The following is a 113,607-nucleotide window of genomic DNA, read 5'->3' on the forward strand; positions in this document are numbered from 1 at the left end:
CTCCTCGGGCGAGCGCAAATGGCTGCGCATGTCCGGCCTCGTCTGCCTCCTGCCGCACGGCTATGAGGGCCAGGGACCGGAGCATTCCTCGGCGCGTCTGGAGCGTTACCTGCAGATGTGCGCGGAAGACAACATGCAGGTTGTCTACCCGACCACGCCGGCGAACTACTTCCACGTGCTGCGCCGCCAGCTGCATCGCGAGATCCGCAAGCCGCTGATCATGATGACGCCGAAGTCGCTGCTGCGTCACAAGCGTGCGGTCTCGCGTCTCGAGGAACTCGCCAAGGGCACGACCTTCCACCGCATCCTGTACGATGACGCCCAGATGCTGCCGAACGAGCCGATCAAGCTCGTCCCGGACGAGAAGATCCGCCGCATCGTGCTGTGCTCCGGCAAGGTCTATTACGACCTCTACGAGGAGCGCGAGAAGCGTGGCATCGACGACATCTATCTGATGCGCGTCGAGCAGCTCTATCCGGTGCCGCTGAAGGCGCTGGTGGCCGAGCTGTCCCGCTTCAAGAAGGCGGAAGTGATCTGGTGCCAGGAAGAGCCGCGCAACATGGGTGCCTGGCACTTCATCGAACCCTATCTGGAATGGGTGCTGAACCAGGTGAACGGTGTGAGCCGGCGTCCGCGTTATGTCGGCCGCGCCGCTTCCGCCGCGACCGCCACTGGCCTGATGTCCAAGCATCAGGCGCAGTTGAAGGCGTTCCTGGACGAAGCATTGAGCTGAGAAGTTTTTAGGACGCTGTCATCGCCCGCGAAGGCGGGCGATCCAGTACGCCGTGACGGTCGTGATGACCACGACCGCCGCGGAGTACTGGATGCCCCGCCTTCGCGGGGCATGACACCAGTAGAATTCATGACCGCATTGGCGATCCCTTAAGGAAAAGACCATGACTGAAATTCGTGTGCCGACGCTCGGCGAATCCGTCACCGAGGCCACCATCGGCCGCTGGTTCAAGAAGGCTGGCGACCCGGTCGCCGTCGACGAGCCCTTGGTGGAGCTCGAGACCGACAAGGTCACCATCGAGGTCCCGGCGCCCTCCGCCGGCACGCTGAGCGAGATCATCGCCGCCGACGGCGCGACCGTTGCTGTGGGCGCGCTGCTCGGCCAGATCACCGATGGCGCCGGTGCCGCCAAGCCCGCCGCCGCGCCGGCCAAGCCTGCTGCTGCTCCGGCACCCGCCGCCGCCGCCCCGGCTGCTGCTCCCGCCGCAAAGGCGCCGCCGGCCGACGCGCCGCTCGCCCCGTCCGTGCGCAAGCTCTCGGCTGAGAGCGGCGTCGATGCCTCGACCGTCCCGGGCTCCGGCAAGGACGGCCGCGTCACCAAGGGCGACATGCTCGCCGCGATCGAACGTGCGGCCTCCGCGCCGACCCCGGTCAACCAGCCGGCCGCCGCCGTGCAGGTCCGTGCGCCGTCGCCGGCCGATGACGCCGCCCGCGAAGAGCGCGTCAAGATGACCCGCCTGCGCCAGACCATCGCGCGCCGCCTCAAGGACGTGCAGAACACCGCGGCCATGCTGACGACCTTCAACGAGGTCGACATGACCAACGTCATGGCGCTGCGTACCCACTACAAGGATGCGTTCGAAAAGAAGCACGGCTCCAAGCTCGGCTTCATGGGCTTCTTCACCAAGGCCGTCGTGCAGGCGCTGAAGGACATCCCAGCCGTCAACGCCGAGATCGACGGCACCGATCTGATCTACAAGAACTACTACCACATCGGCGTTGCCGTCGGCACCGACAAGGGCCTCGTCGTGCCCGTGGTGCGCGACTGCGACCACAAGTCGATCGCCGACATCGAGAAGGGCATCGCCGATTTCGGTCGCCGCGCCCGTGACGGCCAGCTCAAGATCGACGAGATGCAGGGCGGCACCTTCACCATCACCAATGGCGGCATCTACGGCTCGCTGATGTCGACCCCGATCCTGAACGCGCCGCAATCCGGCATCCTCGGCATGCACAAGATTCAGGATCGTCCGATGGTCGTCGGCGGCAAGATCGAGGTCCGCCCGATGATGTATCTGGCGCTGTCCTACGATCACCGCGTCATCGACGGCAAGGAAGCCGTCACCTTCCTGGTTCGCGTCAAGGAGAGCCTGGAAGATCCGGCGCGCCTGGTGCTCGATCTCTGATCCCTGATGCTCTGCGAGCGCCGTCGCGATCGTAGCGGCGGCGCCTGTCGAACCATGGAGGCGCGCATGACGGATAAAGTCGTTGTCATCACCGGCGGCAGCCGCGGCATTGGTCGTGCGACTGCGATTGCGGCGGCCGCGCGCGGCTACCGCGTCGTGGTCGGCTATGCCAGCAACAAGAAGGCCGCCGACGAGGTCGTTGCCGAGATCGAAGCCAGCAACGGCAAGGCGATCGCGGTGAGATGCGATGTCGCCGAGGAACGCGACATCATCGACCTGTTCAAGCAGGCCGACAAGTTCGGCACGCTCGGTGCGCTCGTCAACAATGGCGGCATCGTCGGCCAGAGCGGGGTGCGCGTCGACGAGATGTCGGCCGAGCGTATCCAGCGCGTGCTCGCGGTCAACGTCACCGGCTCCATCCTCTGCGCGCGCGAAGCGGTGAAGCGGATGTCGACCAGGCATGGCGGCAAGGGCGGCGTCATCGTCAACCTGTCGTCGGTTGCCGCCAAGCTCGGCGCGCCCAACACCTATGTCGACTACGCCGCATCCAAGGGCGCGGTGGATTCCTTCACCATCGGACTCGGCTACGAGGTCGCGGCCGAAGGCATCCGCGTCGCCGCGATCCGCCCCGGCCTGATCGATACGGAGATCCACGCCTCAGGCGGCGAGCCCGACCGGCATCATCGCCTGGCCCATATGGTGCCGATGAAGCGCGTCGGCACCGCGGATGAAATCGCCAACGCCATCGTCTGGCTGATGTCGGACGATGCCTCCTACGTTACCTCGGCCATTCTCGATGTGTCCGGCGGACGCTGACGCGCCGCGCGGACGCTGACACATCCTCACAACGCCAAACCTACGGGACTTTCTCTCATGGCTACCTACGATCTCGTCGTCATCGGCACCGGACCTGGCGGTTATGTCTGCGCGGTGCGCGCCAGCCAGCTCGGCATGAAAGTCGCCGTGGTCGAAAAGAACGCCACGCTCGGCGGCACCTGCCTCAATGTCGGCTGCATGCCCTCGAAGGCGCTGCTGCACGCCTCCGAAATGTTCGAGGAAGCCGCGCATTCCTTCGCCAAGATGGGCGTCAACGTCTCCGCGCCGAAGCTCGAACTGCCGGCGATGATGAACTTCAAGCAGCAGGGCATCGACGGCAACGTCAAGGGCGTCGAGTTCCTGATGAAGAAGAACAAGGTCGACGTGCTCAAGGGCACCGGCAAGATCCTGGGCACCGGCAAGGTCGAGGTCTCCGCCGACGGCAAGTCGCAGGTGATCGAGACCAGGAACATCGTGATTGCCACCGGCTCGGACATCGCGCGCCTGAAGGGCATCGAGATCGACGAGAAGCGCATCGTCTCGTCGACCGGCGCGCTGTCGCTCGACAAGGTCCCCGGCAAGCTGCTGATCGTCGGCGCCGGCGTGATCGGCCTCGAACTCGGCTCGGTCTGGAAGCGGCTCGGCGCCGAAGTCGTCGTGGTCGAATTCCTCGACCGCATCCTGCCCGGCATGGACGGCGAGATCGCCAAGCAATTCCAGCGCATCCTCGAGAAGCAGGGCTTTGCGTTCAAGCTCGGTGCGAAGGTCACCGCTGTCGATACTTCAGGCAAGACGCTGAAAGCGACGATCGAGCCCGCCGCCGGCGGCGCCGCCGAGACGCTGGAGGCCGACGTCGTGCTCGTCTGCATCGGCCGCGTGCCCTACACCGACGGTCTCGGCCTGAAGGAAGCCGGCGTTGCGCTCGATCCGCGCGGCCGCGTCCAGATCGATCCGCATTTCGCCACCAGCCTGAAGGGCGTCTATGCCATCGGCGACGTCGTCGCCGGTCCCATGCTCGCGCACAAGGCCGAGGATGAAGGCGTCGCGGTTGCGGAGATCATCGCAGGCCAGGCCGGCCACGTGAATTACGACGTCATCCCAGGCGTGGTGTATACCAGCCCCGAAGTGTCCTCCGTCGGCAAGACCGAGGAAGAGCTCAAGCAGGCCGGCGTCGCCTATACGGTCGGGAAGTTTCCCTTTACCGCCAACGGCCGCTCCAAGGTCAACCAGACCACCGACGGCTTCGTGAAGATTCTCGCAGATGCGAAGACCGATCGTGTGCTCGGCGTGCACATCATCGGCCGCGAAGCCGGCGAAATGATCCACGAGGCCTGCGTTCTCATGGAGTTTGGGGGCAGTGCGGAAGATCTCGCCCGCACCTGCCACGCGCATCCGACCCGCTCGGAGGCCGTCAAGGAAGCCGCGCTTGCAGTCGGCAAGCGGGCCATCCATATGTAGGACCGCGCCTAAGCCGAATCGGGCGGGACATCACATGCTGCGCCGCCTTCTTCAACCGGTCTGGGTCCTGCTGGCGATCATCTTCCTGATCGAAGCCTGGCTGTGGGACCATCTCGAGCCGATCGTCGCGCGGGTTGTCGCCCTGATCCCGCTCGCCCGGTTCAAGGCCTGGCTGGCGGATCGCGTCGACGCACTCTCGCCGGCGATGACGTTGATCGTCTTCGCCGTCCCGATCATCCCGCTGTTTCCGCTCAAGCTGGTCGGCCTGTGGCTGCTCACGCATGAATACTGGACCAGTGCGGTCTTCACGATCCTGTTCGCAAAGATGCTCGGCGTCGGCGTCACCGCCTTCGTGTTCGACGTCACGCGCGACAAGCTGCTGGAGATGCACTGGTTCGAGCGGCTCTACGAGCTGATCCTGAGATTGCGCGCCAGGGCGACCGAGCTGGTCGAGCCGATCAAGCAGCGCCTCCGTGAGCTGATCAAGGGCAACGGCGAAGGCTGGTCAGCGCGCACGCTCCGTCTGATCCAGCGCTTCCGCAAGAGCGTGCACGAGGCGCGCTGATCTGCTCGCTCCACACTCACCGTCATCGCCCGCGAAGGCGGGCGATCCAGTGTTCCAGAGGCATCGAGATTAGAGCCGAGAAGCCGCGGCGTAGTGGGTGGATGCCCCGGTCGAGCCGGGGCACGACAGCTGTGCGTGTGGCGGCCTCAGTCACCCGTGCAGATGCAGCAGGTGCGGCGCCCAGGCGCCGAGTACGGTCATGCCCAGGCCGGCGAGCGTCAGCAGTCCCGCGATCCAGGCGAGCGGCAGCATGCCGGTGATGATGGTGGCCGATGCCAGCACGATGCCGATCTGGAACGCAGCCGACGCCAGCTCGAAGTGATGATATTTCGCGGTCGCCTCGTCGCGCACGTGCTCGGCTTCCTTGGCCTTCTCGGAGAGCTGCTCGGTGCCTTCGCCGGTCTCGGGCTCGGAGCGGTAGCGCGCCGCGGTCTTCTGCCAATCGTCGATCTGCTTCTGCATCGCGGCCTTCATGGCGTCGTCGCTGGCGCTGCCAAGCGTCAGCTTGCCCTGGTCGGCGGCGGTCTGGACCACGGTGCGGCGGATGCTCTTGGCCTGGAAGAACGCCCAGAGATTGGAGGCCTCGACATTCTTGCTGATCGACTCGGTCTGGGCGCCCTTGCCGAGCGTTTCCGAGATCGCCAGGAACAGCGCCAGCACAGCGATCAGGAGGGCGATCTTCTTGTTCTCGCCGGATGCGTGCTCGGCATGCTCGGCGTGCTCCATGCTTTCGTGTGCGCTCATGAATCCCCTCCTGTTCGGTTCCGCAACGATTGACCGAACCGAGCGGCCTGCGCAAGAGGCATGCTTTGTGATGACAGCTTGATGTCAGGAATCAGCGCCGTGGATGCGCGCTCGCATAGACTTCCAGCAATCGTTCAGAGTCGATGCCGGTATACACTTGCGTCGTCGAGAGCGAGGAATGGCCGAGCAATTCCTGGATCGCGCGTAAGTCCCCACCGCGCGAGAGCAGATGCGTGGCGAAGGAATGGCGGAGCGCGTGCGGCGTGGCGCTGTCGGGCAGGCCGAGCGCGCCGCGCAAGCGCTCCATCGCGAGCTGGATGATGCGCGGGCTGAGCGGGCCGCCGCGGGCGCCGACGAAGATCGGTCCCTCCGGCGGCAGTGCATGCGGGCACATCGCGACATATTCGTCGATCAGCGCGAGCACGTTCTGCAGCACCGGCACCATGCGCGTCTTGTTGCCCTTGCCTGTGACGACCAGCACATCGCCTTCACCCGCCTTCGGCACCTCGCGGCGCTTCAGGCCCAGCGCTTCGGAGATGCGCAGGCCCGATCCATAGAGCAGCGCCATCACCGCGGCATCGCGCACCAGGATCCAGGTCTCGCGCTCCTCGCCGGCGCGCTCGTCGGCGTCGGCGAGGCGTTTTGCAGATGCCATCGGCAGCGGCTTCGGCAAGGTTTTTGCGACCTTCGGCGCGCGGATCGCCGAGAGGGCCCCGACCTTTCCCTTGCCTTCACGTTCGAGGAAGCGGCCGAACGAGCGCAGGCCCGCGAGCGCCCGCATCAGTGAACGGCCGGCAATATCGTCGGCACGGCGCATCGCCATGAAGGCGCGCACATCGGTCGCTTCAAGCGAGGCGAACCGTTCCAGCGTCACGCGCTCGCCCCAATGGCTGCACAGGAAATCCAGGCACTGCCTGAGGTCGCGGCCATAGGCCTCCAGCGTCTTCGGCGACAACCGCCTCTCGGCGCCGAGATGCGCCAGCCAGCGCGCCATCTCCTGCGCGATCGAGGGATCGGCGCTGGCGAGCTCGAGGGGTGGGACGGCGGCCTTGCTCATGCGCTCTGGACGGAATGATTCCGCACAGTATATCGCATCTCACCGGTTTACCGTTCGCTAAGGCCGGCCCGGGGCGCTAGCCTCAAAGCCCCAAGGTTCCGATTCTCTTTCAATGGATCATTCGTCGCGCAGCTCGACCGCCCCCGCCAACGCGACCCGCATGGTCGACGTGCTGGTGCCGGTCGCGCTCGACCAGACCTATTCCTACAAGGTGCCGCGCGGCATGGAGCTGAAGGCGGGCGATCTCGTCGGCGTGCCGCTGGGCGCCCGCGAGGTGCTCGCCGTGGTCTGGGGCGAAAACGCCAATCCCGATCCGCGCCTGCACAACCGCCTCAAGGAGGTCAGCGAGAAGCTCGACGTTGCGGCGCTGAAGCCCGAGCTGCGTTCGGTCGTCGACTGGGTCGCCAATTACACGTTGAGCCCGCGCGGCATGGTGCTGCGCATGTGCCTGCGCATGGGCGAGAATCTCGGCCCCGAGCGCGTGCGTCCCGGCGTGCGCCTGGTCGGCGATCCTCCCCGGCGGCTGACGCCGGCGCGGGCGCGCGTGATCGAGGTGCTGTCGGACCGGCTGCTGCACGGCAAGTCCGAGGCGGCCAGGGAAGCCGGCGTCTCGGCCGGCGTGATCGACGGCCTCGTCGACGAAGGCACGCTCACGGTCGAGCCGATGCCGCCGCCACCGCCGCCGCCGGCGCCCGATCCGGAGTTCGGCCGGCCGGATTTCTCGCCGCTGCAGCGCGCCGGCGTCGATGCGATGCGCGCGCTCGCGGCCGACGGCACCTTTCACGTCGCGCTGCTCGACGGCGTCACCGGCTCGGGCAAGACCGAGGTCTATTTCGAGGCCGTGGCGGAAACCATTCGCCGTGGAAAACAGTCGCTGATCCTGATGCCGGAGATCGCGCTCACCGGCCAGTTCCTCGACCGCTTCGCGCAGCGCTTCGGCGTGCGGCCGATCGAGTGGCACTCCGAGCTGACGCCGCGCACCCGCGCGCGCAATTGGGCGGCGATCTCGGAAGGCACTGCGCCGGTCGTGGTCGGCGCCCGCTCGGCGCTGTTTTTGCCCTACGCCAATCTCGGCCTCATCGTGGTCGATGAAGAGCATGACCAAGCCTACAAGCAGGACGAGGGCGTGCATTATCACGCCCGCGACATGGCGGTGGTGCGCGCGCATATCGCCAAAATCCCGATCGTGCTGGCCTCCGCGACGCCTTCGGTCGAATCTGAGGTCAATGCGCGCAAGAACCGCTATCAGCGCATCGCGCTGCCCTCGCGCTTCGGCGGCCAGCACATGCCGCATATCGAAGCCATCGACATGCGCCGCGAGCCGCCCGCGCGCGGCCGCTATATCTCGCCGCGGCTTGCAAGCGAGATCAGAGTTGCGATCGAAAAGCGCGAGCAGGCGCTGCTGTTCCTCAATCGCCGCGGCTATGCGCCGCTGACGCTGTGCCGCGGCTGCGGCCATCGCTTCGCCTGCACCATCTGCGATGCCTGGCTGGTCGATCACCGTTTTCGCCAGCGTCTCGTTTGTCACCATTGCGGCTTCTCGATGCCGCGCCCGCATGTCTGCCCGAACTGCTCGGCGGAGGAATCGCTGGTCGCGGTCGGTCCCGGCGTCGAGCGCTTGCAGGAAGAGGCGGCCGCGCTGTTCCCCGACGCGCGCACCATGGTGCTGTCGAGCGATCTCATCACCTCGATCGAGACGATGCGCAGCGAACTTGCCGAGATCGCGGAAGGACGCGTCGACATCATCATCGGGACGCAGCTCGTCGCCAAGGGCCACAATTTCCCGCGGCTCAATCTGGTCGGCGTGGTCGATGCGGATCTGGGCTTGAGCAATGGCGATCCGCGCGCCGCGGAACGCACCTGGCAATTGCTCAACCAGGTGATCGGCCGCGCCGGGCGCGAGCAGGGTCGCGGGGTCGGCTATCTCCAGACCCACCAGCCCGATCATCCCGTGATGAAGGCGCTGATCGCCTGCGATCGCGAGGCCTTCTACGACAGCGAGATCGATCTGCGCGAACGCACGCTCTACCCGCCGTTCGGGCGGCTTGCGAGCCTGATCATTTCGGCGGGCGATCGTCCGAGCGCCGAGGGCCTGGGCCGCAGGCTCGTTTCACTCGCGCCGCGCGACGAGCGCGTGGTGGTGCTGGGCCCGGCGGAAGCGCCGCTCGCGGTGATCAAGGGCCGCTACCGGTTCCGCATCCTGGTGAAATCGGCGCGCGGGTTTGATCTGTCGGATTATCTGCGCAACTGGCTCGCGGTGTGCCCGAAGCCGAAGGGCAACCAGAAGCTCGAGGTCGACGTCGACCCGCAGAGCTTTTTGTAACAGCCACCGCCGCCATACTCTCCGTCGTCGCGCCGCGGAATGACGGGGTATTGGTGGCGATGAGCCAAATAAATAAGCCCGCCGTCCCCCAAAGACGGCGGGCTTATTTCACGCGAAGCGCGCTGTTACGAAACCACTTCCGCGGTGACGCGGCCGACGCCGGCACCGGTGAGGCCGATGGCGCGGGCAGCGCCCGTGGAGAGGTCGAGCACGCGGCCGCGCACGAACGGGCCACGGTCGTTGATGGTGACGATGACGCTCTGGCCGCCATGGGTGACGCGGAGTTTGGTGCCGAATGGCAGCGAACGGTGCGCTGCGGTCATGGCGTTCTGGTTGAATCGCTGGCCCGACGCGGTGCGGCTGCCGGACTCGTTGCCGTAATAGGAGGCCATGCCGGAGAAGCTGCGGCCCGTGCCCGACGATGGCGTCATCGACGCATTGGCGTTGCGCCAATCGGAGGTCGCGTTGGAATCGTCCTGGGCGTGGTGGCGGTGATGATGGTGAGAGTAGCGGTGGTGATGCCTGGACTTGGCGGAAGCCTCGGTGGCAGTTCCACCGACGAGGAGAGTTGCAGCGACGAAAGCGAGCGCCGTGCGCGGCCGGGTCACAGTGCCCAGCATCTTCAAAGACAGCATTTAGTGGTCCCTACGCTAGTAATGCCACATATGTGGCAAGTGAAGCCCCCATCAGTTTGTGAGCGGGTTGGCGTTTCGATTCCCAATGAGGCGTGAATTGGGCAGTAAATCCCTTCCATGTCCCGTTGAAATATCTTGTGATCTGAATCGATATTCAGCCGAAGTTCCGTAATCTTTCACTTTAACGTTTCTTTAACTGATTTATTACTCTCGAATACTGTAAAGCAAAGTTGTTATGCTTTGCGTTTAGAATTGGGTAAGTATTCGGGGGTCGCGTTCGGCGCGGCCGGAATCACGCCTCAGCGATTCGTGTTCATGGCCGCTATGCGCTGAAAGCAGGAACCAATGGGCGCGTTGCCGGCGAAAGGCTCGCGGCAATTCCGTGGCGTGGCAGGTCACGGTGGTGATCGCCGCCGGGCTGTCGCGAAGCTGCGACGAACTGGCGACAGAAGGTCGTGCCTTTAATTTGGCGTCATGTTGCACGTGCGCGCCTGCTATGTTAGCAAAGCCGCGATTTTAACGAGCCCGGCACGTCCTGTGTCGGTCGAAAATCGAAGTCCCGCTTGAATTCCAAGGGCTTGGATCGCTAGGCGCCGCTTCGTGGCGACGGTTTTTCCCTTGCGAATTTGACAGCTAAAAGAGCGCGTCTGTGGCTGCAGAAGATACGTCCGTTTCCGGTGTGTCGGGCCGTTATGCAACGGCCTTGTTTGAACTGGCCCGCGACCAGAAAGTGGTCGACGAGGTCAAAGCCGATCTCGACAAGTTCGAGGCTCTGTTGAACGAAAGCGCTGATCTCAAGCGCCTCGTCCGCAGTCCGGTTTTCGCGGCCGACGCCCAGACCAAGGCCCTCTCGGCCGTTCTGGACAAGGCCGGTATTGCCGGCATCTCCGCCAATTTCCTGAAAGTGCTGACCTCCAACCGCCGCCTGTTCGCGGTGGCTGACGTCATCCGCGCCTATCGCGCCCTCGTCTCCAAGTTCAAGGGCGAGGCGACCGCGGACGTGACCGTGGCGGAAGCGCTCTCGGACAAGAATCTCGACGCCCTCAAGGTTGCCCTGAAGTCGGTGACCGGCAAGGACGTCGCGCTCAACGTGAAGATCGATCCCTCGATCATCGGTGGCCTCGTCGTGAAGCTTGGCAGCCGCATGATCGATAGTTCGCTTCGCACCAAACTCAATTCGATCAAGCACGCGATGAAAGAGGCAGGCTGATGGACATCCGCGCCGCGGAAATTTCCGCGATCCTCAAGGACCAGATCAAGAATTTCGGCCAGGAAGCTGAAGTCTCCGAAGTCGGACAGGTGCTGTCCGTCGGCGACGGTATCGCCCGCGTTTACGGTCTGGACAACGTCCAGGCCGGTGAAATGGTCGAGTTCGAGAACGGCACCCGCGGCATGGCGCTGAACCTCGAAACCGACAACGTCGGTGTCGTTATCTTCGGTGCCGACCGCGAGATCAAGGAAGGCCAGACCGTCAAGCGTACCCGCGCCATCGTGGACGCGCCGGTCGGCAAGGGCCTGCTCGGCCGCGTCGTCGACGCGCTCGGCAATCCGATCGACGGCAAGGGCCCGATCCAGGCCGACAAGCGCATGCGCGTCGACGTCAAGGCGCCCGGCATCATTCCGCGCAAGTCGGTGAGCGAGCCGATGGCGACCGGCCTCAAGGCGATCGACGCCCTGATCCCGATCGGCCGCGGCCAGCGTGAGTTGATCATCGGCGACCGTCAGACCGGCAAGACCGCGATCGCGCTCGACACCATTCTGAACCAGAAGCCGCTCAACGCGCAGCCCGACGAGAACATCAAGCTGTACTGCGTCTACGTCGCAGTCGGTCAGAAGCGTTCGACCGTCGCCCAGTTCGTGAAGGTGCTGGAAGAGCAGGGCGCGCTCGAATACTCGATCGTCGTCGCCGCCACCGCCTCGGATCCGGCGCCGATGCAGTACATCGCGCCCTTTACCGCCTGCACCATGGGCGAGTTCTTCCGCGATAACGGCATGCACGCCGTCATCATCTATGACGATCTGTCCAAGCAGGCCGTCGCCTACCGCCAGATGTCGCTGCTGCTGCGCCGTCCGCCTGGCCGCGAAGCTTATCCGGGCGACGTGTTCTATCTGCACTCCCGCCTGCTCGAGCGCGCGGCGAAGCTCAGCAAGGACCATGGGTCCGGCTCGCTGACCGCGCTGCCGGTCATCGAAACCCAGGCCAACGACGTGTCGGCCTACATCCCGACCAACGTCATCTCGATCACCGACGGCCAGATCTTCCTGGAAACCGACCTGTTCTTCCAAGGCATCCGTCCCGCGGTGAACGTCGGTCTGTCGGTGTCGCGCGTCGGCTCGTCCGCGCAGACCAAGGCCACCAAGAAGGTCGCCGGCAAGATCAAGGGCGAGCTCGCGCAGTACCGCGAAATGGCGGCGTTCGCGCAGTTCGGCTCCGACCTCGACGCCTCGACCCAGCGCCTGCTGAATCGCGGTTCGCGCCTCACCGAGCTCCTGAAGCAGCCGCAGTTCTCGCCGCTGAAGATGGAAGAGCAGGTCTGCGTGATCTGGGCCGGCACCAATGGCTATCTCGACCCGCTTCCGGTCAACAAGGTGCGCGCGTTCGAGGATGGTCTGCTCTCGTTGCTCCGCGGCAAGAACGTCGAGATCCTCAATTCGATCCGCGACAGCCGCGATCTCTCCGACGACACCGCCGCCAAGCTGAAGTCGGTGGTCGAGGGTTTCGCGAAGAGCTTCGCGTAATCGCAGACGTGGCCGGATCGCCCGGCCACGACGTGCTTCGCGATAGGCAAGCAAGAAAGTGCGTGCCCGGCGCCCGGCCGGGCATTGCGACAGGGACAGGCTAGCGGTCCGACGCATCAGGTCGAACCGCCGGGGTGAACGAAGAATGGCGTCACTTAAAGACATGCGCGTCCGCATCGCCTCCACCAAGGCGACGCAAAAGATCACCAAGGCCATGCAGATGGTCGCGGCCTCGAAGCTGCGCCGCGCGCAGACCGCCGCGGAAGCTGCACGTCCCTATGCCGACAAGATGAGCGCGGTGATCTCCAACATCGCCAGCGCCGCGGCGGGTTCGCCCGGCGCGCCGGCGCTGCTGGCCGGCACCGGCCGCGACCAGGTCCATTTGCTGCTGGTCTGCACCGGCGAGCGCGGGCTGTCCGGCGCCTTCAACTCCTCGATCGTGCGGCTCGCCCGCGAGCGTGCGCAGGCGCTGATGGCGCAGGGCAAGGAAGTGAAATTCTTCTGCGTCGGCCGCAAGGGTTACGAGCAGCTCCGCCGCCTGTTCGACAAGCAGATCGTCGAGCATCTCGACCTGCGCAGCGTTCGTCAGCTCGGTTTCGTCAATGCCGAGGACATCGCCAAGAAGGTTCTGGCGCGGTTCGATAACGGCGAGTTCGACGTCTGCACGCTGTTCTACTCGCGCTTCCGTTCGGTGATCGCGCAGATCCCGACTGCCCAGCAGGTTATCCCGCTGGTGGTCGAGGAGGGCGCAGCCGCCGGCACCACGTCTTACGAATACGAGCCGGAAGAGGATGAGATTCTCACCCGTCTTCTGCCGCGCAACCTCGCGGTTCAGATCTTCCGCGCGCTGCTCGAGAACAACGCCTCGTTCTACGGTGCTCAGATGAGCGCGATGGACAACGCGACGCGCAACGCCGGTGAGATGATCCGCAAGCAGACGCTGGTCTACAACCGCACGCGTCAGGCGCAGATCACCAAGGAACTGATCGAAATCATCTCGGGTGCCGAGGCCGTCTGATCGAGACGCTTCAGTACCCGTCAAACGCAACATCCCGATCAACAAGCTGATCGTGGTCTAGAAGTTCGGATCGAAGGAGACATCCAATGGCAGCCCAGTCCGGTCGCGTCACCCAGGTCATCGGCGCCGTCGTCGACGTGCAGTTCGAAGGCCACCTGCCGGCCATTCTCAATTCGCTCGAGACCAAGAACGGCGGCAACCGCCTGGTGCTCGAAGTCGCCCAGCATCTCGGTGAATCGACCGTCCGCACCATTGCGATGGACACCACCGAAGGTCTGGTCCGCGGCCAGGAAGTGACCGACACCGGTTCGCCGATCCGCGTTCCCGTCGGTGAAGGCACGCTCGGCCGCATCATCAACGTCATCGGCGAGCCGATCGATGAAGCCGGTCCCGTCAAGTCGGAAGGCCTGCGCGCGATCCATCAGGAAGCGCCCACCTACACCGACCAGTCGACCGAAGCTGAAATCCTTGTCACCGGCATCAAGGTCGTCGACCTGCTCGCTCCGTATGCCAAGGGCGGCAAGATCGGCCTGTTCGGCGGCGCCGGCGTCGGCAAGACCGTGCTGATTCAGGAGCTGATCAACAACGTCGCGAAGGCGCACGGCGGTTACTCCGTGTTCGCCGGCGTCGGCGAGCGTACCCGCGAAGGCAACGACCTCTATCACGAGTTCATCGAGTCCAAGGTCAACGCCGATCCGAAGAATCCGGATCCGAGCGTGAAGTCGAAGTGCGCGCTGGTGTTCGGCCAGATGAACGAGCCGCCGGGCGCCCGCGCCCGCGTCGCGCTCACCGGTCTGACCATCGCGGAAGATTTCCGCGACAAGGGCCAGGACGTGCTGTTCTTCGTCGACAACATCTTCCGCTTCACCCAGGCCGGCTCCGAAGTGTCGGCGCTGCTCGGTCGTATTCCTTCGGCGGTGGGTTACCAGCCGACGCTGGCGACCGACATGGGCACGCTGCAGGAGCGCATCACCACCACGCAGAAGGGCTCGATCACCTCGGTGCAGGCCATCTACGTTCCGGCCGACGACTTGACCGACCCGGCGCCGGCGACCTCGTTCGCGCATTTGGACGCGACCACCACGCTGTCGCGCTCGATCGCCGAAAAGGGCATCTATCCGGCGGTGGATCCGCTCGACTCGACCTCGCGCATGCTCTCCCCGCTGGTCGTCGGCGAGGAGCACTACGCGGTCGCCCGTCAGGTCCAGCAGGTGCTGCAGCGCTACAAGGCGCTCCAGGACATCATCGCCATTCTCGGCATGGACGAGCTTTCGGAAGAGGACAAGCTGACCGTGGCCCGCGCCCGCAAGGTCGAGCGCTTCATGTCGCAGCCGTTCCACGTCGCCGAAATCTTCACGGGCTCGCCGGGCAAGTTCGTCGACCTCGCCGACACCATCAAGGGCTTCAAGGGCCTGGTGGAAGGCAAGTATGACCACCTGCCGGAAGCCGCCTTCTACATGGTCGGCACCATCGAAGAGGCGGTCGAGAAGGGCAAGAAGCTGGCGGCCGAGGCCGCCTAAGACGCGAATGGCGAACGGGGGGTAGCGAATAGTCGCTGCTCCCGATCGCGCCGCTCGCTATTCGCCACTCGCTACTCGCAGGTTTCTCATGGCCACCTTCCACTTCGATCTCGTCTCTCCTGAAAAGCTCGCGTTCTCGGGCGAAGTCGACCAGGTCGACGTTCCCGGCGTCGAGGGTGACTTCGGCGTGCTGGCTGGTCATGCGCCGGTCGTGGCTGCGATTCGCCCGGGCATCCTCACCATCACCACGGGTGGCAAGCACGAGAAGGTCATCGTGCTCGGCGGTCTCGCCGAAGTTTCCGAAAAGGGCCTGACCGTGCTCGCCGACGTCGCGACATCGCTGGACGAGCTCGATCGCGCCCAGTTCGCCGAGACCATCTCGGAGATGGAAGAAAAGCTGAAAGAGCACGAGGGCGACGAACTCGATCGGGCGATCGAGTGGCTCGACCACTACAAGAGCATCCAGCAGCAGGTCAGTTCGACCGCGATGCACTAATCGCTGCGTCGCGCTTGCGACCGCGGCACGTCGCGCCGACCCCTCGAGAAACTGTAATAAAATCAGCGCTCGTCACTGCCGTGGCGGGCGCTGAAACTTTGTTGCACCGCGCCGGAGATAGCGGCATTCTGCGCCCGCGAATTTGTTCCGGGGCGGGCAGCAGATGAAACGCAAGATCGCAGCGATTTTCGCAGCCGATATTGCCGGTTACTCGAGGCTGGTCGCGGAGGATGAAGAGGAGACGCTGCGGCGTCTGGCCTCCTATCGCCTGGTCGTTGACGATTTCATCGCCAAGGCCGGCGGGCGCATCTTCAATACCGCCGGCGACGCGGTGCTCGCGGAATTCCCGAGCGCGGTGGAAGCGGTGCGCTGCGCGATCGACATCCAGGAATCCCTGCGAACCCGCAACATGGCCTATCCGCCGAGCCGGCAGATGTCGTTCCGCATCGGCATCACCATCGGTGACGTCGTGGAGCGCGACGGCGATCTGCTCGGCGACGGCGTCAACATCGCAGCAAGGCTCGAAGGGCTCGCCGAGGTCGGCGGCATCTGCGTCTCCCGTGCGGTGCATGAACAGGTCGCCAACAAGCTGTCGGTCCAGTTCGCCGATATCGGTGCGCAGGAGGTGAAGAACATCCCGACGCCGGTGCACGCCTACATGGTGGCGATGCGGCGCGAGGACGGCACTTATGCCACGCCGCAGGTGAAGAAGGTCGCGAAGGCATCGCCCACGCCGAACTGGATGTGGCCGCTGGTCGTCGGCGTGGTCTCCGTCGTCGCGATCGGCGTCGGCGGCTTCCTCTATTTCACCAAACTCGAGACCGCGGAGGTCGGCTCGACCCCGGCAACGTCCACCGCAGCAGCACCGGGCTCGAGTCCGGTCGCCGCGCCATCACCCAGCCCGACGCCGACCCAGGCGGCTGCCGCTATGCCGTCGGCGGCAGCCCGCGGCAAGATCCCCGTGGACGCAGTGCCGTTCATCGGCGAGCGCCAGCGTGCCTTTCTCAGCAACGAATATTCGGCCGCCGGAGATTACAAGGCTTATGCCCTGAACATCGGCGGATTCTTCGGCTCCGCGCTCAATCAGCCGACCGAGGAGGCCGCCCGCAACGGCGCGGTCGACCAATGCCAGAAGCGCGCGGACGCCGCGCAATCGCCGCGGCGCTGCGAGCTCTACGCTGTCGGCAACAAGGTGGTCTACAGCCACGGCAGCCCGCCGATGCCGCCGCAACCCTGGTTTCGGCACGACGCCATCACCGAGCGCGCATTTGTGCCGAAGGACTTGCCGATGGTGCGTGAGCAAGCCAGAACCCGGCTCGAAAATATCTACGTGCAGGCGGCGAAATCGCGCTCGGTCGCGCTCGGCCCGGGCGGACAATATTTCTGGGCGCTGGGAGCAACCTCTGTCGACGACGCGGCGCGGCGTTCGCTGGAATCCTGCGGCGCGTTCGCGGGCGCGCCCTGTATGACTGTGGTGGTCGACGACGTCTTCGTCGTGCCGATCCCAACCCTGCTCAAGGCCAATGGCTTCTTCCACGCCGCGAGCAATCCCTCGATCGTCGCCGATGCGCGCGACGACGTCGCACGCAAGCTCGGCGACGGCATGGGCTGGAATGCGGTTGCGGTCGGCACCGCGGGCCGTCCGGGTCTCGGCCTGAAGGCTGCCAATGAGCAGTCCGCGATCAACTCCGCGCTCGCCGACTGCGTCAAGCACGACAGCGACTGCCACGTGATCGCGATCGGCCCGTTTACGGTGGGGCCGATTAATTAGCTGGAAATCCGGCTGTGAGTGCGCAGCTGTCTTGCAGCGCCATGCATCTGTGACGAGGGGAGGGTGATCCGTTACGTCGCGATGATCTATTAAAACCATTGCAGCGTGGACTGTTATCGATACCATGGTCATTGCAAGCCGGGGCGGGCCGAATCGCATCGGCAAAGGAGGTTTGCTGGTCCTGATCCGGCGGCGTGAGAATCTAGCAAAGACCGCGTTGAGATGAAACGAACTCGGACGACGACCAGAAAGGCGCCCAAGCGGCCAGCGACCATGGCTGAGGTGGCGGTGCGGGCGGGCGTTTCCGCCATGACCGTCTCGCGTGCGTTGAAGAGCGACGGCGCCGTCTCCGAGGAGACACGGCAGCGAATCCTCGCTGCCGTCGAAGAGCTCGGATATGTGCTCGACCTGTCTGCGGGCGCATTATCCTCGAAGCGGACGGGCTTCGTGGCGGCCCTCATCCCCTCCATCAACAACTCCAATTTCTCGGACACTGCGCGCGGCATCACCGAGGCGATCGAAGGCCAGGGGCTTCAAATGCTTCTCGGCTACACCGACTACGATATCGACAAGGAAGAGCAACTCGTGCGGGCCATGCTGACTCGCCGGCCCGACGGGATCATCGTCACCGACGGTCGCCACACACCGAAGGCGCGGCGGATGCTGCAATCCGCCGGCATTCCGGTGGTCGAGACCTGGGATTTGCCTGCCGACCCGATAGACCATGTCGTGGGCTTCTCCAACGCCGAAGCCTCGCGCGCGCTCGTGCATCGGCTTTACCAGAAGGGCTACCGCAACATTGCCTTCATCGGCGGCGCCAGCAGGCGCGACACGCGCGGCGCCGATCGCCGGCTCGGCTACAAGCGAGCCGTCGAGGAGCTCGGCCTGCCGGTCGGACGTACGATCTCGTTCGGCAATCCGCCAATCTCCATGCAACAGGGTGGCGAGGCCATCGTCCAGCTCATCGAGCAATGGCCGGATGTGGACGCCGCCGTTTGCGTCTCCGACCTGTCTGCCTTTGGCGCGATCATGGAATGCCACCGCCGCGGTTGGGCAGTCCCCGGCCGGATCGCGGTGGCCGGCTTCGGCGACTTCGAGGTCTCGCGTTGTTCCTGGCCGAGGATCACGACCGTCGCCGTCGATTGCCGCAATATCGGACTGGAAGCCGGCAGCGTCCTGTTACGCGCCATCGACGACATCAGGGATGGTCGCAGACCAGGGCCCGAGACGTTGATCGTCCCCTTTGAGGTCATCGAGCGCGAAAGCACCTGAGTCCGGCTTGACAGCGTCGCTTGACCGGATAGTGTTATCGATAACAAATATGACGCCATAATGGATCACGATGGCCGGGCGCCTGGTCATCGGTTGGGAGCACCTCCCAACCGATCGCGGTCGGCTGGCGATTTCGGGAGGAACCAGGGATGGCACCGGGTGCACTGCGCTTCGATGGGGTCGTCAAGTCGTTCGGCGGCACTCGCGCGCTCAAAGGCGTCAGCTTCGGCGTCAAGCGCGGCGAAGTCGTCGCCCTGCTCGGCGAGAACGGCGCGGGCAAGTCGACCCTCATCAAGGTGCTCGGCGGCATCCATCGTCCGGACGCCGGCGCGGTGACGATCGCAGGCGAGCCCTATCACCATGCGCCCGGCGGCCGCGCCGACCACCAACCCGTCGCCTTCATCCATCAGGATCTCGGCCTGGTCGAATGGATGACGGTGGCGGAGAATGTCGGGCTCGCCCAGGGCTTTCCGCGCGCGCGGCCGTTCGGCCTCATCGACTGGCGCAGCGCCGAGGCGCGCGCGACCAGGGCGCTCGCGCTCGTCGGCTGTGATATCGACCCGACCACGCGCGTTGCGAACCTGTCGCGCACCGAGAAGTCGCTGGTCGCCATCGCCCGCGCGCTCGTCGTCAATTGCGATTTCCTCGTGCTCGACGAGCCGACGGCGAGCTTGCCTGCCGATGAGGTGGAGCGCCTGTTCGCGGCGCTGCGGCGTCTGCGCGAACAGGGCGTAGGCATGATCTATGTGTCACACCGGCTCGACGAGATCTTCCGCATCGCTGACCGCGTCGTCGTGCTGCGCGACGGCCAGCTCGTCGGCGAGAAGGCAATCGGCGAGACTTCGCCCGAGGATCTGGTGCGGCTGATCGTCGGCAGACCCCTGCTCGACATGTTCGAGAAAGCGGCTTCCCACTCCGGCAAGACCCGCGTCACGGTGCGCGGACTGATCACCCCGAAGTCCGGCCCCGTGGATTTCGACGTGCGCGAGGGCGAACTCCTCGGCCTCGTGGGCTTGCGCGGCGCGGGTCAGGAGGACGTCGGCCGCGCGCTGTTCGGCGCGGTCGCGCATTGCGGCGAGATCCTGGTCGACGGCACGGCGCCGGATCTGTCCAGCCCGATGACGGCCATGGCCGGCGGCATTGGTCTGGTCGCGCGCGACCGAACGGAGGAATCGATCGCAGCGTCGTTGTCGATCCGCGAGAATGCCTTCCTCAACCCGGGCGCCTCGGGACGCGGCCTGTTCGATGTGCTCGCACCACGCCGCGAGGCGGAAGAGGCGGTCAAGCTCGGCGCCCTCGTGGGCCTGCGGCCCAATGATCCGCATCTCGCGATCGAGGGTCTGTCCGGTGGCAACCAGCAGAAGGTCGTCGTCGGCCGTTGGCTCGCCACGGGCCGCAAGCTGCTTGTGGCCGAGGATCCGACTGCCGGCGTCGACGTCGGCGCCAAAGCCGAGATCTATCGGCTGATCGCGCGCGCCATCACCGAAGGACTTGCTGTCGTCGCCGTCTCCACCGATTTCGAGGAAGTTGCGCATATCTGCCATCGCGCGCTCGTCTTCAACCGCGGCCGGATCATCACCGAGATCGCAGGAGACAGACTGACGACCGAAGCCCTGATCACTGCCGCGTCGGCCTCCGAGGCCGCGTAAGGGACAATCGCACGGACTTACGAGAGGTCCGCCGGGAGGAACGTATGGGAATGAATTCGATCGAATCGAACGCACTGGAACCGACGCGCGCGGATCTCGCCGGCGCGTCGCGGTCGCAGAAGGTCACGCGGCTGCTGCCGGTCTACGGCCTGCCGATCATCACGGCAGCGCTGATCGCGCTGTTCTCGATCCTGTTGCCCAACACGTTTCCGACGCTGCTCAACCTGCGCTCGATCGTTTCCGACAAGTCGATCATCGCCATGCTGTCGCTTGCGGCGATGATCCCGATGGCCGCGGGCAAGATCGACCTCACGGTCGGTTATGGTATCGTGCTCTGGCACATCCTGGTGATCAGCCTGCAAGTCGCCTTCGGCCTGCCCTGGCCGGTCGCGGTTCTCGTCGTCATCTGCCTCGGTGCCTTCACCGGCCTCCTCAACGGCCTGTTGGTCGAAATCGCGCGCATCGACAGCTTCATCGCCACGCTCGGCACCGGCACGGTGCTTTATGCGCTCGCGCTTTGGCACACTGGCGGCCGGCAGGTCGTCGCGATGCTGCCGGATGGGTTCCTTGCCCTCAACGGCACGATGGTGTTCGGCTTGCCGATCACCGGCTTCTACGTGCTCGTGCTCGCGGTGGCGATGTGGCTGATGTTCGAATATCTGCCGCTCGGCCGCTACATCTACGCGATCGGCGCCAATCCGAAGACGGCCGCGCTCAACGGCATTCCGGTGCAGCGCTTTACAGTCGGTGCCTTCATGGCGTCGGGCATCCTCACTGCTGTCACCGGCGTTCTGCTCGCCTCGAAGCTGCGCATCGGCCAGGCAAGCGTTGGCCTCGAATATCTCCTGCCCGCCCTCGTCGGCGCCTTCCTCGGTTCGACCACCATCAAGCCCGGCCGCGTCAATGTCTGGGGCACCATCGTCGGCGTCGCGGTGCTCGCGGTCGGCATCGCCGGCATTCAGCAGTTCGGCGGCTCCTTCTGGGTCGAGCCGCTCTTCAACGGCCTCACCCTGCTCGCCGCAATCGGAATGGCCGGATACGCGCAGAGGAAGCGCGGTGCCGTTGCGAAGGTCCCGGTCGGCGCACCCGATCGCAAGGCTTGAAACAGCCATTGAAGGAGTTCGTGGCCGGCAGCAAGCCGGCCACAACGGAAAGCCCGGCGAAGAGCCGGCGAAAAAACGAAACGGCAATTGAACCCAAGGAGAACGCTCTATGTTGCATTCGATGATAAGAACCGGCGCTGTCGTCGCCGGCCTCGCATTTGGTCTTGCGTCCGCCCACGCCGATTCGCTCGCGGACGCCAACGCCTTCGTTGGCAAATATGCGTCCAAGGTCGACAAATGGGACGGTCCGACCACCGCTCCGAAAATCGCCAAGGGCAAGACCATCGTCGTACTCGCTTCCGACATGAAGAACGGTGGCGTGCTCGGCGTCACCAAGGGCATCGAGGAGGCCGCGAAGGCCGCCGGCTGGACCGTGCGCACGCTTGATGGCGCCGGCTCGGTCTCCGGTCGCACCGCTGCCTTCGGCCAGGCCATGACGCTCAAGCCCGACGGCCTGGTGATCTGCGGCTTCGACGCGGTCGAACAGAAGCCCGGCATGGAGGCGGCCAAGGCTGCCAAGATTCCGATGGTTTCGTGGCACGCGGCTCCCGTGATCGGCCCCGTTCCCGAAGCCGGCGTCTTTGCCAACGTGACGACCGATCCGATGGCCGTCTCCACCGCTGCGGCCAACTGGGCCTTCGTCGATGCCAAAGGCAAGCCCGGTGTGATCATCTTCACCGACTCGACCTATGAGATCGCGATCGCCAAGGCGAAGAAGATGAAAGAGGTGATCGAGGCGCTCGGCGGCAAGGTTCTCGAATGGGTCGATACGCCGATCGCCGAAACCTCGACGCGCATGCCGCAGCTCACCACCTCTCTCCTGCAAAAGCACGGCGCCGCCTGGACGCATTCGCTCGCGATCAACGACCTCTACTACGACTTCATGGCGCCTTCGCTTTCTGCGGCCGGCATCAAGGGCACCGGCGCGCCCATCAATGTCGCCGCGGGCGACGGCTCCGAAAGCGCCTATCAGCGCATCCGCTCCGGCGCCTACCAGGCCGTCACCGTAGCCGAGCCGCTGAATCTCCAGGGCTGGCAGCTCGTCGACGAATTGAACCGCGCCATCGCCGGAGAGAAATGGTCGGGCTATGTCTCGCCGCTGCATGTGGTGACCAAGGCCAATGTCGAATTCGACGGCGGCCCGACCAATACGTTCGACCCGGGCAACGGCTATCGCGACGCCTACAAGAAGGCTTGGGGTCTCTAGGTTTCCTCCGCCGAACACGGCATGGCCGTGCTCCCTCGGCGGTCGGCCACAAGCTGACCGCCGATTTTTCTTCCACTCCATCAGACAGACGAGCGAATACCGATGTTTATCCGTTGCGCTTTTTTCAGTGGCCGCATCAAGCCGGGACGCGAAGCCGAATTCACCTCCTATGTCCGCGAGAAGCTTGTGCCGCTGTGGACGCGCTTTCCCGGTGCCGAGGAGGTTCGTGTGCTGCGCCAGCAGGAAAGTGACAGCGATGCCCAGCGTTACGAGATGGTGCTCGCGATCCGCTATCCATCGCGCGAGGCGATCGAGCAGGCGCTCGCCTCGCCGGTTCGCTTCGAGAGCCGCGAAGTCACCAAGGGGTTGACCGAGATTTTCGACGGCTCCATCTTCCACACGGTCTTCAAAGCCGATGACTTCGCGTTGCCGACCGACTGATCGCGGAGATCTTACGCCGTGAGCACTTACGACATTCTCGACCAGCGCTTTCAGGCGCTGATCATCGGACATGCTAAGCTCGACAGGCTCTGGACCGGCAGCCGCTGGGCCGAGGGCCCGGTCTATGTACCATCAGCCAAGTCGCTGCTGTGGTCCGACATTCCCAACGATCGCGTGTTGCGCTTCGACGAGACTGACGGCTCGGTCTCGGTGTTCGAAAGCCCCTGCGGCTATCACAACGGTCATAGCCGCGATGCGCAGGGACGTGTGATCGCCTGCGAACATGGCGGCCGCCGCATCTCGCGGCTGGAGCCCGATGGCCGTTGGGTGGGATTGGTCGAACGCTTCGACGGAAAACGCTTCAACTCTCCCAACGATGTCGTGGTCAAGTCGGACGGAACCATCTGGTTCTCTGATCCGACCTACGGCATCGACAGCGAATACGAAGGGCATGCCGGGCCAAGCGAGATCGGCGCCAGCAACGTCTATCGTTTCGATCCGGCAAGCGGGGCGCTGTCGGCGGTTGTGACAGACATGGTGAAGCCGAACGGCCTCACCTTCTCGCCCGACGAGCGGCTGCTCTATGTCGCCGAAACCGGCGCGACGCACGTGCCGGGCTTGCCGGCGGTGATCCGGGCCTATGACGTTGCGCCAAGCGGGCTTGGGGTCGGCGAGGGACGCATCTTCGCAACCTCGCCGAGCGGATTCTACGATGGATTCCGCGTCGATCGGAACGGCAACATCTGGACGTCGACGGCGGATGCCGTGGCCGTCTATGCGCCCGACGGCGCGCTGATCGGACGCATTCCGGTGCCTGAGATCGTTTCAAACCTGACCTTCGGCGGACCAAAGCGAAACAGGCTCTACATCACCGCGCAGACATCGCTCTATGCGATCTTCGTCAACGCGCACGGATTGTCCTGAGCCCGCGAGGGGGCGCATCAAGCGGGCGGCGTGCGCGCCGCCCAGAATTCCATCAGCGCGGCCTGGTCCATCGCGCCGCACCCGATCGCGGTCAGCAGCCGATGGATCTCGGCGCAAACGACGGTCATCGGCATCGCGATGCCCGTCTGGCGCGCAAGATCCTGTGCGCCGTTGAGATCCTTCACCATGTTGTCGATGCGACCCGTCGGACGATAGTCGCGCGCAGCAAAGCGCGGCATGTATTCCTGGAGGATCGCGCTGTCGGCCCGGCCGCCGCGCAAGGCCAGAGGAATTCTTGTAGCATCGACGCCGGAAGCCTCCGCCAGCGCCGTCGCCTCGGCCACCGCGACGAAATTGAGCGCGCACAGAACCTGGTTGATCAGTTTCGTTGTCTGTCCCGCGCCACTCGGGCCCATATGCGTGAAATTCGAGGCGACCTCGGCGAGCACCATCCGCGCCTCCGCGACATCGGCAGCATCCCCACCGGCCATGCAGGTCAACTGGCCGATCAGGGCCTTCGGCGCGCCGCCCGACAGAGGGCTGTCGACCCAGCGTAGCCCGGCTGCGGCCGCGTCCCTCGCCAGCGCGCGCGTGGATTCCGGGTCAATCGACGACATGTCGATGATGAGGGTGCCCTTCCGCGCGCCTTCGGCAACACCCGCCGGCCCGAACATTGCAGCTCGCACGATCTTGGACGAGTTGAGGCTGAGGATCACGGCATCGGCTTCGACTGCGGCCTTCGCAGCAGAGCTTGCCGCAGTCGCGCCGTGTTCGACGAGAGACGCGACCTTCGCAGGATCGAGATCGAACACCAACAATCGGGTGCTGGTTTGAGCAAGCCGAGCTCCGATTGCGCCGCCCATGGCGCCGGCGCCGATCAATGCGACTGAACCAGGCATTTCGACATCTCCACGGTGAGTTTCGACGACACGCCTCAGAGCGAGGCCGTGATGCCGCCATCGACATAGAGCACATGTCCGTTGACGAAGGAGGACGCGGCCGAAGCGAGGAAGACGCAGGCGCCGACGAGTTCCTCGACCTTGCCCCAGCGGCCCGCCGGGGTGCGCTTTTCGAGCCAGGCCGAGAACGCAGAATCCGCAACCAGCGCGGCATTGAGCGGCGTATCGAAATAGCCGGGCGCGATCGCGTTTACCTGAAGGCCGTGCTTCGCCCAGTCCGTCGCCATGCCTTTGGTCAGATTTCCGACGGCCCCCTTCGTCGCTGTGTAGGGCGCAATCGACGGGCGCGCGAGTGCGGTTTGCACGGACGCGATGTTGATGATCTTGCCGGCGCCACGCGCGATCATGTGGCGGGCGCAGGCCTGACCGACATTGAAGACCGAGGCGATGTTCGTTTGCAGCAGGCGCTGGAACGCGTCTGCGGGGAAATCCTCGAGCGGTGCGCGGTGTTGCATGCCCGCATTGTTGACGAGAATGTCGATGGGCCCGATGTCGGCCTCGAAGCGATCGACAGCCGCGCGGGAAGCGGCGTGGTCGGCGGCATCGAAGGCAAGGGTTCGCGTGCCCGCGATGGAGCTGGCGGCGGCGGCAAGCTTGGCCTCGTCGCGACCGTTGAGAACGACCTCCGCACCGGCCTCGGACAGGCCGCGCGCAAGCGCAAAGCCGATGCCTTGCGAAGATCCTGTCACCAGCGCTCTGCGCCCTGTCAGATCGAACAAGTTGATCGCCACCCTGTTTCCTCTTCTTGCGTCTCGACATCTATTATTCGCCACACTATGTTATCGATAACATTTCCTGTCAAGACGAGGCCGAAGAGGAGCGCTCCCCCACATGTCGAAGCCCGAAATCCTTCAGATCGGCCCCTATCCGGAATGGGATCAGCTCCCGCTCGATGAAGCCTACACAGTCCACCGCTATTTCGAGGCGGCTGACAAGCATGCCCTCCTTGACGCAGCCGGAGCGCGTGTGCGAGCCATCGCCACGCGTGGCGAACTCGGCGCAGGTGCCGAGCTCATCGCGGCATGTCCGAAGCTTGAAATCATCTCGATCTACGGCGTCGGTTTCGATGCCGTGCATCTGGACAGCTGCCGGTCGCGCGGTGTCCAAGTCACCAATACGCCGGACGTGCTGACGAAGGACGTGGCCGACATCGCGATCGCGATGATGCTCGCACAATGGCGCGGCGTGAACGGTGCCGAGCGCTGGGTGCGCGATGGATCATGGGCCGCCAAGGGACTCTATCCCTTGAAGACACGCGCCTGGGGCAAGCGCGCAGGCATCCTTGGCCTCGGCCGCATCGGGTTTGAAGTGGCACGCCGGCTGACCGGCTTCGACATGGACATCGCCTATTCGGACATCGAGGCGAAGCCATACGCCAAGGATTGGACCTTCGTCGCCGACCCGGTCGCCCTCGCCGCACGTTCGGATGTCCTCTTCGTCACGCTCGCCGCCTCGGCAGCGACCCGGCACATCGTCGGGCCTGCGGTTCTTGATGCGCTCGGACCCAACGGCCTCCTCATCAACGTCTCGCGCGCCTCCAACATCGACGAAGCGGCGCTCATCTCGGCGCTTGCGAGCGGCAAGCTCGGCGCAGCGGCGCTCGATGTCTTCGAAAGCGAGCCGAACCTGAACCCGCGATTCCTGGAGCTGCCGAATGTACTCCTGCAGCCTCACCACGCCTCCGGGACGGTCGAGACCCGCAAGGCCATGGGCCAGTTGATGCGCGACAATCTCGCCGCGCATTTCGCTGGCCGCGCGCTGCCCAGTCCGGTCCTCTAACTTCTTTCGTTTGTCAGGGTCTGATGAAAGCCGTCGTCATTCACGTCACCCCACGAAGTGGAGGACCCGAGCGGTCGCGGCGCCGACCTCTCGCTCTCGGCCATTCGTTACTCGCACCGCGCTAGCCGAATGTCCGTTTGCGCATCAACCGCGGTACCGACGACGGTGCGTTCCCTTCCCCGCAAGGGGGGAGGGAACGAGAAAGCGGCGCCCTCCTCACACGCAAATTTCCGGCAAAATTCTCTCATCATTTCAACCCCCGTTCTACTGTGCATGGGGTTGTTTTCGCGTTCTCATTTGGCGAAGGGCGCGAACTGCTCTGCCACTGCCCGGTAGACCTCGCGGCGGAACGGCACCACGATATCGGCGACACGGTCGAGGCGCTCCCAGCGCCAGGCGTCGAACTCGGCGGGCTGGCCGTTGCGCGGCGTCAGCGGGTCGATCTCGTCGTCCTTGCCGGTGAAGCGCAGCGCGAACCATTTCTGGCGCTGGCCGCGGAATTTTGCCAGCCGATGCGTCTGCGGTCCGTCATAGGGCGGGAATTCGTAAGCGTACCAGTCGGTCTCGCCGAGATAACAGGCGCTGACCACATTGGTCTCCTCCCAGAGCTCGCGCATGGCGGCATCGCGCAAATTCTCGCCTTCGTCGACGCCGCCCTGCGGCATCTGCCAGTCGAGGCCCGGAAGGATGATCTCGGGGCCGTCGCCCTTGAAGCGGTGGCCGACCAGCACATGGCCGTCGGCATTGAACAGCGCGATCCCGACATTGGGACGATAGGGTTTTTCGTTGGTCACGCCTGCATCTCTCATTGTCAGTCCAGCCGGTGCCTTAGCACCAAAGCCGGGATGACAATTTGAATTAGTCATCGGCGAGCGCGGAAAATTCCTTCACCACGCGCTCATAGACCGGGCGCTTGAACGGGATGATCAGTTCGGGAAGGTTTTTCATCGGCTCCCAGCGCCAGCTGACGAATTCGGCCTTGTGGCCGCCACCGCCGGGCTTCTCGACGTTGATCTCGCTGTCCTTGCCGGTGAAGCGCACCGCGAACCATTTTTGGCGCTGGCCGCGGTAGCGGCCCTTCCAGGCGCGGCCCGCGACCGTGCGGGGGATGTCGTAGATCAGCCAGTCCGGCACCTCGCCGAGCCGCTCGATCGAGCGCACGCTGGTCTCCTCATAGAGCTCGCGCTTGGCCGCCTCCCAATTGTCCTCGCCGGGATCGACACCGCCCTGGGGCATCTGCCAGACGTGGCCGTCGTCGACATGCTCGATACCGCCGGCGCGGCGACCGATGAACACCAGGCCCTTCGTGTTGATCAGCATCACCCCGACGCAGGTTCGGTAGGGCAGATCCTCGTAACGCGCCATGCCGCCAAACCTCTCGCGTACTGCCGGCCGGGCGAGGGACGCCGTGCCGTACCAATTCTTTGATTTAGCTGGATCTTGATTTCAGCATCGCGGTTGTCAATGGCACCAATAGGATACCCCGGTCGCTCAAGGTCTTGATCCAGGCGCCGACCCGCTCGATCGAGACGGGCAGCGCAGAAGCCGTGCCGATGGCAACGCCGCGCTCGCGGGCCACCGATTCCAGCTTGTTCAGGGCACGGTCGATCTCGTTCGCGGTCGGCACCGCGTCGAGCGCGATGTCGCCCTTGCCGAAGGGAACGGCGAGGCTTCCGGCCGCCTGCGGCGCGATGCTGCGCGGCGAGGTGCCGTCGTCGAAGAAGCCGAGCCCGCGCTTGGAGGCCTCGCGGATGATCGGCTGCATCGCCGCCTCCGTCGCGATGAAGCGGGCGCCCATGAAATTGGTGATTCCGGCATAGCCCTGCATCCGGCTCAGGTGCCAGTACAGGCGGTCGGAGTTCTGGTCGGGGGTGAGCGAGGTCAGCAGCGTCTGCGGGCCGGGATCGTTGTCCGGGAAGTCGTAGGGCTCCATCGGGATCTGCAGGAAGATCTCGTGGCGCTGGGCGCGGGCGCGCTCGGCCAGCTTTCCCGGATCGGATCCATAAGGCGTGAAGGCCAGCGTCACCGCGCCCGGCAGCTTCATGATCGCATCGGTGGTCTTGGCGGCGCCGACGCCGAGGCCGCCGATCACGATCGCGACGACCGGCATTTTCGCGGCCTTGGCGCGGTCGGCCTCGGCGGCATAGACGTTGAACGGCTTGAGATCGCCCGAGATCGCGGGGATCATGCCGTAGCGCGACTTCTCCAGCAGCTTTGGGTCGATCCCAGCCATGACGGGCGGGGCCGCGGAAGCCGCCTCGCCCTTGTCGGTGGGGTCGCCGGCGCCGATCACCACGTCGTGGCGGGCACCGGTCGAGCCGTCGATCATGGTGACGGTCTTCTGGTCGTCGGCCTGCTTCGGCGCTTCCTTGGTGTCGTGCTTGCTCTCTTGCTTGGCGTCCTGGCCGTGGCCGGCCGCGGGCTTCTCGTCGGCGGCCTTGGGATCGCGAATCGCGATCCGCGTCATCGGCTCGCCCCCGAGCGGGTCCTTGTTGAAGATGGCAAAGCCTGCAAAGGCGACCAGGAACAGGCCGAGCATCACGGCGAGCAACTGCATGGCCGTGAAAGGCAGCCGCAGCCGCCGTTTCCGACGCGGCTTGTCCTGTCCGAGCGGGGCGCTCAGATCATCCGCCGTTTCAGTCATGCGAGATCCCGAATCACTTAGCCCGACGATACCACGGCGAGGTCAAGTGGCGGCAGGCCGGGATAGGCCGGGGAGGCCAGGAGTTCCACGCAAAAAGGGCGGCTCTCGGAGCCGCCCTTGTCGTCACGTCTCGCAGATCGCGGTTGGTGTGCCGCCTTAGTTTGCTGCCTTGGGCTTGTCGGCGGGCGCGGCCTTGTTGTCGCTGCTCGGCGTCGGCGCCGCGTTGGCGCTGTTCTTGATGCCGTGGAGCAGGTCGTCGGCCATCTTGAGCGCCTTGTCGTCCTTGGCGTCCGGCGGGACGTAGGACTGCGAACCGGTCTTCTCGTCGCCGTCGTTCTTGAGGTGGCCGCGCAGCGAAGCTTCGCCCTTGGTGTCGGTGCGCGACTTCAACTCGTCCGGCACGTCCTGGAGCACTTCGATGTCGGGCACGATGCCCTTAGCCTGGATCGACTTGCCCGACGGCGTGTAGTAGCGCGCGGTGGTCAGGCGCAGCGCGCCGTTGCCCGAGCCGAGCGGGATGATGGTCTGTACCGAGCCCTTGCCGAACGAGCGCGTGCCGACGATGGTCGCGCGCTTGTGGTCCTGCAGCGCGCCGGCGACGATTTCCGACGCCGAGGCCGACCCGCCGTTGACGAGCACGATGACCGGCTTGCCCTTGGTGAGGTCGCCCGCATGCGCGGTGCGGCGCTGGGTCTCCTCGGCGTTGCGGCCGCGGGTCGAGACGATCTCGCCCTTCTCCAGGAACGAGTCGGAGACGGTGACGGCCTCTTCGAGCAGGCCGCCCGGATTGTTGCGGAGGTCGATGATGTAGCCCTTGAGCTTGTCGCCGATCTGGGTCGAGAGGTTGGCAACTTCCTTCTTCAGGCCTTCGGTGGTCTGCTCGTTGAAGGTGGTGATGCGGATATAGGCGATGTCGTCGGCCTCGACGCGCGCGCGCACCGAACGGACGCGGATGTTGTCGCGCACCAGGGTCACGTCGATCGGATTGTCCTGGCCCTTGCGGATGATCTTGAGCTTGATCTTGGTGTTGACGGGGCCGCGCATCTTCTCGACCGCCTGGTTCAGGGTCAGGCCCTGCACCGCCTCGTCGTCGAGATTGGTGATGATGTCGTTGGCCATGACGCCGGCGCGCGAAGCGGGCGTGTCGTCGATCGGCGAGACCACCTTGATCAGGCCGTCTTCCATCGTGACCTCGATGCCGAGGCCGCCGAACTCGCCGCGGGTCTGCACCTGCATGTCGCGGAAGCTCTTGGCGTCCATGTAGCTCGAATGCGGATCGAGGCCGGAGAGCATGCCGCTGATCGCGGATTCGATCAGCTTGGTGTCGTCGGGCTTCTCGACATAGTCGGAGCGCACGCGCTCGAACACGTCGCCGAACAGATTGAGCTGGCGATAGGTGTCAACGGTCGCGGCGCGCGCGCTGGAGCCCATGAACACCGCGCGCGGCTGGGTCGCGAACAGCGTCAGCGCCGCACCGGTGGCCGCGCTGAGGAGGATAACTGAAGTCTTGCGCATCATCCGCGAACCTTCTCGCCTTCATTTGCGGCCCACCATGGGCCTGGATCGATTGGAGTGCCGTCTTTGCGGAACTCGACATACAGCACAGGCTGACTCGCGTTGGTGGCGAGAATGGAGGCGACTTGAGATGTCGACCCCATGGTCGCGACCGGCTCCCCCGTGAGCACGAACTGTCCGATGTTTACCGAAATGCGCTCCATCCCGGCGATCAGGACATGATACCCGCCCCCGGCATTGAGGATCAAGAGTTGTCCGTAGCTGCGGAACGGGCCGGCATAGACCACCCAGCCGTCGCATGGCGTTGTGACCTGCGAGCCGGGCTTGGTGGCCAGCGAAATGCCCTTCTGGACCCCGCCGACGCCATCGGAACCGCCAAAGTCCCTGATCTTGTTACCGTTAACCGGCAAAGGCAGGAGCCCCTTCGCCGAGGCGAACAGGATGGCCGGGCTGGTTCGGGAGCGATCCTTGAAGATGGCCGGGCCGGGCTTGGCACTAGCCGCTGCCTTGGCCTCCTTGGCTTCGGCCTGCTTGGCGGCCTCGGCGGCCTTCTCAGCCGCCTTGGCGGCGCTCTGCAGGTCCTGCTCCATCTTGGCGATCAGCCCCTGGAGATCGCCGACCTGTTTTGACAGCGTGATGGCGCGCGAATTTTCGGCGTCGAGGTCCTTCTCGCGCGAGGCCTGCTGGCGCTGCCGTTCGTCGACCAGGGCTGTGAGCCGGGTCTGGTCGCTGCGGATCTTGTCGCGGTCGGAGGCGAGCTGGTCACGCTCGGCGGCCATGCTCTTGCGCAAGGTCACAAGCTCGCCGAGTTCGCCCGCGATCTTCTCGGCGCGGCTGCGCAATTCCGGCACGACAGCGCCGAGCAGTATAGCGGTGCGCAGCGATTGCAGTGCATCTTCCGGCCGCACCAGCAGCGCCGGCGGCGTGCGCCTTCCGGCTCGCTGCAGGGCCGCCAGCACCTCGACGATGTCGGCGCGGCGCGAATCGAGCGAGGCGCGCGTTTCCTGTTCGCGGCCATTCAGCGTCCGCAGTCGCGCTTCGGCCTCGTCGATCTTGGTCTCGACGGTGCGGACATTGGCGGCGGTGTCGATCAGCTGCTGATTGAGCTGGGTGCGGTCCTGACCGAGCGAGGCGATCTCGGCCTTCAGCTTGGCCTGCGCCTCCTCCGCGCTCTTCTGCCGGGCGCGCGCAGCTTCCAGCTCCTGCTCGCGCTGCTTGATGGCATCGGTCGAGATGGCTGCGGTCTGGGGCGCCGGTGCCGCCGTCTGAGCTTGTGCGAGATTTTCTTCGGCGAAGAGGCTTGCGCCGGCGCAGCTCACCATCAGCAGCAAATTGAGGATCGGCGCTCGCATCTGTTGGGCAAGGTGCTCGTTATGGCGCGAATCACGCGCGATGATAGGGGTGGCCGGCCAGAATGGTGGCGGCCCGATACAGCTGTTCCAGAAGCATGACGCGGACCATTTGATGCGGCCAGGTCGCGGAGCCGAATGCGATCGCGAGCTTGGCCTTACGGCGCAATTCGGGCGAAAGTCCGTCCGCCCCGCCGATCACGAAGATAGTATGACCGGCGCCTTCGTCGCGCCAGCGCCCGAGATTCCGTGCGAATACGGTGGAATCGAGGTTTTGTCCGCGCTCGTCCATCGCCACCAGGATCGACTTGTCCGGGATATGCGCGGAGATCGCGGCCGCCTCTTCGGTCATCCGCGTCGCGGCATCGCGCGCGCGGCTCTCGGGGATTTCGTGGATGGTGAGCTCGCGGAATCCGAGCTTGCGGCCGGCCTCGTCGAACCGCTCGAAATAGCGCTCGGCAAGCTCCCGTTCCGGCCCCTGCTTCAGCCGGCCCACCGCGATGACAGCGACACGCATGATGTTTCAGAGTCGAGTTTTCAAGACCGCGCGCATTCGGCGCGCGCACGACGCTAGCATGCGCGTCGGCCGATTCGAAATCGGCCAGCAGCCTCCAAGATCGCGTTAGATCGCCTTCGCCGCCCCCGGGCCCTGCGTGTACAATCTCTCGAGATTGTAGAACTCACGGACCTCGGGTCTGAACACGTGCACGATCACTTCGCCGGAATCGATCAGCACCCAGTCGCAATTGGGCAAGCCCTCGACATGGATGTTCTTGATGCCGGTTTCCTTGAGGCTCTTCGTCACGTTCTCCGCGATCGCGCCGACGTGCCGGTTCACACGGCCCGTGGTGACGATCATGTAGTCGGAGTATGCCGATTTGCCGCGAAGGTCGATGGTGACCGTCTCTTCCGCCTTCATGTCCTCGAGGCGGGAGAGGATCAGGCTCAGCGTCTTGTCGGCGTCGGGTTGCGCCTTCAAGGCCGCAGCTTTGGTCGATGTTTTACGCGCCGGTTTCGTAGCCTTGGGTAAAACAGACTTTGACAATACAGACGTGGCCAGGGACCATTCCTTTCACTGTATCGCGAAGGCCGAATCCGGCCTTCGCTGGTTACACTACATCATGTGGGGTTAAGGGTTTCAATATGCCAGAGAGCCCGTAATTCCCCACATTCCGTCTCACTTCGTACCTTTCCAGCTCCCGTCCGGGTTCCGCAGGCCCGTCGAGGAAAGGTTGAGCTTCAACCCGGTCAGGAAGACCCAGGCCGGCGCCGGCCGGTCCGCAAGCAAGGCTGCCTCACTCTCCGGCAGGCGGTAGCGCGCGAGCGCCTGGGCGGCAGGGGAGGCGAGGGCACGAAAACTCTGCGGCGGGCGATCGATCACTGCCATCGGGACCTGGGCGGCGATCCGCCGCCAGTCCTGCCAACGATGGAATTGAGCGAGGTTGTCGGCGCCCATGATCCAGACAAAGCGCAAGCCGGAGAAGCGGCGGCGCAACGTGTTGATCGTGTCGATGGTATAGCGGGTACGAATGACGGATTCGAGACAGCTCACCTCGATCCTGGGGTCATCTGCGACGTCGCGCGCGGCCTGCATGCGCTCGCCGAGCTCGTGCAGATTGCCGTTCTCCTTGAGCGGATTGCCTGGCGTGACCAGCCACCAGACGCGATCGAGTTGCAATCGCATCAAGGCGAAGCGGCTGATCGCGCGATGGGCCTGATGCGGCGGGTTGAACGAGCCGCCGAGCAGGCCGATACGCATCCCCTCGGTATGGGGCGGGACCGCTTGCGCCACGAAGCGCGGCACGACGAAATTGTTACTCAATGCCCGCCCGCCCCGCGACGTCTCTTACGGCCGCGTCTGCCCGGTGCCGTGAACGCGATATTTGAAGCTCGTCAATTGCTCGGCGCCGACAGGGCCACGGGCGTGGAAGCGGCCGGTGGCGATGCCGATCTCGGCACCGAAGCCGAACTCGCCGCCGTCGGCGAATTGCGTCGAGGCGTTGTGCAGCACGATCGCGGAGTCGACTTCGCTGAGGAATTTCTTCGCGGCAGCGTCGTTCTCGCTCACGATCGCATCGGTGTGGTGCGAGCCGTGGTCCTGGATGTGCGCGATCGCGCCGTCGACGCCATCGACCACCTTCGCCGCGATGATCGCGTCGAGATATTCGGTGTCCCAATCGTCTTCGCTGGCAGGTTTTACGCGCGCATCTGTCTCCTGCACGGCGTCGTCACCGCGCACCTCGCAGCCGGCCTCGAGCAGCATCTCGACCAGCGGCTTCAGGTTTTTGCCGGCAGCGGCGCGATCGACCAGCAATGTCTCGGCCGCGCCACAGACGCCGGTGCGTCGCATCTTGGCATTGAGCACGATCGACTTCGCCATGGCGAGATCGGCGCTGGCATCGACATAGACGTGGTTGACGCCTTCGAGATGCGCGAACACGGGCACGCGCGCCTCCTGCTCGACGCGCGCAACGAGGCTCTTGCCGCCGCGCGGCACGATCACGTCGATCGAACCGTTGAGGCCGGACAGCATCATGCCGACCGCCGCGCGGTCGCGCGTCGGCACCAGCGTGATCGCAGCTTCAGGCAGTCCCGCTTCACGCAGGCCCTGCACCAGGCACTCATGGATGGCACGACAGGAGCGGAAACTGTCGGAGCCGCCGCGCAGGATCACGGCATTGCCGGATTTCAGGCAGAGCACGCCGGCATCCGCCGCGACGTTCGGCCGGCTCTCGAAGATGACGCCAACGACGCCGAGCGGCACGCGCACGCGCTCGATGGTCATGCCGTTCGGCCGCTGCCAGCTCTCGGTGACGATGCCGACGGGATCGGCGATGCCGCGCACGACGGCGATGCCCTCAGCCATGCCTTCGACCCGCGCCGGCGTCAGCGTCAGGCGGTCGATGAAGGACGAGGTGGCATTGCCGGAGGCGCGCGCTTCGGCGACGTCCTCCGCATTTGCGGCGAGGATCGCTGCGGCGTTGGCGCGAATCGCCCGCTCCATGGCTTCCAGCGCCCGGTTCTTCTGCTCCGGCGGCGCCAGCGCCAGCACCCGCGCGGCGGCGCGGGAACGGGTGGCGAGATCGGACATCAGCGCCAAGAGATCGGCGGTTCGATCGGCATTGCCGTCAACGGCTTTCAGGGGGGCGGCCATGAGAGTTCAACCTTCTGCTAAGGCGGTGTCCTAGCACGGAAATCCCGCTTTTGCGAAGGGCGGGGCGGGTATGGCAGGGGCACGGTCGTGGATACCGGGTCGGCCAATGGCCTGGCGGGACCGGAGGTGGGACCGATCCTTGCCGGACGCTCAAATATCAATAAATATCATTATCTGATAACGGAGCCGTCCATGGCGAGCAGCTACAGCATTGGCAAGCATTTCGAGGACCTGATCGACAATCTGGTCGAGAGCGGCCGCTACGCTACCGCGAGCGAAGTCATGCGCGAAGGTCTTCGGCTGGTCGAGGAGCGCGAAGAGCGGCGCAGGATCAAGCTGGAGGCGCTACGGGAGGAAATCCAGAAGGGGTTTGACAGCGGACCGATGCAAGAGGTCGACATTCAGGAATGGATGAACGAGATCAAGGCGCGGGGACGGCAACGGTTGGCCGCGCGCAAACGTGGCGAATAGATTCCGCAAAGCTCCACAAGCAGACATCGATCTCGATTCGATCTGGGACTTCATTGCTTCGGACAGCATTCGGGCCGCCGAGAACCAGATCGGGCGCATCGGTGAGATTTTCGAGATGCTGGTGGAGAATCCGCTGGCCGGAAGAGATCGACGAGAATTGCGTGCCGGCTTGCGCAGCTTCCCAGTCGGCAATTACGTGATCTTCTATGTCCCGTTGCCTGATGGCATTGAGATCGTCCGCGTCATGCACGGCCGCCAGGACATCGGCGCCGACGACATGCAATAGCCGGCCTTACCCGCCCACCACCAGGTCGTCGCGGTGAATCATCTCGGAGCGCCCGCTGATGCCGAGGATGGTCATCACATCAGGGGAGGAGCGGCCCTTGATCCGCTCGGCGACCTCGGCGTCATAGGCGATCAGGCCGCGGCCGACCTCGCTGGTATCGGGGCCGCGGACGATTACGGCATCGCCGCGGGCGAACTGGCCCTCGACCTTGATCACGCCGGCCGGCAGCAGGCTGGCGCCGGCGCGCAGCGCCGTCACCGCGCCCGCATCGATCGTCAGCGTGCCCTTGGGCTCCAGCGTGCCCGCGATCCAACGCTTGCGCGAGGTGATGGGGTTGGCCGGCGTCAGGAACCAGGTGCAGCGTCCGCCATTGGCGATCGCCTGCAGCGGATGCTCGATCTTGCCGGATGCAATCAGCATGTGCGTGCCGCCTGTCGTGGCGATCTTGGCCGCCTCGACCTTGGTGCGCATGCCGCCGCGCGACAGTTCGGATTCGGCGTCTCCCGCCACCGCCTCGATCTCCGAGGAGATGCTCTCGACCACCGGGATCAGTTTTGCGTTCGGATTGTTCTTTGGTGGGGCGTCGTAGAGGCCGTCGATGTCGGAGAGCAGCACCAGCAGATCTGCGCTCGCCATTGTGGCGACGCGCGCAGCGAGGCGGTCATTGTCGCCGTAGCGGATCTCGTTGGTTGCGACCGTGTCGTTCTCGTTGATGACAGGGATCGCGCGCCACTCCAGCAGCTTGCCGATGGTGGAGCGCGCGTTGAGATAGCGGCGACGCTCCTCTGTGTCCTGGAGGGTGACGAGAATCTGGCCGGCGCCGATGCCGTGGGCGCCGAGCACCTCGGACCAGATCCGCGCCAGCGCGATCTGGCCGACGGCGGCGGCTGCCTGGCTCTCCTCCAGCTTCAGCGGACCGCGCGGTAGCTTGAGCCGGCTGCGGCCGAGCGCGATCGAGCCCGAGGACACCACGAGCACGTCGCGGCCCTCCGTGTGCAGCTTGGCCATGTCGTCGGCGAGCGCGGCCAGCCAGGACGCCCGCACCTCGCCCCTGTCGGAATCGACCAGCAGCGCGGAGCCGACCTTGACGACGATGCGGCGGAATTGACTGAGTTCGGGGCTGGCCATGTGGGTATGTGTCGGCGCTAACAGGACGGAATTGCTCTGGAAACGGCGGAGCGACGGGCGGCGCCGGTGAGGTCTGCTTTTGCAGCAGGACGATGGCCGGCGCAAGGCGGCCGGGGTGGGAAACGGGACCAATGTCGGTCTTGTCTCGCAGGCCCGGCTGGCTCTAATGGCCGCCAACCATAACGGGCTGGAAAGGGGAAACGCATGGATCGCCGCACATTCATGGCCGGATGTCTCGGTCTGCCACTGCTGGCGCAGGTTAGCGAGGCGCAAGCGCAGGCCGGGTTGACCAAGATCATCTTCCCGTTCGCGGCAGGCGCCGGCGGCGACACGCTGTGTCGGCTGATCGGGCAAGAGATTGCCCCGGCGCTGCAACGGACCATCGTGGTCGAGAACCGCACCGGCGGCGACGGCCTGATCGGCATCAAATCGGTGAAGGGTGCCAGCCCTGATGGCAGCATGGTGCTGGTGACGACGGGGCCGACCATGTACCTGCTGCCGATGGTGGAGACGACGCCGAGCTTCGACACGGCGAAGGATTTCATGCCGGTGTCGCTGCTCGCGCGGTTCGAGTTCGCCGTCGTGATCGGCCCGGAGATTGATGCCTCCGATTTCAAGGGATTCGTCGCCTGGCTGAAGGCGCATCCCGACAAGACCTCGTTCGGTGTGCCGAGCAACGGCACCATTCCGCATTTCATGGGCTCCAAGCTCGAGAAGGATCTCGGAATTCCCCTGACGCGCGTGCCCTATCGCGGCAGCGCGCCAATTCTCAACGACATCATCGGCGGCCACATCGCGTTCGGCATCACGACCCTGGCGGACGCGCTGCCACAGCATCGCGCCAAGGGCGTGAAGATCGTCGCTGTCTCGAGCGCGGAGCGTTCGCCGTTCGCACCCGAGGTGCCGACGCTGAAGGAGAATGGCATCGATCTCGTTGCGGATGCCTGGTATGGCATGTGGCTCCCGGCCGGCAGCCCGCCGGAATTCGCCAGCAAGCTCGGCGCGGCCGCGAGTGCGGCGCTTGCCAAGCCCGACGTGAAGGAGAAGCTCACCGCGATCGGCCTGATCCCGGTCGGCAGCAGCGCGGATGGGCTGACCAAGGAGCTCGCCGCCAACACGGCATTCTGGCAGCCGATCGTGAAGGCGACCGGGTACAGGATCGAGAATTGAGCCTCTTCCCCCGTCATTGCGAGGAGCCCTCGCGACGAAGCAATCCAGAGTCCCGAAGAGCGGCCTACATCTTCGCGCGCTGGGCGATGCCGTCCTTGATGGCGGCAAGCTCGGCCTCGTCCCAGATGCCGATCAGGATGCCGCCCTTCACCTGGAGCTGGTTGTCGGCATAGTTCGCGATCTTTTCGCGCGGCGTGGTGACGTGGTCGTTGGGGTGCAGCGCCCAGTCGAACAGCTCGGCTTGCAATCGAGCAATTACGCCGGCGCATTCCGGATCGTCGCCGCGATCGACATATTCGTCCGGATCGGTTTCGAGATCGTACAGCATCGGGCGGAAGCCTGATGCATGAATGTATTTCCAGCGGCCGTCGAACACCATGAACAGGCGGCAGCGCTCGATCGGCTGGTTCAGCTTCAGCCGCACATCCTGCATGGCATAGTCGTATTCGGAGAACGCGACCTTGCGCCAATCCGGTGGCGTCGGGCCGCGTAGCAGCGGCAGCAGTGAGCGTCCCTCGAGGATGTGCCCGGGCACCTTGCCGCCGAAATAATCGACGAAGGTCGGCGCGAGATCGATGCCTTCGACCAGCGCATCGCTGCGTGTGCCGCGCGTGGCGTCGGCTTCTTTGGAGGGATCGATGATGATCAGCGGAATCTTGGCCGACTGTTCGTGGAACAGGTCCTTCTCGCCCATCCAGTGATCGCCGAGATAGTCGCCGTGATCGGACGTGAAGACGATCATGGTCGTCTCAAGCAGGTCGCGTTCCTCCAGGAATTTCATCAGCACGCCCATCTGGTCGTCGATCTGGGTGATCAGGCCCATATAGGTCGGGATCACCTTCTCGCGGGCCTCGTCACGCGCCATGTTGCGGGAGTAGCGCATGTCCATATAGGCGCCGAACACCGGATGCGGGTTTTGCCGCTCGCGCTCGGAGCGGATCACCGGGATCATGTCATCGGTCGAATACATGCTGGCATAGGGTTCGGGCGCGATGTAGGGCCAGTGCGGCTTGATGTAGGACAGATGCAGGCACCATGGCCGGCCGTCGGTCTCGGCCTCGCCGATGAAGTCCATCGCGCGGCGCGTCATGTAAGGCGTCTCGGAATGCTCGTCCGGCACGCGCGCGGCCTTGTCGGCGTGCACGAGCAGCCAGCCGTTCTGCAAGCTACCGTCATCCGCGGCGCCCGAGTTGGCCCAGTGCTCCCAGGGGTTCGTCGCTTCGAAACCCTGCCGGCGCAGATACTCGTCGTATTTCGGGCGCGGCCGTCCGGTCGGATGCAGGCCGTCGTCGCGCTCGTAGGGCTCGAAGCCGCATTCGGCGACGTGCACGCCGATGACGGATTCCGGCGGAATACCGAGCGCCTTCATGCCTTCCAGATCAGGTGCCATGTGGGTCTTGCCCACCAGCACGTTGCGCACGCCGATCTTCTTGAGGTGATCGCCAAGCGTGGGCTCGCCGACGCGCAGCGGCCAGCCGTTCCAGTGCGAGCCGTGCGAGCGCATGTAGCGGCCGGTGTAGAACGACATCCGCGACGGACCGCAGATCGGCGATTGCACGTAAGTCTTCGAGAACAGCACGCCGCGCCTGGCCATGGCGTCGATGTTCGGCGTCTTCAGCGTGGGATGGCCGGTGCAGCCGAGATAATCATAGCGAAGCTGGTCGCACATGATCCAGAGAACGTTCTTCGCGCGCGCCATGCCTTGTCTCCGCCCCCAACTCGATTTTCCGAATGCTGCTCTATCGACGGCGCGAAGACAACCTCCCCGTTGAGGAGAGGTATGGAGAGAGCATCGATCTTCAGGCCGACCACGGCTCCGCTTCGGCCGCGCTCTTGGCCTTGGACGAGACCGGGCTTTCGCCGATCACGTCGACCAGCGCGCGGAGCGCTTCCTTGACGCCTTCGCCGGTGACGCCCGACAGCAGCAGCGGCGTCTTCTTGGCGGCGCGCTTCAGCCGGTCCTTCTGCTTCTTCAGCTCGTCCGGCTCGACCGCGTCGATCTTGTTGAGCGCGACGATCTCGATCTTGTCGGTGAGCAGCCCGCCATAGGCGTCGAGCTCCCTGCGCACGGTCTTGTACGCCTTGCCGGCATGCTCGCAGGTGGCGTCGACGAGATGCAGCAGCACGCGGCAGCGCTCGACATGGCCGAGGAAGCGGTCGCCGAGGCCCGTGCCTTCATGCGCGCCTTCGATCAGGCCGGGAATGTCGGCGAGCACGAATTCGCGGCCGTCGGCGTTCACGACGCCGAGTTGCGGATGCAGCGTGGTGAAGGGATAATCTGCGATCTTCGGCCGCGCCGCGCTGACCTTGGACAGGAAGGTCGACTTGCCGGCATTGGGCATGCCGACGAGGCCGGCGTCCGCGATCAGCTTCAGCCGCAGCCAGATCCAGCGCTCCTCGCCGGGCTGGCCGGGATTGGCGTTGCGTGGCGCGCGGTTGGTCGAGGACTTGAAATGCGCGTTGCCGAAGCCGCCATTGCCGCCCTCGGCCAGCACGAATTTCTCGCCGACATCGGTGAAGTCGTGGATCAGCGTCTCGCGGTCTTCGTCGAAGATCTGCGTGCCCACCGGGACCTTCAGCACGATGTTCTTCCCGTTGGCGCCGTGGCGGTCCGAGCCCGAGCCGTTCTCGCCCTTCTGGGCCTTGAAGTGCTGCTGGTAGCGGTAGTCGATCAGCGTGTTGAGGCCATCGGCGACCTCGATGATGACATTGCCGCCGCGGCCGCCATTGCCGCCGGAGGGACCGCCGAACTCGATGAACTTCTCGCGGCGGAACGCCACGCAGCCGTTCCCGCCGTCACCGGAGCGGATATAGACCTTTGCTTCGTCGAGGAATTTCATGGGCCATAGGTAGGCCAGCCGGGCACGCCCGGCAACCCGGATGACCCCGCAAATCGGCCGAAAACCTGCGAATTTTGGCCCTTGCTTAACCAGCCGGCCTGCGCCGGATCAGGAATTTCTGCATGCCCTCGAGCACCAGCTCCTTGCGCTGGTTGAAGACGGTGCTCTTCAGCGTCACCGTGCCGGTCGTGCGGCCCGGCACCAGCTCGGTGACTTCGAGCGCGGGATAGATCGTGTCGTCGGCAAAGACGGGTTTGAGGAACCGGCTCGACTGCTCGAGGAAGCCGACCAGGGATTCCTCGACCATGAAGGGAAACAGGCCCGCGCCGGGCGCGGTGTGGATCAACGTCTGAAAGCCGTGCGCGAGCAGATGCGGCATGCCGCGGGCTCGGCAATATTCGACGTCGTAGTGCACCGGGTGGGTGTCGCCGCTTGCGGTCTGGAACGCGGCGAATACCGCAGATGTCTGGGTCCGGCTCGGCAGCACGAAGCGCTCGCCGACGACGAAATCCTCAAACCAGCGTTGCGCTGGCATCATGCGGTGCTGGGCCGGGTCGAACTCGGTCATGCCAGTGCTCTTTCGTCGGTGAGACGCCTATCGCTACCGCGCCGCGACGCGTGCGACAATCCGTTCAATTCGGCTTGCGCGGGCTTGTCGCGCGCGCCTGCTTCATTAAAACGACGCTCGATGCCCCTGTTCAAGAATCTCTCCGCCTATGATGACCGCTCGGCGCGGCTGGCCGGCATCGGACTCATGGTGCTCTCGATCTTCATGTTCTCGTTCGGGGACGCCATGGGCAAGTTTCTGGTCGGGACGTATTCGGTCGGGCAGCTGCTGTTCCTGCGTGCCTGTGCGGCGCTGCTGCTGTTGTCGCCGCTGATATGGAAGCAGCGTCACCAGTTCCTGCATCTGGAGCGGCCGCGCCTGCAGCTCATCCGCGTCGTGCTGTCGACGCTGGAGGTGGCCGCGTTCTTCCTCGCGACTGTCCATCTGCCGCTCGCCGACGTCATCACCTACTATCTGGCGGGCCCGATCTTCGTCACCGCGATGTCGGCGATCTTTCTGGGCGAGAAGGTCGGCTGGCGGCGCTGGACCGCGATCCTGATCGGCTTCTGTGGCGTGCTGATCGCGCTGCGGCCGTCGGCGCAGACGGTGAGCCTGCCGGCGCTGATCGCACTCGGCGGCAGCCTTTCCTTCGCAAGCTTGATGCTGATCACCCGCAGCCTGCGCAAGACGCCCGACATCGTGATGGCGTCCTCGCAGTTCATCGGCACGTTCTCGCTGGGCGCCGTGCTCTCGGCCTTCCACTGGGTGCCGCCGACGCCGGGCAGCCTGGTGTTCTTCGCGCTGGCCGGATGCATCTCGGTGACGGCGCTGTTCTGCGTCAACCGCTCGCTCAAGCTCGCGCCCGCGAGTGTGGTGGTGCCGTATCAATATTCGATGATCGTCTGGGCGGTGATCTTCGGCTTCGTCGTGTTCGGCGACGTGCCTGAAATCGCCACCATCGTCGGCGCCGTGATCATCATCGGCGCCGGCTTCTACATCTACCTGCGCGAACGCGATTTGGGCCGCGCCAGCGGAGAGGTGAACCCGCCGGCGTAGTCACTACCTCATCCTTCGCGCGCTGCTCCAGCTCTTCAGCGACGACCACACGCCGCGCGACAGGCGGAAGCAGTCGACCGGTGTCGACGAGCCCAGCGCCAGGAAACGGTGCAGCTGCACGCCGCTCCACTGGAAGCCGCACTTCTCCAGCACGTTGCGCGAGGCCGGATTGGTGACGCGCGCGCCGGCATGGAGATGATCGTCCTCGAACTCCTCGAAGAAGAAGTCGATGGCGCCGCGTGCGGCCTCTGTGGCAAAGCCCTGGCCCCAATGCTCGACGCCCAGCCAATAGCCGAGCTCGGCATTCTCTGGCGTGGAGCAGTCGATGCCGACCATGCCGACCGGCCCGCTGTCGTGCTCGATCAGGAACACGGTCTCGCTCCCGAGCGCGGCGGTGGCGCGGACGAACTCGACGGCGTCGTCCTGCGAATAGGGATGCGGGAGCCGGCGGGTGTTCTCCGCGACACGGCGGTCGTTGGCGAGGCGGGCGATGGTCTTGACGTCGGCGAGGGTCGGCCGCCGCAAGGTCAGCCGCTCGGTGGCGACGACGCTGGGTCTCGCCTCGGCTAAGGTCACGCTCGAAAAGTCCTGCAACATGTCCGGCTCCGCTAGAAGTCACTAAGTGAAAAGTGAACTGGTCAAACGAAAGGGGAGGCCGGTTTCCCCGCCTCCCCTGGAGCCTTCGATCTGCTTGATCTCTGGAACTCCGCCGGTTCGGTCAAGGACCCGGCGGACTCCAAATAAGATCCACCGTCTATTCAGCAGCCTCTGCGAGCGGGAGTACCGCTACGAAGGTGCGGCCGTTGGCTTTGGCCTGGAATTCAACACGACCCTCGATCTTGGCGAACAGAGTATGGTCGGTGCCCATGCCGACATTGAGGCCGGGATGCCAGGTGGTGCCGCGCTGACGCGCAATGATGTTGCCGGGAATCACGCGCTCCCCGCCGAACACCTTGATGCCAAGACGCTTACCCTTGGAATCGCGACCGTTGCGCGATGAACCGCCTGCTTTTTTGTGAGCCATGGCTCGTCTCCGAAATCCTGCGTAGTTCTAGGTCAATTCCTTGACGGAATCATTTCAAAACGTCGCACGCATCAACTCGTGAATTGGCGTGATCGGTTTCAGTTACTCGGCAGCTTCCTTAGCCGCTTCCTTGGCAACCTTTTCCTTCTTCGGACGCGGGCCCTTGGTGGGCTTGGCATTGTCCGTCAGGATCTCGCTGACGCGCAGGACCGTGATCTCGTCGCGGTAGCCACGCTTGCGGCGCGAATTCTTGCGGCGGCGCTTCTTGAACGCGATGACCTTCGGGCCGCGCTTGTGGTCGAGCACCTCGACCGCAACGGAGGCGCCGGCCACCGTCGGAACGCCCAGCACCGGCGTGTCGCCGCCGACCACCAGAACTTCATTCAACTGCACGATCGAGCCGACGTCGCCTTCGATCTTGCCAACTTCGAGAACATCATCCGGCACGACGCGGTATTGCTTGCCGCCGGTTTTGATGACTGCGAACATCGTTTTTTCTCCGTGTTCAATCCCGGCCTCGGGACGAGAAGCGTCCGGGCCGGCTTTTTGATCAGTCGCTATGGGTTTATTGCGAGTTTCGCGCGGGCGGGAGTTATCCCTTTGAAAACCCACGCAAAAACAAGCGGCGCGAGAAACGCCCCGCGCCGGTTGTGCGGACTTATAGCCGCCGGGGGCGAAGAGTCAAGGAAAAGCCGGCGAAAAGAGGCCGGATTTGAAGGATTTGGGCCGTTTTCGCGCCCCCACGGAATCTCGGCTCGCGCTGCAACCATCAGGTTCCCCCGCCGTTAGTCCGCCGGAACAGGCAAGCGGGCAAGGGCTCTCATGGCAACGGACGAGCTGGTCAAGACGACCACGGGCATCGCCCATCACGGCGCCGGGCGGCTGCCGTCGGTGGATGTCGACAGCTTCAACATCGAGATGAAGGACGAGGACGGCTTCCTCGGCGATCGCGCCAGCAAGGGCGCGTTCCGGAAGATCCTCGACCGCTGGCGCAAGCCGCTGCGCAAGACCGGCGAGGATCCGTTCGGCAAGGAGCCGTCGGAGAGCATCAGCAAGAAGACGCTGGATGCAATCCTGGTCAGCGACGACGTCGAGGCCTCGGCCGTGGTGCACAGCGCCATCGAGGACTTTGCCCAGGAGCTCGCCTACGTCACGCGGCGCTTCCTCAAGACGAAGGCCTGGGCCAGGACCGAGCGCATCGTGGTCGGCGGCGGCTTTCGCGATTCACGGCTCGGCGAGCTCGCGATCGCGCGCACCGAGATCATCCTGAAAGCGGAGGACTTCAAGATCGATCTGGTACCGATCCGGCATCATCCCGATGAAGCCGGCCTGATCGGCACGCTGCATCTGGCACCGTCGTGGATTTTCGAGGCCCATGACAGCATCCTCGCGGTCGATATCGGCGGCACCAACATCCGCTGCGGCCTCGTCGAGACGGGCTGGAAGAAGGCAAAGGACCTCTCGAAGGCCAAGGTCGTGAAATCAGAGCTGTGGCGCCATGCCGACGACGAGCCGACGCGCGAAGGCGCGGTGAAGCGGCTCACCAAGATGCTGAAGGCGCTGATTGCGGAAGCGGAAAGCGAAGGCTTCAAGCTCGCGCCCTTCATCGGCATCGCCTGTCCCGGCGTCATCAGCGAGGACGGCTCCATCGAAAAAGGCGCGCAGAATCTGCCCGGCAATTGGGAGAGCAGCAAATTCAACCTGCCGGCGAGCCTGATCGAGGGCATTCCAGTCATCGGCGAGCACGACACCGCGATCCTGATGCACAATGACGGCGTGGTGCAGGGCCTCTCCGAGGTGCCGTTCATGCAGGACGTCGATCGCTGGGGCGTGCTCACCATCGGCACGGGCCTCGGCAATGCGCGCTTCACCAACCGCCACAAGGACGGCGGCAACGGCAAGGACTCGTCCGAGAACGGCAAGGACACGAGCAAGAAGAAAGCCAGGGAAAACAGCAGGAACGACAAGGAGTAACCTTGACTGGTTAGGTTAAGGACCGGATTGCGTTGCGGGAACCTGCCTGCACGCTAGGGTCGAATCGTCGTCTCACGCAGGCCTGCGAAGCCGCCCTTCCTGGCCGGCATTTCGATGAGCGGCACGGGACCGCCAGTGTTTACCGCGTCTGGCGGTCCCACCCTGTTTTTTCAGAGCATGATGGGATGAGATGCGCGCCCCGCGATCGCGGTGCGTTCCCTCCCCCCTTGTGGGGGAGGGTTAGGGAGAGGGGTGGCCCAGAAAAAGGTGTTGGTGATTGATTGCGTGGCGGGATGCGCGATCGAAAGAATCCCCGTGTGGCACCCCCCTCCCTGCCCCTCCCCCACAAGGGGGGAGGGAACGGAAAGAGCGTAGTTCTCGGACGAACGCGATGTGATTTCGTCCCCGCGCCTCAACTCCACCCGATGCGCTCAAAGAACCCGGCGATCTCCTCCGCCGCGCGATCCGGATCCTCGCGATGCGGGAAGTGCCCGACACCGGGAAACATCGCCAGATCGAGCTTGCTGAACGTTTCTCCCAGCCGGTCGGTCCATTCATAGGGAAACAGCGGATCGTGCTCGGCCCAGCGCACGCAGGTCGGCACCTGGATCGGCGGTAGCACCGGCGCTTCGCCCTTCATCATCGCAATGCGCCCGGCATGCGACGCCCGGTAATGCGCAAAGCCGCCGGCGAGATTGCCGTCCCTGAAGTAAGTGTCGCCGAAGAGGTCGAGCACGTCGTCGAACGCGTCCTTGCGATGCGCCCAGCCTTTCAGGAAGTGCGCAATATAGAGCCGGCAGCTCTCGCGGCTTGCCCCCACCAGCCGAGGGGCCATCTCCATCTGCTGGAAGGACTGGTACCAGATGTGGTTGAGCCTTTCAGGGGCCGCCATCCGCGGCCCGATGCCGGGATAGACGAAATCGAAGAAGAACAATCCCGCGACACGTTCGCCCGCCCGCCGGGCCAGCGGCTGCATCACCGCGCCGCCGACGTCATGCCCGACCACGCCGAATCGGTCGATGCCGAGCCCGTCCATCACGGCCAGCATGTCGGCCGCATGGCCATCAGGCCCGAAAGACCCGTCAGGCTTGTCGCTGTCGCCAAAGCCGCGCAAATCAGGCGCAATGAGGGTGAAACGGTCCGAAAGCCTCGATATCACCGGCGCCCAGGTCAACCAGATCTCCGGCCAACCATGCAGCAAAAGCAGCGGTTTTCCCCGGCCGGCACGGACCACATGGAAATTGGCGCCATTGGCCCGGATGGTGAGGTGCTCCATGGCAGTTCCTTTAGCTGGAAAGTGCTCTGGCTAGATCATGATGAGATTAGGTCTCATCCGCCGCCACAAAAAAGGTGCGTTCCCTCCCCGCTCTTGTCCGCCGAAGCCCGCCTTCGGGCGAAGGCGGATGTGGGGGAGGGCTAGGGAGAGGGGTAGCCCAGCAAAAGGTGCCCATTGTTGGCAACAGGGCGAGAAAAGCGGCAAAACAACCACCGGATTTTCCCCTTTCGCGCCTTGTCTGGCCCGCCATCCTCGCTTATGAACGCCCCCAACCACAGGGGCCCTGCTCCTCATATGGCGCCTTCAGGAGAGGTGGCAGAGTGGTTGAATGCACCGCACTCGAAATGCGGCATAGGTGCAAGCCTATCGGGGGTTCGAATCCCTCCCTCTCCGCCACTATGAACGAATGGACTGGTGACGTTGGGGGCCGCCCTCTGCGGGTCCGCCAATCCCTACGTGCGGAGCTATAGGCTACTTCGTGCCGCTGAAGAGGTCGAAGACTGAATCAGGCTCCGCGGCGTCCTGCTGCGCTTCGGGCTGCTGGTCCGCTTCTCCGTGCCGACGTGCAATGATCTCCTTCGCAGCCGCGAGGGCGCGCACATACAATTCAGCTTGTTCCCTCATTTCTGCATCCGAGAGAAGATCGTAATCCCCTCGTTTCCAAACCTCGGGATGGCGAAGGTTGTCTGAAGCTGCGCGCGGAAAAGAGATGAACTCGCCCGCCGACGCTTGAAAGTCGGTTAGTGAAAAGACGGCGTCTTCTAAGACGGTCATCAGTAACCTGCGTTGAAAGCGCAGTAGAGACATCGTCGCCCACCCCACGATGAAGATCGGCTTCAGCATACCGCCTTCGGAAATAACAATGAGAGGTTTGACCGGGATTCTTACGTCACGGCTGATGCTGTATGGCGCCACGTATTGATCGTATGAAGGAAGGCCGGAGTAGTTGCGTTCATCATCGTAATCGTAGAACGCGTTTACGTACTCAGCGACATGAGGGCGGCTCTTTGGGTGCCCTTTGGTGCGCGCGGCCTTCAGGGCGGTGTCGCGATCCAACTTCAACGCGATACGATCTCTAATGATCGGTTGGCCGGCTGCGTATGAAATCTGGGGCGTCGCCCTGATGAAGGATACTACGGCCTTTGTTGTTGAGAGTTCATCCGGGAAATTGAAACGGACCCAATTGTGTACATAAGGCGGCCGATCGATTTTCACGGACATCAAAGCCTCTCAGCTAGTGCCTGGTTTGACACCTAAAGTATTGCTGGATCGCCTCGTCGGAAATTCGCATTCCGGGATTCGATTCGCCGGAATGATTATACACCCGATCCCATGGGCCGCCCGACTCGTGGGAAAGTCTCACCAACGAAGCTGGTGTCATCTGTAAATAACGAAGGAGCAGCGGCTGCAAAAATTCTTCGTCTTCGCGCTCCATGCCAACAGGGCAAACCTCTTCCTTTGCAGTTGAGGGATTCCGCCTTGTTGCGAGGACTGTAATTCGTCCGGCCCCGAAGGGCTTAAACTGCATATACAATTCGCGGAAAACGGGGCCATAGTCCCATGCTTCGATCTTCGCGGTCACAAGGGGTTGCCCTGTTTTTGCGAGGAACCAAGCATGCAGAAAGTAGACGATCTTGTTCACAGAGATGTTGGTCACGGTAATATCTAACCGTTCCGCAGTCTCAAGGACGTAGTTCGCTACAGCTCGAACGTCATATGGCATGACCGACCGCGCGGCGCGTTGGCGCCCAGCTCAGCGTAGGCGAGAATTGGGGACTGCAAAAATTTTCGAAGCCCGGACACGCTCCAGGGCTTGCTTCCGAATGTTCAACGTCCCGGAATCGATGAAGTTTCTGACACAACTCACTTCAACCGTCGAACTCGCGCGCGCATTGGCTTTGCCCGGATTCAGGTCAAGCGACAATTGCTGTGGAGAATTCTTTGGCGCGTCTTGCTTAGACATTTGGGAACTCTGCGCCTGATTCGCTAATCATTAGTATCTTCCTTCGCCGACAGGTCCGCAATGATCTTCGCCTCGTATTCAACAGGCGAGTCCAACGGGACCCGGAATACCGGCAATGCAACCTCTGCGGGCTGCCGGGCAAAGTGGCCATCCTGCTTCCGCGGCGTGCTAGGTCTGAATAGCCGTAAGTACAAGTGGGGGCTTATGCCGTCGTACTGTTGAAACACAACCTTCGACCTATCTTCCGGGTCTTCGGTAATGGCGTCGTTATGCAAGGCGATTGCCAAGCTCTTGCGGTATGGCTCGATATAAATGACCTTCGAAATCCCTGCTGCCACAATGTGCCGCGCGCAGTTGTGACAGGGATACGTGGTCGTGAACATTGTCGCGCCGACGAGTGAATGCCGCCCCTCGCGCGCTACAGCTAGGATGGACTCCATCTCGGCGTGGATTGATCGCGAAAACTCGGTTAGATCGTCAACTTCAGTGCCATCCAAAATTTTGCGAACGTCTTCGAGTTTGGTTCCCGCTTTTAACAGTCCGGATTCTCGAATTAGCTTCGCAATCCGGTCGCCAATCTTGGTCCGACGGACTTCATTGTGACAAATCTTGCTTCCCCATTTGAAGCAGCGGTGATCCTTGTCATCAATGGCCCTCTTTGCCTCATCCCAGATGCTCTGATCATCCTCCACATAAAGACCGCCCTTAAACTTCGGCACGTCATTCCAGCCCACAGAGATGAGTTCTCCCTTGGCTGATATGATTGCGGCGCCCACTTGCCGCGACATGCACGCAGAGCTATCCGCCGCGCGACTCGCGAAACTTCGCGATCCGTTCAACCGCCTTCTCAGCTAAGTAATTGTTGCCGAACCGCTCGCGCAGCTTATTTCCAGCCGCTTGCATCACATCGATGTAATTGTTGAGCGGATTTTGTGGAGGCGTGATTACGCCGACGCGGCGAGCCTCGGTTCGAATGATATCACTCATTCCGATGATGGGCGCGACATCGTATTTGAATTGCTGGGCCAAAATCTCCGAGAGCAGCCGCCCCGAAGTGGAGACGCCTGAGCCAACAGGGCCGACCAAAGCGATGACAAGTTCTTGCGAAAGCCGATCAGATATTTCGGTTGCGAGCTTTTGTTGCTCTTCAACGATGCGCGGCCTCAAAGGTACCGGGTCAACCATTGTCCCCCCTATCAAATGGTTGCGAGTGTCCGCAAATACACCGGTCTACCGGTGAGGCGCAACCCACGCGAAAGTACGGAGCTTCACCGCAATTAGGATGAGGCGCGTCACCAGCGTCAGATCATGCGTCAACGCCGTCGCCGCGAGCAGGCCGTCGATGACAGGGACGTACCTGATGACGCTGATGCGGTCCCATTGATCTGATACGGCGCTGCCGATGCCGGCCGCAATCGCCCTCCCGTAGACCTTGCAAACCCGCGAAATCATCAGGATGATCGGCGCGTCGTAGCATCGCTCGCGAGGCCTTCATGCGAAAATGCGAAGTCGCCGTGCTGGGTCTGGGGCTCATGGGTGGAGCAGCGCTGGGCGCATTGCTGGATGCCGGCGTCGATGCGCTCGGCTTCGATCCTGTCGCAGCAGGTTCGGATCGAGGCTCGTCGCATGGGTCATGTCGAATTTTCCGTCGCTTCAATTTCGAAAACCCCAACTACACCAGCCTGAGCGACGAGGCTCATGCCGGCTGGATCCGGCTGCAGGCCGAAAGCGGTCAAACGGTTCTGACGGAAACCCCTATTCTGGAGGCCGGCCGCCCCGGCTCCGCCATGGTGGCGTCCTCGCGCGCGGCCGCGATCGCGAAAGGGCGTCCGGATCCGAAGCTGACCGCTGCTGTCGCGAACAAGGAATTTCCGGCTTTCAACCTGCCCGACGACTGGGACGTCGTCGTCCAGGACGGTGCCGCGATCCTGCACTCCGCTACAGTCATGAAGCTGATGCGCGCACGCGCACGCGACCGCGTGATTCCGGAACGCGCGAGCTTCACGCCGCACCACGACGGCGTGTCGATCCGCACGGCTAGCGAAGAGTTCTTCGCCGAGCGCGCTATCCTGGCGCTGGGCCCATGGCTCGGTCGCGCACTCCCGCAACTCACCGCGCTGCTCAACGTCACCCGACAGGCGGTCGGCTGGTTCAAGCCTGCTGGCCCCGACACTGTGGTTTCAGGTCGTTTCCCGATCTTCATTCTGGACCGCGGTCCTGATGACATCGTCTACGGCTTTCCGGATTTCGAACAGCGCGGCGTCAAGGCTGCGCCTCACAACCACGGGCCTGTCGTTGGCCCCGACGATTGGGGTCCGCCCGCCACCGATGCCGAGCTCCGCCCCATCGGCGAAGCGTTGGCCGCCCTCGTCCCTGATGCGGCAGGGCCCATCGTCGATCGAGACGTCTGCCTCTACACCAACACCGCGCCCGCCGACATCAGGCGAGACGCGGGCGAGGAATTCATCATCGATCGCTGGCCGGAGTCCCGCCTGATCGTCTGCTCCGCGTGTTCAGGCCATGGTGCGAAGTTCGCGCCCGCCATCGGGCAAAGGCTTGCCCGCCTCGCCACCGATCCGTCCTACCAGGCAGAACCCTTCTTTCAACTGTCCCGATATTCTCAGTTCGCCTGAGCGGATGCTGGATGTTGCGGTGACCCTGCACGAAAACGCGCAACCGTCCGGCGGCAAACGCCTCCTGGAGACCCGGGCCGGAACCCTGCCTGGCGAACCTCCTGCCATGATGCCATCATGCACCTGTTTTGCCCGACGGGTCAACGTCATTTCGGGTAATCAGCAGATACTCCCGTGCAAGTCCTTGTTCTGGCGTGGGCCGGCTACTGTGCATGGGGTTGTTTTCGCGTTTATGGTTGTCCGGGCGCTGGGGACCCCGCGTGAAGCGGTGACAAGGTTGAACCTGTCACCGCCGCAGTCCGACCAACATCCCGCGTCCGGCAGGGAGCCAGGTGTCCACGACGATGTTCGACAAGACCTACAGGCAGCGCCTCGAGGCTGACCTCGCGCAATGGGAGGCCGATGGCGTGATCGCGCCGGCGGCGGCTGGCTCCATTCGCAATGCGCTGCCGCCGCTGTCGCCGGGCATCAACATTGCCGTGGTCGTCGCCATCGTCGGCGGCCTCCTGATCGCGGCGGCCTTCCTTGCCTTCGTCGCGGCGCACTGGACCGAGATTGCGCGGCTGCTGCGCTTCGCGATCCTGCTTGCCGGCATGATCGTCGCCGGCGGGCTCGGGGCGTGGTTCGCGGCGACGGGCCGCAACATTCTTGCCGATCTCTGTGCCAGCATCGGTGCCATCGTCTTCGGCGCCGGCATCGCGCTGGTCGGCCAGATGTATCATCTCGGCGACGATTTTGCCGGCGGCATGCTGCTGTGGTCGGTCGGCGCGTTCGCCGCCGCATTGCTGACCGGCTCGCGCGGCGCGCTGGCGGTCGGGCTCGCGGCGGCCTGCATCTGGACCTGCATGCGCGTCTATGACGCGCCGGACAGCCTGCATCTCCAGTTCATCGTGGCCTGGCTCATCGCCGCCGCGATCGCCTTCGCGTGGGACTCCCGCGTCGCCGCCCATCTCGTCGCGGTCGCGGTGATTCCGTGGTGGGTCGCGACCTCGCTTCGCTTCGACTTCGATGGCGCCCAGCCGTCCTTCGTGCTGGCGAACGGAGCAGCGCTGCTGTTCGGCGGCGGGCTCGCGATATCAGCCGCGCCGTCGCCGCGGGCGCAGCGGCTCGGATCCGTGCTGTCGATCTACGGCGCCTTCTCGCTGGCGGTCGTCGCCTTCCTGGAGGTGACGACGGTCGACGATCTGTTCCGTCTTCGGACTGCAACGGTGACGGCCCAGCCGCCGTGGGCGGTCGCGTGCGGCGTCGCGGGCGTGATTCTCGCGCTCGCCTCCGCCGGCCTCACGCGGCGCGCCGGTGAAATCCTCGCCGCGTGCGCGATCGGCCTCGTGCTGATCGCCGCGCCGATCTGGCCGGCGTCTGCGGCCGGCGAGCCCTGGTTCGCCTATGCCGCGCTGCTCTGCGCCATGCTGTGCCTGGTCGTCTCCGGCGTGCTCGACGACGTGCGTCCGCGCATCGTCGCCGGCTGGCTCGGCATCGCCGGCGTCATCGCGGCGATCACCTGGGCGGTGAAAGGCTCGCTGCTGCGCCGCTCGGCCTTCCTGGCAGTATCAGGCATCATCGCCGTCGTGTTTGCGTCGGCGCTCAACCGCTTGCTGCCGAGGGCTGAACGATGATCGAGTCCATCGCCAATTTTGGGGGACGCATCCCGAAGGCCGTGCTGTTCGGCGCCGCCATCCTGCTGCAATGCGCGCTGCTGGTCCTGATGGTTGCCGACCGCATGCAGATCCTGCGCGGGGGAACCGAGGTGACCTTGCAGACGCGGCCGGTCGATCCGCGCGATCTCCTGCGCGGCGACTATGTCACGCTCGGCTACGATATCACGCAACTGCCGGCAGGCGCGCTCGCCGGCCAGCCGTCCGCCGAGCGTAACCCGATCGTGTTCGTCAAGCTCGCGCCCGATGCCAACGGCCTCTATCAGGCCGTTTCCGTGCACGCCGCGCCCGTTGCGGTCACCGCGCCTGACGTGCTGATCCGAGGCCGCGTCACCTATTCCTGTGGCTCGACCGGCCGCACCTTCTGCGACAGGCTGACGATCAGATACGGCCTGGAAAATTATTTCGTGCCGGAAGGCGAGGGCAGGAAGCTCGAGCAGGCCCGCAACCAGCAGCAGCTGCGCGTCGTCGCCGCCGTGCTCCCCTCGGGCCGTGCCGCGATCAAGCGCCTGCTGCTCGAGGGCGAGCCTGTGTATGAGGAGCCGTGGTACTAGCGGTTCGGCTGTGCCTTCAACGCCCGCCGCAGCACGTCCCACATTCCCGGATCGCTCATGTGCGCGACGTTGAACCGCATGAAATTCGGCGCGGTCTGCGCCACGCTGAACACGTTGCCCGGTGCCAGCACCACATTCTCTTCGAGCGCGGCGCGCGCCACGGCCGTCGCATCCTGCCCGCCGGCGAGACGGCACCACAGGAAGAAGCCGCCGCGCGGCATCAGCCAGGGCTCGATGCCGAGCGCCCCGAGTTTTCGCGCGATGTCGCGCCGTGTCCGCGTGAGCTTTTGGCGGAGCTCCTCCATGTGCTTGCGGTAGCTGCCGCCGGCCAGCACCTTGGCGATGATCTCGGTCGCGACCGGGCTCGGGCCGCCGAAGCTGGTTGCGACCTGCAGGTCGACCAGATGCTCGATCCAGTCGGCGCGCGCGGCGATGTAGCCGCAACGCACCGAGGCCGACAGCGTCTTGGAGAAGCTGCCGATCCGGATCACGCGGTTCAAGCCATCGAGCGCAGCCAGGCGCGGCGAGCGCTCCGGCTCGAAGTCGCCAAAGATATCGTCCTCGATGACGGTGAGGTCGTGCGCGGCCGCCGCGGTCAAAAGCCTGTGCGCGGTCTGGAGCGAGAGCGTCGCGCCGGTCGGGTTGTGCAGCGCCGAGTTCGTGATGTAGAGCCGTGGCCGTTCGCTGCCGAGAATCTGCTCGAAGCGAGCAACGTCCGGGCCTGACGGCGTGTAGGGCACGCTGACGATCTTCGCCTGATGCGCGCGCAGCAGCGCCCGAAAATTGAAGTAGCAGGGATCGTCGACCAGCACCGTGTCGCCGGGACGCAGCAGGAAACGGCAGATCAGGTCGGTCGCCTGCGTGCCCGACCCCGTCAGCATCAATTGTCCCATCGCGGCCTCGATCCCGTCTTCGGCAAGGCGCGTGAGCAGCAGCCTTCGCAGGACCGGAGCGCCACTCGTGCTTCCGTAATTGGTGAGCACGCTGGCTTCGCTGCGGCCAAGCGCGCGGGCGGCGCGGCGCAAGGCCGCCTCCGGCATCCACACGGGCGGCAGCCAGCCGCAGCCGGGTTTCGGCACGGCATCATCCGCATCGAGCGATTGCCGGGAGACCCAGAACGGATCGACCGCCCGGTCGCGGCGCGGCTCGACCTCGCTCAATGCAAGCGGCGGTGCGACCGTCGGCGACACATAGAAGCCGGAGCCGCGGCGGGCGCGGATCAGGCCTTCGGCGGCGAGGCGATCATAGGCTTCGACGACCGTCGACGGCGAAACGCCCATCGCGGCGGCGAGGCTGCGGATCGATGGCAGGCGGTCGCCGGGGCCGAGCGCGCGGCCGGCGACCTTGGCGCGGATCGCGCCCATCACGTCGATGGTCCGCGTGCCGCCGCGACCCTTCATCTGCGCTTCGATGTCCAAGGTGTATTCCCTTCCACACCCATACAGTTTTGCTGGAGTGTACTGAATTGTGACTGGTCATGCCACCGCCATCGGCCGAGGGTGGCAACCCGGAAAAAATGGGACGGACATGCAATCTGCTGGCAGCGGCTGGGGCAACGGGCTCCTCGGCGTCATCATCTTCAGTGGCTCGCTGCCGGCGACGCGGGTGGCGGTCGGCGGCTTCTCCGCGCTGTTCCTCACCTCTGCGCGCGCGATCATCGCGGCGCTGATCGGCGCAGCCGTACTCGGACTGCTGCGCCAGGCCTGGCCGGAGCGGAAAGATCTTGTCTCGCTCGCCATCGTCTCCATCGGCGTCGTGGTCGGCTTTCCCCTGCTGACCGCGCTCGCGCTCCAGCACATCACGTCAGCGCATTCGATCGTCTTCATCGGCCTGCTGCCACTGTCGACCGCGATCTTCGCCGTGCTGCGCGGCGGCGAGCGACCGCGACCGCTGTTCTGGCTGTTCGCGGTGCTCGGCAGTGCCACGGTCGCGGGCTTTGCCTTGTCCAATGACGGCTCCGCGTCAGTGACCGGCGATCTCCTGATGGTCGCCGCGATCGTGCTGTGCGGGCTCGGCTATGCCGAGGGCGCCGCATTGTCGCGCCGGATCGGCGGCTGGCAGGTGATCTCCTGGGCGCTGCTGCTGGCGCTGCCGTTGATGCTGCCGGTCGCGCTTCTCACCTTGCCGTCGACATGGAGTGGCGTCGGTGCACCGGCCTGGATGGGGCTGGCCTATGTCTCTGTTTTCAGCATGTTCGTCGGTTTCATCTTCTGGTACCGCGGCCTTGCGACCGGCGGCATCGCGCGCGTCGGCCAGCTGCAGCAGCTCCAGCCGTTCTTCGGCCTCGCGCTGGCCGGCTTCCTGCTGCACGAGCCTGTTGCATGGAGCATGATTGCCGCGACCGCGCTCGTCGTCGCCTGCGTCTTCTTCGCGCGGCGGTATGCGTGAGCTCGATACAGCGCAATTCCTGACCTGGCCCATGCGGCCACCAATGTTGATCTGGATCAACGCGGGCCCCGGCGCGCAGTGCCTCATTGAATGAGGAGAGTTATCTCCTCCACGCCCGTGTGTGCCTATTTCGCAACGACGTAACACTCATCGAGATCAGAGCAGGAGGCAGCGTCATGAACATGACTCGTCGGAATCTCTTGTCTGCCAGTTTGGGAAGCGCGGTCTCGGCACTTATGCTCTCGGTCAGCCGAGCAGATCACGACGGTCCTTTGTTGGGCGCGGTCGAAGGTGGCGAAGATTTCTGGCTTGCCACCGATGCCTACGTCTTCGGCTATCCACTCGTGACGATGGAGATGACGCGACGGGTCATGACCAACATGGCCTCCGTCGAGGGTACGCGCGGGCCGATGGGGCAGTTCGTCAAGCTGCGGACCTATCCCGATGCAAGCTTCAGGGATGTGACGGCTCCGAACGCCGACACGCTCTACACCACGGCGTGGATCGACGTCGGCGACGAGCCGTGGGTTCTCAGCATCCCCGACATGAAAGACCGCTATTTCCTGTTCCCGATGCTCGATGGCTGGACGAACGTGTTCCAGGTGCCGGGCAAGCGGACGACGGGTACGAAGGCGCAGACCTATGCGATCACCGGGCCGGGTTGGACGGGCACGCTCCCGGCCGGCGTCAAGGAATACAAGTCGCCTACCAGCATCGTCTGGATCCTGGGCCGCATCTACTGCACCGGCACACAAGCGGATTACGCGGCGGTGCACGCCGCCCAGGATGAGTTCAAGCTCGTCCCCCTGAGCGCCTACGGGAAGTCCTACACGCCTCCACCGGGCAAGGTCGATCAGTCGGTCGACATGAAGACCGCAGTGCGCGATCAGGTCAACCGCATGGATGCCGCCGCCTATTTCAGCCTTCTGGCCCAGCTCATGAAGCGGAATCCGCCGGCGGCCGCCGACGCCGCCGAGGTCGCCAAATTCGCCAAGATCGGCCTCGTTCCGGGCAAGGATTTTGATGCCGGCAAGCTCGACGCTGTGTTCGCGAAGCGCATTCCGCAAGTCGCGTTCGACCGCATCATGGTGCAGTTCAAGATCAACAAGGCCATCAGGAACACCAACGGCTGGGCATTCGACTCGCAGACTGGCGTCTACGGCACCGACTACCTCAATCGTGCCCTGGTCACGGCCATCGGTCTCGGCGCCAATCGTATCCAGGATGCATGCTATCCGACATCGCAGAAGGACAGTGATGGCAAGGAATACGTCGGCAGCAACAAATACGTGATGCGCTTCCCGAAGGGGCAGCTTCCACCCGTCGGCGGCTTCTGGTCGCTGACGATGTACGACGAGAAGTATTTCTTCGTCGCCAATCCGATCAACCGATATTCGATCAGCGCCCGTCAGAGCCTCAAGCCCAATCCGGACGGAACGATCGAACTCTATATCCAGAAGGACTCGCCTGGAGTGGACAAGGAGTCGAACTGGTTGCCCGCACCCGCCGGCAAGTTCGTTCTGATGCTGCGGATGTATTGGCCGAACGAGAAGGCGCCCTCGATCATCAACGGCAGCTGGTCTCCGCCGGCCGTCAGGAAGGTCGCGAGCAGCTGATCGCAACGGGCCGACAAGCCGAGGCGATAGCCTCACTCGCCGCCCATCACCGTTCGCGTCAGCGTGCTCCGCGCGAATTTCTTCAGCGGCATCGGCTTGCCGAACAGGAAGCCCTGCACGTGATCGAAGCCCAGCTCGTTCGCTGCGACGAGGTCGGCGCGGCTCTCGACTCCCTCGGCAGCCGAGCGTGCGCCATAGCCCTGCGCGAGCTCGACGATGTGACGGCACACCGTGCGCTTGAGACGGTCGTTGGCGCTCCCGGTCACGAAGTGGCGGTCGGCCTTCAGCTTGATGAAGGGGATCCTGCCGAGATCCATCAGCGACGGCCAGTTGGCGCCGAGATTGTCGATGGACAGGCCGATATTGTGCAGCCGCATCTCGCGCGAGATTTCGGTCAGGAGATCGAGATCGCGAATCGCCTCCTCGCTGGTGATCTCGATCGTCAATCCGCCGAAGGCCGGATGCGTCGGCACGCGGCGGCAGAGATCGCGCACGGCCTGCGGCTCCTTCAAATACGAGGCGGGCAGGTTGATCGAGAGATCGACCGGGCTTTGCCGCTCCAGGAGGTAGTGCCAGTCCTGCACCGCGCGTTCGATCACGAACTCCGAGAGATCGCGCAGGTGCGGATCGTGCTCCTCCGGGATGAAATAGGCCGGGGGCACCACGCCCCAGGTCGGATGGCGCATCCGCACCAGAGCCTCTGCGCCGCAGCGGATCAGCGTGCGCGCGTCGATCTTGGGCTGATACCAGAGCTCGAGCCAGCCGGCGTGCAAGGCTTCGCCGACATGCACGGCCGGGCTCGGCGCCGGCTCGTCCGGCAGCAGCATCGCAATGCGATCGCGCAGCGTCTCCGCGGCAAAGGGCGTGGTGAGCGGCGGCAGCATGGCGAGGCCATATTCCTCTCCGACCTGCTGCACGGCCTTGACGATGATCGACTCGCGGGCTCCGACGGTCAGGACCTTGCCGTCGAAGGCCTCGCGCACCAGCGTCTCCAGGAATGTGCCGGGCTCGATGCCGTCGGCGGCAACGCCGAACAGGATCAGGTCCGGCAATTCGCCGGCGAGCACGGTCTTGAGCTCGTCGGCACTGGCGCATTCGCTGGTGACGAAGCCAAAATCCTCCAGCACCTCGGCCAGGAATGCGCGCAGATGGCGCTTGCCGTCGGCGACGCATGCGCGCGGCGTTACCTTTCGCCGTCCGAAGGTCTTGGGCCTTCGTCCGGCGAGTTCAACAATGTCGTCGTTCATCGCAAACCTCTCCCGTTCCGCGACCGGTGTTAGCGACGGGAGCAGTTTCAAATAAGGAGCGCTTCAGCCGATTATTGAATTATCTGGGTAACGTTAAAGTCCCCATCATTTCTAAAATTGTTCGGATATCGTTCGAGAAGTCTTCACGTCTGTCGCTGCGCGGCCCACTTGCGTGCGACAATCATGCAGGATTTTCCCGACGCTCAATTCGGCGGTGTGCGCGGTCGTGTCCTGTAATTGGACGACGCTGCGCGCGCTTCGCCCAATTGAATAACGGGTGCCTCAATTGGATGTGGCTTTGTCGTGCTCGTCCATGCAGAACGCCTTCTTCTTCGTCGTCGAATGGAGATCGGCGCGGCAGGGACCACGCGCGGTGTCCACCCCTCGCGCTGCATGTGATGCATCGGGGAATTGTGAGCGGCGGGTTCCGTCGGCGAATTCATTCTCGCGCGATGCGCGCATGGCCAGTCGCTGCGCGTGACGGTTATGCGACGACGCGACCATCCGCGGGGCGGGCGAATGTGAAGCACTTCACAGGCCGATTGCTGCACGTGCGCTATTGGTCCCTGGAGCCGGTGGTGGGCTGTCAGGGATTGCAGCTATGACGACGCGGCGGTTGATCTATTGGTGGTTCAGGATCGTGATGTCAGGGCGATTTCTCGATCGCTTCCTGTGCCTGCCACGCGTTCCGGAATAGCCGGCGCGAACTAGGTCGCCCCGATCAATTTGCGAAACGCCGCCGCGCCGTCCTGCACGGCGTCGCGGCCCTTCCAGGCCAGATAGCTCAGCTTGCCGCCGAGCGTATCCTGATTGCGCAGCCGGCGCGATCCCAGGATGTGACCGACATTGGCGGGGAAGCGGCTGACCTCGGCCGCCACCAGCGCCGCGATCGCGTCCATCAATTGCTGAAGCCGGACGCCCCATTCGCTCTGCTCGATGCCGTCGATGCGAACCTTGAGCGAATGTTCGACGTCGTAGATTTCCGTGAGCAGGTCCCGTGCGACGAGAAATCGGTTGTGGCGAAGTGCGATCCGCAAGGCAAGGCGCTTGTCGTCGAGCCGATCGAGCACCATGGGAACGACGCAAGCATAGGACGCCGCTGCAACCTCGGCAGCGCTCTTGCTCGCGGCCGCCTTGGTCGCAAGGTATATGAGCCGCCAGAATGTCTTCAGGCGCCTCGCGACCAGCGTCAGCGCGAACGGCAGCGCATCGGGATTGGCCTTCTTGAAGGCGTCGAGTTGCGCGGTGATCTGTGCGACCTGGCCGTCGTCGAATTTCGTGATGGTCTCGGGCAGCTTCTCGTTGAACTTCGGCAGCGCGTCGCCGGCACGCAGCACCTGGAGCATCTTCCTCACGTCGTCGAAGGCGGTGCGCGAGGCGGTGTATTGCGCGAGCTTGTCGCGTGCGAATTCGGTGCTTTCCGCCGATGCGAGCGTGTTCTCGAGCACCTTGACGACCTTGCCCTGAAAGATGGTCGCGATCTTCAGCACTTCCTTGGGATTGTTGGCGGCGACCTGGTCGTTGATCGCCTTGATGTAGTCGCGCGCCATGGTCGGCAGCAGGTCGCGGCAGATCCACTCCCAGATCGGGGTGAGCGTGTTGCGCGAGATCCGTCCCGAATTGGCGTGCTCGGGCGCGCCGTCGATCAGCAGCAGTTCGAGCGGCGCGAAGAAATAGCGCGACGGACTGGTCGCGCGCGCCTGGGTCGATCCATCCTTGCGGAATTCGGCGCGCAGCTTGGCCTGGATCTCTGCTGAGCCCGGCATGTCGAGGCCGCAAAGCTCGAGCCGCTCGAGTTCGCTGAGCAGGCAGCTGCGCGACAACGGCGTCAGCTTCTGCAGGAACTCCGAAAGCTCGTCGATTTCGTCCATGGCACGCAATCTCTCGCAACGATTCCAGCAGGCTGACTGGCCGAATGCATGGAGGCATTTGCGCGCTCTCAATTGCGACACAGAGAAGCAAGCCGCCGTTAATTAATCGGTAAAGTCTGAGTGCGCGGGGATGGGGTGCGGCGGTAATCGTTAAGGAGGTGTTGGGATTCCTGCCTGTGATTTAGGCAATTTCATCAACCTTGGCGCGGCTGGCATCAGCCCCGTGCAAGCATAAATTGTGCCTTTGCCGGTATTTCAGCACAGAGCTGACGGAATTACCGTAGTCATACGGAGCAGAAAGTTAACCACAGATCGCCCCGGGTTCCGCTAAACACGTCACATGGGGTCACAGAACGATACGGTCACTGATTCGCGGCCGTCGGAATGGTTCGAAAGCGGTGCGTCTGCGCCTGAAGAACTCGACTTCGTCCGGCTCAATGCCGCCCGCGCCAAGGCGGCTGACGAGATGGCCGCGGCCATAGCCCGCGAGCTCAATGGTCCCCTGACCGCACTTCTGCTCTATATGGGCGAGATCAAGCACCACAGCGATCAACTCGCGCCCGTTTCGGCCGACCGCGCCTATTTGCAGCAGGTGGTGGAGAACGCACTGGCGCAAACCGAGCGCGTCTGCGGCCTGGTGAAGCAGCTTGCCGGTCAGCACAAGGGCGGCCTGCCCGCGCCGTCGATCAGTGAAGATGTCGAGTTGAAGCCCGGCCGCGCGCTGCCGCCACCGCGCGAGGCGAGCTCCGAGTTCTCGGGCCTGTCGGGCAAGCGGCTGACCAAGCGCGAGCGTGAGGTGCTGCGGCTGATCAGCGAGGGCTTTTCGAACAAGCAGGGGGCGCTGCGGATGCAGATCAGTCCGCGCACCTTCGAGAGCCATCGGGCCGAAGCGATGCGCAAGCTCGGCGCGCGCAACACCGCGGACCTCGTCCGCGCGGCGCTGCTGCATTCGATCGATTGAAGCGGTCGTTTTGCGCCGCCTTGGTGGCGGCGCGCTCGCGGCAGGATCGTGCTCTAGAAATAGTCTTCGGCGAAGGGGCGCGCGCGCGAAGCGGCCCGCGGCATCGTAGGCTCTTCCTTCGGCGTATTCGGGATGATGGTGATGGTCCAGCGCGGCGGGATGGTCGATTCGTGCTCGAGCACCGAGCGGACAAAACCCGTCACCGTGGACTCGCCCGCCTTCACCGTGGCCATGCGGCCGTTGAACTGTGCGATGCGAAAGCGACGGACCTCTTTCTGGTCCGCAGTCTCATAGGTGAACATGGAAACCCTCCTGGTTTCCGGCGACTATCGCCACCTATGATTAGTCATCCGTGAAAATTGCAAACCGTATAAGTACGGCGGGCCTTTGAGGCGGGTCGGTCAATCCTCTGATTCCTGGGCCTTCGCGGCGATGAAGGCCGCTTCCATCTGCTCCAGAAGATCGCCCAATTCGGCCGCGCCGATCGCCTCGGCCGTGCTCTCCAGCCGCAGCGCCAGCGTCGCGAGCCTGAGATAGCCGAAGGTCCTGGCCGTGCTCTTCAGCGAATGCGCCTCGCGCGCGAACCTGGCCCGGTGCTGGCCGAGCGCGAGCGTGCGGAACGACTGAAGCCGCGCGCTGGTCTCGCTCCAGAATACCGATCGCACTTCACGGGCGCCGTCCTCGCCGATCTCGCGCACCAGCGCCTCGAACGCACGGGGCTCGCGCAGCGGCGCGGTGTCGAGCGCACCTGGCGCAGGCGCGAGTACGGCGTCGAACATGGTTGTCCCGGTCCCCTTGATGCGCGTCGCGATGCGAGGCGTCCGGGTGTCTACGCCATTTCGATTGCAGTTCTGGTCACGAGATGCACCGAGTTTGCGGGCGGAGCTAAGCAGTTGCTTTACCATGTGCCGCTCGGTCCGGGCGCACCGGCGCGGCGTCACGCGCCGAGCAGCCGGTCGTATTGGGCCTTGACCGTGGCGTAGCATTCGCAGGCCGTCTGGCGCAGGCCGTCCAGATTGAGGAGCTGGATATGCCCGCGGCTGTAGTGGATGAAATTGGCCTGCTGCAAGGTATTGGCGACCAGCGACACGCTGTTGCGCCGCGCCCCGATCATCTGCGCCATGGCTTCCTGCGTCAGCAGCAGCCGGTAGTCGCCCGACAGATCATGGGTGTGCAGCAGGCAGCGCGCCAGCCGCGACTCCACCGGATGGGCCGCGTTGCAGCCCGCGGTCTGCTGCACCTGCGCGTAGACCGCGAGCCCGTGCCGCGTCAGCAGCGTTCGCAGGGTCGCGCTCTGTTCCGCCGCGATGCGCAGCCGGTCGAGGTCCATCACCGACGCGACGCCGGGAACCAGCACGACCGCCGTGTTGAGTGCGCAAGCATCGCCCAAGGTCGAAAACGCGCCGAGCAGGCTGTCGCGGCCGATCATGGCGACCTGCACATGCTCGCCCTTGGCGAGTTTGACGACCAGCGAGATCACGCCGCGATGCGGGAAGTAGGCGCGCTTGAGCGTCTCGCCGGTCTCGACCAGCACGGCATCATGCGGGAGATCGGCCGTGCGCAGATGTGCACGGATCAATTCATAATCATCTGCCGACAGCGCCGACAGGAAACCGTTGGATGGGCGCGCCATCGTTTCCAAAGCAGCCTCCTGTCTCATCCGCCGATGGACACCCGCGGCTCTACGATCCGCTTTTGGGTAAGTTCCATCATGTTCCCGTCAGGATATATTGGCAATTGGTGCAGTGCTGATGGACGTGATTCAGCAATCACTCGGCGCGTCTTGTACGCACCGGAATGCCGCGGTCGTGGTAGCGCTTACATTATCAATGACTCGCAAACAGTCTCGCGTGATGGGCCTTGACGGCGGCATGACACTCGCAAGAGGTCGCTTCCAGCGCGCGTAGATCGATGATCTCGATCTGGCCGCGGCTGTAGCTGATGATGCCGGCACGCTGCAGCTCATGCGCAACCAGCGAAACGGCGTTACGCCGTACGCCCATCATCTGGGCCAGGGTCTCCTGTGTCAGCGCGAGGGTTTCCCTGTCCGACAGATCCCGGGCACGCAGCAGCCAGCGCGCCAGCCGCGCCTCGACCGGGTGCAGCGCATTGCAGAGCAGGGACTGCTGCGCCCGCGCGAGCAGCGCTTGCTCGTGCCGAATGATCAGGCTGCGGAACGCGATGCTCGCATTGGCAACGGTTCGAAAGGCCGGGATTTCAACTGCAGATGCGGTCCCGGGAAAGAGCACGACAGCGTCTGATGCCGCGATTCCATCGGCGAGTGCCGCGCCGCCGCCGACGATGCTGTCGCGTCCGAGCATCGCCACTTCGATCGTTTGTCCTTCGGATAGGCTGACCGTGATTGAAACGGTTCCGTCGTGCGGAAACAGGACGTGGCGAAGTGCCGCGCCTGCCTCGTCCAAGACAGTCTCTCTGACCAATTCGATTGTCACCAGATGCGGACGCAACAGGTCGAAGTCCGCCGCGTCGAGCATCTGCAGCATTTGATTTGGCGGTGGACCGCTCGCGCTCATGCAGAGACAATCCTGCGTGTTTCCCGGATATCGGCTTCCGGGATGCTGATTCTTGGGACGCTGGTTCTCGAACGTCGGCGTCACGCCTTCGATGTCCAGTTGCCAACGACACGAACATATTGTAATGGTTGTATTGTTGTCCATATACCCGTTGAATGGTAGACAACTTGCCGCATTTGCGGCGAAAATGAAAACAGCGCGCTGATCGATGCGCACGCCCGGCGAGCCAGTCCTGCGTAGCAAACCGGGGACGAGTGCCAGGGGGCCTCATGAGCAGGGAACGGGCAACCGGCCGTAGATATTGCGTCGGCCTTTTCATCGGCTATTTGCCGGTTCACGCGGGCTTGCGCGTTCGTCGCTTCCTTTCAGCCGTCAGACATTGCTCCGCGCCTTTGCGCGGCCCGGCCGCGGATCTCGCGCTCATCCCGTTCGCATGTTGCACCAGGCCGACCGCGCGCGCGGTCAATACGATTTCAACGCAAGCGAAAGGAGAAAGGTGTGCGCAACGGTTCAATTCTTGAATCGCCGAAGCGGGAAATTCCAACGACGCCAGACAGTCTGCGCCACATTCTCGTTGTCGACGACGACCCGATGGTATCCATGGCCATCGAGATCTATCTCCAGCGAAACAATTTTCGGGTGACGATCGCTGACGGCGGCGAAGCCGGGCTCCGCGCTCTCGAGAACGAACAGTTCGATCTGATGATCATCGACATCTTCATGCCGCATATGCGCGGATTCGAATCGATCCGGCTCTTTCACGACCGCGCGCCCATGACGCCGCTGATTGCGATGTCCGGTTATGCCTTCGCAGATCTGAATTCGCCTGCACCCGATTTCCTCAGGATGGCGCTGGAGCTCGGCGCCTCGCGCTGCCTGCGCAAGCCGTTCACGCCGGTTGCGCTGCTGGCCGCGATCAGGGACTGCCTCGCCGAGTCCCATGCCGCCGCTGCGCGGCTGGGTTAGCGCGTCATCGTTCGCGGCGTCGTGCGGTAAGAGTCTGTTTACCGCAAGCTTGGGTCTTGCGGATTTCATCGACACTTCGACCGAAGCCCTCATGCGCGATCTCGATCGCGTGTGATTTGACTCAATTCGCGCGGCTCGTGCACATCTCCCGACATCGGCAGGATTTTTTGCGCCTGCCGTGACGCCGTTATCCGCGCGTTTACCTGTCGCGTTTCCGGAGCGAGGCTGCGGGCGGGATTTGCCGAAAACTGCGGTCTCACGCAGCCGAACGGCAAACTTCGTTTCAATATCCGTATTAGCACGGAGGATGAAATTAACGGGACCGTGAAATGGGTTGTCTAACGATCTAGGAGCGGACTTCCGCCGATTCCAAGCGCGGCGCAGGCGTTGAGGTCCAGCTCAGTAAGGCGTAGCTCATGGATGATCTGTTGCGGGAGTTTCTGACGGAGACCAGCGAGAGCCTGGACACCGTCGACAATCAGCTGGTGAAGTTCGAGCAGGAACCGAACAACGCCAAGATCCTGGATAACATCTTCCGCCTGGTCCACACCATCAAGGGTACGTGCGGCTTCCTCGGTCTGCCGCGGCTCGAAGCGCTGGCGCATGCCGGCGAGACGCTGATGGGCAAATTCCGCGACGGCATGCCGGTGACGGGACCGGCAGTGACGCTGATCCTGTCCTCGATCGACCGCATCAAGGAGATTCTGGCCGGCCTCGAGGCGACCGAAGCCGAGCCCGAAGGCAACGACCGCGATCTGATCGACAAGCTGGAAGCGATGGTCGAGCAGGGCATGGCCGCAATGGCGGCGGGGAGCTCTGCTCCCGTTGCCGAAGCCCCGCCGCTGGTGCCGGAAGCCCCTGCCGCTGCGCCCGCTGCCGCCAAGGAGATGACCACGGGCACGCTGATCGACCAGACCCTGGAGCGTCCGTTGCGTCCGGGCGAAGTCTCGCTCGACGAGCTCGAGCGCGCCTTCCGCGAGACCGCGATCGAAGCCCCGGCGCCGGTTGCCAAGGCTGAGCCGGTGGCTGAAGTCCCGGCACCTGCCGCCAGGGAGGCCGCAAAGCCTGCCAGGGAGAAGGCTGCGCCGAAGAAGTCGATGGCCGACGAGAGCGCCGGCGAGGGCGAGCGCATCGCCAACCAGTCGATCCGCGTCAACGTGGATACGCTGGAGCACCTGATGACCATGGTCTCCGAGCTGGTGCTGACCCGCAACCAGCTGCTGGAGATCTCGAGGCGCAACGAGGACACCGAGTTCAAGGTGCCGCTGCAGCGCCTCTCCAACGTCACCGCCGAGCTGCAGGAAGGCGTCATGAAGACGCGCATGCAGCCGATCGGCAATGCCTGGCAGAAGCTGCCCCGCATCGTCCGCGACCTCTCGAGCGAACTCGGCAAGCAGATCGAGCTGGAGATGCACGGCGCCGACACCGAGCTCGACCGCCAGGTGCTCGACCTGATCAAGGACCCGCTCACCCACATGGTGCGCAACTCCGCCGATCACGGCCTGGAGACCCCCGCCGAGCGCCTCGCTTCCGGCAAGGGCGAGCAGGGCACCATCCGCCTGTCCGCCTATCACGAGGGCGGCCACATCATCATCTGCATCGCCGACAACGGCCGCGGCCTCAACACCGAGAAGATCAAGGCCAAGGCGCTCTCCTCAGGTCTCGTCACCGAGGCCGAACTGGAGAAGATGAGCGAAGCCCAGATCCACAAGTTCATCTTCGCGCCGGGCTTCTCGACCGCGGCCGCCATCACCTCGGTCTCGGGCCGCGGCGTCGGCATGGACGTGGTCCGCACCAATATCGACCAGATCGGCGGCACCATCGACATCAAGTCGGTCGCCGGTGAAGGCTCCTCCGTCACCATCAAGATCCCGCTGACGCTGGCGATCGTCTCCGCGCTGATCGTCGAGGCCGCCGGTGACCGCTTCGCCATCCCGCAGCTCTCGGTGGTCGAGCTGGTGCGTGCCCGCGCCAACTCCGAGCACCGCATCGAGCGCATCAAGGACACCGCGGTCCTTCGCCTGCGCAACAAGCTGCTGCCGCTGATCCACCTGAAGAAGCTGCTCAAGATCGACGACGGCGCGGCCAGCGATCCCGAGAACGGCTTCATCGTGGTCACCCAGGTCGGCAGCCAGACCTTCGGCATCGTCGTCGACGGCGTGTTCCACACCGAAGAGATCGTGGTCAAGCCGATGTCGACGAAGCTCCGCCACATCGACATGTTCTCCGGCAATACCATTTTGGGCGATGGCGCCGTCATCATGATCATCGACCCCAACGGCATTGCCAAGGCGCTCGGCGCCGCCGGCTCCTCGGCCCATGACATGGCCGACGACAATGGCGCGCTCCACATCGGCTCGGGCGAGCAGACCACCTCGCTGCTGGTGTTCCGCGCCGGCTCCAGCCAGCCCAAGGCGGTCCCGCTTGGCCTCGTCACGCGCCTGGAAGAGCTGCCGGCCGACAAGATCGAGTTCTCCAACGGCCGCTACATGGTGCAGTACCGCGAGCAGCTGATGCCGCTGGTGGCCATGGACGGCGTCAGCATCGCCAGCCAGGGCGCCCAGCCGATCCTGGTGTTCGCCGATGACGGCCGCTCCATGGGCCTCGTCGTCGACGAGATCATCGACATCGTCGAGGAGCGCCTCAACATCGAGGTCGGCGGCTCGGCTAGCGGCATCCTCGGCTCGGCCGTGATCAAGGGCCAGGCCACCGAGGTGATCGACGTCGGCCACTTCCTGCCCATGGCGTTCGCCGACTGGTTCACCCGCAAGGAGATGAAGCCGTCGATGCACTCGCAGTCGGTGCTGCTGGTCGACGACAGCGCGTTCTTCCGCAACATGCTGGCGCCGGTGCTGAAAGCGGCCGGCTACCGCGTCCGCACCGCGCCGACCGCGCAGGAGGGCCTGGCTGCCTTGCGCGCGCAGAACTTCGACGTGGTCCTGACCGACATCGAGATGCCCGACATGAACGGGTTCGAGTTCGCCGAGACCATTCGTTCCGACAGCAATCTGGGCGCGATGCCGATCATCGGCCTGTCCGCGCTGGTGTCGCCGGCGGCGATCGAGCGCGGCCGTCAGGCCGGCTTCCACGACTATGTTGCCAAGTTCGACCGTCCCGGTCTGATCGCGGCGCTGAAGGAGCAGACCGCGGGCGCCGCCGGCGCCTCCGAGCTGAGCCGGGCGGCGGCGTAAGACCGGGATCAGGAGAGATTGCAATGAGCAAGAAGACCCAGTCCACCGAAGGCGCCATGGTCGAATACGTCACCGCGATGATCGGCGGCCAGCTGTTCGGCCTGCCGATCTCCCGCGTCCAGGACGTGTTCATGCCCGAGCGCGTTACCCGCGTTCCCTTGTCCTCGCGCGAGATCTCGGGCGTCTTGAACCTGCGCGGCCGCATCGTCACCGTGGTCGACATGCGCGCCCGTCTCGGCCTGCCCAGGGACGAGGACGGCAAGACGCCGATGGCGGTCGGCGTCGACCTGCGCGGCGAATCCTATGGCCTCCTGATCGACCAGATCGGCGAGGTGCTGCGCCTGCCCGAGGACAGCAAGGAAGAGAACCCGGTCAACCTCGACCCCCGCATGGCCAAGCTCGCCGGCGGCGTCCACCGTCTCGACGGCCAGCTCATGGTCGTCCTCGACGTCGATCGCGTCCTCGAGCTCAAGACCGACGTGCAAATGGCCGCCTGAACTTTCACAAAGACATTCGAGCCGGAGATCCAAGATGAAGACCTGTTTGGTGGTTGACGATTCCAGCATCGTTCGCAAGGTCGCGCGTCGCATCGTCGAGGCGCTGGGCTTCCAGGTCATCGAAGCGGAAGACGGCGTCGAGGCGCTGGTCCACTGCAAGAAGGCCATGCCGGAAGCCATCCTGCTCGATTGGAACATGCCCGTGATGGACGGCTTCCAGTTCCTGGGCACGCTGCGCCGTATGCCCGGCGGCGATGAGCCCAAGGTGGTGTTCTGCACCACCGAGAACGGCATCGACCACATCACCAAGGCGATGGGCGGCGGTGCCAACGAGTACATCATGAAGCCTTTCGACAAGGAAATCGTGTTGGCGAAGTTCCAGGAGGTCGGGCTGGTCGCGCGCGAAGAAGAGACCGCAGCCTGAAAATACACCTGCCAGTAGCGTCAAGAGGTATCCTGTGAACGCGCCCGATTACGAGTATCTGCGTAAGTTGCTGAAAGAGCGCTCCGGTCTCGACCTGTCCGCCGACAAGCAATATCTGATCGAAAGCCGCCTGCTGCCGCTGGCGCGAAAGGCCGGGCTCTCCGGCATCCCCGAGCTGGTGCAGAAGCTGCAAGGCGGATCGAGCGCGCTGATCACCAGCGTGATCGAAGCCATGACCACCAACGAGACCTTCTTCTTCCGCGACAAGGTCCCGTTCGATCACTTCCGCGACACCATCATGCCGGAGGTTCTCAAGGCCCGTGCCGCTCGCCGCAGCGTGCGGATCTGGTGCGCCGCGGGCTCGACCGGGCAGGAGCCCTATTCGCTGGCAATGACCCTGAAGGAGATGAGTGCGGCGCTCACCGGATGGCGTGTCGAGATCATCGCGACCGACCTCTCGCAGGAGGTGCTCGAGAAGGCCAAGGCCGGCGTCTACAGCCAGTTCGAGGTGCAGCGCGGTCTGCCGATCCAGATGCTGATGAAATATTTCAAGCAGACCGGCGAGACCTGGCAGGTCCATCCCGAGCTGCGCGCGATGATCCAGCACCGGCAGCTCAATCTGCTGCAGGACTTCTCCCACCTCGGCACGTTCGACGTCATCTTCTGCCGCAACGTGTTGATCTATTTCGATCAGGAAACCAAGATCAACATCTTCAACCGCCTCGCCCGCCAGATCGAGCCCGACGGCTTCCTGGTGCTCGGCGCGGCGGAGACCGTGGTCGGACTGACCGATACGTTCAGGCCGATCACCGATCGCCGCGGCCTCTACAAGCCGAACGATCCGCGTGCGGCTGCGGCCAAGCCGGCTGCCGACGCGGCTGCGGCGCCGCGCATGGCGATGGCAGGACGATAGACATGGCCGAGGATGGCAAGGGCACGGAGCGCGTCACGTTCAGTCGGGGCTATGATGTCTGCATCATGGCCATCGACGGCACCTGGCGGCGCGACTGCACCCTCAATGCGATTTCCGATACCGACGCCATCCTCACGGTGGAGGGCTCGATCCAGGGCTTGAACCTGAAGGAGTTCTTCCTGCTGCTGTCGTCCACGGGCCTTGCCTACCGCCGCTGCGAGCTGGTGCGCGTCAACGGCGCCGAGATGGACATCCAGTTCCTGCGCGGCAAGAACCGCAAGAAGCGCGGCGCAGCCAATGGCCAGGACGCGGTGGCGTGATCGCCGCGCGTTTCGGGCTGCCTTTCCCTGACGCGTTGCTTCACATTTTCTGAAAACATCCGACCGAATTCGCAGGCGTAGCTTTACGTCGCCTAAGCGCGGACCGTGTATCGATTGACGGTCGCAATTTCAGGGTCCGGCCATGCCAAGAAGCTCTCTCTCCCCCATCCCGTCAAATCTGCCCGACGTCGCCGAGCGGCGCGCGCTTCAGCTCCTGGTGGTCGATGACGACGCCACCCAGCGCAGCCTGATCACGGTCGCCGCCAGGCAGGCCGGCCACGAGGTCGCCGTTGCGCCGTCGGTCGCCGAGGCGATCGAAAAGCTGCGCGCTGCGCGCTTCGACTGCGTGACGCTCGATCTCGTGCTGGAGGACGGCGACGGCATCGACGTGCTGCGCGAGATGGCGGCCGCGAAATTCTCGGGCTCGGTGATCGTGATCAGCGGCATGGACGGCAAGCGCCGCAGCGCCGCCCGCAACTTCGCCCGCTCGGTCGGGATCGAGCTTCAGAGCCTGCCGAAGCCGCTGGATCTCGCGGCGCTGCGCATCAGTCTCGCCAATCTCGGCAAGACCGCGATGGGACTGCCGACGATCCATACCTGGGGCGGCGTCGCCACCGACGCGATCGTGGAACGGCACCGCGCCTGAGGCGCGGCGCTGGCCTGCGATCAGCTGCGGCAAATCAGCCGGGCCGATCGCGGCCTATGCGGGACTGCCGGATTCCGACAGATTCTGAAGGGCCTGGCCGAGCTCCGCCCGGCAGGCGTTGAGGGCGGCTCTCGCCGCGGTGAAGCGAGGCGTGACGTCGTCGAGCACGACGATCTCGGTGGAACCCAGATCGGCACTCACGATAGAGCCATCGTCTTCAGGCTCCATCGCCGCGTCGATCAGACGCAGACTGATCTCCATGCGCGCGATCAGTGAGCGAAGTTCGGCTGCGATCAACTGACGGCTGTCGGTTTCGGCCATCGCGGCGAGCGGGGGTGTGCCAGCGTAATTTAGCATGGATATTCTCCGTCCCCCGCAATAAGGCACCTCGGCGCTACTTGTGCGTTAAGTTCATGTCCCGTACAAATGCGGGTGGGCCGAATCTGCGCCGAAAGCCGTAATGTCAGGCGCGGACGCGAGTCCTTGAATGCCGACGTGGGTTGGCGAATGGACGTGGCACATGGTCGAACAAACCTCCCGTGGTGAGATCTTCGTGGTCGATGACGACCCCGCTGTTCGCGACACCCTGTCGATGGTGTTGAAGGCGGCGGGCTATGAGGTGATCTGTTTCGCCGACGGCGCAGCACTGCTTTCCGTTGCACGAAACCGCACGCCGGCTGCGATCCTCCTCGACGTGCACATTCCCGGAAAGTCGGGTCTCGACATCCTGAAGGAGCTGCAAGGCGAGGACTATCCGGCCCCCATCTTCATGATCTCCGGGCAGGGCGATATCGCGATGGCAGTGGGGGCCATCAAGAGCGGCGCGCTCGACTTCATCGAGAAGCCGTTTCGCGGCAGCGAGATCGTCGGCCGGCTGGATGAGGCGATCGGCGCTTATGCACGCAGGCAGGCAGAGAGTGCATCGCCGAAGTTCGGTTCGCTGCATTTCCCCGGACGCGAGCCGCTGACCCGACGCGAGCGCGAGGTGCTGGAGCAGTTTGCTGCCGGTGCCTCCAACAAGGAGGCCGGCCGCACGCTCGGCATCAGCCCCCGCACCATCGAGGATCACCGCGCCAACATCATGAAGAAGCTCGGCGCCCGCAACGCCGCCGATCTGATCCGCATCGTGATGACCGCGGCCCAGCGCGCGTCGTAAGGCGCTGTTGAATCGCCGCCCTTTCGTCGTTCCGGATCGCGCTACGCGCGTCCGGAATGACACCCAGAATTCAGCTGCTCAGAGCCCTGCGGATGATCCGCGCCAGATCGGACTTGCGATAGGGCTTGGCCAGCAGCAGCACGCCTAAATCCAGCCGGCCGTGGTGGATGATCGCGTTCTCGGTATAGCCAGAGGTGTAGACCACCTTGAGGTCGGGGCGCGTCTTCACCACCTCGTCGGCGAGCTGTCGTCCGTTCATCTTGCCGGGCATGATCACGTCGGTGAACAGCAGGTCGAACCGCGCGCCGCTCGCCACGATCGCAAGCGCTTCGGCGGCATTGGCGGCTTGCAGGGTGACGTAGCCGAGCGAGTGCAGTTGCGCGAGCACATAGTCGCGCACGAGCCGGTCGTCCTCGACCACGAGGATGGTCTCGTGCCCGCCCTCGACAGTCGCAGGCGTCACGCCATCGCCCACGGCGGTCGGCGTCTTGCCCGGCGGCAGGTACATCTTGATCGTGGTGCCGTGGCCTTCCTCGCTGTAGATCTTGATGTGTCCCGCGGACTGCTTGATGAAGCCGTAGACCATCGAGAGTCCGAGGCCGGTGCCCTTGCCGGGGCCCTTCGAGGTGAAGAAGGGGTCGAACACGCGCGCCAGCATATGGGACGGAATGCCGGTGCCGGTGTCGCTCACCGCGATCAGCGCGTAGTGTCCGGGCCTGACGTCGTTGACGCTGGCATAGACCTCGTCGAGATAGGCGGCGCCCGTCTCCACGATCAGCTTGCCGCCGCCGGGCATCGCGTCGCGCGCGTTGAGTGCGAGGTTGAGGATGGCCGTGGTGAGCTGGTTCGGATCGACGATCGCGACGCAGCTCTCGTCCTCGAACACGGATTCGATCTGGATCTGCTCACCCAGCGTCGGCCGCAGCAGTTTTGCGGTGTCGATGATCAGCGAGTTGATGTCGATCTCGCGCGGCTGGAGCGGCTGCTTGCGGGCAAAGGCGAGCAGATGCTGGGTCAGCTCGGCGCCGCGGCCGGCGGCCTCGTCGATCATCTTCGTGATCGCGGCAAGCCCCGGATCCTTCGCCACCGCGTCCGCCAGGATCTCGATCGTGCCGGTGATGACGGTGAGGATGTTGTTGAAATCGTGCGCCACGCCGCCGGTGAGCTGGCCCACCGCCTCCATCTTCTCGGCGTGGCGGATGCGCTCCTCGGAGGCGATCTTGTCGGTGAGGTCGCGGTAGAACACGTTGAACAGGATGCCCTCGCGGCGCCGCAGCGCCGTGACGCTGAGTTCGGCCCTGAATTCCTTGCCGTCGCGGCGGCGGACCATCAGTTCGCGGCGGCGGTTGAGGGTATGGCCTTCGGCGGAATCGAGGAAGCGGGCGAGGCCGGCCTTGACCCTCTCGCGCTCGCTCTCCGCGACGATCAGGTCGACGGCGTTCTTGCCGAGCGCCTCGTCGCGCCGCCAGCCGAACAGCTCCTCGGCTCGCGAGCTCCAGTTCAGGATGGTGCTGTGGGCGTCGGTCTGGACGAAGGCGTCGAGCGCGGTCTCGACGATGTTGCGCGCAAGCTGCTCGCTGTCGCGCAAGGACTCGGCTGCGCGCCTCGCCTCGGTCATGTCGCGCCCGACGAAGAAGTAGCGCTTGGCCTGGTTCGACCAGTTGCCGAGCCAGGAGAGCCAGACCTCGCTGCCGTCCTTGTGCAGGCAGCGCGTGTCGGCGAGCTTGGGGTGTTCGCCGCGCCGGAGCGCGCGCATTTCCTCGCGGGATTGATCGAGATGCGAGTGGTGGATGAAATCGACGCCGCTGCGGCCGATCATTTCCTCGGGCGCATAGCCGAGAACGGTCTCGCTGCTCGGGCTGATCTGCACGATATGGCCCCGCGAGTTCATGATCATGATCAGGTCTTCGGAGGCGTCGAACAGCTGCCGCCGCTCCTCGAGCTGCTGGCGTAGCGCGCGCTCGGTCCGTCGCGCATCGGTCAGCAGCCGTGCCGTGCCCGAGGCGCCGATGATCTCGCCGGCAGGGCCCCGGATCGGCGACAGGCTCACCGAGATCTCGACCGGTGTGCCGTCCCTGCGGACGCGGACGGTTTCGAAGTGCTCGATCCGTTCGCCCTGCGCGATCCGCCGCAGATAGTCCTTGCCCTCGTCGCTGCGATCGGCCGGCAGGAGGATCGAGGTCGGCTGTCCGACCGCCTCCTCCGACGAATAGCCGTAGAGGCGTTCGGCGGCCGTGTTCCACCCGATGATGATGCCGTCGAGCGTCTGCATGACGATCGAATCGTCGGAAGATTCCACCGCTGCGCTGAACAGGCGCTCGCGCACGGCGAGCTGGTCGCGGGCGGCCTCGCTGCGGCGCCGCTCCTCGATCTCGTGCTCCAGCGCCGAGGTCTTGGCCTTGGTCTCCTCGACCATGTGGGCAAAGGCTCGCGCCAGCATGCCGGTCTCGCCGCCGGCGTCGATCGGAATCGCGGCGGGCTTGCCGCGCCCGATCGCCTCGACGGCTCTGGTGAGCCGCCCGATCGGCCGGGTCAGCGATCGCGCCAGCATCAGGGCAAGCGCGGCCGCGACCAGCACCGCGATGACGCCGATCATGAGGCTCGTGTGTTCGATGATCACGGCGGGGGCCATGAACACGGCATTGGGCACGACCCGGATGATGCCGACCCATTGCCCCTCGGCGAGGATCGCGGGCGCGATCCCGGCGCCGCTCGGCTTGCCGTTGCGTTCAGGCACGACATGGGTTGCGCCTTGCGTCGATCCGGTGACGCCTGCGAAATAGGGGAAGTCGTCCTGCCAGCGCGTCGGTGTGCCCAATTGCGAGCCGAACTCGCGGGTCCGGTCCGGGTGCACGATATAGTCGCCATTGCGGCCGACGACGTAGACCTGCTCTCCCTGTCGGGCCGTGATGCGGATGCGATCCAACACCTGGCGCATGTCGACGTTGACGACGACGATCCCGAACAGGCGGTGATCGGACCCGTACAGCGGTGCTGCCACGCGCAGCGTCGGCACGTAGGGCATCTGAATGGTGCCGTTGTCGACGTTCAGATCGACCGGAGAGACATAGATCTGGCCTTCGGGGAGCTTGATCGCGTCCTGGAAGAAGAAGCGATCGTCCTTGGCTTGCAGGGCCTCGTCGGGAACGATGCGGACCGATCCATTCGGGCCGGAGCGATCGACGCGCAGATATTCGGTGCCGTTGGCCGCGATGACGCGAAATTTTGCGTAGGTCGGGTTGGCTTCGACATCGGCCACGAGACGTGTCAGCAGCCGCTCGCGCCAGGTCTTTTCGGCCAGATGATCAACCGGGTCGATGCCGTTGTTGAAATGGGCATCGATCACGCCGCGCACGGCCGCATTGGCGCGGAACGTCACGATGGCGGACCGCGCACCACTGGTCTGGGCTTCGAGCTGGGAAGCGAGCAGTCCCGACTGGGTTTCGATGCGGTCGAGCACGCGCGGCAGGAACGCCCGTTCCAGGCTGTAATGGCTCAGCCATCCGACCGCGGAGACCGCAACCGCGACCAGCAGAATCATCGCGATGGCCAGCCGGGTTGCGAGCGTCATGTCGCCCTTTGCGCCGCGTCGAGAATGGACCCGAATGTTCTACGCGACATCGATGGTCCCGTCACCGGCCGCCGGTACCGGTGTCGATGTGAGGAGGGGGTGATGATTGCGCCGATGTCAGGCAGCGGTCGACCGTCGCCAGCAGCGCATCGGCTCGGAACGGCTTTTGCAGGCTCGCGACCGCGCCGAGCTTGGTCGCCATCTTGAGGAAATCGGGCTCGGCAAAGTCATCCGGCGTGATCGAGCGGCCCGAGATGACGACGATCGGAATGGCCGGTTGCAGGGCCCGGACATGACGCATCGTTTCCAGCCCGTCCATGCCGGGCATGAAGATGTCGAGGAACAACAGGTCGAACCGGTTGCCCTCGAACAGGGCGAGCCCCTTGCTGCCGTCGCCGGCGACCGTCACGCGATGGCCGGCCCGCTCCAGCAGCAGCCGGATTGTCAACTGCACGGCCGGGTCGTCATCCACAATCAGGATGTTGGCCACGTTAAAAACCTCCGGGTCGGATGGGGATGCGCCCCTGCGACCAAAATCAAAGCTCCAAATACGAAATTGTTGCGCGGATCGTGCCCGCCCTGCAAGCACTTCGGGGCTGGTCGGCATGAGCCGGTTTTGATGTTGCATCGCACCGTAGCGTATGCACCTCCAAGTGCATAGCTGGGCCCACCTTGCGGGCCGCCGGCCGCCTTGCGAGGGGGCGACGGCCTGTGAGAAGAGCAGGGCAGATTCCCCGACGGACGAGGACCATGACCAGGAAGAAGACACCCGACCAGCTCCGCAGCGCGCGCTGGTTCGCGCCCGACGACCTCCGTTCGTTCGGCCACCGTTCCCGTGCCATGCAGATGGGCTATGCGCCGGAGGAGTGGAAGGATCGGCCGTGCATCGCGATCATCAACACCTGGTCGGAGGCGCAGCCGTGTCACATGCACTTCAAGTCGCGCGTCGACGACGTCAAGCGCGGCATCCTGATGGCCGGCGGCCTGCCGGTCGAACTGCCGGCGCTGTCGCTGTCGGAATCGCTGCTCAAGCCGACCACCATGCTCTATCGCAATCTCCTGGCGATGGAAGCCGAGGAGCTGCTGCGCAGCCATCCCGTTGACGGCGTTGTGCTGATGGGCGGCTGCGACAAGACCACGCCGGCGCTGCTGCTGGGCGCGACCTCGATGAACATCCCGGCAATCTATCTGCCGGCGGGGCCGATGCTGCGCGGCAACTGGAAAGGCAAGACGCTCGGCTCCGGCTCCGATGGCTGGAAATATTGGGACGAGCGCCGCGCCGGAAAGATTTCCGACAAGGACTGGCTCGATATCGAAGCAGGCATCGCCCGCAGCTACGGCACCTGCATGACCATGGGCACGGCCTCGACCATGACCGCGATCGCCGAGGCGATCGGCATGACGCTGCCCGGCGCCTCCTCGATTCCCGCCGCGGATGCCAACCATATCCGCATGGCCAGTGAATGTGGCCGCCGCATCGTCGAGATGGTGTGGGAGGATCTGACGCCGAAGACGATCCAGACCCGCAAGGCGTTCGAGAATGCGATTGCGGTCGCAATGGCGATGGGCTGCTCGACCAACGCGATCATCCATCTGATCGCGCAGGCCCGCCGCGCCGGCCAGGACATCGGCCTCGATGATTTCGAGATCGCGAGCCGCAAGGTGCCTGTCATTGCCAACGTCCGTCCGAGCGGCGACGCCTATCTGATGGAGGATTTCTTCTATGCCGGCGGTCTGCCGGCGCTGATGGGCGAGATCAAGCAGCATCTGCATCTCGACTGCATCACTGTGTCAGGCAAGACACTTGGCGAGAACATCGACGGGGCCGAGGTGCATAATGCCGACGTGATCCGTTCCGTCGCCAATCCTATCTACAAGGAGGGTGCGCTTGCCGTGCTCAAGGGCAACCTCGCGCCCGACGGCTGCGTCATCAAGCCGTCCGCCTGCGCGCCGCGCTTCCTCAAGCACACCGGGCCTGCGCTGGTATTCGACGATTATCCCTCTATGAAGAAGGCTGTCGACGATCCCGATCTCGACGTGACCGAGGACCACATTCTCATCCTGCGCAATGCGGGGCCGCAGGGCGGCCCGGGCATGCCGGAATGGGGCATGCTGCCGATCCCGACCAAGCTCGTGAAGCAGGGCGTGCGCGACATGGTGCGTATCTCTGACGCGCGCATGAGCGGCACCAGCTACGGCGCCTGCATCCTGCACGTCTCGCCGGAATCCTACATCGGCGGACCGCTGGCGCTGGTGCAGAACGGCGACCGCATCACGCTCGACGTCGCCGCGCGCACCATCAATCTCGATGTGCCAGAGGCCGAGCTCGACAAGCGCCGCGCCGCCTGGAAGCAGCCCGAGCGTCGCTTCGAGCGCGGCTATGGCTGGATGTTCACCAAGCACATCAAGCAGGCCAATGACGGCTGCGACTTCGACTTCCTCGAGACCGATTTCGGCGCGCCGATCGGCGAGCCGTCGATCTATTAAAGGACGCATATGTCAAAACTTTCCGAAGCCACCCGCAACAAGCTCAAATCCGTCTCCACGGCCACCGTCGCGACCGCGCTGTTCAAGCGCGGCCTGCGCATCCAGATGATCCAGGATGTGCACCCCGTTGGTGCCGATCAGCCGACCATGGTCGGCGAGGCCTTCACGCTGCGCTACATGCCGGCGCGCGAAGACCTCAACACCATCGACGTGTTCAAGGATCGCTCTCATCCGCAGCGCAAGGCGGTCGAGGATTGTCCGGCAGGCAGCGTGCTGGTGATGGACAGCCGCAAGGATGCGCGCGCAGCCTCTGCCGGCGCGATCCTGGTGACGCGGTTGATGAAGCGCGGCGTCGCCGGCGTCGTGACCGATGGCGGCTTTCGTGATTCCGCGGAGATCGCCAGGCTCGGCATTCCCGCCTACCACCATCGCCCCTCGGCGCCGACCAATCTGACGCTGCACCAGGCGATCGAGATCAACGTCCCCATCGGCTGCGGCGACGCGCCGGTGTTTCCCGGCGACGTCATCCTCGGCGATGCCGACGGCGTCATCGTGATCCCCGCGCATCTCGCCGACGAGATCGCCAATGAAACGTTCGAGATGACCGCGTTCGAGGATTTCGTCACCGAGGAAGTCGGCAAGGGCCGCGCCATTTTCGGCCTCTATCCCGCGACCGATCCGCAGACGCTCTCCGACTTCGCGGAATGGCGCAAGAAGAACGGAAGGTAACGCGGCTACACCTCCGCCATCCCGGTCGCCCACAGCGCGAACGCGTAGACGATCGCGACTTCGTCGAGCCGGTCGAAGCGCCCCGACGCGCCGCCGTGGCCGGCGCCCATGTTGGTGCGCAGCAGGACCGGACCGCCGCCAGTCATGGTGGCGCGCAGGCGGGCGATCCATTTGGCAGGCTCCCAATAGGTGACGCGCGGATCGGTCAGTCCGCCCATCGCGAGAATCGCCGGATAGTCCTTTGCCGCGACATTGTCGTAGGGTGAGTAGGACAGGATGGTGCGAAAATCCTTCTCGCTCTCGATCGGGTTGCCCCATTCGGGCCATTCCGGCGGCGTCAGCGGCAGCGTGTCGTCGAGCATGGTGTTGAGCACGTCGACGAACGGCACCTCGGCGACGATGCCGGCGAACAATTCGCCGGCGCGGTTGGCGACAGCGCCCATCAGCATGCCGCCGGCCGAGCCGCCATGGCCGACGATGCGCTTGGCGCTGGTGTACTTCGCGTCGATCAGCGCGCGGGCGCTGGCGGCGAAATCGTCGAACGAGTTGGTCTTCTTCTCGCGCTTGCCGTCGAGATACCAGCCCCAGCCCTTGTCGGCGCCGCCGCGGATATGCGCGATGGCGTAGACGAAGCCGCGGTCGACCAGCGACAGGCGGTTGGCGTTGAACGAGGCCGGCATCGCCATGCCGTAGGAGCCGTAACCATAGAGCAGCAGCGGCGCCGCGCCGTCGAGCTTCAAGCCGCGGCGATGGAGGATCGAGACCGGCACTTCGGCGCCGTCCTGCGCCTTCGCCATGATGCGGGTGGTGACGTAGTCGGCCGCATTGTGGCCGGACGGGATCTCCTGGCGCTTGCGAAGCACGCGCGTCCGCTTTGCCATGTCGTAGTCGTAGACTTCCGACGGCGTCGTCATCGACGAATAGGCGAAGCGCAGATTCGTCGTTTCGAATTCGTAGGAGCCCATCGTGTCGAGCGAATAGGCGGCCTCGTCGAAGGCGATCGCATGCTCGTTCCTGGTGGCGAGATCGCGGATCACGATCGACGGCAGTGCGTTGGCGCGCTCCAGCCGCACCAGATGGCCGGCATAGAGGTCGAGGTCGATGATGTAGATGCCGGGACGATAGGGAATCAGATCGCGCCAGTTCTTGCGTTCGGGGGCGCCAAGCGGCGCCGTGACGATCTTGAAGTCGATGGCGTCGTCGACGTTGGTGAGAATGAACAGCTCGTCGCCGCGGTCGGCTAGCGAATATTGCACGCCTTCCTCGCGCGCCGCGACCAGGCGCGGCGGCGCCTCGGGGTTGGCCAGGTCGATCAGCCGCTGCTCGCTCGTTTCATGGTCGCCGCCGGCGATCACGCAGAAGCGGCCGCTGGTGCTCTCATGCAGATGGGTGAACCAGCCGGAATCCTGCTCCTCGTACACGAGCGTATCGTCAGCCTGTTTGGTGCCAAGCTTGTGCCGCCACACCTGCATGGGCCGATGATTATCGTCGAGCTTCACATAGAAGAAGCTCTTGCCGTCCTTGCTCCAGACCACGCCGCCGTCGGTCTCCTCGACGAGGTCGTCGAGATCGTTGCCGCTCGCCCAGTCGCGGACGCGGATCGTGAAATATTCCGAGCCCTTGGTGTCGGCGCTCCAGGCCTGCAGCTTGTGGTCGTCGGAGTGGCGGCTGCCGCCGAACTTGAAGTATTTGTGGTCCTTGGCGAGCGCGTCGCCGTCGAGCACGATATGCTCGTTGCCGCCGTCGCGCGGCATGCGGCCGAACAACTCGTGCTGTCCGCCCTCGCGAAATCGACGGAAATAGGCGAACGGTCCGTCCGGCGACGGCACGCTGGAATCGTCCTCCTTGATGCGTCCGCGCATTTCGCGCACCAGCGTCTTCTGCAGCTGAGCGGTGTGGCCGAGCAGGCTCTCGGTGTAGCCATTCTCCTCGTTCAGATATTTGCGGATGTCAGGGTCGAGCACCCCGGGGTCGCGCAGCACCTCCTGCCATTTCGCGTCCTTCAGCCAGGCATAGTCGTCGGCAACGGTGATGCCGTGGTGGGTGAAGGAATGCGGCCGACGCGGGGCGACGGGCGGCAGGGAAGGTGTCTTGGCCTGGGTCACTCGATCCTCATTCAACTGCGTGTTCCACCTTATATCGTCCCGATTCTGCGAATTGCCAGCGCTGCGCCAAGGATGCGCCCGGCCGCCGGGTTGTTGGCGGGGCGCTTGTGTGCTTTGAGGGGCGATCATCCCGCCGCCGGTCCAGCCTGATGCTGTTCAATTCCTATCCGTTCATCCTGCTGTTCCTGCCGATCGTGCTGGCCGGCTATTTTGGGCTGGGCCGGCGCAGCAATCTCGCCCCGGTGATCTGGCTGGCGCTGGCCTCGCTTGCCTTCTACGCCATCGGCAACTGGCAGTTCGTGGCCCTGCTGCTGATCTCGATCGCCTTCAACTACGGCATCGGTCATCTTCTCATCGTGGCGAAGCTTGGCCCATCACGACGAAAAGCGGCACTTGCTCTCGGTGTTATCGGCGATCTCCTCGTGCTCGGCATTTTCAAATATGCCGGTTTCGTCACCGAAAACGTCAACGCGCTCACCGGCACGCACTTTGCAATCCACATCCTGCTGCCGGTCGGCATCTCCTTCTACACGTTCACCCAGATTGCCTTCCTGGTGGATGCCTATCGTGGGCAGGTCGCGGCTTATGCGCTGCCGCATTATGCGCTGTTCGTGACGTATTTTCCGCATCTGATCGCGGGGCCGATCCTCCACCACAAGGACATGATCCCGCAATTCGAGCGGAAGGATACGAAATATCCCGACGCGCATCTGATCCTGTGCGGCGTGATCATCTTTGCGATCGGCCTGTTCAAGAAGACCTGCCTTGCCGACGGCATCCAGCCGCTGGTCTCGCTCGCCTTCGAAGCGCGCTCGCCGAGCTTCGACCAAGCCTGGCTTGGCGCGCTCGCCTACACGTTCCAGCTCTATTTCGACTTCTCGGGGTACTCCGACATGGCGATCGGGATATCGCTGATGTTCGGCGTCTTCCTGCCGGTCAACTTCAACTCGCCCTACAAGGCGACCAGCATCGTCGAGTTCTGGCGCCGCTGGCACATGACGCTGTCGCAGTTCCTGCGTGACTATCTCTACATCCCGCTCGGGGGAAACAGGCGCGGCCGCGTGCTGCGCTACGTCAACCTGATGATCACGATGCTGCTCGGCGGGCTCTGGCACGGCGCGGCGTGGACCTTCGTGGTGTGGGGCGCGCTGCACGGCGCCTATCTCTGCGTCAATCATGCCTTCAATGCGCTGCTGCCGAAGGGCCCACCGGCGCTTGCGTTTCCGGGGCGCGTTGCAGGCGGAGCGTTGACGTTCCTCGCAGTCGTCGTCGCCTGGGTGTTCTTTCGCGCCCCCAGCGTCGAATGGGCGCTGCGGGTGCTCCGCGCCATGGCTGATCCCTCCAACGTCGTCTTCGGCCGCGAGGAGATCGCGGCATTGGTGCTGGTTGCGATCTATGCCGCGCTGGTGTGGCTGGCGCCGAACACGCAGAGCATCATGGGCTATGACCACGGCAACCGCCGGGTCGGCGAAGATATGCGGGCAGGGCGCATGCGGCCGCTGGTGCTCTATGGTGCGTCGCTGGTTCTCGCCTTCGGCATTCTGGGTATCCAGAGCCACAGCGAATTCATCTATTTCCGGTTCTGATGCGCGGCACCTTCTCACATCTGAAGCGACTTCTGCTCGCGAGCGTCGCCTGCGTCCTGGGCGCGGCCGTGCTCACCTACGCCGTCGATCCGCTGCAACTGTTTCGTTCCTCGAAGCAGGCCTTTTATTCCGACGACACGCGCGTGCAGAACGCCGGGCTGATCCGCAGCCAGTCGTTCGACACCGCCTTCATGGGCACCTCGCTCGCGATCCACTTTCGCCAGAGCGACATCGATCGTGTGCTCGGCGTGCACTCGCTCAAGCTGGCCATGACCGGGTCCAATTCGCGCCAGCAGAGCTTCGTGCTGGAGCAGGCGATCGAACGCGGCGCCCGGCGCGTGATCTGGGAGGTGGACGATTTCATCTTCGTCGATGCCGCCGACATCGAGGCCGATCCCTATCTGTCCGTCGATCTCTATCGCCGGACGGCCAAGGGTATCGCGTCCTATCTGTTCAGCGCGGCAATGGCGAAGGAGTCGCTGTTCGCGCTGCTGCGATCCACCCCGCCGCTGCGCGAACTGCTGACGCGGGCGGCGCCGTATCTTCCCGTCAAGTTCGCGCTGGCCAACGCCGACGACATCTACGCGCTGCCGCGGGATTTCGACATCACGCGCAACTACAATACGGAGCAAGCGCTGGCGTCCTTCGCCTACATCACCGCGCCCTCGCGCAGCCGCTTCCTCGGCGAAGGCTATGACCGTGACGCCATGATCGGGCATTTCGAGCAGGATGCCGTCGGCCTGATCACGCGCCATCCGGACGTGACCTTCGACATCTACTTTCCGCCCTACTCGATCCTGCAATTCGTCGCGATGCGCGATGCCTCGCCGGAGACGCTGAAGATCGTCATGGATCTCACCGCACGGATTGCGCGACGCCTGACGCGGCTTCCCAACGTACGCCTGCACGATTTCCGCGCGATCAAGGCGGTGACGCACGACTTGAGCAATTACGGCGACGTCATCCACCATTCGCCCGTGGTGGATGCGAAGGTGCTGCAATGGCTGAGAAGCGGGGAATATCGCGTCGACCCCAACGAGCCGCTGGCATCGCTGAACGAGCTGAAGGCGCAGGTAGCCGCATATCGGCTACAATAACGGCATCGGCCCGGCCCGCGGGGGCTGGCCGATGCCTGAGTGCCCTACGCCCCGACTTGCTCGCCGAGATACGAGACCGCCGCCTCGAGCCCGCCCTTGCCGTGCGGGATCTTGAGCGCGTTGAGGCCGACCTCGATGACGCCGAGCGTGCCGAGCAGCATCGGCGCGTTGACATGGCCCATATGGGCGATGCGGAAGGCTTGTCCCGAGAGGTCGCCGATGCCGGTGCCGAGCACGACGCCGCATTTTTCCTTGCAATAGCGTTGCAGCAACGCGGGATCGTGGCCGGTGGTCATGGTCACCGTGGTCACGGTGTTGGAGCGCTCGCTGGCTTCGGCGACGTTGAAGCCGAGCACCTGGCCCTCCGTCCATGCACCGACCGCGCGGCGCGTGGCTTCGCCGAGCAACGCGTGGCGGCGGAACGCATTCTCCAGCCCTTCCTCGTGCAGCATGTCGATCGCCTTGCGCAACGCGAACAAGAGATGCACCGGCGCCGTACCGGCATATTTGCGATAATTCTCGGTGCCTTCGCGCTCGCTCCAGCTCCAATAGGGCGTCGACATGTTCGCCTTCCTGTGGACTTCCTGTGCGCGCGCGCTGGCGGCCACGAAGCCGAGACCGGGCGGTGTCATCAGGCCCTTCTGCGAGCCGGACATCGCGACGTCGACGCCCCATTTGTCCATCTCGAACGGCATGCAGCCGAGCGAGGCGACGGTGTCGACCATGTAGAGTGCGGGATGGCCGGCCGCCTTGATCGCCTTGCCGATCGCCTCGATGTCGTTCTGCACGCCCGAGGCGGTGTCGATCTGGACGACGACGACGGCCTTGATCCTGTGCTCGGTGTCGCGGCGCAGCCGCTCCTCGACCTCATGCGGCCGCACCGCGCGGCGCCAGTCGCCCTTGAGCACCTCGACCTCGGCGCCCATCAAGGCTGCTGCATTGCCCCAGCCGATCGCAAAGCGTCCGCTCTCCAGCACCAGCACCTTGTCGCCGCGCGACAGCACGTTGCTCAGCGCGGCTTCCCAGGCGCCGTGGCCGTTGGCGATGTAGATGTAGGACTTGCCCTTGGTCGAAAACAGTTTCGAGATGTCGCGGAGCAGGCTCTCGGTCAGGTCGAGCATCTCGTTGGAGTAGATGTCGATCGCCGGACGATGCATCGCCTGCAGCACCGCGTCGGGCATCGTGGTGGGCCCGGGGATGGCCAGAAATTCCCGGCCCGCGCGAACGGTCATTGCTATCTTCCTTGTGTCGTGAAGACTGTCTGGTGGGTCGCTGTAACAACACTTTTACGCGGCGGCGAGGCCTGAGAAAAGCGCACAAAACGCAGGTCTGGGGCGGCTTTTTGTTTTGAGCATGGTCTTGTCGGAAAACTGCGCCACACTTTGCGTCAACGCGGCCCTTCGGGTCCGGACCATGCTCTATCTCTTGGTCTCGCGGCAGCCGGCGGCCTCCGCTTCCTCGACCGAACAGAACCAGCGGGTGCCCTTGCTGATCTTCATCTTGATCTGGGTGTACCAGCGGCTGGTCCGGGTGTGGTAGATGCACTCCCCGGACGAGTTGACGTTGCCCTTGATGGTGCAGTCCGGCGAGGGCGCGACCGGCCCGGAGGCCGAGGCGAGCAGTACCGCATGGGCGCCCGCGGGCGGCTTGGTGGCGCCGAGGATCGCGGTCTTCTTGTTGCGCACGCGCCAGTCCCAGGGGGCGATGAAGGCACCCTGCCACATGCCGGCCTTTGCCGCACGCGCGGCGGCTTCGTCCGCCTCGTAGTCCTTCGAGAGGCGGACAAAGGCCAGCGCCCAGCCGCTGCGCACCAGCCATTTCTGGATGTCCTCGCCGCCCACCTCGCAACGCGCCACGGTGCGGCCGCGCCGGTCGACCGAGCGGGCATGACAGACCCAGTTTTTGCCTTCGGTGTATTTGGCGAGCTCGTCGCGCGCGGCGACGCCGCAGGTCCAGCGCTCGCTCTTGGTGTTGAGGCAGAGCTGATCGACCTGGGGTGCGTCGATGCCGCCAAGCCGGATCCGCGTGTTGCCGATCATGACGGAATCGCCGTCGCGGATCTTCGCGGTGCCGGTGATGTCGGCGGCCTGCACCAGCGACGGCAGACCGAGCAGAGACAGCGCAATCAGGAATTTTCGCAACATGCCGGTCCGCGTGTAATGAAATCTCGATAGAGGCGCGCAATTGTGGTCGGCTTTTGGCCTCTCGGCCAGCATATGCCGAACACGCAGGCTTTCAACTTCCCGTCATTGGTCGAACACCGCTCGTGCAGCGCACCGCCGAAGCGGCGCTGCGCTGCGTCGGGGCACGAGAGCCAATCTCACCCCCGCGCCATCGCCCGCTTCGCCACCGCCAACCCCATCAGCACGAACGCCGACGTCACCTCCGGCCCGCCGACCAGGATCCGCGTCGGGGTCTTCATCTTGTTCCATTCATAGGCGCGGAACGGGCCGCGGCGGCCGCCTTCGCCGCCGGCCGCGACGATCACGTTCAGCGCCGGCGCGAAGGCGCGCGGGTCGGCGCCGAGGTGGCCGAGCGCGATCAGCGCCAGCGCGGCGTCGAACACGTTCATCTCAGCCGCCATCAGCTCGCCCTTGACGTAGGACAGCACGCGATGGCGGATGAAATCGAAATCGCCGGAGGGATCGATCGCGGCCTGCGCGCTGAGCGGCAGCGCGAGGAAGGCCGCATAGCAGCGCCCGAAATAGGCGCTGTAGAGCTCGGGCAGATAGTAGATGTGCGAGCGCGGATTGGCGAAGGCGCCGCTCGCCGCCAGCCGCTTCTGGAAGCCGATGATGCGGTGCACGGTCGCGAGCCGCGCCGGCGTCTCCAGAATTTTCCAGCGCGCCAGATTGCGAAAGCTCACCTCGAGAATGTCGAGGTTGAGCGTCGGATCGAGATCGTTGCCGTACGGGCGCTCGCCTTTGAGGTTGTCGATCCAGGTCGCAACGCCGCCTTCGTAGTCGATGTGGTCGTTGAGCGGCACCGTGACGCGCGGCTCGTTGACGCCGGCATGCACCTGGTAGCCCGCATAGAAATCCAGCAGCGGCTGGTCGATGATCGGATCGGTGCAGCCGGCCTGCGTCGCCGCCGAGATCGAGCAGGCCGTGGTGTCGCAGTCGGGCACGTAGACGCCGAAGCCGAGGTCCTGCTTGATCTGGGCGAAATAGCGCGAGAAGCGCGGATGCGGCGCCGGCGCCAGCGCGGTGATGACGTTGAAGCGCGTGCCGCCGCTGCCCTCGACCTCTTCGCGGCTGATATTGACGCAGAAATCGACCATGTCGGCGATCGCGCGCTCCGCCGCTGTCTTGTCTTCAGGCGAAGCCAGCCCGGTCTCGACGTAGCTCAGCAGCGCCTCGATGAAGAACGCGTCGTAATAGGCCGAGCGATGGCGGATCTGCACCGGCTCCCACATCGGCTCGGCAATCCCGCGCCAGGGCGGATTGACCACGGCGCGCGCAGGCGAGCGCGCGATGAAGACGCGGGCGAGGTTGAACAACAGCGAGGAGTTCTTGTAGCCGCGCGCATTCAATCCCGTGAGCGCCATGATCAGCTCGCGCCCGCGGACGTCAGGATCGCCGATCAGGTTGAAGGCCGCATAGGTCGGCAGGAAGCCGTTCTTGCGATAGGAGCCGATCAGATGCTGTGCGCAGTCGCGGATGACGCCGTCGATCTGTGCCTGCGACGGCGCGGAGCCGGTGAACATCGCCGGCGGCGGTTTGGGATGGTCGAGCGCGATGGTGTCGACGAGTTCGGCGATGGGTGCGCCGACCGCGGCCCAGTCGGGTTCTGCGTCATCGCGAGCACGGACCAAAGCCGCGCGCAGCCGAGCGAGCTTGGCCTCGTCGCGCAGCTCGGGGAGGCCGGCCCGGCGCAGCAGCACCCGCAGCGCGGGATTGCCGAGCGCGGTCTTGTAGAACTTGGCCAGATGCGGATCGCCGCTGGACGGACCGGACAAGACGGGATCGCAGACGTCGTAAAGCGAGGGGCCGTCTTTCCGCGCCGTCAGCGCCCGGCACGCGGCACCTGCGAAATAATGAAAGCTCATGAAATACCTGGTCGCGGGGGACTTTCGCAGGGGCCAGGCGAGGACCCACCCCCTGCAAGTCGTTGAAAAAGCTACCCGGATTCGCGGGAAATAAAAACGTGACTAAGGTCACATAAAAACCCGGCACGGAAGCTGCTTGATCGCCCCCCGGAAGCCTACGGGAATACCAAAAAAGGAGAAATCTGGACATGGAAATTAACTAATAAATTCATCGGCTTATACCAAATTTTTGACGATCTATTGCCCGGCCGGTGATCTCAGGTTAAGGGTTTATTTGGTGCGGCGCCGCAAATTGCGCGCAATTCGGGGGCACTCCCCGGCCAATCCCTCAAACCTAGAGACGCCATCGCGCTACTCAAACAGTGTGCGCGCGCTTGGCAGGCCTTTGGCACTGACAGGAATGAACCGAGATGAATGTAAGGCAGCTCGACATTTCCAGACGCTCGATTGCCCTCGCCGCAGCCCTCATCGGCACGGTGTCGCTGGCGATCGGCGCCCATGCTGCCCTCAACATGCGCGCGCTCGACGCCGCCAAGGCCGTTTCGACCGACCAGGTCACGGGCTCGGTCGGCCAGACCTCGCGTCTCGCGCTCGTCATCGGCAATGGTCATTATCCCGACGCCAATGCGCCGCTGACGCAGTCGATCAACGACGCACGCGCGCTGTCGTCGTCGCTGCGCAAGAACGGTTTTGACGTCGACATGGTGGAAGACGCGAGCAGGGACGACATGGTCCGCGCCGTCAACCGCCTGAAGTCCCGGATCAAGCACGACACCGTCGTCATGCTGTTCTTCGGCGGCTACGGCGTGCAGGCCGGCCGCGAGAGCTACATGCTGCCGGTCGATGCCGTGATCTGGAAGGAGAGCGACGTTCGCCGTCAGGGCGTTTCGATCGAGGGCGTGCTCGAGATGATGAAGGATCGGGGCGCCAAGGCCAAGCTCGTCGTGGTCGATGCGTCGCGTCGCAATCCCTATGAGCGTCGCTTCCGCTCCTATTCGCACGGTCTCGCGCCGATCGGCACGCCCGACAACGCGCTGATCCTCTCCTCGGCTTCGCCCGGCAAGGTCGTCGACGACGGCAAGGGCGAGCATTCGACGCTGGTCGGCGAGCTCCTCAACAATCTCAATGCGCAGGGCAGTGCCGAGAGCGTCTTCAACAAGACCCGCGTCGCCATCGCCCGCGCCTCCGAAGGCGACCAGGTGCCGACGGTGTCGTCCTCGCTGCTCGAAGACGTGCACTTCGACCGGGCCGGCGGCTAGTTTTTCCGAAGGATTGCGAAGTCTCGTGCCCCGGACGCGGCGCATCATGCAATGATGCGACGCTGAGCCGGGGCCCATTCCTTTGAGCCTCTCGTTCGGGAGAGATGGGTCGCGGCGCTGCGCGGCAGCGTTACGCGGCTGCTGCGCGTCCGGGACACGAGAGACCTACTTCGCGGCTTCCGCGGCCATCACCGGGCGCACCGGATCGCCCTCGCGCAAGAGCGCGCCGGCGCGGGCGACGACGATATCGCCTTCGTTGAGGCCGTCGCGCACCTCGATATTGCCGCCCGACATCAAGCCGATCTCGACGCGCTTGGTCTCGACGCGATTGCGGCGGATCACCTGCACCACGGTGCCGGCGGATGAATATTGCACGGCGGTCAGCGGCACCGCGACGTTGCAGCTCTGCCCGGTCTTGATCAGCGCGCGGCCGCTCGCATTCAGCAGCAACCGCTTCTGCGAGGAGATGCCGATATAGACCATGCCCTGCTGGATGTTCGGCTCGACGGTCGGACCGATGCGGCGCACCTTGCCGTCGATATCGCCGGCACCGGCAATGCGCACGGTGACCGGCTGGTTGACTGCGAGCTTCCTGACGTCATTGGTCGCGACCAGGCCGACGAGGTCGTATTCGCTGCGCGCCACGATGGTGAACAGCGCCTCGCCCTTGGCCGAGGCAGGCGCGCCGATCTGCGCGGTCGAAGTCGCAATGACGCCCGCCACGGGCGCGGTGACCTGAAGCGTGCCGCCTTCGGGCAGCGCCAGCCGCGCCAGAACCTGGCCGGCCGTCGTGGTCTCGCCCGCTTCCGCCAGCACTTCCGTCACCTTCAGCCCCGGACGTTCGGGCCGCACCGAGGTTTCCTCGCGCGCGATGATCGAGCCGGTGGCCTCGACGATGTCGGAGAAGCAGGACTTTGCCGCCTTCAGCACCGTGACCGCAGGCCCCTTCGGCGCGTCGTCATCGGCAGCTCCGGCCGGATATGCGCCGAAGACGAGCACTCCGGCGACGGCTGCGGGACACAGGCTTCGGACGACGGCACGGGGTAAATGACGCATCGGAAATTCCACGGGGCTATGCCTCCAATCGATAGCAGATGGCAGCGGTGCGGACTACGGCAGCGTTGTCCCGAGGCAGGATCGCCGTGCCGCCGCGCGCTGCTGCGGCAAGTCCTTGATTAGTCGCGGGAATGGAAATCGGGTTCGCTGCCGACCAGGCCGCGCGCCGAACTCGGCGAGGTCGGTGCGGCAATCACGGTCTTCTCATCTGCTGGAACCGGCTATATGGAGCTACAATCCGGAGTAGCGCGGCATCGCGGCTCCACAGCTCATGGTCGGGTGGGATGCAAAGGTTCGTTTGCGAGCAGAACATCGTTCATTTCGAGCGGTTGCTCAATGAAGCGACCGACACAACAGTCCAGCACACCGTGCGCGCCCTGCTGGCTTCAGCGAAGCGTCAACTGGCGCTGCTGAACTCGGCTGCATCAGGTGCCGACACGACGCCCTTGGAACAACACCGGCGCCAGCCATGAAGGTCCAGCGCTACGACATTCGGGATCCGAGCGGTACTTTCGTCGAGCGCCATTGGCAGCCGATCAACTCGCCGATCCACGATGCCGCCGGCCATTTGGTCTATCTGCTGCATCACGTCGAAGACGTCTCGGCGCAGGTGGCCGCGAGGCCGTAGCGATCCGTCAGGTCCGGCGCTCGCCGAGCAGCTTGCCGCTCAACCGATCGATCAGATGCAGGCGCGTGCAGGCCGGACAGGATACCGGCACGTGCGTGCGATCGGTAGGCTCGTCGCCAAGCCGATGCTGCACGTTCATGCCGGTCTGGGGGCACTTGAAGACAATATGACGGTCCATCGGCAGTGATATGACGCCAAGGCCGCCCCCGCGAAATTCCGGATGTTTACTTAGGTCAACCGCCCCAATCCCTCACTTCAGCGTCAAAAACTCCACCCAGTTCGGCTTCTTGCCGGTGGCGTAGGATTTCAGCTTCGCCAGCGCGCCGCTGGTCTGGTCGATGGCGTAGACCGTCATGCCGTCGGAGAGTTCGCCGACCGCGGCGAGGTAGCGGCCGGTCGGATCGATGTTGAAGCCGCGCGGCTGCTTCTCGGTCGGCACGCTGCCGATCGTGGTCAGCTTGCCGCTGGTCGCATCCACCTTGTAGGCCGTGAGCGTGTTGGTGGTGCGCTCGGAGGCGTAGAGAAAGCGGCCGTCCGGGGTGATGTGGATGTCGGCGGCCCAGGGCTTGCCGGTGAAGCCCTCAGGCAGTGCCGTGGTGCGCTGGATCTCGCCCCAGGCCCCGCTTCTGGCCTCATAGCTGTACGCCGCGACGTCGCCGTTCAGCTCGTGGATGAGATAGACGAACTTGCCGTTGGGATGGAAGACGAAGTGCCGCGGCCCGGATTTCTCCGGCGTCTTGATCGCGGGCGGATCGCTCGGCGTCAGCGTGCCCGCGGCGGCATCGAACGCGAAGCTCAGCACCTGGTCCGAGCCGAGATTGGTCGCGAACACGAAACGATTGTCGGGCGAGGGCAGGAAGGCGTGCGCGTTGAGCCCGGTCGGGATCACCTGCTTCGGCTCGGCGACGACGCCGTTCGGTGAAAGCGGATTCAGCGCGACCTTGTTGCCGCCATAGGAGGCGCTGAACAACACCTTGCCGCCGCGGTCGACTGCGATGTTGGCCATGCTGTCGGCGAGCGGCCCGTTGCCGATAGGGCTGAGCTGGCCGGTCTTGGGATCGATCGCAAAGCTCACCGCCTGGAACGGCTGCGAGCGGACGCCGGCAATCAGCACGCGATGGTCGGGCGTGATCGCGAGCGGCGTCGAGGCGCCGGGCTTGTCGACGCCGGTGAAGGCGGCGGTCTGCACCGGCGTCATCTCGCCGTTGTCGGCGATCTTGAACACGCTGATGTCGTTGGAGTCGGCATTGCCGACATAGGCGAAGGTTTCGGCCATGCCGGCACGGACTCCGGAAACGAGGGCAACAGAGGTGACGAGAGCGGTGAAGAGAGTGGTGGCGATCGCGGCGCGCGATGCGAGGCGTGTCGGTCTGGTCAAGGACGTCCTCCTGCCGGTGTGGCGTTGTCGTTTTGCGACGAAGGATAGCGGCTCGTGCCGTCGGGCACCAAATTTCAGATGGGATTGATCGATGCCGAAATTGGATCGATCGTTACCGCATCGACGCCGTCAGGTCGCGCGAAGGCAGATGCGGGCCGGCCGCGTGATCGGGCGGGCCGAGCACGGTCCACACGGCGACGGCGACCAGAGCCGAGGTCACGATGGTCCAGGCGACGAGTTGCTTCCGCATCGGGCCAATCCGTGGGTCGAAGGTTCGATGCGCCCAAGGCGCGCCGACCATCGTGCACCGCAAAATGCGACCGCTCTATGAACTCGTTCACAGGGTTTTGGAGATGCGTTTGTCGTGGCAAAGCGCCACACGGTCAAACCGGTCGCAAGGTCTCGCCGACCAACGCCTGATAGCGCTAAGCTTCGTCTGCTCCTGCACTAGCCGCAGGCCTGCCTGTGGGATCGCCAAGGAACGGCCGCCTCCTCCTGCCGTTACCCCGGTCTTGCTGGCGGAGGACGTCGCAGCGGAGGCTGGCAAAACGGAGGCTGGAAAGTGTTTTGGATTTATTGGGACACCGCCTGGTCGCTCATCATCAGCGGCATCATGTTCGCAACCATCGTCAGCCATCCTGACGCCGAGATTGTCGAAGTGCATGCGGCCAAGCCTCGGATGTAAGCTTTCGCCTTATCGCGCCGTCACGCCATCCCATCGCCGGCTTTGCCCGAGGCGCAAGTCCGCGGTTTGAGGTTCGGTTTGGACTTGCCATCGGTTTCCGGACCTCGTCCCGCCGCGATCATTGCACCATCGATGCCGCGATCTTCTCCGCCGACATCAGCACCGGAAAATTGGTGTTGGCGCACGGCACCACCGGGAAGATCGAGGCGTCGACGACGCGCAGGCCCTGAATGCCTTTGACGCGGCCCTCCGTGTCCACCACCGCCATCGGATCGTCGGCCCGGCCCATGCGGCACGAGCAGGAGGCGTGCCACACGCCGATGGTGGCCTTGCGCACGAAGGCTTCCAGCGCCTCGTCGTTGTTGATGACATCGTCGAAGGTAAAACCTTCGACCACGAAATTGTCGATCAGATAGTGGCGTAGCGCCGCCGGTCCATCCATCAGTGTCGCGGCGATCTTGGTCAGGATCTTGTTCCGGGTGTTGACCACGCCGATCTTGCGCACCTTGTCGGTGTAGGCGGCCGGGAAAGGCTTGTCCGTCACCTTCTTCACGATGTCGCTCATCTGGATGGCCGCCATCTTGCGGAAGCCGCTCATCAGCCGCTCGAGGTCGCGCCGGTCGGACAAGAGGTTGAACTCGACGACCGGCTCGGTCGTGGGATCGCGCGAGGCGAGCTTGACCTGTCCGGTCTCGGAATAGGTCTTGTTGACGAAGGTCAGCAGCGAGCCGATCTGCGCGCCGACGGCATGCCAGGCCGATTTGGAGAGCAACACGACGAACATGTCCCCCTTCGGCACGCCTTCGAGGCCTGACGAGTAACGCAGGCCAAGCTGCATGTGCCGCCGCGTATGCTCATTGTCGGTCATGCGCGCGCCGCGACGGACGAAGGACGACAGCGAGATCGAGGGATGATCCATTAGGCGCTGGCCGACGCCTGCGAGCCCCATCAAGACCGGAATGCCCAGATCCTTGAGATGGCCGACCGGGCCGATGCCGGCGCGCAAGAGATGCGCGGGCGAATGGATCGCGCCGGAGGAGAGGATGATCTCGCGTCCCCGGAATTCCTGCTCGCGTCCGTCGATCAACGCCTTCACGCCGATGCATTGCGTGCCTTCGAACAGCAGCTCCCTCACCTGCGTGTTGGTGGAGATCGTGAGGTTGGCGCGCTTGCGGGTGTCGCGGTCGAGATAACCCATTGCGGCCGAGACGCGCTGCTCGGCCTGGTTGGAATGCGTCACCGGAAAAAAGCCGTCGACGAACTCGCCGTTCTGGTCGGGCAGATATCGATGGCCGGCCTGCTGGAAGGCATCGGCGAACGCCTGGGAATGCTTCGTCCAGTGCTCCCTGGGAATTCTGCGCACGGGAATGCGGCCGTCCTTGCCGTGATACGGCCCGTCGAAATCGAGGTCGCGTTCCACTTTCTTGAAGAAGGGCAGCACGTCGGCCCACGACCAGCCCTCGGCGCCGCGCGCCTGCCATTCATCGTAATCCGTCGGTGCGCCGCGGTTGGCCATCTGGCCGTTGATCGAGGAGCCGCCGCCTAGCACGCGGGCCTGCTCGTATTTGCGCAAGGGCGGGCGGCTTTCGTTCGGATTGTTGTGGCTGACGACCTGGGTCGTGACCTTGAGCTCGGTCCAGTGGAAGCGCGGATCGAAATAGGCGGTGCCCGGATAGCTGTCCCTGATCTCGGCCGGCTCGTTGCCGGGTGGTGTGTCCTGTCCGGCTTCGCACAGCAGGACCTTGTTGGCGCTCCTGGCGGAGAGCCGGTGGGCCAGCACGGACCCCGCCGAGCCGCCGCCCACGATAATGTAGTCGTACACGATTGGCGTTTCCTCTTGTTCTTGTGACAAGAGGGTAGCGTGGTTTCATCGCGAGGTCACGCCCGGGACCATGCAGCCGGTGAGTTGCGTCAAGACGTTATTTCAGAACCTCATTGCAGGACTTTCGGCATCACGACGACGACGTCGACCTGCTTGTTCAGCACACGCGAAGCGACGGCGGCGATGAGCGGCGAGTAGCTGTCCTCGATGTCGGATGCGACGTCCTCGTTCCTGGCGAAGGCGTAGAGCATGGTGCCCTCGACTTCATCGAAGCGAATGCCCGCGAAGACGTGATCGAACGTCTCGGCGCCGACGATGCCGGCCATGAGCGCCTGAATGGCGTGGTCCTGAATGCGTGTGAGCTTCATCATGCCGTTGAGATATGGAAACGCCGCGCGAATGCAAGATCACGTTTCCTCATTCACTCCGGCTCCTGACTGCGATCGCCGCCGGGCTTGTGTCCATCCGGCCCGCGGTCGAACAGGCCGTAATGGCTGGAGCGGCTGCCGTCGGCCCGGATCGGTTTTGCAGCGAGTCCCAGCCTCAGCAATTCCCGAATTGCGGCCGCCCGGGTCGGCATGCGGTGTCTGAATCTGAAATCGTCGACGAGCGAAAGCTCTTCCGGGGTGAGCATGATCTGGAGACGATCTCCGCGGAGGTCCTGCATAGCCCTTTCTCGCTATAACGAGGTGAGTGAACTACTCAATTTACTCATTTGGCTAAAGTTCCCCATGATCCGCAAAAATCGGGTCATGAGTAAAATACTTCCGCGAAAACAATGTGTTGCGACTTGATCGGGCGGGTTATGGTTCGCGGGGGCACGATGCCCTGGAGAAATTCCCGATGCAAAAGCGGACGCCGGAGTAGCGATTGCCCTTTCTCGTCAAAGCTGGATCGCTGACCGTCGTCGCGCGCAGTGCGCTGGATGCCGTGAGCACGGTCGACAGGCTGCTCAGCGACGATGAATCGCTCGAGCCCGTCGTCTCGACGTTCGAAGGCTCGATTGTCGACATCGAGCAGCTTCGCGAATTGGTCGGCGATACCGACGAGCCCTGATCACACGCAATAAAAATCCTGGGCCGTTGCTGGCAACGGCCCAGGATTCAATGGGTAGCCGTGGAAACGATGCGTCAGAAGCGATAGCTGAGCGCGAGGCGACCGACGTTCTCCCTGAACTTCGCACTGTAATTGAAGGTCGTGGTGTTCGCGCCGCAAGCGCCGACGCCGGGCGTACAGGCGATGGTGCCGTTGCCGCCAAAGCTGTCGAAGTCCATGTAGAGATATTCGCCGCGCAGCATCCAGTGGTCCGCCACACGCCATTCTGCGCCGAGGCCGACGACCCAGCCGACCGCGTCCTTGCTGAACGAGTTCGTCACGTTGGTCGGATAGAACGTGTCGATGAAATTGGCCGAGTATTTGAGGTGAGCGACCGCCGCGCCGCCGGTGACGTACGGGTACCAGGATCCCATGTCGTAGCCGACGCGACCGGTGAAGGTGGCAAGGAAGTCCGAGCTGGCGTGCAGATTCCACGCGAAAGTCGAGCCCGGCGTCACCGGGTACACGGTCGGGCCGTTGCTCGTCGAACCATTGAAATTGGCCCAGTCGAAGCTCGCCTCGATGCCGAAGATGCCCTTGCCCGACTGGAAGAGATAACCGATCTGACCGCCCGCCAAGCCGCCCGAGTTGTCGAAGCTCCGCGTGGCGCCGGCGACCACCGCCGGGATGTTGGCGAATGCGAAGAAGCCATCCGGACCGACGTCGCTCGCGCTCGTACCCGTGGTGCCCCAGGCGCCGCCGCCGTTGATGCCGATGTAGAACCCGGTCCAGCTCGGGAGCTGCGCAACCATTGGCGGCGCCTTCATCGCCATGTCCGCCGCCATGGCCGGCGCGGCACTGACGGCCAGCAACGCAACGGCGCTCGCAACATACGTCTTCAAGTAATTTCTCATTCGCGTGCTCCCAGTCGGCGATTTCGGAAATAGATCAAGTCGTCGCGGATCAGCGGCTGGATCAATGGTTAGCACGTGACGGTGCGTCATAATGTAGCGGCCGCGTCACACTCGGAAACGTTTCGCTTTTCACGATATGGAAGCCATCATTACGTATTAGGATTGTAGCGTCAGCCGATATGTTTTTGCGGCCAGCGCTCGTCGCTCTGGTCCATATCGTGACGCGCACGGACGGGCGGGACGCGCCAAGCATGGTCCCGACCCCAAAGTCCGCGGGCGCCAGAAGCGAGACTATCTTTTTCCGAAATGGCGTGGGCGGTTCAAGCCGCCGCGGCCTGCTTCGACAGCAATTGCTTCAGCTTCGCCGCCGGCACTGCAGGGCTGAACAGCCAGCCCTGCATCTGGCTGCATCCGAGCCGGCGCAGCACCTCGCGCTGGGCTTCCGTCTCGACGCCTTCCGCCGTCGTCGCCATGTGGCGGGCGGCGGCCATGTGCACCACGGCCTGGACGATCGGCGAGGAATCCGCGGGCTCGCCGATGTCGCTGATGAAGCTGCGATCGATCTTGATCTTGTCGAACGGGAAGCGGTGCAGATAGCTCAGCGACGAATAGCCGGTGCCGAAATCGTCGAGCGCGATGCGCACGCCGAGCTCGCGCAGCTGCTGCAGGATGGTCAGCGCCTCCTCGTCGTCGCGGATCAGCACGGTTTCGGTGATCTCGAGCTCGAGCCGTCCCGGCGCCAGGCCCGACTCGGCGAGCGCCGAGGCAACCTTCAGTGCCAGCGTCTTGGAGCGGAACTGCACCGGCGAGACGTTGACCGCGATGTGGATGTCGCCGGGCCAGGAGGCCGCTTCGGTGCAGGCCTGCTTCAGCACCCATTCGCCGATCTCGCCGATCAGGCCGGTGTCCTCGGCAACCGGAATGAAGTCCGCGGGCGAGACCATGCCGCGCTCGGGATGGCGCCAGCGCAGCAGCGCCTCGCAGCCGGAGACGATGTTGGCGGAGAGATCGACCAGCGGCTGGTAGTGCACCTCGAACTCGCCGCGGGGCAGCGCCTGGCGCAGATCGAGCTCGAGCTGGCGGCGCTGCCGCGCCCTGGCGTCGTATTCGCTCACGAAGATGCGGAAGGTGCCGCGGCCCTCGGTCTTCGCGGCGTACATCGCCAGATCGGCGCGCTTGAGCAGGTCTTCGAGATTGTCGCCGTGATCGGGCGCGATCGCGATGCCGATGCTGGCATCGGTCGTGATATCCTGGCCCTTGCAGTCGACGGGCGTGCGCAGCGACGCCAGGATCCGTTCCGCCAGCACGGACAGCTCGGCCTGGTCGCAGGTGCCGGCCTTGACGATCGCGAACTCGTCGCCCCCGAGACGCGCCACCAGGTCGTTGCCGCTGACGCAGGCGCGCAGGCGGCTCGCGACCTGGCGCAGCAATTCGTCGCCGACCTCGTGTCCCAGCGAATCGTTGACGCCCTTGAACTCGTCGACGTCGATATAGAGGATCGCAAACGGCTTGCCGTGGCTGAGCTCGGCGACGCGGCGCTCCAGATGGCCGCGCATCAGCACGCGGTTGGGCAGGTCGGTGAGGGCATCATAATGGGCCATGTGCGCGATGCGCTCGTCGGCGCGGATGCGCTCGGTGACGTCGTCATGGGTGGCGAGCCAGCCGCCGGCCGCACCCGGCTGGTTCTTGATCTCGATCAGGCGGCCGTCGGAGGTCTCGACGATGTTGCTCTGGATGCGCCCGACGCTGTCCAGGATTGCGTCGCAATAGGAATCGACGTCGCCGTCGAACGAGCCGGTGTCGGCGCGATGCTGGATCACGTCGCGGAAATGGGCGCCCGGCTTCACCACCGCGGTCGAGAGCCGGTACATGTCGATGTAGCGCCTGTTGCAGACGATGAGCCGCTCGTCCTGGTCGAACATCAACAGGCCCTGCGTCATCGTGTTCATCGCGGTGTCGAGCCGCTGCTTCTCCAGCGAGAGCCGGTACGTCACCTGGCGGAAGATCAGGAACAGCGTGAGCACGAGAAGGCCGATCGACAGCACGGCGACAGTGATGAAGAACCTGGTTTGGGTGCGCCAGGTGGCGAGCGTCGCGTCCAGCGATTTGGTGGCGACCACGACCAGCGGCTCGCCGGTCAGCATGCGCGAGGCGACGATGCGGTCCTTGCCGTCGATCGGGCTGGCGAGCTCGGTCGTGACGAAGCTGCGCTCGAACACGGCCCTCTGCTCGGGCGAGCCGGTGCGGTAGTTCTGCCCGATCATGTCGTCGACATGCGGGATCCGCGCCAGCAGCTGGCCGTTCTGGTGGTGCATCGCGATCGAGGAATCCTCGCCGAGGCCGGTCGAGGCGAAGAAGGATTCGAGCTGCTCCGGCGTAATCGCCCGCGATACCACGCCGAGAAACTCGCCATGCGGTCCGGAGACGCGCCGGGCGAACACGATCGCCGGTCCGACGCCAAACCGGCCCGGCACGACCTCGACCTCTTCCTGCGCGGCCGGATCGGTCTTGAGCCTGATGAAATAGCCGCGATCCGACACCGAGATGTCGGCAACGGGCCAGCGCTTCGACGAGTTGATCAGCACGCCGTTGGAATCGAACACGTTGGCGCCGGCGACGTCGGACCAGCCGCTGGCCTTGGCGCGCAGCACCTCGTGCACGGCGAGCGTCGCCATCTCGCTGCGGAAGACGTCGGGGGAATCGATGCCATGGCTTTCGAGTTCCGCGATGATGCTCTTCTGGAGCACCGCAAAATCCTCGAACTCGCGGTCGAAATGGCGGGCGAGCAGACGGACGGAGCTTTCCAGGCCGTCACGGCCGCTCGCGATCGCGTTCTGGCGGAAGCGGTCGACGGTCAGCCCGGTGCCGATGGCCATCGCTGCCATCAACACGAAGCCGCCGACGATCAGCCACGTCAGCGGTGCGCCCCGCCAACGGCGAAGCAGCGCGCGCAGTCGCGCGGTCCATCGTATCGATGCGCCCATCCCAGTCCTCCCGTGGGATCCAAGATGCAGCAAAACGGAAAAGACCCCGTTACCAGTAACGGTTAGGGAACTATGAATCGGAACGAAATCAGGGAGTTGGCGCAGCGCCTGGGGAACTCGGAATGCGACGCGGCTCGAGGGACGCCTTCATTCCCGCTTCACCTCCCATGTCAGGGCTTGGGCATTCTGCTTGGCGAAGATCTCAGGCACGTCGAATTTCCCGGTCCGGAGGTCATAGCGGCACCGCCAGCCGCCCAGCCCCTTCATGACAGTGTTCTTCGGATGCTTGTCGTATTCGCCGGCGAGGCCGATCACGAGATAGCGGTTGTCGGGCCAGTTCACGCCGAGCCAGCGATAGGCCTCTTCGGTCCCCTTCAGGAGATTGGCCGTGATGTGGAAGTCGAGCCTGGCGAAGTGCTTCGTCTCCGGCCGGCCGTAGAAATAGGCCCAGGCGAGATCGCTGAGCGATTTCCTGGTGGCGTTGACGAAGACGCCGTTCTCGACATGGTAGAGATACAGATCCTGCTCGCCCGAGCCGGTCTTCTGCATCCGCACCAGCCATTGCGAGTCGCTGGTGAAGCGGAAGCCGGCGCCATAGCCCTGCTCCGGCTTCAGCTCCGTCATCTGCTCGCCGCGGCGTGCCCAGACCTGCCATTTGACGTCCCAATCGCCGCTATCCTTCATGTATTGCTCGAGCCTGGTGGCGCCGTCGGGCGAGGTGAAGGCGAGGTCGGCATCGTCGGTGAGGACGAACCCCGGCGGCGGGCCGGAGGCGGCAAGCGCGGGGGCGGCGGCGAGCGTCAGGGCAAGCGCCAGCCATGGCGCAGCGCGGCAAAATGCGGTCATGGTGAATTCCTGAAAGTGGCCGCCAGGAATGGACTGCAGGAATGGGCTACCAGAATGGGCTACCAGAATGGGCTTCAAGAATGGACGGCAAGAACGGGCTTCAAGAACGGACTCGAGGCGGCTTCGCTCGTTTGACGCGGAAAGGACCAGCCCGGTTCATCCCTTCGACCGTCTTGCTGCCGCAGCCAAAACGGCGCACTTTGCCGGGGTTGATTTTTGACCCAGAGTTTCGATCAGGGTTTGAGGACTGATGATCACCGCATCCAAGGCCTTCATTGCATTCTGCGCCTTCTGTCTGCTCGCGGTGGTCGGCGCCGTGCTGGTGATCGGCCCGGGCGAGCTCCGCCACATGCTGTCGGGCGGGACGCGCACCGAGGTGGCCGCGGTCGCGAAGCCCGAGAGCAAGCCTGAGGTGAAGGCCGAGCCCAAAGCCCAGGCCAAGGCCGAAGCCAAGGTCGAGCCGAAAGCAGAGTCCAAGGCGGAATCCAAGACCGAGTCCAAGACAGAGTCCAGGAGCGAACAGAAGGCCGACGAATCCAAGCTCGCCGCGGTTGCGCCAGCCTCGCCATCTGCCTCGCCCGCACCGGCCGAGGCGCCGAAGGCAGGCGCGCTGGCGGAAACCCAGAAGCAGGTCGCGGCGCTGGCCGATGTCGCGCCGGCCAAGCCGCAGCCGCCTGTTGCTGACACCGGCCCACGTTTCGACGTTGCCCGCGTCGACGATCACGGCGAGGCGGCCGTCATTGCGGGGCAGGCCGCACCTGGTGCCAAGGTAGAGCTGATGCGCGACGGCCAGCCGCTCGACAGCGTGGTGGCCGATGCGTCGGGCCAGTTCGTGATGACCCCGCCCAAGCTTCCGGCCGGCAGCTATGAGCTGGCGCTGCGCGCCAGGGCGCCCGATGGCACCGTCACGCAATCCAGCCGGACCATGCCGGTGACGATCGCCGAAGCCGCGCCGCCGCCTCCGCGTGTCGCGGCGGTTGCGAAGCCCGAGGCGAAGCGCGACGACAAACCCGAAGTCGTCGCGGCGCTGCCTACGCCGCGCCAGGCTTCGGTGCCGGAGCGGTCCGCGGCCCGGCCCCGGATGATGGGCACGTCCAAACCCAGATCCATGGCGAGGGCGCCGGCCGCGGCTGTCGCAGCGGCCTCGCCCGCAGACCTCCTCAGCACGACGACGGCGGAATCCGGTGGCAGCCGGGTGATCACCCGCGGCGACAGCCTCTGGGCGCTGAGCCGCCTCGCCTATGGCGACGGCGCCCGCTATGCGGTGATCTTCAACGCCAACCGCGAAAAGATCCGCAATCCAAATCTGATCTATCCCGGCCAGACCGTCGTGGTGCCGCAAAGGGCGCAGTGAGGCTTGCTTCGCCTCCCCCCGCAAGCGGGGCGAGGTAAAGCACCGCGCTTGCCGCGATGCCGCCTCACGGATCTGCGACGCTTTGGCCGTCTCGCCGCGGAACATTTGGTTCCCCGGCGCGTCTTCTCCCTGCGGCGTGATGCGCGCTTGGCGCTGGAGGAGGGCCAAGAAGTGTTTGGCTCGGTGATCGGCTCGGTGGTCAGGTCAGTGGTCTTGTCGAGATCGCGCTCGGGACTGGCGCTTGCCGGCGCGGCCCTTGTCGCTGTGACGGTGCTGCTGCCCAACACCGCGCAAGCGCAGTTCGGACTGCGCGGCGGGCCGCTCGGCGTTGCGCGCTTCGCCGTCGGTCACATCATCGGCCTGTCGCGCCTGCGCCATGCCCGCATGGCGGTGCGAGGCGGTCGCTATCGTTATCGCTCCGCTGCGCTGAGATCGCAGGATCCGCGCGGCAGCGAGCGCGGTCAGCCCGCCAATCCCTATGTCGTCCGTGCGGCGATGACGGCGCAGGCTGCGCTGTCGGGCTGGCACGGCGGCCGCCGTCCGCAGGGCTGGTGGCGCCACCCTGACGGCAGCTATGGCTGGATCGGTCCGGTGTTCTGGCCGTTCGCGCATGACGATCTCACCACCGCAATCATCCTTGGCGATACGACCAGCCTCTCGCTCTACGGCTATGGCGATATCTACGCCGCGATCTTCGCGCCCTATGCGGCGCCCGAGCTCGCCGCCTACACCGCGCCGCAGGGCCGCCGGGCGCGGCGAGTCCCGTCGGCGGAGACGGTCTGCGACAGCAGCGACACCGGCGGCTTGCCGGTCGACCGCATCGCCGCAACGGTGCAGCCGAACGAGATGCAGCGCGCGGCGCTCGATGAGCTCGCGTCCGCCTGGACGACGGCGCGCGACACCATCCGCGCCTCGTGCCCGGCGCAGGCGCCGATGATTGCGGCGGAGCGCCTCGGCGTGATGCAGGCCCGTCTGGATGCGATGATCAAGGCCACCGACGCGCTGGCGCAGCCGCTGGCAAAATTCGTCGACCTCCTCGATGACGGCCAGAAAGCAAAGCTCGATTCGCTGGCGAGGGAGCGCCAGGCGGCGCTGGCTTCGGCCCAGCCCAAGGACGCGCAGGCGACCGCCGCCTGCGATCCCGACTACGATCCCCGCTACGACGTGCAGGCCCAGCGCCGGTACGAGCAGCTCGTGCAGCAGCAATGGCCCGCCGACGACATGGCCGTCACGCTGAAGCTCGACGACACCGGACGCGCCCGGCTCGACGTGCTCCAGGGCACCACGCTGCGCACGATGGAAACGCTGAGCTCGTGCCCGATGAAGACGGAAGCGACCCCGCAAGCCCGCCTCGCCGCCGTGAGGGCGCGCCTCGAGACGATGCAGCAGGCGGTGGGCAGCGTCGCCGATGCGCTCGACGATTTCGAAGCGGACCTGAGCGACGAGCAGAAGGCAGGGTTCGAGGCGATGGGGCCGAAGCGGGGGACGTGAGGCTCCGGCCGACGTGAATTCTCGAATCGCAATGTACCCATCTTAATGGCAGGCATCGACGCGGTCGTCCTTGCTGTACGAACCGCCCTTCACCGCGATTGCGCCGACGGGGCCGGAACACCTGTTCGACGAAGCCAAAGTGGTCCGTCTCGTCAGCGCGATCCGTGAGATCAACGACAGCGCAGTTGCCTGAGCGGATCGACTGACCCGACAGGCAACACGTCAGAGCTTGGTGAGATCAGGCGCAAACGTCCGATGATGCCATCATGCCAGTGTTTTGCCCGACGCGTCAAAGAAAATTGCTGAAAATCAGCAAATCGGGAAAATCACGAAGCTCCCCAGCGGCCTGCCTACTGTGCATGGGGTTGTTTTCGCGTTTTGTGGTTGATGTCAGCCTCTGCGCCGGGCGGCGGCCGCATCGACGACATTGTCGACTTGGTCTCGCCACGACAGGATCTCCATCGCCAGCACCGGGTGATTGAATCCCTTGAGCTGGAGATCGTCGAGCGCGCGCGCCTCGACCCAGGGCTCGACCATGCCGTAGACGCGGCGGCTGACCACGATCTGGTTGGCGTGGGCCTCGCTGCACAGGCGGGAGGCGAGGTTGGTGACGCTGCCGATCGCGGCATATTCCAGCCGCTGCTCGAAGCCGACCTGGCCGAGCGTGGCATAGCCGAGCGCGATGCCGATGCCGAAGCCGAGGCTGTGCCCGCGGTTGCGCCAGCGCTCGGTCAGGGGGCCGATGGTGTCGCGCATCTCCACCGCCATCTTCACGGCGCGTGCGGTGTGGTCCTCGAACTGGATCGGCGCGTTGAACAGGATCATCACGCCGTCGCCGGCATATTTGTCGAGCGTGCCCTCGTATTTGAAGATCAGCTTGCCGAGCGCGGCGTGATATTCGCGCAGCACGTTCATCGCCTCTTCCGGCTCGGTCGCTTCCGTGAACGCAGTGAAGCCGCGCAGGTCGCAGAACACCACGGTCACCTCGCGGCGCTGGCTGGTGAGCAGGCCTTCCGGACTGTCCGAGGAGGCGATCAGCTGCGCCACCTGCGGCGCCAGGAAGCGCTCGAGCTTGCGGATGCGCTCGATCTCGCTGAGCTGGGTCGCGACGCGCTCTTCGAGCGACTTGTTCCAGTCCTTGAGCTGCTCGGTCTGCTGGGTGAGCTTGTCGGCCTGGGCGCGCACGGTCTCGTTCGCGGTCTCCAGCGCGTGGCTCTTGTGATCGACCTCGGTGAACAGGCGCGCATTGCGCATCGCCAGCACGGCCTGGTTGGCGAAGGTGCGCATCAGGCCGGTGAGGCTGGGTTCGAACGCGCCGCTGGTCCGGCGCAGCACCACCAGCGCGCCGAGCGTGCCCTGCTGGTCGACCAGCGGCACCACCAGCACCGCATGGAAGCCGGCATCGACCGCGACGTCGCGCAGCGGCTGCTCGGCGGCGTGGTCGAGGTCGGGCAGCGCGATCGGCTCGCCGCTCCGCGCGGCATCGCTCAGGATGTTCTCGCCTTCGCCGATGGTGACATGGGCGCCGCCGGCCGATTTGTCGATGCCGTCAGCCTCGACCAGGTTGAAGCTGCGCCGCGCGGCGTCATGGCCGTAGATCAGCACCGCGTCGGCGCGGCTGATCTCCAGCGCGCGGGCGGCGATCGTCGGCAGCACGGCGTTGAGGTCGAGCGAGGACGAGACCGCGCGGCCGACCTCTTCCAGCACCTTCAGCTCGTTGATCGACTGGGCGAGATCGCGGGTGCGCTCCTGGACCTTCGTTTCGAGGTTCGTATAGGTCTCCTGGAGCTGGCCGGCCATGCGGTTGAACTGGCCGGCGAGCTCCTCCAGCTCGTCGGAGGTGTGCACGTCGATGCGGTGGCTGAAATCGCCTTCGCCCAGCTTGTGCGCGCCGTCGCGCAGCGCCGTGATCGGGATGATCATGCGGCGCGCCAGCAGCGTGCCGGCGAGGATCGCGACCAGAAGGCCCATGCCGATCAGGAGCGCGATGCGCACCAGCTGGTCGCGGATCGGCGTCAGCGCCTGCGTGGCCGGCTGCTCGAACAACACGCTCCAGCCGAGCTTCGGCACAGTGCTCGCGGCCGACAGCACCGCATGGCCGTTGAAGTCGGTGCCCGACGTGTCGCCCTCGCGGCCGGGCGCGATCGCCGCCGCGACCTGCGGCAGCTTCGACAGATCCGTGCCGACATCGGGCCCCTTCGACGAGGTCGCCAGCACGCGGCCGCGCGGGTCGACCACATAGGCGAAGGCGGCCTTGCCGACCTGCGCATCGGACAGGAACTCGGAGAGGAAGCTGAGATCGATCTCGGCCACCGTGACGCCGGCATTGAAGCCGGAATGCGCCACCGAGATCGACATGTACGGGGTGCGGTCCGAGAAATAGGGGGGCGCATAGCTGACGCCGCGGGCGACCGCTTCGGTGAAGCGAATGTCGCGGGCGAGGTCGGCATTGCTGCCGGTCGTGATCGACTGGCGCGAGACGCGCAGCACCTCGCGGCCGTCGCCGTTGAGCTGGAACAGCTGCGAGACGACGGAGACCTGCTGCAGCAGCTGGGTGTAGTCGGTGCGACGCTTCTCCAGCGTGTCCCGGCTGGCGGTCGTCACCCAGCTGATCTGGCGCTCGAGCTCGGAGACGGACTGTTCGATGCGCCGGGCCGCGCTTTGCGCCTTGTCCTCGAGCCCGTCGGTCAGCTGTGTCTTGGTGGCGCGATAGGAGATCCAGGTCTCCATCGCGCCGTTGACGGCGAGCACGAACACGACGAGGCCGACGAGGGAGGCGACATATTTGGCGAACAGGCCCTCGCGCAGAAACCAGGTCTTGTCTTTCGCTCCCGTCATCCGGATCCTCTCGCGCCGCGACCGACGCTAAGGGCCGTACGGGCCCCACGGCTTTCTACCACAATTTGGGCCCTTGGACCGGCAGGGAGCCGGCAAGGGGCGCGTGTGGTTACCCGCGGGACAACGCCCGGACGGCCAGCAGGGCGGTGAATTGTCGCAGCCGGCAGATGTCCTCCTCCGTTCGGATGAAGAAATCGGCGAGGCGGGGGTCTCCGGCTGCGCGCGGAGCGCGACGCCCTGGTCCGCCAATCACCGATTGAACAGTTGCCGCATCACGTCGTTCATCGGCTGGCTGTCCTGCTGCGCCTCGGGCGGGTTCTGGATCGGAGCGGCGGGCGAAGCCTGCGGCGCCGGTGTGGTCGGCGCGCCGGGCAGGCTGCGGCTTCGGCCGGTTCCGTTGCCGGCGCCGCTCGAGAGCCCCTGCTGGATCAGATTGCCGATCGCCTCGCCCAGCTGGCCGCCGAGCAGGTTGTTCTGCCCTTGTGCTTGTCCTTGCCCTGGCTGCTGGGCTTGCGGATTGGCGTTGCCGCCGCTCGGGGCAGTGCCGCCGAGACCGAAACTGTTCAGGATGCCGCCGAGCCCGGCGCCGTCAGGCCCGAACAGGCCCTTGCCCATCTCGCGCAGCTTGGCATAGGCGGCATCGGGATTGTCGAGCATCCCGGCCATGTCGGGGTAGATCCGCGGCTGCGACCATGCGCCGGTGATCATCACGGGAATGCCGAAGCCGACCGGCTCGGAGGCGCGGCCCTGGCCTTCGGTCGTCATCACCAGTTTCGGCTCGACGCGAAAGCCCATCATCTTGGTGTCGAGTGCGATGGTGCCCGCGCCGATGACGCGCACCAGCGGCCCGATCAGGTTGAGGTCGGTCGTCACCGCCTGGCCCTTGTCGATGCGGAACGAGGCCGAGAGCTGTGACAGGTCCGTGCTCTGCTCTCTGCTCTGCTCCTGGCCGGAGTTCTGGCTGTCCTGCCAGCCCGACAGCGTGCCCGACGTCAGCGAGCGGATCATCTGCGCGACATTGATGCCGCGGATGGCGCCGTCCTGGAAATTGACGAAGGCCGTGCCCTGCATGTTCGCCATCAGCGCGCGCTGACTGGCGCCGGCGCTGCGCAGCGCGAGCTTGGCCTGCAGCTTGCCGTCGATGCGGTCGAATTCGGCAAGGCCTTGCAGCAGCGGCAGCGCGCGCACGCCGACGAGGTCGGAATGCATCGCAAAGCTCGGCGCGCCGCTGGTCGCATCCAGGATCACCTCGCCCGAGACCTGGCCGCCATAGGCGCCGAGATTCGCAGTGCCTGCCTTCAGGATGCCGCCGGCGAGCTTTGCATCGAGCGCCAGCGGTGCAAGACGCGCCTCGCCGATCACGGCTTCGCTGGCCGAGATCCTGATCTGCGCGTCGACATAGTTGAGCCCGGACACGTCGATCGGTGCGTCGCTCCAGGGCTGGCCGGTCGCGCCCTCAGGCGATTTCGCCAGGGGAATCGCGAGCCGCCGGAAGTCGAGATCGACCTTCACCAGCGGCTTGCTCGCGATGTCGACCGAGGCCCAGCCGTTGAAGGCGCCTTCGCCGAGCGTGCCGTTGACGCCGTTGATCATCACGACCGCGCCGTTGAGGCGCATCTCGGCATGGCCGGCGAGCTGCGACTTCAACACGTCGGGCATGTCGATGGCGAAATCGACCGGGATGGTCTGTCGCTCGATCGGCGGCGCCGGCGCGGTCGCCTTGATGTCGAACCTGGTCGGATGCTCGCCGACGCGTGCGGTTCCGGCGATCGCAATCCTGCGGTCGCGGCCCGTGACGGCGTCGGCATTGATGGCGCTGACGCGGCTGTCGATGCGGTCGCGCACGCGCGCGAATGCGACTTCGCCGTTGGTGATCTTGACGCGGGCGATGGTCGCGCCGCCCATGTCGAGGGCCGGGGGCTTGGGCGATGCATCGGCGTTCGGCAGGCGCTCACGCAGCAGCGGCTGGTACAGCACGGGATGGGTGACGACGATCTCGCTGATGTCGGGATGGCCCGACCATGCGCTTGCGAGCGACATGTCGGCCTGCACGCGGTCGATCGTCACGCGCGTGATGCCGCTGCGATCCCGGGGATCGCTCAGCGTGAGGTCGTTCAGCGTGACGTTCAGCGTCGGCCACAGGCTGATCTTGGCGGTTCCGTCGATCGACAGGCGATAGCCGGTCGCCTGCTCGACGCGCGAGGCAATCGTCGTCGTCAGCAACCCCGAGGGGATACCGATCACCAGCAGGAGGACGATCACGACGATGACGGCGGCCAAGGCTGCGCCGGCGAATTTCACGGCTCTCATGTCGACTTTCCAACGACGGACGAGCGGCGTCGAATCCGGCGGACGACCCGTCCTTTTGCGCCAGAGTTTATCCCGGGACGGGAAGCCGCTCCAAGCCGCTAAAAATAGTCGGGAGGTGCTGCAAAGTTATGTGACTTATGACACACTTCTCCGGCGCGGTTTTACGCGATTCTGACGTTGATGCTCCCAAGCGATTTGCCAAAGAAACTAACCAAGAAATTCACAAGGACGTTGAAATGAGCAAGCAGGCCGAATTTGCGGTCATTCTGAAAATGAATGCCATGTTCGCCGATCTCGGAGCGGACGAACTCCAGCGGCTGTCCACCCTCTGCCACACCCAGCATCTGGCGAATGGCGAGGTGCTGTTCCAGAAGGGCGATCCGGGCGACGCGCTGTTCGGCGTGCGCCGCGGCCAGGTCCGTATCGAGACCGGCGCCTCCGACGGCAGCCGGTTGACGCTGAACTTCATGGGGCCGGGCGATCTGTTCGGCGAGGTCGCCGTGCTCGATGGCCAGAGCCGCACTGCCGATGCGACGGCCGGCGAAACCAGCGAATTGTTCGTGTTGCGGCGCGAAGACTTCCTCGCCTTCCTCGAGCGCGAGCCCAAGGTCGCGATCAAGATCATCGCGCTGTTGTGCCAGCGCATCCGCTGGCAGAGCGAGCGCATGGAGGAATCCATGTTGCAGCCGCTGCCGGTGCGGCTGGCGCGGCGGCTCTGCGCGCTCGCCGCCGACTTCGGCTCCGAGGTGCACATCTCGCAGGAACAGCTCGGCGTCTTCGTCGGCGCCGCCCGCGAGAGCGTCAACCGCCAGCTTCAGGCCTGGCGCAAGGAAGCGATCCTCGATCTGCAGCGCGGCCGGATTTTGCTGCGGAACATGACCAAGCTGACGGCGATCGCGCGGAACGAGTAGGGGTGGCGGATCGCGGCAAGGAGGTTCGCTTTGCCGCGACTATCGCTGCTCGTGCACTCGTTTGAGACAAGGCGGAGGAAATCTACTCCGCCGCAGGGTGCACGATGCTCTTCGGTGCCGGCGCAGCATCCGCGGCGTCGTGACGACCGTCCGTCTCTGCATCCGCACTGTGCACGATCAGCCGCTTGCCGAAGCGCCAGATCAGGGCGCCGAGATCGTCCATCACCATGAACATCGCGGGCACGAACACCAGCGACAGGATGGTCGAGAAGATCAGGCCGCCGATCACCGCGAGCGCCATCGGCGAGCGGAACTCGCCGCCCGCACCGACGGCAAGGGCGCTCGGCATCATGCCGGCCGCCATCGCGATCGTGGTCATGACGATCGGACGGGCGCGTTTCATGCCGGCGTCGATCATCGCCTCGTCGCGCGGCTTGCCGGAGTTGATGGATTCGATGGCGAACTCAACCAGCATGATCGCGTTCTTGGTGACGATGCCCATCAGCATCAGGATGCCGATCCACACCGGCGTGGTGAGCTGCTTGCCGGTGACGAGCAGCGCCGCGATCGCACCGCCGATCGAGAGCGGCAGCGAGAACAGGATGGTGATCGGCTGCAGGAAGGTGCCGAACAGCAGCACCAGCACCGCATAGACCATCATCAGGCCGGCCGTGATCGCCGTGGCAAAGCCGTCGGAGAGCTCGTTGAGGCTCTCGGCGTCGCCGGAGGGGGAGACCTTCACGCCCTTCGGCAGGCTCTTCATGACGGGCAGGTCGTAGATCCTCTTGGTGGCGTCACCGAGCGCGGCGGAGCCGACGAGGTCGGCGGCGACGGTGGCCTGCCGCTCGCGGTCGTAGCGGTTGATGCTGGTCGGGCCCTGGTCGAGCTTGACGTCGGCGATGACGGAGAGCGGCACGCCGCCCTTCTCGCCGTGCTCGCCGAGCGGCACGCGCAACTGCTCGAGTGTCTTGAGATTGCCGCGCGCGGCATCCTCGAGCTGCACCCGGATCGGCACGAGGCGGTCGCCGACGTCGAACTTGGCGAGCGCCGGACCGACGTCGCCGATGGTGGCGACGCGGATGGTCTGCGACAGGCTTTCGGTCGAGACGCCGAGCCGTGCGGCGAGATCGGCGCGCGGCTCGATGCGCAGTTCGGGACGTTCCAGCGAGGTTTCCGAGATCACGTTGGAGATCGTCGAAATCCGCTTCATCTGCGTCGCGAGCTCGCTGGCGACGTTGTTGACGATGTTGGCATCGACGCCGGTCACCACCAGAGAGATCGCGCGCAGGCCGTTCTCGTCGAGGAACCAGAAGCGGATGTCGGGAACGTTCTCCAGCTCCTGGCTGATCGAGAATTCGAGCTCGCGCTGGGTGATCTTGCGATCGTTCTTGGGCGTGTAGTTGATGATCAGGGCGGCGCGCCGGACTTCCTGGGTGCCCGGCGGAACGCGCCCGCCGTCGACGAAGATGCTCTTCACCTCGGGCCGCTTGCGCAGGCGTGCGACGATGTCCTCGGTGACCTTCTCGGTGTAGGCGAGCTGCGTGCCCGGCGGCAGTTCGAGGGCGAGCAGCGAGCGGGCGCTGTCCTGCGCCGGCAGGAAGCCCTGCGGCAGCAGCGTGATGCTCCAGATCGAGGCCGCGAAGATGCCGAAGCCGATCAGCACGGTGATGAAATAGTGCTTCACCGACCACGAGACGAGGCCGTGATAGGTCCGCAGGATGCGGCCGGGCGGCGGCTCCTCGTGGGCGTGATGCTTGAGGAAGTAGGCCGCCAGCATCGGCGTCACGAAGCGGGCCGCGAGCAGCGAGAAGAACACCTGCACCGAGACGGTGATGCCGAACTGCTTGAAGAACTGCCCGGCGATGCCCGACATGAAGCTCGCGGGCGCGAAGATCGCGATGATCGTAAGCGAGATCGCGATCACGGCGAGGCCGATTTCGTCGGCGGCTTCCAGCGCGGCACGATAAGGCGATTTGCCCATGTTCATGTGCCGCACGATGTTCTCGATCTCGACGATGGCGTCGTCGACCAGGATACCCGTCGACAGCGTGATGGCGAGGAAGCTGACGAGGTTGAGCGAGAAGCCGAGGATGTCCATCGCCCAGAAGGCCGGGAAGATCGACAGCGGCAGCGAGACTGCGGCGATGATCGTGGCGCGCAGGTCGCGCAGGAACAGCAGCACGATGACGACGGCGAGGATGGCGCCCTCGAACAGGGTCGAGATCGCCGCTTCGTAGTTGCCGTTGGTGTATTCGACGGAGGTGTCGATCAGCTTGAGATCGACGTCGGGATAGGCGGCCTTGAGCGCGTCGATGCGCTTCTGCACGGCTTCGGCGACCTTCACGTCGCTGGCGCCCTTGGAGCGCTTGATGCCGAGCGCGACCACCGGCTCGCCGTTGAAGCGGGCGAAGGTGCGGCGGTCGGCGATGGTGTCGGTCACGGTGCCGAGATCGTCGAGCCTGACCTCGCCGCCGCCGAACAGCGGGACCATGGTGCCGGCGAGGTCGCTCAGCGTCTTGGCGCCGGCCAGCGTCCGGATCGCCTGGTCGTTCTTGCCGATTTCGGCGCGTCCGCCGGCGACGTCGACATTGGTGCCGCGCAGGCTCTGGCTGACATTGACGGCGGTCAGCCCCATCGCCTGCAGGCGATCGGGATCGAGCGAGACCAGGATCTCGCGCTCGACGCCGCCGATGCGCTCGACCTGGGCGACGCCGCGCACGCCCTGCAGCGCGCGCTTGACCACGTCGTCGACGAAATAAGAGAGTTGCTCCGGCGTCTTGCCGGGCGAGATTGCGGCATAGGTGACGATCGGCAGGCCGATCACGTCGACGCGCTGGATCAGCGGCTCGGTGACGTTCTGCGGCAGGTTCGAGCGCACGCGCGTCACTGCGTCCTTGACGTCGTTGAGGGCGCGGTCGGTATTGGTCTCCAGCGCGAACTGGATGGTGGTGACCGACACGCCGTCGGTGATCGAGGAGGTGATGTGCCGCACGCCCTCGACGCCGGAGACGGCGTCTTCAACCGTCTTGGTGACCTGCGATTCGAGCTCGGCCGGTGCGGCGCCGAACTGCGAGACCGCGACCGAGATCACCGGAATATCGGCCGAGGGCAATCGCGTGATCGCGAGCTTGGTGAATGAGGTCCAGCCGAGGATCAACAGGATGATCGAAAAGACCACCGATGGCAGCGGATTGCGGATCGACCATGCCGAGATATTGAGAGCCATCAGCGTACCCGCGTGCGATCGAGTTCATCGGCGAACATGGTCTTGATCTGGTCGCCGTCATGCAGCGATGATCCGGCGTCGGCGACGACGATTTCTCCGACGTCGACGCCCTCGAGGATTTCCGTTTGGCTGTCGGATGTCAGCCCGACGCGTACCCTTCGTGTCTCGATGGTGTTGCTCTTGACCACCTGGACGGTGAGGTGGTCGATCGCGGTCTTCGGCACCGCGACGCCGCAGCTTCGCTTGGCGTCGATGGAGGCGCGGGCGAACATGCCGACCTTCAGCGAGGGATTGTTGGTCACGCTGATGCGGACGTGCCCGAGCTGAGTGGCGCGGTCGATCTCGGGGGCGACGAGCCGGACCCTGCCGATCAAATCGGCGGCGTCGTCGCGGCTGATCCGCACCGTCGCGCCGGGGCTGAGCTTCGGCATGTGCACGGCCGGGACCTGCGCATCCAGCTCGATCTCGCCGTTGACGGCAATGCGGAACATCGGCCCCGCCTGCGGCGATGCGGGTGCGCCGACGATGGTGCGGACTTCCGTGATGAGGCCCGGTGCGGATGCCTTCAGCGAGATCGGGCCCTGGTTGCCCGGCCGTTGCGGCTGCCCCGGGATCTGCGGCGGCGGCGTAAGCCGCGCCAGCTCCTGGTTGTCGGTGACGACAG

106 protein-coding genes and 1 tRNA gene (2 of these 107 cut by a window edge) are annotated in these 113,607 nt (G+C 64.7%); 52 read left to right on the top strand and 55 right to left on the bottom strand.

Translation table 11 applies throughout. The features are described 5' to 3' along the window. From XH90_RS01905 to XH90_RS01925, 5 genes are all read left to right on the top strand, one after another. Positions 1 to 733, top strand: the 3' end of a protein-coding gene (locus XH90_RS01905; RefSeq protein WP_194478950.1) for a 2-oxoglutarate dehydrogenase E1 component. It extends 2,225 nt beyond the left edge of the window; 733 of the gene's 2,958 nt are visible here — the last part of the coding sequence; its start codon lies off the left edge, out of view; its stop codon occupies positions 731 to 733. 163 nt (positions 734 to 896) lie between these two features. Further along, complete coding sequence (gene odhB, locus XH90_RS01910) at positions 897 to 2,138, top strand: 2-oxoglutarate dehydrogenase complex dihydrolipoyllysine-residue succinyltransferase (RefSeq protein WP_194478951.1); 1,242 nt, start codon at positions 897 to 899, stop codon at positions 2,136 to 2,138. Positions 2,139 to 2,204: 66 nt separating this feature from the next. After that, on the top strand, positions 2,205 to 2,954 hold the full coding sequence (locus tag XH90_RS01915; RefSeq protein ID WP_194478952.1) for an SDR family oxidoreductase: 750 nt from the start codon (positions 2,205 to 2,207) through the stop codon (positions 2,952 to 2,954). A 57-nt stretch (positions 2,955 to 3,011) separates the two neighbouring features. Further along, entirely contained in the window at positions 3,012 to 4,412 is a 1,401-nt protein-coding gene (lpdA, locus tag XH90_RS01920) for a dihydrolipoyl dehydrogenase (protein WP_194478953.1), read from the top strand. A 34-nt stretch (positions 4,413 to 4,446) separates the two neighbouring features. Then, a complete protein-coding gene (locus XH90_RS01925; protein WP_194478954.1) occupies positions 4,447 to 4,977 on the top strand; it encodes a hypothetical protein in 531 nt (176 codons plus the stop codon). A 150-nt stretch (positions 4,978 to 5,127) separates the two neighbouring features. On the opposite strand, the gene XH90_RS01930 is transcribed toward XH90_RS01925, so the two are convergent. Together XH90_RS01930 and XH90_RS01935 are read right to left on the bottom strand one after the other, a co-directional pair. Continuing rightward, positions 5,128 to 5,721 carry a DUF4337 domain-containing protein gene (locus XH90_RS01930; RefSeq protein WP_194478955.1) on the bottom strand — a complete coding sequence of 198 codons (594 nt, stop codon included), beginning with the start codon at positions 5,719 to 5,721 and terminating at the stop codon, positions 5,128 to 5,130. A 91-nt stretch (positions 5,722 to 5,812) separates the two neighbouring features. After that, entirely contained in the window at positions 5,813 to 6,778 is a 966-nt protein-coding gene (locus tag XH90_RS01935) for a tyrosine recombinase XerC (protein ID WP_194478956.1), read from the bottom strand. A gap of 112 nt (positions 6,779 to 6,890) precedes the next feature. Here XH90_RS01935 and XH90_RS01940 point away from each other — a divergent pair, with 112 nt between their 5' ends. Continuing rightward, positions 6,891 to 9,101, top strand: coding sequence for a primosomal protein N' (locus tag XH90_RS01940; RefSeq protein ID WP_194478957.1), 2,211 nt, complete (start codon positions 6,891 to 6,893; stop codon positions 9,099 to 9,101). Between the two features lie 125 nt (positions 9,102 to 9,226). Here the strand turns inward: XH90_RS01940 and XH90_RS01945 are convergent, their stop codons facing one another. Next, complete coding sequence (locus tag XH90_RS01945) at positions 9,227 to 9,736, bottom strand: septal ring lytic transglycosylase RlpA family protein (protein WP_194478958.1); 510 nt, start codon at positions 9,734 to 9,736, stop codon at positions 9,227 to 9,229. A gap of 649 nt (positions 9,737 to 10,385) precedes the next feature. Here XH90_RS01945 and XH90_RS01950 point away from each other — a divergent pair. From XH90_RS01950 to XH90_RS02005, 12 genes are all read left to right on the top strand, one after another. Continuing rightward, the gene (locus XH90_RS01950) at positions 10,386 to 10,946 is read left to right on the top strand and encodes a F0F1 ATP synthase subunit delta (protein ID WP_194478959.1); all 561 of its coding nucleotides are present in this window, start codon (positions 10,386 to 10,388) and stop codon (positions 10,944 to 10,946) included. Next, positions 10,946 to 12,475, top strand: a complete 1,530-nt coding sequence (atpA, locus tag XH90_RS01955; protein WP_194478960.1) for a F0F1 ATP synthase subunit alpha — start codon at positions 10,946 to 10,948, stop codon at positions 12,473 to 12,475. Before XH90_RS01950 ends, atpA begins: the two co-directional genes overlap by 1 nt. 145 nt (positions 12,476 to 12,620) lie before the next feature. Continuing rightward, on the top strand, positions 12,621 to 13,493 hold the full coding sequence (locus XH90_RS01960) for a F0F1 ATP synthase subunit gamma (protein ID WP_194478961.1): 873 nt from the start codon (positions 12,621 to 12,623) through the stop codon (positions 13,491 to 13,493). An 86-nt stretch (positions 13,494 to 13,579) separates the two neighbouring features. Further along, complete coding sequence (gene atpD, locus XH90_RS01965; RefSeq protein ID WP_194478962.1) at positions 13,580 to 15,013, top strand: F0F1 ATP synthase subunit beta; 1,434 nt, start codon at positions 13,580 to 13,582, stop codon at positions 15,011 to 15,013. Between the two features lie 88 nt (positions 15,014 to 15,101). Further along, positions 15,102 to 15,509, top strand: a complete 408-nt coding sequence (locus XH90_RS01970; protein ID WP_194478963.1) for a F0F1 ATP synthase subunit epsilon — start codon at positions 15,102 to 15,104, stop codon at positions 15,507 to 15,509. 163 nt (positions 15,510 to 15,672) lie between these two features. Beyond that, positions 15,673 to 17,280, top strand: a complete 1,608-nt coding sequence (locus tag XH90_RS01975; RefSeq protein ID WP_194478964.1) for an adenylate/guanylate cyclase domain-containing protein — start codon at positions 15,673 to 15,675, stop codon at positions 17,278 to 17,280. 273 nt (positions 17,281 to 17,553) lie between these two features. Then, entirely contained in the window at positions 17,554 to 18,552 is a 999-nt protein-coding gene (locus XH90_RS01980) for a LacI family DNA-binding transcriptional regulator (protein ID WP_194478965.1), read from the top strand. Positions 18,553 to 18,701: 149 nt separating this feature from the next. Further along, entirely contained in the window at positions 18,702 to 20,201 is a 1,500-nt protein-coding gene (locus XH90_RS01985; protein WP_194478966.1) for a sugar ABC transporter ATP-binding protein, read from the top strand. A gap of 50 nt (positions 20,202 to 20,251) precedes the next feature. Continuing rightward, positions 20,252 to 21,304, top strand: a complete 1,053-nt coding sequence (locus tag XH90_RS01990) for an ABC transporter permease (RefSeq protein WP_194478967.1) — start codon at positions 20,252 to 20,254, stop codon at positions 21,302 to 21,304. Positions 21,305 to 21,425: 121 nt separating this feature from the next. Beyond that, positions 21,426 to 22,511: a substrate-binding domain-containing protein gene (locus tag XH90_RS01995; RefSeq protein WP_371748377.1), complete on the top strand. Its 1,086-nt coding sequence runs from the start codon at positions 21,426 to 21,428 to the stop codon at positions 22,509 to 22,511. A gap of 102 nt (positions 22,512 to 22,613) precedes the next feature. After that, the gene (locus XH90_RS02000) at positions 22,614 to 22,952 is read left to right on the top strand and encodes a hypothetical protein (protein WP_194478969.1); all 339 of its coding nucleotides are present in this window, start codon (positions 22,614 to 22,616) and stop codon (positions 22,950 to 22,952) included. An 18-nt stretch (positions 22,953 to 22,970) separates the two neighbouring features. Continuing rightward, positions 22,971 to 23,876: an SMP-30/gluconolactonase/LRE family protein gene (locus XH90_RS02005; RefSeq protein WP_194478970.1), complete on the top strand. Its 906-nt coding sequence runs from the start codon at positions 22,971 to 22,973 to the stop codon at positions 23,874 to 23,876. 17 nt (positions 23,877 to 23,893) lie between these two features. Here the strand turns inward: XH90_RS02005 and XH90_RS02010 are convergent, their stop codons facing one another. Continuing rightward, complete coding sequence (locus tag XH90_RS02010) at positions 23,894 to 24,775, bottom strand: NAD(P)-dependent oxidoreductase (RefSeq protein ID WP_194478971.1); 882 nt, start codon at positions 24,773 to 24,775, stop codon at positions 23,894 to 23,896. Between the two features lie 35 nt (positions 24,776 to 24,810). Next, complete coding sequence (locus XH90_RS02015) at positions 24,811 to 25,566, bottom strand: SDR family oxidoreductase (RefSeq protein WP_194478972.1); 756 nt, start codon at positions 25,564 to 25,566, stop codon at positions 24,811 to 24,813. A gap of 100 nt (positions 25,567 to 25,666) precedes the next feature. Between XH90_RS02015 and XH90_RS02020 the strand changes: the two genes are divergently transcribed. Further along, positions 25,667 to 26,614: a 2-hydroxyacid dehydrogenase gene (locus XH90_RS02020; protein ID WP_194478973.1), complete on the top strand. Its 948-nt coding sequence runs from the start codon at positions 25,667 to 25,669 to the stop codon at positions 26,612 to 26,614. Between the two features lie 293 nt (positions 26,615 to 26,907). On the opposite strand, the gene XH90_RS02025 is transcribed toward XH90_RS02020, so the two are convergent. The 9 genes from XH90_RS02025 to XH90_RS02065 all read right to left on the bottom strand — a co-directional run bounded on the left by XH90_RS02025 (position 26,908) and on the right by XH90_RS02065 (position 35,276). After that, positions 26,908 to 27,408: an RNA pyrophosphohydrolase gene (locus tag XH90_RS02025; RefSeq protein WP_194478974.1), complete on the bottom strand. Its 501-nt coding sequence runs from the start codon at positions 27,406 to 27,408 to the stop codon at positions 26,908 to 26,910. A 64-nt stretch (positions 27,409 to 27,472) separates the two neighbouring features. Then, complete coding sequence (locus XH90_RS02030) at positions 27,473 to 27,979, bottom strand: RNA pyrophosphohydrolase (RefSeq protein WP_194478975.1); 507 nt, start codon at positions 27,977 to 27,979, stop codon at positions 27,473 to 27,475. A gap of 64 nt (positions 27,980 to 28,043) precedes the next feature. Further along, a complete protein-coding gene (locus XH90_RS02035) occupies positions 28,044 to 29,258 on the bottom strand; it encodes a divergent polysaccharide deacetylase family protein (RefSeq protein WP_194478976.1) in 1,215 nt (404 codons plus the stop codon). 156 nt (positions 29,259 to 29,414) lie between these two features. Continuing rightward, entirely contained in the window at positions 29,415 to 30,776 is a 1,362-nt protein-coding gene (locus tag XH90_RS02040) for a S41 family peptidase (protein WP_194478977.1), read from the bottom strand. Then, entirely contained in the window at positions 30,773 to 32,125 is a 1,353-nt protein-coding gene (locus XH90_RS02045) for a murein hydrolase activator EnvC (RefSeq protein WP_194478978.1), read from the bottom strand. The genes XH90_RS02040 and XH90_RS02045 overlap by 4 nt, the downstream gene beginning before the upstream one ends. A gap of 31 nt (positions 32,126 to 32,156) precedes the next feature. Continuing rightward, positions 32,157 to 32,639 carry a 23S rRNA (pseudouridine(1915)-N(3))-methyltransferase RlmH gene (rlmH, locus tag XH90_RS02050; protein WP_194478979.1) on the bottom strand — a complete coding sequence of 161 codons (483 nt, stop codon included), beginning with the start codon at positions 32,637 to 32,639 and terminating at the stop codon, positions 32,157 to 32,159. Positions 32,640 to 32,744: 105 nt separating this feature from the next. After that, the gene (gene rsfS / locus XH90_RS02055) at positions 32,745 to 33,101 is read right to left on the bottom strand and encodes a ribosome silencing factor (RefSeq protein WP_194478980.1); all 357 of its coding nucleotides are present in this window, start codon (positions 33,099 to 33,101) and stop codon (positions 32,745 to 32,747) included. A 198-nt stretch (positions 33,102 to 33,299) separates the two neighbouring features. Continuing rightward, entirely contained in the window at positions 33,300 to 33,944 is a 645-nt protein-coding gene (locus XH90_RS02060) for a nicotinate-nucleotide adenylyltransferase (protein WP_194478981.1), read from the bottom strand. 24 nt (positions 33,945 to 33,968) lie between these two features. Then, positions 33,969 to 35,276, bottom strand: coding sequence for a glutamate-5-semialdehyde dehydrogenase (locus tag XH90_RS02065; RefSeq protein WP_194478982.1), 1,308 nt, complete (start codon positions 35,274 to 35,276; stop codon positions 33,969 to 33,971). A 192-nt stretch (positions 35,277 to 35,468) separates the two neighbouring features. Between XH90_RS02065 and XH90_RS02070 the strand changes: the two genes are divergently transcribed. Further along, entirely contained in the window at positions 35,469 to 35,747 is a 279-nt protein-coding gene (locus XH90_RS02070) for a type II toxin-antitoxin system ParD family antitoxin (RefSeq protein ID WP_194482554.1), read from the top strand. Next, positions 35,737 to 36,033 (top strand): type II toxin-antitoxin system RelE/ParE family toxin, encoded by a 297-nt coding sequence (locus XH90_RS02075; protein WP_194478983.1) that lies wholly within the window; start codon positions 35,737 to 35,739, stop codon positions 36,031 to 36,033. Before XH90_RS02070 ends, XH90_RS02075 begins: the two co-directional genes overlap by 11 nt. Positions 36,034 to 36,039: 6 nt before the next feature. On the opposite strand, the gene proB is transcribed toward XH90_RS02075, so the two are convergent. Next, on the bottom strand, positions 36,040 to 37,161 hold the full coding sequence (gene proB / locus XH90_RS02080) for a glutamate 5-kinase (protein WP_194478984.1): 1,122 nt from the start codon (positions 37,159 to 37,161) through the stop codon (positions 36,040 to 36,042). A 204-nt stretch (positions 37,162 to 37,365) separates the two neighbouring features. Here proB and XH90_RS02085 point away from each other — a divergent pair, with 204 nt between their 5' ends. Continuing rightward, positions 37,366 to 38,331, top strand: coding sequence for a Bug family tripartite tricarboxylate transporter substrate binding protein (locus XH90_RS02085; RefSeq protein WP_194478985.1), 966 nt, complete (start codon positions 37,366 to 37,368; stop codon positions 38,329 to 38,331). A 64-nt stretch (positions 38,332 to 38,395) separates the two neighbouring features. Here the strand turns inward: XH90_RS02085 and XH90_RS02090 are convergent, their stop codons facing one another. The 3 genes from XH90_RS02090 to XH90_RS02100 form a co-directional block, all read right to left on the bottom strand. Beyond that, the gene (locus tag XH90_RS02090) at positions 38,396 to 40,030 is read right to left on the bottom strand and encodes an alkaline phosphatase family protein (RefSeq protein ID WP_194478986.1); all 1,635 of its coding nucleotides are present in this window, start codon (positions 40,028 to 40,030) and stop codon (positions 38,396 to 38,398) included. Between the two features lie 100 nt (positions 40,031 to 40,130). Then, on the bottom strand, positions 40,131 to 41,171 hold the full coding sequence (gene obgE, locus XH90_RS02095; RefSeq protein ID WP_194478987.1) for a GTPase ObgE: 1,041 nt from the start codon (positions 41,169 to 41,171) through the stop codon (positions 40,131 to 40,133). Between the two features lie 85 nt (positions 41,172 to 41,256). Next, a complete protein-coding gene (locus XH90_RS02100; protein ID WP_194478988.1) occupies positions 41,257 to 41,739 on the bottom strand; it encodes a MaoC family dehydratase in 483 nt (160 codons plus the stop codon). Between the two features lie 120 nt (positions 41,740 to 41,859). Between XH90_RS02100 and XH90_RS02105 the strand changes: the two genes are divergently transcribed. After that, positions 41,860 to 42,774, top strand: a complete 915-nt coding sequence (locus tag XH90_RS02105; protein WP_194478989.1) for a DMT family transporter — start codon at positions 41,860 to 41,862, stop codon at positions 42,772 to 42,774. A 3-nt stretch (positions 42,775 to 42,777) separates the two neighbouring features. Here XH90_RS02105 and XH90_RS02110 read toward each other — a convergent pair whose 3' ends face one another. From XH90_RS02110 to rplU, 3 genes are all read right to left on the bottom strand, one after another. Further along, on the bottom strand, positions 42,778 to 43,371 hold the full coding sequence (locus tag XH90_RS02110; RefSeq protein ID WP_194478990.1) for a GNAT family N-acetyltransferase: 594 nt from the start codon (positions 43,369 to 43,371) through the stop codon (positions 42,778 to 42,780). A gap of 157 nt (positions 43,372 to 43,528) precedes the next feature. Next, positions 43,529 to 43,798: a 50S ribosomal protein L27 gene (gene rpmA / locus XH90_RS02115; RefSeq protein ID WP_092234086.1), complete on the bottom strand. Its 270-nt coding sequence runs from the start codon at positions 43,796 to 43,798 to the stop codon at positions 43,529 to 43,531. A gap of 102 nt (positions 43,799 to 43,900) precedes the next feature. Continuing rightward, positions 43,901 to 44,287 (bottom strand): 50S ribosomal protein L21, encoded by a 387-nt coding sequence (rplU, locus tag XH90_RS02120; protein WP_194478991.1) that lies wholly within the window; start codon positions 44,285 to 44,287, stop codon positions 43,901 to 43,903. Between the two features lie 333 nt (positions 44,288 to 44,620). On the opposite strand from rplU, the gene XH90_RS02125 reads away from it, so the two are divergent. Continuing rightward, entirely contained in the window at positions 44,621 to 45,772 is a 1,152-nt protein-coding gene (locus XH90_RS02125) for an ROK family protein (RefSeq protein WP_194478992.1), read from the top strand. A gap of 412 nt (positions 45,773 to 46,184) precedes the next feature. On the opposite strand, the gene XH90_RS02130 is transcribed toward XH90_RS02125, so the two are convergent. Beyond that, entirely contained in the window at positions 46,185 to 47,048 is an 864-nt protein-coding gene (locus tag XH90_RS02130) for an alpha/beta fold hydrolase (protein WP_194478993.1), read from the bottom strand. 306 nt (positions 47,049 to 47,354) lie between these two features. Here XH90_RS02130 and XH90_RS02135 point away from each other — a divergent pair. Further along, a tRNA-Ser gene (locus tag XH90_RS02135) sits at positions 47,355 to 47,444 on the top strand. A 75-nt stretch (positions 47,445 to 47,519) separates the two neighbouring features. Here the strand turns inward: XH90_RS02135 and XH90_RS02140 are convergent. The 5 genes from XH90_RS02140 to XH90_RS02160 form a co-directional block, all read right to left on the bottom strand. Continuing rightward, a complete protein-coding gene (locus tag XH90_RS02140) occupies positions 47,520 to 48,269 on the bottom strand; it encodes a hypothetical protein (RefSeq protein WP_194478994.1) in 750 nt (249 codons plus the stop codon). A 13-nt stretch (positions 48,270 to 48,282) separates the two neighbouring features. Next, positions 48,283 to 48,705 (bottom strand): Panacea domain-containing protein, encoded by a 423-nt coding sequence (locus tag XH90_RS02145; protein WP_194478995.1) that lies wholly within the window; start codon positions 48,703 to 48,705, stop codon positions 48,283 to 48,285. A gap of 329 nt (positions 48,706 to 49,034) precedes the next feature. Further along, complete coding sequence (locus XH90_RS02150; protein ID WP_194478996.1) at positions 49,035 to 49,799, bottom strand: deaminase; 765 nt, start codon at positions 49,797 to 49,799, stop codon at positions 49,035 to 49,037. 10 nt (positions 49,800 to 49,809) lie between these two features. After that, entirely contained in the window at positions 49,810 to 50,196 is a 387-nt protein-coding gene (locus tag XH90_RS02155; RefSeq protein ID WP_194478997.1) for a hypothetical protein, read from the bottom strand. Positions 50,197 to 50,241: 45 nt separating this feature from the next. Continuing rightward, positions 50,242 to 50,463 carry a hypothetical protein gene (locus XH90_RS02160; RefSeq protein WP_194478998.1) on the bottom strand — a complete coding sequence of 74 codons (222 nt, stop codon included), beginning with the start codon at positions 50,461 to 50,463 and terminating at the stop codon, positions 50,242 to 50,244. Between the two features lie 41 nt (positions 50,464 to 50,504). On the opposite strand from XH90_RS02160, the gene XH90_RS02165 reads away from it, so the two are divergent. The 3 genes from XH90_RS02165 (at position 50,505) to XH90_RS02175 (ending at position 53,853) form a co-directional block, all read left to right on the top strand. Next, positions 50,505 to 51,644: an FAD-dependent oxidoreductase gene (locus XH90_RS02165; protein WP_194478999.1), complete on the top strand. Its 1,140-nt coding sequence runs from the start codon at positions 50,505 to 50,507 to the stop codon at positions 51,642 to 51,644. A gap of 344 nt (positions 51,645 to 51,988) precedes the next feature. Beyond that, the gene (locus XH90_RS02170) at positions 51,989 to 53,260 is read left to right on the top strand and encodes a DUF2157 domain-containing protein (RefSeq protein WP_194482555.1); all 1,272 of its coding nucleotides are present in this window, start codon (positions 51,989 to 51,991) and stop codon (positions 53,258 to 53,260) included. Further along, positions 53,257 to 53,853, top strand: coding sequence for a GDYXXLXY domain-containing protein (locus XH90_RS02175; protein WP_194479000.1), 597 nt, complete (start codon positions 53,257 to 53,259; stop codon positions 53,851 to 53,853). Before XH90_RS02170 ends, XH90_RS02175 begins: the two co-directional genes overlap by 4 nt. Here XH90_RS02175 and XH90_RS02180 read toward each other — a convergent pair. After that, complete coding sequence (locus XH90_RS02180; RefSeq protein WP_194479001.1) at positions 53,850 to 55,271, bottom strand: PLP-dependent aminotransferase family protein; 1,422 nt, start codon at positions 55,269 to 55,271, stop codon at positions 53,850 to 53,852. The two genes, XH90_RS02175 and XH90_RS02180, sit on opposite strands and share 4 nt — an antisense overlap. A gap of 109 nt (positions 55,272 to 55,380) precedes the next feature. Between XH90_RS02180 and XH90_RS02185 the strand changes: the two genes are divergently transcribed. After that, positions 55,381 to 56,241, top strand: coding sequence for a DMT family transporter (locus XH90_RS02185; protein WP_194479002.1), 861 nt, complete (start codon positions 55,381 to 55,383; stop codon positions 56,239 to 56,241). Between the two features lie 236 nt (positions 56,242 to 56,477). Continuing rightward, entirely contained in the window at positions 56,478 to 57,857 is a 1,380-nt protein-coding gene (locus tag XH90_RS02190; protein WP_371748378.1) for a DUF1254 domain-containing protein, read from the top strand. A gap of 32 nt (positions 57,858 to 57,889) precedes the next feature. Here the strand turns inward: XH90_RS02190 and XH90_RS02195 are convergent, their stop codons facing one another. Both XH90_RS02195 and XH90_RS02200 read right to left on the bottom strand, forming a co-directional pair. Beyond that, positions 57,890 to 59,104 carry an EAL domain-containing protein gene (locus XH90_RS02195; RefSeq protein WP_194479004.1) on the bottom strand — a complete coding sequence of 405 codons (1,215 nt, stop codon included), beginning with the start codon at positions 59,102 to 59,104 and terminating at the stop codon, positions 57,890 to 57,892. 707 nt (positions 59,105 to 59,811) lie between these two features. Next, positions 59,812 to 60,975 (bottom strand): hypothetical protein, encoded by a 1,164-nt coding sequence (locus tag XH90_RS02200; protein WP_194479005.1) that lies wholly within the window; start codon positions 60,973 to 60,975, stop codon positions 59,812 to 59,814. 340 nt (positions 60,976 to 61,315) lie between these two features. On the opposite strand from XH90_RS02200, the gene XH90_RS02205 reads away from it, so the two are divergent. Next, a complete protein-coding gene (locus XH90_RS02205) occupies positions 61,316 to 61,936 on the top strand; it encodes a LuxR C-terminal-related transcriptional regulator (protein WP_194479006.1) in 621 nt (206 codons plus the stop codon). 53 nt (positions 61,937 to 61,989) lie between these two features. Here the strand turns inward: XH90_RS02205 and XH90_RS02210 are convergent, their stop codons facing one another. The 4 genes from XH90_RS02210 to XH90_RS02225 all read right to left on the bottom strand — a co-directional run bounded on the left by XH90_RS02210 (position 61,990) and on the right by XH90_RS02225 (position 64,686). Next, positions 61,990 to 62,238, bottom strand: coding sequence for a hypothetical protein (locus XH90_RS02210; protein ID WP_194479007.1), 249 nt, complete (start codon positions 62,236 to 62,238; stop codon positions 61,990 to 61,992). Between the two features lie 99 nt (positions 62,239 to 62,337). After that, the gene (locus tag XH90_RS02215; RefSeq protein WP_194479008.1) at positions 62,338 to 62,715 is read right to left on the bottom strand and encodes an Hpt domain-containing protein; all 378 of its coding nucleotides are present in this window, start codon (positions 62,713 to 62,715) and stop codon (positions 62,338 to 62,340) included. Positions 62,716 to 62,873: 158 nt separating this feature from the next. Then, positions 62,874 to 63,569 carry a Crp/Fnr family transcriptional regulator gene (locus tag XH90_RS02220; RefSeq protein WP_194479009.1) on the bottom strand — a complete coding sequence of 232 codons (696 nt, stop codon included), beginning with the start codon at positions 63,567 to 63,569 and terminating at the stop codon, positions 62,874 to 62,876. Positions 63,570 to 63,762: 193 nt separating this feature from the next. Next, positions 63,763 to 64,686, bottom strand: coding sequence for a Crp/Fnr family transcriptional regulator (locus tag XH90_RS02225; RefSeq protein ID WP_371748297.1), 924 nt, complete (start codon positions 64,684 to 64,686; stop codon positions 63,763 to 63,765). A 342-nt stretch (positions 64,687 to 65,028) separates the two neighbouring features. On the opposite strand from XH90_RS02225, the gene XH90_RS02230 reads away from it, so the two are divergent. From XH90_RS02230 to XH90_RS02260, 7 genes are all read left to right on the top strand, one after another. Then, entirely contained in the window at positions 65,029 to 65,436 is a 408-nt protein-coding gene (locus XH90_RS02230; RefSeq protein WP_194482557.1) for a response regulator, read from the top strand. Positions 65,437 to 65,852: 416 nt separating this feature from the next. Beyond that, positions 65,853 to 68,627, top strand: coding sequence for a hybrid sensor histidine kinase/response regulator (locus XH90_RS02235; protein WP_194477610.1), 2,775 nt, complete (start codon positions 65,853 to 65,855; stop codon positions 68,625 to 68,627). A gap of 23 nt (positions 68,628 to 68,650) precedes the next feature. Beyond that, complete coding sequence (locus tag XH90_RS02240; RefSeq protein WP_194479010.1) at positions 68,651 to 69,124, top strand: chemotaxis protein CheW; 474 nt, start codon at positions 68,651 to 68,653, stop codon at positions 69,122 to 69,124. 34 nt (positions 69,125 to 69,158) lie between these two features. Then, positions 69,159 to 69,548, top strand: a complete 390-nt coding sequence (locus tag XH90_RS02245; protein ID WP_188106496.1) for a PleD family two-component system response regulator — start codon at positions 69,159 to 69,161, stop codon at positions 69,546 to 69,548. 34 nt (positions 69,549 to 69,582) lie between these two features. Beyond that, the gene (locus XH90_RS02250; protein ID WP_194479011.1) at positions 69,583 to 70,461 is read left to right on the top strand and encodes a protein-glutamate O-methyltransferase CheR; all 879 of its coding nucleotides are present in this window, start codon (positions 69,583 to 69,585) and stop codon (positions 70,459 to 70,461) included. A gap of 2 nt (positions 70,462 to 70,463) precedes the next feature. Next, on the top strand, positions 70,464 to 70,781 hold the full coding sequence (locus XH90_RS02255; protein ID WP_194479012.1) for a PilZ domain-containing protein: 318 nt from the start codon (positions 70,464 to 70,466) through the stop codon (positions 70,779 to 70,781). A gap of 142 nt (positions 70,782 to 70,923) precedes the next feature. Next, positions 70,924 to 71,427 carry a response regulator gene (locus tag XH90_RS02260; RefSeq protein ID WP_194479013.1) on the top strand — a complete coding sequence of 168 codons (504 nt, stop codon included), beginning with the start codon at positions 70,924 to 70,926 and terminating at the stop codon, positions 71,425 to 71,427. 54 nt (positions 71,428 to 71,481) lie between these two features. Here XH90_RS02260 and XH90_RS02265 read toward each other — a convergent pair whose 3' ends face one another. Beyond that, entirely contained in the window at positions 71,482 to 71,784 is a 303-nt protein-coding gene (locus XH90_RS02265) for a hypothetical protein (RefSeq protein WP_194479014.1), read from the bottom strand. 163 nt (positions 71,785 to 71,947) lie between these two features. On the opposite strand from XH90_RS02265, the gene XH90_RS02270 reads away from it, so the two are divergent. Then, positions 71,948 to 72,583 carry a response regulator transcription factor gene (locus XH90_RS02270; protein ID WP_194482558.1) on the top strand — a complete coding sequence of 212 codons (636 nt, stop codon included), beginning with the start codon at positions 71,948 to 71,950 and terminating at the stop codon, positions 72,581 to 72,583. A 70-nt stretch (positions 72,584 to 72,653) separates the two neighbouring features. On the opposite strand, the gene XH90_RS02275 is transcribed toward XH90_RS02270, so the two are convergent. After that, positions 72,654 to 76,154 carry a PAS domain S-box protein gene (locus tag XH90_RS02275; protein ID WP_194479015.1) on the bottom strand — a complete coding sequence of 1,167 codons (3,501 nt, stop codon included), beginning with the start codon at positions 76,152 to 76,154 and terminating at the stop codon, positions 72,654 to 72,656. 61 nt (positions 76,155 to 76,215) lie between these two features. Continuing rightward, a complete protein-coding gene (locus tag XH90_RS02280; RefSeq protein WP_194479016.1) occupies positions 76,216 to 76,644 on the bottom strand; it encodes a response regulator in 429 nt (142 codons plus the stop codon). A 260-nt stretch (positions 76,645 to 76,904) separates the two neighbouring features. On the opposite strand from XH90_RS02280, the gene araD reads away from it, so the two are divergent. Next, the gene (gene araD / locus XH90_RS02285) at positions 76,905 to 78,641 is read left to right on the top strand and encodes an L-arabinonate dehydratase (protein ID WP_194479017.1); all 1,737 of its coding nucleotides are present in this window, start codon (positions 76,905 to 76,907) and stop codon (positions 78,639 to 78,641) included. Positions 78,642 to 78,650: 9 nt separating this feature from the next. Further along, entirely contained in the window at positions 78,651 to 79,370 is a 720-nt protein-coding gene (locus XH90_RS02290; protein ID WP_194479018.1) for a ribonuclease activity regulator RraA, read from the top strand. Positions 79,371 to 79,375: 5 nt separating this feature from the next. Here XH90_RS02290 and XH90_RS02295 read toward each other — a convergent pair whose 3' ends face one another. Further along, the gene (locus XH90_RS02295; RefSeq protein ID WP_194482559.1) at positions 79,376 to 81,475 is read right to left on the bottom strand and encodes a S9 family peptidase; all 2,100 of its coding nucleotides are present in this window, start codon (positions 81,473 to 81,475) and stop codon (positions 79,376 to 79,378) included. A gap of 149 nt (positions 81,476 to 81,624) precedes the next feature. Between XH90_RS02295 and XH90_RS02300 the strand changes: the two genes are divergently transcribed. Then, on the top strand, positions 81,625 to 83,061 hold the full coding sequence (locus XH90_RS02300) for an MBOAT family protein (RefSeq protein WP_194479019.1): 1,437 nt from the start codon (positions 81,625 to 81,627) through the stop codon (positions 83,059 to 83,061). Beyond that, positions 83,061 to 84,158: a hypothetical protein gene (locus tag XH90_RS02305; protein WP_194479020.1), complete on the top strand. Its 1,098-nt coding sequence runs from the start codon at positions 83,061 to 83,063 to the stop codon at positions 84,156 to 84,158. Before XH90_RS02300 ends, XH90_RS02305 begins: the two co-directional genes overlap by 1 nt. 44 nt (positions 84,159 to 84,202) lie before the next feature. Here the strand turns inward: XH90_RS02305 and XH90_RS02310 are convergent, their stop codons facing one another. The 3 genes from XH90_RS02310 to XH90_RS02320 form a co-directional block, all read right to left on the bottom strand. Then, complete coding sequence (locus tag XH90_RS02310) at positions 84,203 to 85,390, bottom strand: alanine--glyoxylate aminotransferase family protein (protein ID WP_194479021.1); 1,188 nt, start codon at positions 85,388 to 85,390, stop codon at positions 84,203 to 84,205. Positions 85,391 to 85,576: 186 nt separating this feature from the next. Beyond that, entirely contained in the window at positions 85,577 to 86,302 is a 726-nt protein-coding gene (locus XH90_RS02315; RefSeq protein WP_194479022.1) for a thermonuclease family protein, read from the bottom strand. A 176-nt stretch (positions 86,303 to 86,478) separates the two neighbouring features. Further along, positions 86,479 to 88,206 carry a hypothetical protein gene (locus tag XH90_RS02320; RefSeq protein ID WP_194479023.1) on the bottom strand — a complete coding sequence of 576 codons (1,728 nt, stop codon included), beginning with the start codon at positions 88,204 to 88,206 and terminating at the stop codon, positions 86,479 to 86,481. Positions 88,207 to 88,616: 410 nt separating this feature from the next. Here XH90_RS02320 and XH90_RS02325 point away from each other — a divergent pair, with 410 nt between their 5' ends. Beyond that, positions 88,617 to 89,465, top strand: coding sequence for a caspase family protein (locus tag XH90_RS02325; protein ID WP_194479024.1), 849 nt, complete (start codon positions 88,617 to 88,619; stop codon positions 89,463 to 89,465). A 165-nt stretch (positions 89,466 to 89,630) separates the two neighbouring features. Here the strand turns inward: XH90_RS02325 and XH90_RS02330 are convergent, their stop codons facing one another. Continuing rightward, the gene (locus XH90_RS02330) at positions 89,631 to 90,521 is read right to left on the bottom strand and encodes an efflux RND transporter periplasmic adaptor subunit (RefSeq protein WP_194479025.1); all 891 of its coding nucleotides are present in this window, start codon (positions 90,519 to 90,521) and stop codon (positions 89,631 to 89,633) included. 284 nt (positions 90,522 to 90,805) lie between these two features. Between XH90_RS02330 and XH90_RS38795 the strand changes: the two genes are divergently transcribed. Both XH90_RS38795 and XH90_RS38800 read left to right on the top strand, forming a co-directional pair. Then, the gene (locus XH90_RS38795) at positions 90,806 to 90,994 is read left to right on the top strand and encodes a hypothetical protein (RefSeq protein WP_246755670.1); all 189 of its coding nucleotides are present in this window, start codon (positions 90,806 to 90,808) and stop codon (positions 90,992 to 90,994) included. Continuing rightward, positions 90,991 to 91,149, top strand: a complete 159-nt coding sequence (locus XH90_RS38800) for a hypothetical protein (protein ID WP_246755672.1) — start codon at positions 90,991 to 90,993, stop codon at positions 91,147 to 91,149. Before XH90_RS38795 ends, XH90_RS38800 begins: the two co-directional genes overlap by 4 nt. A gap of 7 nt (positions 91,150 to 91,156) precedes the next feature. On the opposite strand, the gene XH90_RS39560 is transcribed toward XH90_RS38800, so the two are convergent. From XH90_RS39560 to XH90_RS02350, 3 genes are all read right to left on the bottom strand, one after another. After that, entirely contained in the window at positions 91,157 to 91,288 is a 132-nt protein-coding gene (locus XH90_RS39560) for a hypothetical protein (RefSeq protein WP_256442523.1), read from the bottom strand. A 111-nt stretch (positions 91,289 to 91,399) separates the two neighbouring features. Further along, entirely contained in the window at positions 91,400 to 92,491 is a 1,092-nt protein-coding gene (locus XH90_RS02345; protein WP_246755917.1) for a beta-propeller fold lactonase family protein, read from the bottom strand. Between the two features lie 148 nt (positions 92,492 to 92,639). Then, positions 92,640 to 92,777 (bottom strand): hypothetical protein, encoded by a 138-nt coding sequence (locus XH90_RS02350; protein WP_194479028.1) that lies wholly within the window; start codon positions 92,775 to 92,777, stop codon positions 92,640 to 92,642. Positions 92,778 to 93,089: 312 nt separating this feature from the next. Here XH90_RS02350 and XH90_RS39565 point away from each other — a divergent pair, with 312 nt between their 5' ends. Beyond that, positions 93,090 to 93,212 carry a hypothetical protein gene (locus tag XH90_RS39565; RefSeq protein ID WP_256442496.1) on the top strand — a complete coding sequence of 41 codons (123 nt, stop codon included), beginning with the start codon at positions 93,090 to 93,092 and terminating at the stop codon, positions 93,210 to 93,212. Between the two features lie 118 nt (positions 93,213 to 93,330). Here XH90_RS39565 and XH90_RS02355 read toward each other — a convergent pair whose 3' ends face one another. The 3 genes from XH90_RS02355 to XH90_RS02365 form a co-directional block, all read right to left on the bottom strand. After that, positions 93,331 to 95,034: a GMC family oxidoreductase gene (locus XH90_RS02355; RefSeq protein ID WP_194479029.1), complete on the bottom strand. Its 1,704-nt coding sequence runs from the start codon at positions 95,032 to 95,034 to the stop codon at positions 93,331 to 93,333. Between the two features lie 110 nt (positions 95,035 to 95,144). After that, positions 95,145 to 95,405, bottom strand: a complete 261-nt coding sequence (locus XH90_RS02360; RefSeq protein ID WP_194479030.1) for a hypothetical protein — start codon at positions 95,403 to 95,405, stop codon at positions 95,145 to 95,147. Between the two features lie 50 nt (positions 95,406 to 95,455). Further along, entirely contained in the window at positions 95,456 to 95,701 is a 246-nt protein-coding gene (locus tag XH90_RS02365; RefSeq protein ID WP_194479031.1) for a hypothetical protein, read from the bottom strand. A 203-nt stretch (positions 95,702 to 95,904) separates the two neighbouring features. Between XH90_RS02365 and XH90_RS02370 the strand changes: the two genes are divergently transcribed. Next, the gene (locus XH90_RS02370) at positions 95,905 to 96,090 is read left to right on the top strand and encodes a hypothetical protein (protein ID WP_194479032.1); all 186 of its coding nucleotides are present in this window, start codon (positions 95,905 to 95,907) and stop codon (positions 96,088 to 96,090) included. A 74-nt stretch (positions 96,091 to 96,164) separates the two neighbouring features. Here the strand turns inward: XH90_RS02370 and XH90_RS02375 are convergent, their stop codons facing one another. From XH90_RS02375 to XH90_RS02385, 3 genes are all read right to left on the bottom strand, one after another. Continuing rightward, complete coding sequence (locus XH90_RS02375; protein WP_194479033.1) at positions 96,165 to 96,971, bottom strand: outer membrane protein; 807 nt, start codon at positions 96,969 to 96,971, stop codon at positions 96,165 to 96,167. Between the two features lie 332 nt (positions 96,972 to 97,303). Continuing rightward, a complete protein-coding gene (locus XH90_RS02380) occupies positions 97,304 to 99,967 on the bottom strand; it encodes an EAL domain-containing protein (protein WP_194479034.1) in 2,664 nt (887 codons plus the stop codon). Between the two features lie 147 nt (positions 99,968 to 100,114). Continuing rightward, entirely contained in the window at positions 100,115 to 100,813 is a 699-nt protein-coding gene (locus XH90_RS02385) for a hypothetical protein (protein ID WP_194479035.1), read from the bottom strand. Positions 100,814 to 101,063: 250 nt separating this feature from the next. On the opposite strand from XH90_RS02385, the gene XH90_RS02390 reads away from it, so the two are divergent. The 3 genes from XH90_RS02390 (at position 101,064) to XH90_RS39570 (ending at position 103,851) form a co-directional block, all read left to right on the top strand. Continuing rightward, positions 101,064 to 102,167, top strand: coding sequence for a LysM peptidoglycan-binding domain-containing protein (locus tag XH90_RS02390; protein WP_194479036.1), 1,104 nt, complete (start codon positions 101,064 to 101,066; stop codon positions 102,165 to 102,167). 195 nt (positions 102,168 to 102,362) lie between these two features. Further along, positions 102,363 to 103,658: a Spy/CpxP family protein refolding chaperone gene (locus XH90_RS02395; protein ID WP_194482560.1), complete on the top strand. Its 1,296-nt coding sequence runs from the start codon at positions 102,363 to 102,365 to the stop codon at positions 103,656 to 103,658. Between the two features lie 70 nt (positions 103,659 to 103,728). Next, entirely contained in the window at positions 103,729 to 103,851 is a 123-nt protein-coding gene (locus XH90_RS39570) for a hypothetical protein (protein ID WP_256442497.1), read from the top strand. A gap of 197 nt (positions 103,852 to 104,048) precedes the next feature. Here the strand turns inward: XH90_RS39570 and XH90_RS02400 are convergent, their stop codons facing one another. After that, entirely contained in the window at positions 104,049 to 106,496 is a 2,448-nt protein-coding gene (locus XH90_RS02400) for an adenylate/guanylate cyclase domain-containing protein (RefSeq protein ID WP_194479037.1), read from the bottom strand. Between the two features lie 249 nt (positions 106,497 to 106,745). Continuing rightward, positions 106,746 to 108,806, bottom strand: coding sequence for an AsmA family protein (locus XH90_RS02405; protein WP_194479038.1), 2,061 nt, complete (start codon positions 108,804 to 108,806; stop codon positions 106,746 to 106,748). A 236-nt stretch (positions 108,807 to 109,042) separates the two neighbouring features. On the opposite strand from XH90_RS02405, the gene XH90_RS02410 reads away from it, so the two are divergent. After that, the gene (locus tag XH90_RS02410) at positions 109,043 to 109,717 is read left to right on the top strand and encodes a Crp/Fnr family transcriptional regulator (protein WP_194479039.1); all 675 of its coding nucleotides are present in this window, start codon (positions 109,043 to 109,045) and stop codon (positions 109,715 to 109,717) included. 82 nt (positions 109,718 to 109,799) lie between these two features. Here XH90_RS02410 and XH90_RS02415 read toward each other — a convergent pair whose 3' ends face one another. After that, on the bottom strand, positions 109,800 to 112,943 hold the full coding sequence (locus tag XH90_RS02415) for an efflux RND transporter permease subunit (RefSeq protein WP_194479040.1): 3,144 nt from the start codon (positions 112,941 to 112,943) through the stop codon (positions 109,800 to 109,802). Continuing rightward, positions 112,943 to 113,607: the 3' portion of an efflux RND transporter periplasmic adaptor subunit gene (locus XH90_RS02420; RefSeq protein ID WP_194479041.1), read on the bottom strand. 265 nt of this gene lie beyond the right edge of the window; 665 of the gene's 930 nt are visible here — the last part of the coding sequence; the start codon falls outside the window, past its right edge; it ends in the stop codon at positions 112,943 to 112,945. The genes XH90_RS02415 and XH90_RS02420 overlap by 1 nt, the downstream gene beginning before the upstream one ends.

It is taken from the genome of Bradyrhizobium sp. CCBAU 53338, assembly GCF_015291665.1.
Classification (GTDB): Bacteria; Pseudomonadota; Alphaproteobacteria; order Rhizobiales; family Xanthobacteraceae; genus Bradyrhizobium.

Excerpts from the sequence above, each read along its gene's own strand:
- odhB (WP_194478951.1), top strand. The coding sequence starts at position 897 with ATGACTGAAATTCGTGTGCCGACGCTCGGCGAATCCGTCACCGAGGCC.
- XH90_RS01915 (WP_194478952.1), top strand. The coding sequence starts at position 2,205 with ATGACGGATAAAGTCGTTGTCATCACCGGCGGCAGCCGCGGCATTGGT.
- lpdA (WP_194478953.1), top strand. The coding sequence starts at position 3,012 with ATGGCTACCTACGATCTCGTCGTCATCGGCACCGGACCTGGCGGTTAT.
- XH90_RS01925 (WP_194478954.1), top strand. The coding sequence starts at position 4,447 with ATGCTGCGCCGCCTTCTTCAACCGGTCTGGGTCCTGCTGGCGATCATC.
- XH90_RS01930 (WP_194478955.1), bottom strand. The coding sequence starts at position 5,721 with ATGAGCGCACACGAAAGCATGGAGCACGCCGAGCATGCCGAGCACGCA.
- XH90_RS01935 (WP_194478956.1), bottom strand. The coding sequence starts at position 6,778 with ATGAGCAAGGCCGCCGTCCCACCCCTCGAGCTCGCCAGCGCCGATCCC.
- XH90_RS01940 (WP_194478957.1), top strand. The coding sequence starts at position 6,891 with ATGGATCATTCGTCGCGCAGCTCGACCGCCCCCGCCAACGCGACCCGC.
- XH90_RS01945 (WP_194478958.1), bottom strand. The coding sequence starts at position 9,736 with ATGCTGTCTTTGAAGATGCTGGGCACTGTGACCCGGCCGCGCACGGCG.
- atpA (WP_194478960.1), top strand. The coding sequence starts at position 10,946 with ATGGACATCCGCGCCGCGGAAATTTCCGCGATCCTCAAGGACCAGATC.
- XH90_RS01960 (WP_194478961.1), top strand. The coding sequence starts at position 12,621 with ATGGCGTCACTTAAAGACATGCGCGTCCGCATCGCCTCCACCAAGGCG.
- atpD (WP_194478962.1), top strand. The coding sequence starts at position 13,580 with ATGGCAGCCCAGTCCGGTCGCGTCACCCAGGTCATCGGCGCCGTCGTC.
- XH90_RS01970 (WP_194478963.1), top strand. The coding sequence starts at position 15,102 with ATGGCCACCTTCCACTTCGATCTCGTCTCTCCTGAAAAGCTCGCGTTC.
- XH90_RS01975 (WP_194478964.1), top strand. The coding sequence starts at position 15,673 with ATGAAACGCAAGATCGCAGCGATTTTCGCAGCCGATATTGCCGGTTAC.
- XH90_RS01980 (WP_194478965.1), top strand. The coding sequence starts at position 17,554 with ATGGCTGAGGTGGCGGTGCGGGCGGGCGTTTCCGCCATGACCGTCTCG.
- XH90_RS01985 (WP_194478966.1), top strand. The coding sequence starts at position 18,702 with ATGGCACCGGGTGCACTGCGCTTCGATGGGGTCGTCAAGTCGTTCGGC.
- XH90_RS01990 (WP_194478967.1), top strand. The coding sequence starts at position 20,252 with ATGAATTCGATCGAATCGAACGCACTGGAACCGACGCGCGCGGATCTC.
- XH90_RS01995 (WP_371748377.1), top strand. The coding sequence starts at position 21,426 with ATGATAAGAACCGGCGCTGTCGTCGCCGGCCTCGCATTTGGTCTTGCG.
- XH90_RS02000 (WP_194478969.1), top strand. The coding sequence starts at position 22,614 with ATGTTTATCCGTTGCGCTTTTTTCAGTGGCCGCATCAAGCCGGGACGC.
- XH90_RS02010 (WP_194478971.1), bottom strand. The coding sequence starts at position 24,775 with ATGCCTGGTTCAGTCGCATTGATCGGCGCCGGCGCCATGGGCGGCGCA.
- XH90_RS02020 (WP_194478973.1), top strand. The coding sequence starts at position 25,667 with ATGTCGAAGCCCGAAATCCTTCAGATCGGCCCCTATCCGGAATGGGAT.
- XH90_RS02030 (WP_194478975.1), bottom strand. The coding sequence starts at position 27,979 with ATGGCGCGTTACGAGGATCTGCCCTACCGAACCTGCGTCGGGGTGATG.
- XH90_RS02035 (WP_194478976.1), bottom strand. The coding sequence starts at position 29,258 with ATGACTGAAACGGCGGATGATCTGAGCGCCCCGCTCGGACAGGACAAG.
- XH90_RS02040 (WP_194478977.1), bottom strand. The coding sequence starts at position 30,776 with ATGATGCGCAAGACTTCAGTTATCCTCCTCAGCGCGGCCACCGGTGCG.
- XH90_RS02045 (WP_194478978.1), bottom strand. The coding sequence starts at position 32,125 with ATGCGAGCGCCGATCCTCAATTTGCTGCTGATGGTGAGCTGCGCCGGC.
- rlmH (WP_194478979.1), bottom strand. The coding sequence starts at position 32,639 with ATGCGTGTCGCTGTCATCGCGGTGGGCCGGCTGAAGCAGGGGCCGGAA.
- XH90_RS02065 (WP_194478982.1), bottom strand. The coding sequence starts at position 35,276 with ATGGCCGCCCCCCTGAAAGCCGTTGACGGCAATGCCGATCGAACCGCC.
- XH90_RS02070 (WP_194482554.1), top strand. The coding sequence starts at position 35,469 with ATGGCGAGCAGCTACAGCATTGGCAAGCATTTCGAGGACCTGATCGAC.
- proB (WP_194478984.1), bottom strand. The coding sequence starts at position 37,161 with ATGGCCAGCCCCGAACTCAGTCAATTCCGCCGCATCGTCGTCAAGGTC.
- XH90_RS02085 (WP_194478985.1), top strand. The coding sequence starts at position 37,366 with ATGGATCGCCGCACATTCATGGCCGGATGTCTCGGTCTGCCACTGCTG.
- XH90_RS02090 (WP_194478986.1), bottom strand. The coding sequence starts at position 40,030 with ATGGCGCGCGCGAAGAACGTTCTCTGGATCATGTGCGACCAGCTTCGC.
- obgE (WP_194478987.1), bottom strand. The coding sequence starts at position 41,171 with ATGAAATTCCTCGACGAAGCAAAGGTCTATATCCGCTCCGGTGACGGC.
- XH90_RS02100 (WP_194478988.1), bottom strand. The coding sequence starts at position 41,739 with ATGACCGAGTTCGACCCGGCCCAGCACCGCATGATGCCAGCGCAACGC.
- XH90_RS02105 (WP_194478989.1), top strand. The coding sequence starts at position 41,860 with ATGCCCCTGTTCAAGAATCTCTCCGCCTATGATGACCGCTCGGCGCGG.
- XH90_RS02110 (WP_194478990.1), bottom strand. The coding sequence starts at position 43,371 with ATGTTGCAGGACTTTTCGAGCGTGACCTTAGCCGAGGCGAGACCCAGC.
- rpmA (WP_092234086.1), bottom strand. The coding sequence starts at position 43,798 with ATGGCTCACAAAAAAGCAGGCGGTTCATCGCGCAACGGTCGCGATTCC.
- rplU (WP_194478991.1), bottom strand. The coding sequence starts at position 44,287 with ATGTTCGCAGTCATCAAAACCGGCGGCAAGCAATACCGCGTCGTGCCG.
- XH90_RS02125 (WP_194478992.1), top strand. The coding sequence starts at position 44,621 with ATGGCAACGGACGAGCTGGTCAAGACGACCACGGGCATCGCCCATCAC.
- XH90_RS02130 (WP_194478993.1), bottom strand. The coding sequence starts at position 47,048 with ATGGAGCACCTCACCATCCGGGCCAATGGCGCCAATTTCCATGTGGTC.
- XH90_RS02140 (WP_194478994.1), bottom strand. The coding sequence starts at position 48,269 with ATGTCCGTGAAAATCGATCGGCCGCCTTATGTACACAATTGGGTCCGT.
- XH90_RS02150 (WP_194478996.1), bottom strand. The coding sequence starts at position 49,799 with ATGTCGCGGCAAGTGGGCGCCGCAATCATATCAGCCAAGGGAGAACTC.
- XH90_RS02155 (WP_194478997.1), bottom strand. The coding sequence starts at position 50,196 with ATGGTTGACCCGGTACCTTTGAGGCCGCGCATCGTTGAAGAGCAACAA.
- XH90_RS02160 (WP_194478998.1), bottom strand. The coding sequence starts at position 50,463 with ATGATTTCGCGGGTTTGCAAGGTCTACGGGAGGGCGATTGCGGCCGGC.
- XH90_RS02165 (WP_194478999.1), top strand. The coding sequence starts at position 50,505 with ATGCGAAAATGCGAAGTCGCCGTGCTGGGTCTGGGGCTCATGGGTGGA.
- XH90_RS02170 (WP_194482555.1), top strand. The coding sequence starts at position 51,989 with ATGTTCGACAAGACCTACAGGCAGCGCCTCGAGGCTGACCTCGCGCAA.
- XH90_RS02175 (WP_194479000.1), top strand. The coding sequence starts at position 53,257 with ATGATCGAGTCCATCGCCAATTTTGGGGGACGCATCCCGAAGGCCGTG.
- XH90_RS02185 (WP_194479002.1), top strand. The coding sequence starts at position 55,381 with ATGCAATCTGCTGGCAGCGGCTGGGGCAACGGGCTCCTCGGCGTCATC.
- XH90_RS02190 (WP_371748378.1), top strand. The coding sequence starts at position 56,478 with ATGCTCTCGGTCAGCCGAGCAGATCACGACGGTCCTTTGTTGGGCGCG.
- XH90_RS02195 (WP_194479004.1), bottom strand. The coding sequence starts at position 59,104 with ATGAACGACGACATTGTTGAACTCGCCGGACGAAGGCCCAAGACCTTC.
- XH90_RS02200 (WP_194479005.1), bottom strand. The coding sequence starts at position 60,975 with ATGGACGAAATCGACGAGCTTTCGGAGTTCCTGCAGAAGCTGACGCCG.
- XH90_RS02205 (WP_194479006.1), top strand. The coding sequence starts at position 61,316 with ATGGGGTCACAGAACGATACGGTCACTGATTCGCGGCCGTCGGAATGG.
- XH90_RS02210 (WP_194479007.1), bottom strand. The coding sequence starts at position 62,238 with ATGTTCACCTATGAGACTGCGGACCAGAAAGAGGTCCGTCGCTTTCGC.
- XH90_RS02215 (WP_194479008.1), bottom strand. The coding sequence starts at position 62,715 with ATGTTCGACGCCGTACTCGCGCCTGCGCCAGGTGCGCTCGACACCGCG.
- XH90_RS02220 (WP_194479009.1), bottom strand. The coding sequence starts at position 63,569 with ATGGCGCGCCCATCCAACGGTTTCCTGTCGGCGCTGTCGGCAGATGAT.
- XH90_RS02235 (WP_194477610.1), top strand. The coding sequence starts at position 65,853 with ATGGATGATCTGTTGCGGGAGTTTCTGACGGAGACCAGCGAGAGCCTG.
- XH90_RS02240 (WP_194479010.1), top strand. The coding sequence starts at position 68,651 with ATGAGCAAGAAGACCCAGTCCACCGAAGGCGCCATGGTCGAATACGTC.
- XH90_RS02245 (WP_188106496.1), top strand. The coding sequence starts at position 69,159 with ATGAAGACCTGTTTGGTGGTTGACGATTCCAGCATCGTTCGCAAGGTC.
- XH90_RS02255 (WP_194479012.1), top strand. The coding sequence starts at position 70,464 with ATGGCCGAGGATGGCAAGGGCACGGAGCGCGTCACGTTCAGTCGGGGC.
- XH90_RS02260 (WP_194479013.1), top strand. The coding sequence starts at position 70,924 with ATGCCAAGAAGCTCTCTCTCCCCCATCCCGTCAAATCTGCCCGACGTC.
- XH90_RS02265 (WP_194479014.1), bottom strand. The coding sequence starts at position 71,784 with ATGCTAAATTACGCTGGCACACCCCCGCTCGCCGCGATGGCCGAAACC.
- XH90_RS02270 (WP_194482558.1), top strand. The coding sequence starts at position 71,948 with ATGGTCGAACAAACCTCCCGTGGTGAGATCTTCGTGGTCGATGACGAC.
- XH90_RS02275 (WP_194479015.1), bottom strand. The coding sequence starts at position 76,154 with ATGACGCTCGCAACCCGGCTGGCCATCGCGATGATTCTGCTGGTCGCG.
- araD (WP_194479017.1), top strand. The coding sequence starts at position 76,905 with ATGACCAGGAAGAAGACACCCGACCAGCTCCGCAGCGCGCGCTGGTTC.
- XH90_RS02290 (WP_194479018.1), top strand. The coding sequence starts at position 78,651 with ATGTCAAAACTTTCCGAAGCCACCCGCAACAAGCTCAAATCCGTCTCC.
- XH90_RS02300 (WP_194479019.1), top strand. The coding sequence starts at position 81,625 with ATGCTGTTCAATTCCTATCCGTTCATCCTGCTGTTCCTGCCGATCGTG.
- XH90_RS02305 (WP_194479020.1), top strand. The coding sequence starts at position 83,061 with ATGCGCGGCACCTTCTCACATCTGAAGCGACTTCTGCTCGCGAGCGTC.
- XH90_RS02310 (WP_194479021.1), bottom strand. The coding sequence starts at position 85,390 with ATGACCGTTCGCGCGGGCCGGGAATTTCTGGCCATCCCCGGGCCCACC.
- XH90_RS02315 (WP_194479022.1), bottom strand. The coding sequence starts at position 86,302 with ATGTTGCGAAAATTCCTGATTGCGCTGTCTCTGCTCGGTCTGCCGTCG.
- XH90_RS02320 (WP_194479023.1), bottom strand. The coding sequence starts at position 88,206 with ATGAGCTTTCATTATTTCGCAGGTGCCGCGTGCCGGGCGCTGACGGCG.
- XH90_RS02325 (WP_194479024.1), top strand. The coding sequence starts at position 88,617 with ATGAATGTAAGGCAGCTCGACATTTCCAGACGCTCGATTGCCCTCGCC.
- XH90_RS02330 (WP_194479025.1), bottom strand. The coding sequence starts at position 90,521 with ATGCGTCATTTACCCCGTGCCGTCGTCCGAAGCCTGTGTCCCGCAGCC.
- XH90_RS38795 (WP_246755670.1), top strand. The coding sequence starts at position 90,806 with ATGCAAAGGTTCGTTTGCGAGCAGAACATCGTTCATTTCGAGCGGTTG.
- XH90_RS38800 (WP_246755672.1), top strand. The coding sequence starts at position 90,991 with ATGAAGGTCCAGCGCTACGACATTCGGGATCCGAGCGGTACTTTCGTC.
- XH90_RS39560 (WP_256442523.1), bottom strand. The coding sequence starts at position 91,288 with ATGAACGTGCAGCATCGGCTTGGCGACGAGCCTACCGATCGCACGCAC.
- XH90_RS02350 (WP_194479028.1), bottom strand. The coding sequence starts at position 92,777 with ATGCGGAAGCAACTCGTCGCCTGGACCATCGTGACCTCGGCTCTGGTC.
- XH90_RS02360 (WP_194479030.1), bottom strand. The coding sequence starts at position 95,405 with ATGATGAAGCTCACACGCATTCAGGACCACGCCATTCAGGCGCTCATG.
- XH90_RS02365 (WP_194479031.1), bottom strand. The coding sequence starts at position 95,701 with ATGCAGGACCTCCGCGGAGATCGTCTCCAGATCATGCTCACCCCGGAA.
- XH90_RS02380 (WP_194479034.1), bottom strand. The coding sequence starts at position 99,967 with ATGGGCGCATCGATACGATGGACCGCGCGACTGCGCGCGCTGCTTCGC.
- XH90_RS02385 (WP_194479035.1), bottom strand. The coding sequence starts at position 100,813 with ATGACCGCATTTTGCCGCGCTGCGCCATGGCTGGCGCTTGCCCTGACG.
- XH90_RS02390 (WP_194479036.1), top strand. The coding sequence starts at position 101,064 with ATGATCACCGCATCCAAGGCCTTCATTGCATTCTGCGCCTTCTGTCTG.
- XH90_RS02400 (WP_194479037.1), bottom strand. The coding sequence starts at position 106,496 with ATGACGGGAGCGAAAGACAAGACCTGGTTTCTGCGCGAGGGCCTGTTC.
- XH90_RS02405 (WP_194479038.1), bottom strand. The coding sequence starts at position 108,806 with ATGAGAGCCGTGAAATTCGCCGGCGCAGCCTTGGCCGCCGTCATCGTC.
- XH90_RS02410 (WP_194479039.1), top strand. The coding sequence starts at position 109,043 with ATGAGCAAGCAGGCCGAATTTGCGGTCATTCTGAAAATGAATGCCATG.
- XH90_RS02415 (WP_194479040.1), bottom strand. The coding sequence starts at position 112,943 with ATGGCTCTCAATATCTCGGCATGGTCGATCCGCAATCCGCTGCCATCG.